The organism is Streptomyces zinciresistens K42 (assembly GCF_000225525.1).
GTDB classification, from domain to species: domain Bacteria; phylum Actinomycetota; class Actinomycetes; order Streptomycetales; family Streptomycetaceae; genus Streptomyces; species Streptomyces zinciresistens.
The window spans coordinates 1-92703 of record NZ_AGBF01000009.1; the positions used below are offsets into that span (position 1 = coordinate 1).

The 92703-nt window shown below is 71.3% G+C and carries 95 protein-coding genes, 1 tRNA gene and 5 pseudogenes; 46 read left to right on the forward strand and 55 right to left on the reverse strand.

From position 1 onward, the window contains the following. Positions 1 to 86 precede the first annotated feature (86 nt). The 5 genes from SZN_RS05245 to SZN_RS05265 form a co-directional block, all read right to left on the reverse strand. On the reverse strand, positions 87 to 563 hold the full coding sequence (locus tag SZN_RS05245) for a hypothetical protein (RefSeq protein WP_007492101.1): 477 nt from the start codon (positions 561 to 563) through the stop codon (positions 87 to 89). 163 nt (positions 564 to 726) lie between these two features. After that, positions 727 to 984 carry a hypothetical protein gene (locus tag SZN_RS05250; RefSeq protein ID WP_007492103.1) on the reverse strand — a complete coding sequence of 86 codons (258 nt, stop codon included), beginning with the start codon at positions 982 to 984 and terminating at the stop codon, positions 727 to 729. Continuing rightward, the gene (locus tag SZN_RS05255; protein WP_007492104.1) at positions 981 to 1328 is read right to left on the reverse strand and encodes a hypothetical protein; all 348 of its coding nucleotides are present in this window, start codon (positions 1326 to 1328) and stop codon (positions 981 to 983) included. Before SZN_RS05255 ends, SZN_RS05250 begins: the two co-directional genes overlap by 4 nt. A 62-nt stretch (positions 1329 to 1390) precedes the next feature. Next, the gene (locus tag SZN_RS05260; protein WP_007492105.1) at positions 1391 to 2254 is read right to left on the reverse strand and encodes a helix-turn-helix domain-containing protein; all 864 of its coding nucleotides are present in this window, start codon (positions 2252 to 2254) and stop codon (positions 1391 to 1393) included. A 146-nt stretch (positions 2255 to 2400) separates the two neighbouring features. Then, positions 2401 to 2934, reverse strand: a complete 534-nt coding sequence (locus tag SZN_RS05265) for an ATP-binding protein (RefSeq protein WP_007492106.1) — start codon at positions 2932 to 2934, stop codon at positions 2401 to 2403. Between the two features lie 168 nt (positions 2935 to 3102). Between SZN_RS05265 and SZN_RS05270 the strand changes: the two genes are divergently transcribed. The 5 genes and pseudogenes from SZN_RS05270 to SZN_RS41875 all read left to right on the forward strand — a co-directional run. Beyond that, positions 3103 to 3975, forward strand: coding sequence for a helix-turn-helix domain-containing protein (locus tag SZN_RS05270; RefSeq protein ID WP_007492109.1), 873 nt, complete (start codon positions 3103 to 3105; stop codon positions 3973 to 3975). Next, a complete protein-coding gene (locus SZN_RS05275) occupies positions 3972 to 4193 on the forward strand; it encodes a DUF397 domain-containing protein (RefSeq protein ID WP_007492114.1) in 222 nt (73 codons plus the stop codon). Before SZN_RS05270 ends, SZN_RS05275 begins: the two co-directional genes overlap by 4 nt. 105 nt (positions 4194 to 4298) lie before the next feature. After that, positions 4299 to 4436 carry a DUF397 domain-containing protein gene (locus tag SZN_RS43435; protein ID WP_425274418.1) on the forward strand — a complete coding sequence of 46 codons (138 nt, stop codon included), beginning with the start codon at positions 4299 to 4301 and terminating at the stop codon, positions 4434 to 4436. Between the two features lie 21 nt (positions 4437 to 4457). Beyond that, positions 4458 to 4661, forward strand: a pseudogene (locus SZN_RS05280) (DUF397 domain-containing protein); the annotation flags it as partial. 24 nt (positions 4662 to 4685) lie between these two features. Then, a pseudogene (locus tag SZN_RS41875) lies at positions 4686 to 4844 on the forward strand (DUF397 domain-containing protein); the annotation flags it as partial. Between the two features lie 122 nt (positions 4845 to 4966). On the opposite strand, the gene SZN_RS05285 reads toward SZN_RS41875, so the two are convergent. The 7 genes and pseudogenes from SZN_RS05285 to SZN_RS05310 form a co-directional block, all read right to left on the reverse strand. Then, positions 4967 to 5302: a peptidase inhibitor family I36 protein gene (locus tag SZN_RS05285; protein WP_007492119.1), complete on the reverse strand. Its 336-nt coding sequence runs from the start codon at positions 5300 to 5302 to the stop codon at positions 4967 to 4969. Between the two features lie 129 nt (positions 5303 to 5431). Beyond that, on the reverse strand, positions 5432 to 6433 hold the full coding sequence (locus SZN_RS05290; protein WP_043728451.1) for a CU044_5270 family protein: 1002 nt from the start codon (positions 6431 to 6433) through the stop codon (positions 5432 to 5434). After that, on the reverse strand, positions 6430 to 7077 hold the full coding sequence (locus SZN_RS05295; RefSeq protein ID WP_043728456.1) for an RNA polymerase sigma factor: 648 nt from the start codon (positions 7075 to 7077) through the stop codon (positions 6430 to 6432). Before SZN_RS05295 ends, SZN_RS05290 begins: the two co-directional genes overlap by 4 nt. A 183-nt stretch (positions 7078 to 7260) precedes the next feature. Continuing rightward, positions 7261 to 7478 (reverse strand): annotated as a pseudogene (locus tag SZN_RS42320) (class I tRNA ligase family protein); the annotation flags it as partial. A gap of 58 nt (positions 7479 to 7536) precedes the next feature. Continuing rightward, entirely contained in the window at positions 7537 to 9252 is a 1716-nt protein-coding gene (metG, locus tag SZN_RS05300) for a methionine--tRNA ligase (protein WP_007492126.1), read from the reverse strand. A 152-nt stretch (positions 9253 to 9404) separates the two neighbouring features. Then, entirely contained in the window at positions 9405 to 11438 is a 2034-nt protein-coding gene (locus tag SZN_RS05305) for a VWA domain-containing protein (protein WP_007492129.1), read from the reverse strand. Positions 11439 to 11627: 189 nt separating this feature from the next. Further along, positions 11628 to 12572 carry a LysR family transcriptional regulator gene (locus tag SZN_RS05310; RefSeq protein WP_007492131.1) on the reverse strand — a complete coding sequence of 315 codons (945 nt, stop codon included), beginning with the start codon at positions 12570 to 12572 and terminating at the stop codon, positions 11628 to 11630. Positions 12573 to 12744: 172 nt separating this feature from the next. Between SZN_RS05310 and snpA the strand changes: the two genes are divergently transcribed. Then, positions 12745 to 13401, forward strand: coding sequence for a snapalysin (gene snpA / locus SZN_RS05315; protein WP_043728461.1), 657 nt, complete (start codon positions 12745 to 12747; stop codon positions 13399 to 13401). 213 nt (positions 13402 to 13614) lie between these two features. Here the strand turns inward: snpA and SZN_RS05320 are convergent, their stop codons facing one another. Both SZN_RS05320 and SZN_RS05325 read right to left on the reverse strand, forming a co-directional pair. Continuing rightward, positions 13615 to 15561 (reverse strand): FUSC family protein, encoded by a 1947-nt coding sequence (locus SZN_RS05320; RefSeq protein WP_043728536.1) that lies wholly within the window; start codon positions 15559 to 15561, stop codon positions 13615 to 13617. Positions 15562 to 15617: 56 nt separating this feature from the next. Further along, positions 15618 to 16439 (reverse strand): alpha/beta fold hydrolase, encoded by an 822-nt coding sequence (locus SZN_RS05325; protein ID WP_007492137.1) that lies wholly within the window; start codon positions 16437 to 16439, stop codon positions 15618 to 15620. A gap of 74 nt (positions 16440 to 16513) precedes the next feature. Between SZN_RS05325 and SZN_RS05330 the strand changes: the two genes are divergently transcribed. Beyond that, the gene (locus SZN_RS05330; protein ID WP_007492139.1) at positions 16514 to 17833 is read left to right on the forward strand and encodes an aminotransferase-like domain-containing protein; all 1320 of its coding nucleotides are present in this window, start codon (positions 16514 to 16516) and stop codon (positions 17831 to 17833) included. On the opposite strand, the gene SZN_RS05335 is transcribed toward SZN_RS05330, so the two are convergent. Both SZN_RS05335 and SZN_RS05340 read right to left on the reverse strand, forming a co-directional pair. Further along, on the reverse strand, positions 17748 to 18665 hold the full coding sequence (locus SZN_RS05335; RefSeq protein WP_007492141.1) for a hypothetical protein: 918 nt from the start codon (positions 18663 to 18665) through the stop codon (positions 17748 to 17750). The two genes, SZN_RS05330 and SZN_RS05335, sit on opposite strands and share 86 nt — an antisense overlap. Before the next feature lie 213 nt (positions 18666 to 18878). Beyond that, entirely contained in the window at positions 18879 to 19328 is a 450-nt protein-coding gene (locus SZN_RS05340) for a hypothetical protein (RefSeq protein ID WP_043728464.1), read from the reverse strand. A 157-nt stretch (positions 19329 to 19485) separates the two neighbouring features. Between SZN_RS05340 and SZN_RS05345 the strand changes: the two genes are divergently transcribed. Together SZN_RS05345 and SZN_RS05350 are read left to right on the forward strand one after the other, a co-directional pair. Next, on the forward strand, positions 19486 to 20742 hold the full coding sequence (locus SZN_RS05345; protein WP_007492144.1) for a PP2C family protein-serine/threonine phosphatase: 1257 nt from the start codon (positions 19486 to 19488) through the stop codon (positions 20740 to 20742). Positions 20743 to 20815: 73 nt separating this feature from the next. Further along, positions 20816 to 21967: a hypothetical protein gene (locus SZN_RS05350; RefSeq protein WP_050815011.1), complete on the forward strand. Its 1152-nt coding sequence runs from the start codon at positions 20816 to 20818 to the stop codon at positions 21965 to 21967. Here the strand turns inward: SZN_RS05350 and SZN_RS41255 are convergent. Then, positions 21942 to 22112, reverse strand: coding sequence for a hypothetical protein (locus SZN_RS41255; RefSeq protein ID WP_007492146.1), 171 nt, complete (start codon positions 22110 to 22112; stop codon positions 21942 to 21944). The two genes, SZN_RS05350 and SZN_RS41255, sit on opposite strands and share 26 nt — an antisense overlap. Positions 22113 to 22210: 98 nt before the next feature. Between SZN_RS41255 and SZN_RS05355 the strand changes: the two genes are divergently transcribed. The 3 genes from SZN_RS05355 to SZN_RS05365 all read left to right on the forward strand — a co-directional run bounded on the left by SZN_RS05355 (position 22211) and on the right by SZN_RS05365 (position 24754). Further along, positions 22211 to 23560: a helix-turn-helix domain-containing protein gene (locus tag SZN_RS05355; protein ID WP_043728466.1), complete on the forward strand. Its 1350-nt coding sequence runs from the start codon at positions 22211 to 22213 to the stop codon at positions 23558 to 23560. 134 nt (positions 23561 to 23694) lie between these two features. Further along, positions 23695 to 24435, forward strand: a complete 741-nt coding sequence (locus tag SZN_RS05360; RefSeq protein ID WP_007492148.1) for a GAF and ANTAR domain-containing protein — start codon at positions 23695 to 23697, stop codon at positions 24433 to 24435. A 49-nt stretch (positions 24436 to 24484) separates the two neighbouring features. Continuing rightward, complete coding sequence (locus tag SZN_RS05365) at positions 24485 to 24754, forward strand: ribosomal protein L7/L12 (protein WP_043728470.1); 270 nt, start codon at positions 24485 to 24487, stop codon at positions 24752 to 24754. Between the two features lie 21 nt (positions 24755 to 24775). On the opposite strand, the gene SZN_RS05370 is transcribed toward SZN_RS05365, so the two are convergent. After that, a complete protein-coding gene (locus tag SZN_RS05370; RefSeq protein ID WP_007492153.1) occupies positions 24776 to 25540 on the reverse strand; it encodes a hypothetical protein in 765 nt (254 codons plus the stop codon). A 422-nt stretch (positions 25541 to 25962) separates the two neighbouring features. Between SZN_RS05370 and SZN_RS05375 the strand changes: the two genes are divergently transcribed. After that, the gene (locus SZN_RS05375) at positions 25963 to 26970 is read left to right on the forward strand and encodes a nucleoside hydrolase (RefSeq protein WP_007492155.1); all 1008 of its coding nucleotides are present in this window, start codon (positions 25963 to 25965) and stop codon (positions 26968 to 26970) included. Between the two features lie 7 nt (positions 26971 to 26977). On the opposite strand, the gene SZN_RS05380 is transcribed toward SZN_RS05375, so the two are convergent. After that, positions 26978 to 27928 (reverse strand): LAETG motif-containing sortase-dependent surface protein, encoded by a 951-nt coding sequence (locus tag SZN_RS05380; RefSeq protein ID WP_043728475.1) that lies wholly within the window; start codon positions 27926 to 27928, stop codon positions 26978 to 26980. A gap of 267 nt (positions 27929 to 28195) precedes the next feature. On the opposite strand from SZN_RS05380, the gene SZN_RS05385 reads away from it, so the two are divergent. Both SZN_RS05385 and SZN_RS05390 read left to right on the forward strand, forming a co-directional pair. Then, positions 28196 to 29860, forward strand: coding sequence for a glycoside hydrolase family 13 protein (locus tag SZN_RS05385; RefSeq protein ID WP_007492159.1), 1665 nt, complete (start codon positions 28196 to 28198; stop codon positions 29858 to 29860). A gap of 126 nt (positions 29861 to 29986) precedes the next feature. After that, entirely contained in the window at positions 29987 to 30784 is a 798-nt protein-coding gene (locus SZN_RS05390) for a hypothetical protein (protein WP_007492160.1), read from the forward strand. Here the strand turns inward: SZN_RS05390 and SZN_RS41880 are convergent. After that, on the reverse strand, positions 30778 to 31230 hold the full coding sequence (locus tag SZN_RS41880) for an FxLYD domain-containing protein (RefSeq protein WP_007492162.1): 453 nt from the start codon (positions 31228 to 31230) through the stop codon (positions 30778 to 30780). The two genes, SZN_RS05390 and SZN_RS41880, sit on opposite strands and share 7 nt — an antisense overlap. A 179-nt stretch (positions 31231 to 31409) precedes the next feature. Here SZN_RS41880 and SZN_RS05400 point away from each other — a divergent pair, with 179 nt between their 5' ends. After that, the gene (locus tag SZN_RS05400) at positions 31410 to 31949 is read left to right on the forward strand and encodes a DUF7144 family membrane protein (protein WP_007492165.1); all 540 of its coding nucleotides are present in this window, start codon (positions 31410 to 31412) and stop codon (positions 31947 to 31949) included. Between the two features lie 30 nt (positions 31950 to 31979). Here SZN_RS05400 and SZN_RS05405 read toward each other — a convergent pair whose 3' ends face one another. After that, positions 31980 to 32348, reverse strand: a complete 369-nt coding sequence (locus tag SZN_RS05405; protein WP_043728480.1) for a DUF6479 family protein — start codon at positions 32346 to 32348, stop codon at positions 31980 to 31982. 426 nt (positions 32349 to 32774) lie between these two features. Here SZN_RS05405 and SZN_RS05410 point away from each other — a divergent pair, with 426 nt between their 5' ends. The 8 genes from SZN_RS05410 (at position 32775) to SZN_RS05445 (ending at position 40759) form a co-directional block, all read left to right on the forward strand. Continuing rightward, positions 32775 to 33179, forward strand: coding sequence for an LPXTG cell wall anchor domain-containing protein (locus tag SZN_RS05410; RefSeq protein ID WP_007492168.1), 405 nt, complete (start codon positions 32775 to 32777; stop codon positions 33177 to 33179). Continuing rightward, a complete protein-coding gene (locus tag SZN_RS05415; RefSeq protein WP_007492169.1) occupies positions 33176 to 33811 on the forward strand; it encodes a class F sortase in 636 nt (211 codons plus the stop codon). Before SZN_RS05410 ends, SZN_RS05415 begins: the two co-directional genes overlap by 4 nt. Positions 33812 to 33917: 106 nt before the next feature. Beyond that, positions 33918 to 34409, forward strand: a complete 492-nt coding sequence (locus SZN_RS05420; protein WP_007492170.1) for an RNA polymerase sigma factor — start codon at positions 33918 to 33920, stop codon at positions 34407 to 34409. Beyond that, on the forward strand, positions 34393 to 34914 hold the full coding sequence (locus tag SZN_RS05425) for a hypothetical protein (RefSeq protein WP_007492171.1): 522 nt from the start codon (positions 34393 to 34395) through the stop codon (positions 34912 to 34914). The genes SZN_RS05420 and SZN_RS05425 overlap by 17 nt, the downstream gene beginning before the upstream one ends. A gap of 192 nt (positions 34915 to 35106) precedes the next feature. Next, positions 35107 to 37350 carry an MMPL family transporter gene (locus tag SZN_RS05430; protein WP_007492172.1) on the forward strand — a complete coding sequence of 748 codons (2244 nt, stop codon included), beginning with the start codon at positions 35107 to 35109 and terminating at the stop codon, positions 37348 to 37350. 133 nt (positions 37351 to 37483) lie between these two features. Continuing rightward, positions 37484 to 38722, forward strand: a complete 1239-nt coding sequence (locus tag SZN_RS05435) for a sensor histidine kinase (RefSeq protein WP_007492173.1) — start codon at positions 37484 to 37486, stop codon at positions 38720 to 38722. A 308-nt stretch (positions 38723 to 39030) separates the two neighbouring features. After that, positions 39031 to 40254 carry an SLC13 family permease gene (locus SZN_RS05440; protein ID WP_425274419.1) on the forward strand — a complete coding sequence of 408 codons (1224 nt, stop codon included), beginning with the start codon at positions 39031 to 39033 and terminating at the stop codon, positions 40252 to 40254. 4 nt (positions 40255 to 40258) lie between these two features. Then, positions 40259 to 40759, forward strand: a complete 501-nt coding sequence (locus tag SZN_RS05445; protein WP_007492175.1) for a universal stress protein — start codon at positions 40259 to 40261, stop codon at positions 40757 to 40759. A gap of 28 nt (positions 40760 to 40787) precedes the next feature. On the opposite strand, the gene SZN_RS05450 is transcribed toward SZN_RS05445, so the two are convergent. Then, positions 40788 to 41342, reverse strand: a complete 555-nt coding sequence (locus tag SZN_RS05450) for a tellurite resistance TerB family protein (protein ID WP_007492177.1) — start codon at positions 41340 to 41342, stop codon at positions 40788 to 40790. A 279-nt stretch (positions 41343 to 41621) separates the two neighbouring features. Between SZN_RS05450 and SZN_RS05455 the strand changes: the two genes are divergently transcribed. From SZN_RS05455 to SZN_RS05475, 4 genes are all read left to right on the forward strand, one after another. Beyond that, complete coding sequence (locus tag SZN_RS05455; RefSeq protein WP_007492179.1) at positions 41622 to 41831, forward strand: DUF4287 domain-containing protein; 210 nt, start codon at positions 41622 to 41624, stop codon at positions 41829 to 41831. A gap of 368 nt (positions 41832 to 42199) precedes the next feature. Continuing rightward, positions 42200 to 43531: a hypothetical protein gene (locus tag SZN_RS05460; RefSeq protein ID WP_007492181.1), complete on the forward strand. Its 1332-nt coding sequence runs from the start codon at positions 42200 to 42202 to the stop codon at positions 43529 to 43531. 480 nt (positions 43532 to 44011) lie between these two features. After that, complete coding sequence (locus tag SZN_RS05470; RefSeq protein ID WP_007492186.1) at positions 44012 to 45529, forward strand: FG-GAP-like repeat-containing protein; 1518 nt, start codon at positions 44012 to 44014, stop codon at positions 45527 to 45529. Positions 45530 to 45866: 337 nt separating this feature from the next. After that, entirely contained in the window at positions 45867 to 46781 is a 915-nt protein-coding gene (locus SZN_RS05475; protein ID WP_007492187.1) for a YIP1 family protein, read from the forward strand. A 145-nt stretch (positions 46782 to 46926) separates the two neighbouring features. Here the strand turns inward: SZN_RS05475 and SZN_RS05480 are convergent, their stop codons facing one another. Then, positions 46927 to 47328, reverse strand: a complete 402-nt coding sequence (locus SZN_RS05480; RefSeq protein ID WP_007492189.1) for an ATP-binding protein — start codon at positions 47326 to 47328, stop codon at positions 46927 to 46929. A gap of 291 nt (positions 47329 to 47619) precedes the next feature. On the opposite strand from SZN_RS05480, the gene SZN_RS05485 reads away from it, so the two are divergent. Together SZN_RS05485 and SZN_RS05490 are read left to right on the forward strand one after the other, a co-directional pair. Further along, on the forward strand, positions 47620 to 48471 hold the full coding sequence (locus SZN_RS05485; protein WP_007492190.1) for a Scr1 family TA system antitoxin-like transcriptional regulator: 852 nt from the start codon (positions 47620 to 47622) through the stop codon (positions 48469 to 48471). Between the two features lie 13 nt (positions 48472 to 48484). Next, positions 48485 to 48676 carry a DUF397 domain-containing protein gene (locus SZN_RS05490; protein ID WP_043728491.1) on the forward strand — a complete coding sequence of 64 codons (192 nt, stop codon included), beginning with the start codon at positions 48485 to 48487 and terminating at the stop codon, positions 48674 to 48676. A gap of 775 nt (positions 48677 to 49451) precedes the next feature. Here SZN_RS05490 and SZN_RS05495 read toward each other — a convergent pair. Together SZN_RS05495 and dcd are read right to left on the reverse strand one after the other, a co-directional pair. Further along, the gene (locus SZN_RS05495) at positions 49452 to 49955 is read right to left on the reverse strand and encodes a phosphoribosyltransferase (protein WP_007492193.1); all 504 of its coding nucleotides are present in this window, start codon (positions 49953 to 49955) and stop codon (positions 49452 to 49454) included. Then, the gene (dcd, locus tag SZN_RS05500; protein ID WP_007492194.1) at positions 49952 to 50527 is read right to left on the reverse strand and encodes a dCTP deaminase; all 576 of its coding nucleotides are present in this window, start codon (positions 50525 to 50527) and stop codon (positions 49952 to 49954) included. The genes SZN_RS05495 and dcd overlap by 4 nt, the downstream gene beginning before the upstream one ends. 549 nt (positions 50528 to 51076) lie before the next feature. On the opposite strand from dcd, the gene SZN_RS05505 reads away from it, so the two are divergent. Beyond that, a tRNA-Gly gene (locus tag SZN_RS05505) sits at positions 51077 to 51150 on the forward strand. 260 nt (positions 51151 to 51410) lie between these two features. On the opposite strand, the gene SZN_RS05510 is transcribed toward SZN_RS05505, so the two are convergent. The 3 genes and pseudogenes from SZN_RS05510 to SZN_RS05520 form a co-directional block, all read right to left on the reverse strand. Further along, positions 51411 to 51836: an arsenate reductase ArsC gene (locus SZN_RS05510; RefSeq protein WP_043728494.1), complete on the reverse strand. Its 426-nt coding sequence runs from the start codon at positions 51834 to 51836 to the stop codon at positions 51411 to 51413. A 73-nt stretch (positions 51837 to 51909) separates the two neighbouring features. Beyond that, positions 51910 to 52602 (reverse strand): annotated as a pseudogene (locus SZN_RS38260) (aquaporin); the annotation flags it as partial. Next, positions 52599 to 52973: an ArsR/SmtB family transcription factor gene (locus SZN_RS05520; RefSeq protein WP_078508457.1), complete on the reverse strand. Its 375-nt coding sequence runs from the start codon at positions 52971 to 52973 to the stop codon at positions 52599 to 52601. The pseudogene SZN_RS38260 and the gene SZN_RS05520, both read right to left, overlap by 4 nt. A 105-nt stretch (positions 52974 to 53078) precedes the next feature. On the opposite strand from SZN_RS05520, the gene arsM reads away from it, so the two are divergent. Continuing rightward, positions 53079 to 53972, forward strand: coding sequence for an arsenite methyltransferase (gene arsM / locus SZN_RS05525; protein WP_007492199.1), 894 nt, complete (start codon positions 53079 to 53081; stop codon positions 53970 to 53972). A 118-nt stretch (positions 53973 to 54090) separates the two neighbouring features. Here the strand turns inward: arsM and SZN_RS05530 are convergent, their stop codons facing one another. The 4 genes from SZN_RS05530 to SZN_RS05545 all read right to left on the reverse strand — a co-directional run bounded on the left by SZN_RS05530 (position 54091) and on the right by SZN_RS05545 (position 57811). Then, complete coding sequence (locus SZN_RS05530; protein WP_007492201.1) at positions 54091 to 55239, reverse strand: tyrosine-type recombinase/integrase; 1149 nt, start codon at positions 55237 to 55239, stop codon at positions 54091 to 54093. Then, positions 55239 to 55451 (reverse strand): helix-turn-helix domain-containing protein, encoded by a 213-nt coding sequence (locus SZN_RS05535; protein WP_007492203.1) that lies wholly within the window; start codon positions 55449 to 55451, stop codon positions 55239 to 55241. The genes SZN_RS05530 and SZN_RS05535 overlap by 1 nt, the downstream gene beginning before the upstream one ends. A 142-nt stretch (positions 55452 to 55593) precedes the next feature. After that, on the reverse strand, positions 55594 to 55851 hold the full coding sequence (locus SZN_RS05540; protein ID WP_007492205.1) for a helix-turn-helix domain-containing protein: 258 nt from the start codon (positions 55849 to 55851) through the stop codon (positions 55594 to 55596). Between the two features lie 532 nt (positions 55852 to 56383). After that, positions 56384 to 57811, reverse strand: a complete 1428-nt coding sequence (locus SZN_RS05545) for an IS1380 family transposase (protein ID WP_279627009.1) — start codon at positions 57809 to 57811, stop codon at positions 56384 to 56386. 245 nt (positions 57812 to 58056) lie between these two features. Here SZN_RS05545 and SZN_RS05550 point away from each other — a divergent pair, with 245 nt between their 5' ends. The 4 genes and pseudogenes from SZN_RS05550 to SZN_RS05560 all read left to right on the forward strand — a co-directional run bounded on the left by SZN_RS05550 (position 58057) and on the right by SZN_RS05560 (position 62442). After that, positions 58057 to 58899, forward strand: a complete 843-nt coding sequence (locus SZN_RS05550; RefSeq protein WP_007492209.1) for a hypothetical protein — start codon at positions 58057 to 58059, stop codon at positions 58897 to 58899. Between the two features lie 8 nt (positions 58900 to 58907). Further along, positions 58908 to 59573, forward strand: a pseudogene (locus SZN_RS42325) (zinc finger domain-containing protein); the annotation flags it as partial. Positions 59574 to 60235: 662 nt separating this feature from the next. Then, positions 60236 to 60772 carry a plasmid mobilization protein gene (locus tag SZN_RS43440; RefSeq protein ID WP_007492210.1) on the forward strand — a complete coding sequence of 179 codons (537 nt, stop codon included), beginning with the start codon at positions 60236 to 60238 and terminating at the stop codon, positions 60770 to 60772. Then, a complete protein-coding gene (locus SZN_RS05560; RefSeq protein ID WP_007492211.1) occupies positions 60769 to 62442 on the forward strand; it encodes a relaxase/mobilization nuclease domain-containing protein in 1674 nt (557 codons plus the stop codon). The genes SZN_RS43440 and SZN_RS05560 overlap by 4 nt, the downstream gene beginning before the upstream one ends. Here the strand turns inward: SZN_RS05560 and SZN_RS05565 are convergent, their stop codons facing one another. The 6 genes from SZN_RS05565 to SZN_RS05590 form a co-directional block, all read right to left on the reverse strand. Further along, a complete protein-coding gene (locus tag SZN_RS05565) occupies positions 62443 to 62769 on the reverse strand; it encodes a DUF6087 family protein (RefSeq protein ID WP_007492219.1) in 327 nt (108 codons plus the stop codon). It lies immediately after the preceding gene. Between the two features lie 31 nt (positions 62770 to 62800). Next, complete coding sequence (gene tgmC, locus SZN_RS05570; protein ID WP_007492220.1) at positions 62801 to 63991, reverse strand: ATP-grasp peptide maturase system methyltransferase; 1191 nt, start codon at positions 63989 to 63991, stop codon at positions 62801 to 62803. Then, the gene (tgmB, locus tag SZN_RS05575; protein ID WP_007492222.1) at positions 63981 to 64955 is read right to left on the reverse strand and encodes an ATP-grasp ribosomal peptide maturase; all 975 of its coding nucleotides are present in this window, start codon (positions 64953 to 64955) and stop codon (positions 63981 to 63983) included. Before tgmB ends, tgmC begins: the two co-directional genes overlap by 11 nt. Beyond that, positions 64952 to 65254 (reverse strand): putative ATP-grasp-modified RiPP, encoded by a 303-nt coding sequence (gene tgmA, locus SZN_RS05580; RefSeq protein WP_007492224.1) that lies wholly within the window; start codon positions 65252 to 65254, stop codon positions 64952 to 64954. The genes tgmB and tgmA overlap by 4 nt, the downstream gene beginning before the upstream one ends. A 125-nt stretch (positions 65255 to 65379) precedes the next feature. Continuing rightward, positions 65380 to 65736 carry a hypothetical protein gene (locus SZN_RS05585; protein WP_007492226.1) on the reverse strand — a complete coding sequence of 119 codons (357 nt, stop codon included), beginning with the start codon at positions 65734 to 65736 and terminating at the stop codon, positions 65380 to 65382. Then, positions 65730 to 66143, reverse strand: a complete 414-nt coding sequence (locus SZN_RS05590) for an ATP-binding protein (RefSeq protein ID WP_007492228.1) — start codon at positions 66141 to 66143, stop codon at positions 65730 to 65732. Before SZN_RS05590 ends, SZN_RS05585 begins: the two co-directional genes overlap by 7 nt. Positions 66144 to 66360: 217 nt before the next feature. Here SZN_RS05590 and SZN_RS05595 point away from each other — a divergent pair, with 217 nt between their 5' ends. Further along, entirely contained in the window at positions 66361 to 67488 is a 1128-nt protein-coding gene (locus tag SZN_RS05595) for a helix-turn-helix domain-containing protein (protein ID WP_007492231.1), read from the forward strand. 13 nt (positions 67489 to 67501) lie between these two features. Beyond that, on the forward strand, positions 67502 to 68083 hold the full coding sequence (locus SZN_RS05600; protein WP_007492232.1) for an HD domain-containing protein: 582 nt from the start codon (positions 67502 to 67504) through the stop codon (positions 68081 to 68083). A gap of 296 nt (positions 68084 to 68379) precedes the next feature. On the opposite strand, the gene SZN_RS42330 is transcribed toward SZN_RS05600, so the two are convergent. Next, positions 68380 to 71640, reverse strand: coding sequence for a restriction endonuclease (locus SZN_RS42330; protein WP_139063527.1), 3261 nt, complete (start codon positions 71638 to 71640; stop codon positions 68380 to 68382). A 549-nt stretch (positions 71641 to 72189) separates the two neighbouring features. On the opposite strand from SZN_RS42330, the gene SZN_RS42335 reads away from it, so the two are divergent. Beyond that, a complete protein-coding gene (locus SZN_RS42335; protein WP_007492235.1) occupies positions 72190 to 73494 on the forward strand; it encodes a HEAT repeat domain-containing protein in 1305 nt (434 codons plus the stop codon). 338 nt (positions 73495 to 73832) lie between these two features. Here SZN_RS42335 and SZN_RS05620 read toward each other — a convergent pair whose 3' ends face one another. From SZN_RS05620 to SZN_RS05675, 11 genes are all read right to left on the reverse strand, one after another. Next, a complete protein-coding gene (locus SZN_RS05620; RefSeq protein WP_007492236.1) occupies positions 73833 to 75026 on the reverse strand; it encodes a tyrosine-type recombinase/integrase in 1194 nt (397 codons plus the stop codon). After that, positions 75026 to 75238 (reverse strand): excisionase family DNA-binding protein, encoded by a 213-nt coding sequence (locus SZN_RS05625; RefSeq protein WP_007492237.1) that lies wholly within the window; start codon positions 75236 to 75238, stop codon positions 75026 to 75028. Before SZN_RS05625 ends, SZN_RS05620 begins: the two co-directional genes overlap by 1 nt. Further along, complete coding sequence (locus SZN_RS37590; protein WP_078508459.1) at positions 75235 to 76539, reverse strand: replication initiator; 1305 nt, start codon at positions 76537 to 76539, stop codon at positions 75235 to 75237. The genes SZN_RS05625 and SZN_RS37590 overlap by 4 nt, the downstream gene beginning before the upstream one ends. A 152-nt stretch (positions 76540 to 76691) precedes the next feature. Continuing rightward, entirely contained in the window at positions 76692 to 76934 is a 243-nt protein-coding gene (locus SZN_RS05640) for a hypothetical protein (RefSeq protein WP_007492241.1), read from the reverse strand. A gap of 25 nt (positions 76935 to 76959) precedes the next feature. Further along, positions 76960 to 77154, reverse strand: a complete 195-nt coding sequence (locus tag SZN_RS05645; protein WP_007492242.1) for a hypothetical protein — start codon at positions 77152 to 77154, stop codon at positions 76960 to 76962. 16 nt (positions 77155 to 77170) lie between these two features. Continuing rightward, positions 77171 to 77362: a mobile element transfer protein gene (locus tag SZN_RS05650; protein ID WP_007492243.1), complete on the reverse strand. Its 192-nt coding sequence runs from the start codon at positions 77360 to 77362 to the stop codon at positions 77171 to 77173. Positions 77363 to 77364: 2 nt separating this feature from the next. Further along, entirely contained in the window at positions 77365 to 77547 is a 183-nt protein-coding gene (locus SZN_RS05655; RefSeq protein WP_007492244.1) for a hypothetical protein, read from the reverse strand. A gap of 3 nt (positions 77548 to 77550) precedes the next feature. Next, complete coding sequence (locus tag SZN_RS05660; RefSeq protein ID WP_007492245.1) at positions 77551 to 78189, reverse strand: DUF2637 domain-containing protein; 639 nt, start codon at positions 78187 to 78189, stop codon at positions 77551 to 77553. Positions 78190 to 78270: 81 nt separating this feature from the next. Then, a complete protein-coding gene (locus SZN_RS05665) occupies positions 78271 to 79653 on the reverse strand; it encodes an FtsK/SpoIIIE domain-containing protein (protein WP_007492246.1) in 1383 nt (460 codons plus the stop codon). Then, positions 79653 to 80009: an SCO3933 family regulatory protein gene (locus tag SZN_RS05670; RefSeq protein WP_007492247.1), complete on the reverse strand. Its 357-nt coding sequence runs from the start codon at positions 80007 to 80009 to the stop codon at positions 79653 to 79655. Before SZN_RS05670 ends, SZN_RS05665 begins: the two co-directional genes overlap by 1 nt. A gap of 168 nt (positions 80010 to 80177) precedes the next feature. Beyond that, complete coding sequence (locus SZN_RS05675; RefSeq protein WP_043728512.1) at positions 80178 to 80963, reverse strand: GntR family transcriptional regulator; 786 nt, start codon at positions 80961 to 80963, stop codon at positions 80178 to 80180. Positions 80964 to 81070: 107 nt separating this feature from the next. Between SZN_RS05675 and SZN_RS05680 the strand changes: the two genes are divergently transcribed. The 4 genes from SZN_RS05680 to SZN_RS05695 all read left to right on the forward strand — a co-directional run bounded on the left by SZN_RS05680 (position 81071) and on the right by SZN_RS05695 (position 83249). Continuing rightward, positions 81071 to 81478, forward strand: coding sequence for an NUDIX hydrolase (locus SZN_RS05680; RefSeq protein ID WP_007492249.1), 408 nt, complete (start codon positions 81071 to 81073; stop codon positions 81476 to 81478). A gap of 46 nt (positions 81479 to 81524) precedes the next feature. After that, positions 81525 to 81953, forward strand: coding sequence for an ATP-binding protein (locus tag SZN_RS05685; protein ID WP_007492251.1), 429 nt, complete (start codon positions 81525 to 81527; stop codon positions 81951 to 81953). Further along, a complete protein-coding gene (locus SZN_RS05690) occupies positions 81947 to 82330 on the forward strand; it encodes a hypothetical protein (protein ID WP_043728518.1) in 384 nt (127 codons plus the stop codon). The genes SZN_RS05685 and SZN_RS05690 overlap by 7 nt, the downstream gene beginning before the upstream one ends. A 76-nt stretch (positions 82331 to 82406) precedes the next feature. Beyond that, a complete protein-coding gene (locus tag SZN_RS05695; RefSeq protein WP_244313299.1) occupies positions 82407 to 83249 on the forward strand; it encodes a hypothetical protein in 843 nt (280 codons plus the stop codon). Positions 83250 to 84079: 830 nt separating this feature from the next. Here SZN_RS05695 and SZN_RS40840 read toward each other — a convergent pair. From SZN_RS40840 to SZN_RS05705, 4 genes are all read right to left on the reverse strand, one after another. Further along, positions 84080 to 84562 carry a hypothetical protein gene (locus tag SZN_RS40840; protein WP_139063528.1) on the reverse strand — a complete coding sequence of 161 codons (483 nt, stop codon included), beginning with the start codon at positions 84560 to 84562 and terminating at the stop codon, positions 84080 to 84082. Between the two features lie 101 nt (positions 84563 to 84663). Beyond that, complete coding sequence (locus tag SZN_RS38270) at positions 84664 to 85458, reverse strand: TIGR04255 family protein (RefSeq protein WP_078508460.1); 795 nt, start codon at positions 85456 to 85458, stop codon at positions 84664 to 84666. A gap of 559 nt (positions 85459 to 86017) precedes the next feature. Continuing rightward, the gene (locus SZN_RS05700; protein ID WP_043728521.1) at positions 86018 to 86455 is read right to left on the reverse strand and encodes an ATP-binding protein; all 438 of its coding nucleotides are present in this window, start codon (positions 86453 to 86455) and stop codon (positions 86018 to 86020) included. A 274-nt stretch (positions 86456 to 86729) separates the two neighbouring features. Beyond that, positions 86730 to 87470, reverse strand: coding sequence for a GntR family transcriptional regulator (locus tag SZN_RS05705; protein ID WP_007492257.1), 741 nt, complete (start codon positions 87468 to 87470; stop codon positions 86730 to 86732). A 136-nt stretch (positions 87471 to 87606) separates the two neighbouring features. On the opposite strand from SZN_RS05705, the gene SZN_RS05710 reads away from it, so the two are divergent. Beyond that, positions 87607 to 88638 carry a DUF1152 domain-containing protein gene (locus tag SZN_RS05710; protein WP_007492258.1) on the forward strand — a complete coding sequence of 344 codons (1032 nt, stop codon included), beginning with the start codon at positions 87607 to 87609 and terminating at the stop codon, positions 88636 to 88638. A 43-nt stretch (positions 88639 to 88681) separates the two neighbouring features. Here SZN_RS05710 and SZN_RS05715 read toward each other — a convergent pair whose 3' ends face one another. Then, positions 88682 to 89743 (reverse strand): PucR family transcriptional regulator, encoded by a 1062-nt coding sequence (locus SZN_RS05715; RefSeq protein ID WP_007492259.1) that lies wholly within the window; start codon positions 89741 to 89743, stop codon positions 88682 to 88684. Between the two features lie 542 nt (positions 89744 to 90285). On the opposite strand from SZN_RS05715, the gene SZN_RS05720 reads away from it, so the two are divergent. Further along, positions 90286 to 90795 (forward strand): NfeD family protein, encoded by a 510-nt coding sequence (locus tag SZN_RS05720; protein ID WP_007492260.1) that lies wholly within the window; start codon positions 90286 to 90288, stop codon positions 90793 to 90795. A 148-nt stretch (positions 90796 to 90943) separates the two neighbouring features. After that, a complete protein-coding gene (locus tag SZN_RS05725) occupies positions 90944 to 92563 on the forward strand; it encodes an SPFH domain-containing protein (RefSeq protein ID WP_078508463.1) in 1620 nt (539 codons plus the stop codon). Positions 92564 to 92703: the final 140 nt, after the last annotated feature.

Sequence of the window (92703 nt, forward strand, 5' to 3'; positions counted from 1 at the left end):
GGCCGGGGCGGGTGACCCCGGCTCGGCCGGACGGTGGGTGGCGGCGGGGCGCCCCCTCGCCGCGTACGGGGAGGGGGCGGGCGGGGTCAGGTGTCGTACGTGCCGTCCCACGGCTCGCCGAAGCCGAGGTTGTCGGGGTGCAGCTCGGCCCACTCCTCGCCGTCGTCCTCCCCGGTGACCAGACCGAACAGCACGCCGTCACGGGTGAGTTGGAAGGGCCGTACGGCGATGCCGGTGTAGGTGCGCCGGGGCAGGCCGCGCAGCAGGGTCGCCAGGCGGGCGCGGGCGCGGGCGAGCACCGACTCCGGGCCGTGCGGGGCGCGCTGCTGCTCGGCCCAGGTGCCCGCGCACCAGACCTCGGAGTCGCGGTGGGTGCCGTCGGCCTCGAACGTGTGCAGGACGGCGTAGAGGCGTTTGTGCTCCTCCCAGCCCGCGGCGAGGTCGAAGCCCTTGGGGAACGCGTAGGTGACGGAGCCCATGAACTGCCCGTCCTCGTACCGTCCGATCGCGTCGGTACGGCCGTGGGGCTCGTAGGCGATCGGGATGACGTCTGGAACTGCCATGGCGGAAACCATACGGTCGCAACGGAGGCCGTGGTGGCGGCGGGGTGGGATCGATCCCGCCCCGCCGGAAGAGGTCCCCTGATGTGCCCGGGTTGGGCATGGTTCCGTGCCGGCGTTCGAGGCGGCTGTCGCGGTCTCCGGGACAGCGCCGCCGACCGCGGGCTCAGAACCCCAGGTACGTGATCTGGACGAGGTGGACGCGCTCGCTGCGCACGACGACCTGGTACGTGAACATTCCGCCGGGAACGACGACGTCGCCGCCCTTCGGGTCGAGGTCCTGGTGGGCCCGGCCGTGGACGTGGACCGCTTCGGCGGCTCTGACCAACTCGTCCGCCCTGCACGCCACCCTGGCGAGGAAGTCGGCGGGCGCGGTACGGGCGGCTTCCTCCGCTCCGAAGGCGTACTCCCCCTTCCAGCTCAACCGCGCACTGCCCTCATGGCTTCGTCCAGTACGGCGGTCAGTTCTCGCAGCGCCTCCCGGGCCACGTCGGGGTCCTCGTCCTCCAGCGAGTTCCGCGCGCGCGCGAAACGGGCGGCGAGGGCGGGGCGGCGGGCGATCTCGATGTCCCGGGACCAGAGCAGGACCCAGCTCCGCACGGGGCTCAGCGACTCCCACTCCACGGCCTTGGCGAAGGCCGCGTCTTTCGTGGCCTGCATTTCCTCCAAGCGGGCCGGAGCCACGACGGCGAGGGCCGCGCGCAGGGCGTCGGGGGTCTGCTCGGGACGGGGGATCAGCTCGCGCCCGTGGTCGGCCAGTGTGCTCATGGTGTCCTCCGGGAGTACCCCCGTCAGGGTATCCGGTCCCGGCCGGGCGAGGGCTCGCATGCTCACACGGCCTCTTCCAAGGTGGCCCGGCAGTCGCGGCAGGGGCCCGGTTCGGGGGCGCGGAAGGGGCGGTCGCAGCCGTCGCAGGTCTGGAAGGGGTGTCTGGGTGCCGGGGCGGACGAGGCCGGCGGCCGGAACGGCGGCAGGGGCGGTAGCTGGGCGGCCAGGCGGTGGGCCAGGAGGGCGGCCGGGCGGGCCAGGGGCTCCGGCAGGTTCTCGGTCAGTGCGTGGCGTACGGCGGCGGGGGTGACCTCGCGCTCCAGCCAGGCGGCGACACCGGGTGCGAGGTGCTCGGCGTCCACGGCGGACAGGAGCAGGCGGGGATCGCGGCGGCGCAGGCCGCCGAGCACGTCGACGGCCGTCCGCAGGACGTCGGGGGAGGTGTACGCGGGCTGCGGCACGGCGGGGAGGCGCTTGCGTGGCGGGGGCTTGTCCGGTGCCGGGCGCCGGGCGGGCCTGACGGCGGGCCCGGCCGGGGCGGACCGGTGGCCGGGCCTGTTGCAGGAGACCGTGTGGGTGACGATCCGGCCGGTGGGGGTGCGTTCGCGGGTCCGGCGCAGGTAGCCGTGCTCTTCGAGTTCGCGCAGGGCGGCGGCGATCCGGGTGGGGCCCTCGGGGAAGCGGGCCGCGAGGGTCTTGATGTCGACGGCGGTGCCCGGCCGCACCGACTGGATGTAGCAGCCGAGCCCGATCGCCAGCAGGGACAGCTCCGCGTGCTGGGCGAGGTGGTTGCCGATCACCGTGAAGTTCTCGGTGTGGCGGGCGTGGTCGTGGACGACGCCGGACAGCGGCCGCGCGTGGGGGTGGTTTCTGCCCGGGATACGGGACTGCGTGGACGCGGGCGCGCTAGGGTTTTCAGAGTCCATCGGGAAGTCCTCCGAACTTCCTGGTGGTCAGGCCCTCGCACTGGGATGCCAGTCCCGGCGAGGGCCGTCCCATGTCTGGGGTCGTGCCTTGCTGCGGTGAGCGTAAGCCAGGCAACCGGTCCCGAATCCAGCCCAGTTGGGCATATTCACTCGCGGGAGTGAGTTTGCCCGGCGGGAGGGACGGGTGGGGCTTGGCAAGGTGCTTTCTCCCCAGTGGGTACTTCATAGGGAGCGCAGGTCGGACCGGGGTTCGACGCCTCGTGTTCCGGTGACTGCGGGCCGGGGACGGCGAGTTCGGCCCACACGGTTTTGCGGGGGTGAAGGCCCGGCACGACTCCCCAGCGGTCCGCGAGGGCCTCGACGAGCGTCAGGCCCCGGCCGGTCTCGCTGTCGGCCGCGGCCCGCCGGAGGTCCGGCAGACGGTCACCGCGGGTGTCGGTCACCTCGATGCGCAGCGTCCCGCCGACGACGTACAGCAGGAGGCGGAAGTTGCGGCCGGGGACCTTGCCGTGGCTGGCCGCGTTGTTCGCCAGCTCGGCGACGATGTGCGCGGCCGGCTCCGTCGCGAGCCCCCAGGAGCGCAGTTGCTCCGTGGCGAGCAGGCGGGCGACGCGCGCCCCACGGGGTGTGGGCGACAGCAGAACACTGAAGTTGCGGATGGGGCAGCCGGGTTGGGGCATTTCTGAGATCACGTCACTCAGCGTGGCCGAATGCGCTTAGCGTGAACAGTGACGACGCCGCTGCGTACGGTGACTGTCCGGGGCTTGTCCGGCGCTGTCCGGGCTTGTCGGGGCGGTGGGTGCGGGTAAGGGCGTCGCGGTACACGGCGGTACGGCGGAGGGGTGCGCATGTCGGTGGACGGCGAGGTACGGCTCAGGACGGAGGCGGACGAGCCGGGGTGGGAGGTGGATCCGGACGATGAGTGGGGGGTGGCTGTAGTCGCCACTGTGGGGCGGCAGTTGAAGCTGCGGCGTGAGGCCGTCGGAATGCGCGCCGCCGAGTTCGGGGCGGCGGTGGGGTACGGCGAGGATCTTGTGTACAAGATCGAGGCCGGGAAGCGGATTCCCCGGCAGGAGTATCTGGACAAGGCCGACGAGGTGCTGGGAGCGGGCGGTCTCATCGCGGCGGCCTGGGAGGACGTGAAGAAGGTCCGGTACCCGAGGAAGGTGCGTGCACTGGCGAAGATGGAGGCCAACGCGGTCGAGATCGGGGTGTACGAGTGCAGCAGCGTCCCCGGTCTGCTGCAGACGCCGGATCACGCACGCGCGCTGCTGGAGTCCTGGCTGCCCGCCTATTCGCCTGAGGACCTGGAGCGACGGGTGGCCGCTCGCATGGCCCGGCAGTCCATCTACGAGCGCTCGCCCGCTCCCGCCCTTGCCTTCGTCCTGGAAGAGGCGACGCTGCACCGCAGGGTTGGAGGCACAATGGTGAGGCGACAGCAGTTCGAACGTCTGCTGGAAGTGGGGCGGATGCCCAGCGTCACGCTTCAGGTGATGCCGTTGGACAGCACACCGCACCCGGGCATGAGCGGCAGGATCGAGTTGTTGAAGTTCGAGGACGGCACGGCTGTCGGGCGCTCCGACGGTGCCTTCAACGGCCGCCCGGTCTCGGACCTGAGGGAGCTGCGCGTCCTTGAGCTGCGGTATGGCACCATCCGGGCCCAAGCTCTTCCCCCAGGGGAGACGCTGGTCCTCATCGAGCGACTGCTGGGAGAAACATGATCCGCAAGCCCACTGCCGACGATGCTTCTGAACTGGCCTGGTTCAAGAGCAGTTACAGCAGCGGCCCCGACGGCGACTCCTGCGTCGAGGTCGCGACCACCTCCGGCACCGTCCACGTCCGTGACTCCAAGAATGCCGCAGGTCCGTGGCTGGTGTTGGGGCCTCGTGCGTGGGCTCGCTTCGTGCCGTACGCGTCGGGGGCCGACGACTCCCGCTGACCGACCGACTGGAGGGGAAACCGTGATCCGTCCGACCTTGGCCGAGAGCGCCCGCGAACCGGCGTGGTTCAAGAGCAGCTACAGCGACGGCACCAACGGTGAGTCCTGTGTGAGGTCGCGGCCACCCCCGGCGCCGTCCATGTCCGTGACTCCAAGAACGTTGCGGGTCCGTGGCTGGTGTTGGGGCCTCGTGCGTGGGCTCGCTTCGTGCCGTACGCGTCGGGGGCCGACGACTCCTGCTGACCGACCGACCGGAGGGAATCCGTGATCCGTCCGACCTTGGCCGAGAGCGCCCGCGAACCGGCGTGGTTCAAGAGCAGCTACAGCGACGGCCCCGACGGCGACTCCTGTGTCGAGGTTGCCGCGGCTCCCGGCACTGTCCATGTCCGTGACTCCAAGAGGGTCGCGGGGCCGTGGCTGGTGTTGGGGTCGCGCGCGTGGGCTCGCTTCGTGCCGTACGCGTCCGGCGTCTCGGGGACGGCGTGGTTCAAGAGCAGCTACAGCGGCGGCAACGACGGGAACTCCTGTGTCGAGGCCGCGGCCACCCCCGGCACCGTCCACGTCCGTGACTCCAAGAATGTCGCGGGGCCGTGGCTGGTGATCGGGCCGGGGGTGTGGGCGGACTTTCTGGCGTACGCGACGCGGCGCTGACCCGGTCGGCCCCTCCTCCCGGCAGGGGGGTTTCAGCGCCACGGAGTCTTTTCCATCCTCAGTCTGAGCCGGCGGGGACAGCCTGGACTCGTCTCGTGATGTGGGTGGTCGAGCGGTGGAGCTTACATTTCCAGGTAGTCGGCCTTGTCGTTAAAGCTGCCACCAGTCGGGTAGCTCGTGTCGATGAACTTGTAGCAGTAGCCGTTGGCCAGGGCCATGTACGGGTCGGGAAGGCCCGTTCGGGCGTCGTGGACGAGCGCACCGCCCAGGTTGCGATTGACGCAGCCAGCACTGGCCTTGTCCCTGAAGTCCCAGTCCCCGAGCTGCTTGGTTCCCTTGGCGGACCACTGGAGTCGACGCCCTGTGAAGTCCCCGTTCTCCCACAGGCAGACCCACCCGTAGACGCAGTCACCAGCAGCGGTGGGACTGAGCTCGCCACTGGCCTTCGCTGACGTCATGCCGTTCCCGGAGCGTCTCGTGGCTGCTGGGGTGATCAAGTATGTCGAATTTCCGATCACGATCGTCCCGATGGTCGATCTTGCGTGCGTGCTGTCACTGTTGTACTGCGTTGTGTTGCCAGGAGTCGCCTACGGAGTCTGTCCGGCCTCGTCGACGATGCCGCTGCTGATGAGGGCGACGGAGGTGACGACGGTGCCGGCCTTCCCCCAGGCGTTGTCCTCCACGAGGACCGTGCGCTCGCCCAGGAGCCTGGCCGTGCTCCTGTCGAAGATCCACTCAGTGCGTTCGCCGTTGTGTGTTCGTGCGACGGCGACCCCGGGACGGCCTGCCGCGTCCACGGCGTCGGGTACGACGTCGACCCCGGGGATGAGAGCAGCGGCCCGGTAGAGAGCCGCAGAGGTCTCGGGGGGAGTGACCCCGTTACGCAGAAGATCGCCGATGGTGACGAAGGACTGCTGATCCGGTCCCGTCGTAGAGTCCGAACCGGCTCCGTGATTCCTCTCGGCGTCATCGCGGATTCTCTTCAACAGGGCGTCGGGATCGGTCGGGAGGGCAGCCAGGAAGCCGTACGTCGGTGAGTTGAGGTTGCCCCGGCCGGGAGTGCCCGGCAACAGGTTGTCCTTACCCCCCTTGCGCTGCACGGTCCGCTCACTGCCGTCCACCGATGTCCACTGCTCCATACCCGCGTCCTCGCGCAAGAGGTCCATGTCGCCGGCCTTGTTCTCGGACAGCACCGACGTATGGCCAACCGTCTTGACGTACGCGTACTGCCCAGGGCGTACCTTCGTCTCAGGCGTCGTGGCGGCGGCCAGCGCAGCTCTCTCCAACAACTCGACCGACGCCACCGAGGCAGGTGGCACGTTGGGCGGAGCGTCAACTGCCCCGGAGCCGAGACCGATGACGACGACCGTCGCGCCGGCGGCCACTGCCGTGCCCAGCACGAGAGCGGTACGTCCCTTCAGCCGCAGGGCCAGCCGGGGGGACCGGGATCGCGTCTGCCGATCAATCTCGCTCAGCAGGTGCTCACGGCGGGCTTCCACTCGGGCGGGTGCCGGCTCCGGGCAGGGAGCCGGAGGCACCACCCGGCTTGCCTGCACACGCTCGAACCGTTCCTGCTGCTCCGGATTCATCGTGTCCTCCTCGTACGGGGAGGACGGGCTGCGGCCACCCCACTCTCCAACGGGTGTTCGCTGCCGGTCCGCGGTTCCGCGCCATGCGGATCCGCTGCCAGCTCCTCCTCGACGAGCCTGCGCAGTCTCTCCCTCGTTCGTGAGAGTCGGGAGCGTACGGTGCCCACGGGAATCCCCAACGCTTCAGCGGCCGCCGCGTACCCCAGATCGGACCAGACGACCAGAGTGAAGACCTCACGGTCGGTCCGCTTCAGGCGTTGCAACGCCCGTGCTGCGGCGGCCAGCCGCTGAGCGTCGGCCATTTGCCCGACCACCTCGTCCGAGAAGTCGGGCAGCGCCTCCGGGGGCGGAAGACGGGACATCGCGTCCCGATGCCGGCGTGCCGCCCGAGCCGTGTTGCGCATCACGTTGGTCGCGATGCCCAAGAGCCACGCCCGGACGCTCCTGACTTCCTCGCGCAGCTTGGCGCGTAGCCGCCAGGCCTCCAGGAAGGTGAGTGACATGACGTCCTCAGCGAGCGCCCGGTCACCCGTCGTTCGGACTGCATGTGCGTAGACGACGCGCGCATGCTCGTCGAAGATCTGCGCGAACGCCGCCCGATCGCCTGCCCGAACCCGTTCATGCAAGAGGAAGTCCACAGCCATAAGTGTCCGCACAGGTGCGTCGGTTCCACTTCTCCTCCGCCGCGGGCGGAGTTCGCCTGGACTGAGACAGCATCGCCACAGCGAACCAGGGCCTGATCAAGTCCCTTAGCTGTCAGGTTCGTTGGCGATGCCCGGGATGAGGAGTGCTTGTGCGTTCTCGGTGGAGCCGAGGGCCGTCGTGTGGTCGGCCCACTCCCGCGGCCCCACCCCCGTGGGCCTCCGCCGTGCGCGGGATCTTCTGGCCGTGCTCGTACGTGCTCGTCCGTGCCCGTCAGGAACCAGACGTCCTCGTCGCGCAGGCGGTGCCGGCGGGCGAGGACGTCGGCGGCGAGGGGGCGCAGGCGTGGCCGAGGCGGGGCGTCGTCGACGGGGGAGATCGGGGTCGTGACGTGGTACGTCACGACCTCACCGCATCACGACCCCACCGCGTCACGCCCCGGCCGGGGCGGTCGTCCGCGCTTACGCCGCCTCGCCGCCGAAGCGCTCCTTGTACGCCTCCAGGTCGTCGTCCGTGAGCTTGGCGAACAGCACCGGCGGGACGGTGAACGGCGTCCCGGCGGGGACGGCCGTCAGGGAGCGGGCCTCGTCCGGGGTCACCCAGGTCGCGGTGTCGCCGTCGAGCGCGAAGGCCCGGCGCATGGCGGCCGAGACGGACGGGACGAACGGCTCGGAGACCACCGCGTAGAGGTGGATCAGGTTCATCGCCGTGCGCAGGGTGAGGGCGGCGCCGTCCTTGTCGGTCTTGATCTCCAGCCAGGGGGCCTTCTCCTCCAGGTAGGAGTTGCCCGCGGACCACAGGGCGCGCAGGGCGGCCGCCGCCTTGCGGAACTGGAGGGCCTCCATCTGCGCCTCGTACTCGGCGAGGAGTTCGGCGATCTGCTCGCCGAGCCGCGTCTCGGCCTCGCCGGGCCGGCCGCCGGCCGGGACCTCCTCGCCGAAGCGCTTCTTGGAGAAGGACAGCACGCGGTTGACGAAGTTGCCCAGGGTGTCGGCGAGGTCCTTGTTGACCGTCGCCGTGAAGTGCTCCCAGGTGAAGGAGGAGTCGTCGGACTCGGGGGCGTTGGCGATCAGGAAGTAGCGCCAGTAGTCGGCGGGCAGGATCTCCAGCGCCTGGTCGGTGAAGACGCCGCGCTTCTGCGAGGTGGAGAACTTGCCGCCGTAGTACGTCAGCCAGTTGAACGCCTTGACGAAGTCGACCTTCTTCCACGGCTCGCGGATGCCGAGCTCGGTGGCCGGGAACATCACGGTGTGGAAGGGGACGTTGTCCTTGGCCATGAACTGCGTGTAGCGGACCTGGTCGTCGACCTCGTACCACCACGACTTCCAGTCGCGGTTCTCCGGGTCCAGGTCGGACCACTCCTTCGTGGCGCCGAGATACTCGATCGGGGCGTCGAACCAGACGTAGAAGACCTTGCCCTCGGCCGCCAGCTCCGGCCAGGTGTCCGCCGGGACGGGGACGCCCCAGTCCAGGTCGCGGGTGATCGCGCGGTCGTGCAGGCCCTCGGTCAGCCACTTGTGGGCGATGGAGGACGCCAGGTGCGGCCAGACGCCGTCGTGGCGGGCGACCCACTCCATGACCTCGCTCTGGAGCTTGGACTGGAGGAGGAAGAGGTGCTTGGTCTCGCGGACCTCCAGGTCCGTGGAGCCGGAGATCGCCGAGCGCGGCTCGATCAGGTCGGTCGGGTCCAGGACGCGGGTGCAGTTCTCGCACTGGTCGCCGCGGGCCTTGTCGTAGCCGCAGTGGGGGCAGGTGCCCTCGACGTAGCGGTCGGGGAGGAAGCGGCCGTCGGTGGGCGAGTAGACCTGGCGGATCGCCCGCTCCTCGATGAAGCCGTTCTCCTGGAGCTTGCGGGCGAAGTGCTGGGTGATCTCGACGTTCTGCGGGGAGGAGCTGCGGCCGAAGTAGTCGAAGGCAAGCGCGAAGCCGTCGTAGACGGCCTTCTGGGCGTCGTGGGCCTGGGCGCAGAACTCGGCCACCGGCAGGCCCCGCTCCTTGGCGGCCAGCTCGGCGGGGGTGCCGTGCTCGTCCGTGGCGCAGATGTACAGGACGTCGTGGCCGCGCTGGCGGAGGTACCGGGCGTACACGTCCGCCGGGAGCATGGACCCCACCATGTTGCCCAGGTGCTTGATTCCGTTGATGTACGGAAGGGCGCTGGTGATGAGGTGTCGAGCCATCGGGGGCTGCTCCCAGGTCGGAATTTCGTGGTTCTCGGTTCTTCGCGAACCTTGAAATCGTAGCCGACACGGCTGGGCCGCCCGCTTCCCTTCGTGAGGGGTGGGAAGGGGCGGCCCGGGGGGTTTCTCCGGTGATCTTCCGGTGCCGGGGACTACGGGCGCCAGTCGATCAGGAGGCCGTCGTAGAGCTCGGCGTCGGTGAGCTCCTTGGGGGTGGGGCCCGCGTGGAAGAAGGCCGTGTTGTCGGTCTTCAGCTTGCGGAGGTAGTCGAACGCCTTGTTGTCGTGGTCACCGAACGCGACGAAGGAGAAGAACACCGCGGGGTGGGACTTCGCGGCGTCCGTGAGGGACTGGGTGGCCGGGGTCTTCGCGTCGGGCGCGCCGTCCGTCTGGAAGACGACGAGGGCGGGGGCGCCGGGGGCCGCGTTCTCGTCGTGGTGGGCGAGGACGGCCTCCACGGCGACGTGGTAGCTGGTGCGGCCCATGCGGCCGAGGCCGGCGTGGGCGTCGTCGATCGCGGTCTCGGAGGAGGCCGGGGTGAGGTCGGCGGTGCCGTCGAGCTCGGTGGAGAAGAAGACGACGTGCACGGAGGGTTCTGCGGCGGGGGTGGGGTTCAGCTGCTCCGCCAGGGCCACGGTCTGGTCGGCCAGGGCCTGGGCCGAGCCGTCCTTGTAGTACGGGCGCATGCTCGCGGAGCGGTCGAGGACGAGGTAGACCGCGGCGCGGGCGGTGGTGAGGCCGGCCTTGGCCAGGGCGGTCGCGGCGGGGGCGGCTGCCGCGGCTGCCGCGGGGGCGGGGTCTGCGGCGGGGGCGGGGTCTGCGGCGGGGGTGGGGTCTGCGGCGGGGGTGGGGTCTGCGGCCTCGGCTTCGCCTTCGGCCGGGGTGCTCCCACCCGCGTCGCCTACGCGGGTCTCGTCGTCGGCCGCGGGCGCCTCCTGAGGGGCGTCCTCGCCGTCGGCGGGTGCGGGTGCGGGTGCGGGGGCGTCCGTGGCCGGCTCCGCCGTCGCCTTCGCGATGACCGGGTCCTCCTCGGCGGCGGGCTCCTCGGCGGCGGGCTCCTCGGTGGCGGGCTCCTCGGTGGCGGGTGCTTTGGCCGCGATCTCCTCGGCGGCCGTCCTCTCCTCGGCGGCGGCCTGCTCCGCCGCCGACACCTCGGCGACGGGCTCCTCGGGGGCAGAGGCGTCGATGACGGGCTCCTCGGCGGGGGGCTGCTCTGCGGCCGGTTCCTCGGCCGCGGGCTGCTCGGGCTCAGCCTCCTCGGGCTCCGCCTCCTCGGCGGCCGGGGTCTCGGGCTCATGGGCCGTCCCGGCGAGCGGCTGCTCCGGGGCAGGGGCCTCGGTGACGGGCTCCTCGGCGGCCGGGGTCTCCGGGGCTGCTTCTTCGGCGGCCGGGGTCTCGGGCTCGGGGGTCTCCGTGACCGGTTCCTCGGGCGTGGGCTCCTCGGGGGCCGGGGTCTCGACCGGCTGCTCCGGGGCAGGGGCCTCGGTGACGGGCTCCTCGGCGGCCGGGGTCTCGGGGGCTGCTTCTTCGGCGGCCGGGGTCTCGGCGGCCTGCTCCGCCGCCGACACCTCGGCGGCAGGCTCCTCGGCGGCAGGCTCCTCGGCCGTGGGCTGCTCGGCGGCCGGAGTCTCGGCGGGCTCCTCGGCCGCGGGCTGCTCCTGGGCCGGGGTCTCGGGCTCCGGGGTCTCCGTGACCGGCTCCTCGGCCGCGGGCTGCTCCGGGGCCGGGACCTCGGCGGGCTCCTCCGCGACGGGCTCGTCCGCGGCGGGCTCCTCCGCGACCGGCTCCTCGCCCACCGGCTGCTCCTGCTCCTGCGCATCCGTCTCGGTGACGTGCTCCTCCGCCGTGGGCTCCTCCGCCGTGGGCTCCTCCGCCGCGTGCTCCTCCGCCGCGTGCTGCTCCGGGGCCGGGGTTTCCGTGGCCGGTTCCTCGGGGGTGGGCTGCTTCGGGACCGTGATGTTGTCGAAGGCCGCCGAGACCAGTTCGTGTTCGTCGGCGGAGGCGTCCCGCGGCTCCGGGACGTGGGCCGTCGCGGTCGGTGCGGCCGTCGCGGCCGGCTGCGGTTCCGGTGACGGTGACGGAACGGTCGGCTGCGGTTCCTGCGAACGAGTCGCACCCTCCGCCTCGGCGGCACGCCCCTTGCGTGACCGCCCGAACGCGTTCCGAAGGCGAGTGAGAATGCCCATGTGCGCAACCCTTCGCGTGAGTTGATGCCCGTAGATCCCTGGCCAGGACGGACACGTAAGGTTAGCGGCCCCAGGTGGTGATCTTGGGCAGGGGCGGACACTCGGGAGCCCGGTCCGTCAAGGGCGGCATCCGGTCGCGTCCGCGCACCGCGCGTGGGCGGCCCCGGACCCGGCGGGCGGGCCCGCTCCTCAGGGCAGGGCGGGGACCGGCGGCTGCCGGGCACCGTCGTGTTCCAGCCACTCCCGGTAGGCCGGTGCCTGCCGGGCCACCTCCCAGTACGCCTGCTCCAGCGCGGGATAGACGCCGTCGAGGTCCGTCTCCGTACGGGCCGCGAGCAGCAGCCGTACGCCGAGCGGGTCGCCGTGCAGCCGCCGTACCGCCGCCGTGGGGCTGTCGGCGTGCGTGGGCTGGCAGACGGTGACCACCTCGCCGGTGGCGACCAGGGCGCCCGCGGTGTAGTAATCGCCTTGCAGGACGTGGGGGTTGACGCCCGCCGCGCGGAACATCCGGAGCACGGCGTCCCATTCGCCGTCGACGGTCGGGTCCACCATCCAGCGGTCCTCGGCCAGGTCCCCGAGCTCGACCTCCAGCTTCGCCGCGGCAGGGTGGTCGGTGGGCAGGGACACGAACTGGGGCTCGCGCTCCATCAGCACCCGGAGGCGCAGCTCCGGCGGGATGCGCAGCTGACTGCCCTCGACCTCGTGCACGAAGGCGACGTCGAGCTGGCCTTCGGCGACCATCCTCAGCAGGGCGTTCGGAGAGACGTTCATGTGGAGCGTGGGGTCCTGGCCGTGCCCGCGCAGTCTGCGCAGCCAGCCCGCCAGCGCCTTGCTCGCGGTCGAGCCGACCCGCAGCTCCGCGCCGCCCGCCGCGGCGGCCCTCGCCTCGGTGACCAGGGAGCGCATCTCGGTCACCAGCGGCCGTGCGCGGCTGAGGACCAGCCGGCCCAGCGGGGTGGGCCGGCAGCCCGTGCGAGCCCGCAGGAACAGTGCGCCGCCGAGCTCCTGCTCGATCCGGCGCAGTTGCGTGCTCAACGACGGCTGGGCGACGCCGAGCTGCCGGGCCGCCCGGTGCAGACTGCCGGTGTCGGCTATGGCGCACAGCGCGCGGAGGTGCCTCACCTCGAGCTCCATGCCCTGGGAGATTAAATCGAAGTCAGCGCTTTCACCAGCGCTACAAATCCCCCCTGATGGCCGCCAATTGGGGCCCTGATAGGGCGGTGCTATCACCGGTTGCCATCATCACAGCGGCCCCGCGGGCGCCCACACTCGCCTAGACGACTCACCCCCACACTAGGAGTCCTCCATGCGTATGGCCTTCTCCACGTCCGCCCGTGCGGCGGCGGCCCTCGGTCTCGGCGTCGCGGCCCTCGGTCTCGGTACGGCCGCTCCCGCCTCCGCCGCCCCGGCCGCCGAGGCCGGCTACGTCGCCAAGTCCGGTGCCACGGGCGGCGACTCGGCCTTCTTCCAGGCCGTGCTGAAGTCCGTCGCCGAGAAGCGGGCGGCGAACCCCACCGCGGCGGCCGTCACGGTCGTCTACAACGCCTCCGGCGCCCCGACGTTCAGCGCGCAGATAGCCCGCTCCACCCAGATCTGGAACAGCTCGGTGACCAACGTGAGACTCCAGTCGGGCTCGAACGCCGACTTCACGTACCGCGAGGGCAACGACTCGCGCGGCTCGTACGCCTCGACGGACGGCCGGGGCAACGGCTACATCTTCCTGGACTACCGGCAGAACCAGCAGTACAACTCCACGCGCGTGGCCTCCCACGAGACGGGCCACGTCCTCGGCCTGCCGGACAACTACACGGCCCCGTGCAGCAAGCTGATGTCGGGCGGCGGCCCCGGCACGTCCTGCACCAACGCGCAGCCGGACGCCACCGAGCGCAACCGGGTCAACCAGCTGTGGGCCGGCGGGTTCGCCGCGGCCCTGGACAAGGCGATGGAGAAGGCCGCCCGCTGATGCCCCGCCGGGCGTCGCGAACCGGTGAACCCTCCGGCCGCGGCCCCGGCACCCGCGCGACCCGTCCCCGGCGCCCGCCGCCGGGGCCACGCACCGGATCCACCCCCCACATGGCGCGGCCGCCCTCCTGCACGGGGCGGCCGCGCCCACGTCCGCGTCCGGACCCCGGCCGCCTTCGCCCGGCCTTCGCCCGGCCCGCGTCCGGCTTTCCGTTCAGCGGGGGGAGGCGATGGCCCGTGCCGCCGCCACCTCCTGGCGCAGGGGTTCGAGGACGCTGTCGGCGGGCCCCGTCAGGAGGGTGCGCACCGCGTGCAGCGTCTCGTTCTCGCGGACGCCCTCCGCCAGTTCCCGCAGCTCGCGGGCGACCTGGGTCACCTCGGCGGCGGTCGGCGGCTGAGCCCCGTGCTGGACGCGTACCCGCGCCGCGGTCGTCGCGTCCACGATCCGCTCCACCGCGACGACCAGCGGCCACCACGCCGCCGCCCGGCGTCCGGTCGGCGGCGGCTCGGTCAGGGCCCGCTGGAACTCCGTACGGATGACGGAGAGGTCGCGGTAGAGCCCGCGGCGCATCCGGGCGCGGGCAAAGGCGCCGAGGGCGTCCGGTCCGAAGGCGCCGCGCACATAGCGCTCGGTGTCGTCGACGGCGTCCGCGAGCCGGTCGCCGACCCGGGTGTGCCAGCTCTCCGGCCACAGCAGGTACCCGGCGACGAGGGCGATCACGCAGCCGATGAGCGAGTCCACCAGCCGGGGCAGCAGCAGGGCGGTGCCCAGGCGGTTCAGGATGTCCGACAGCAGCAGGATGACCGGGGTGATGGCGGCGGTCTGGTAGCCGTAGCCGCGCGGGGTGAGCGCCGGGACCAGCGGGGCGAGCAGCAGCATCACCGGCACGTCCCACCAGCCGCGCGGCACCTCCGCCAGCACCGCCGCCGCGATCACCAGGCCCGCGACCGTGCCGAGGGCGCGCAGCAGCGCCCGCGAGAAGACGGAGCCGAAGTCCGGCTTGAGGACGAAGGTGATGGTCAGCGCGATCCAGTACGAGCGCGGCACGGGCACGAGGGAGACCAGCGCCTGGGCGATCCCGACGCACAGGGCCAGCCGCAGGCCGTACCGCCAGGAGGCGGCGGACAGCGCGACGTTGCGGGCCGCGCGGGCGGTGCGGATGCCGAGCGCGGCCGGGCGGCCGAGGCCGTCGTCGATGCCGCGGGGGTCGGCGTCGGGGGAGGCGACCACGTCCGCCGCGTGCCGCAGGGCGTGGTCGAGCGCGCGGGCGGTCTCCGTGGCCGGGTCGGGCAGCCGCAGCCCTATGGGGCCGCTGTAGCCGGTCTCGACGGCGGACGCCAGGTGCCGTACGGCCTGCGGTACCTCGGGCGGGAGGGCGCCGCCGCCGAGGCGGGCCGCGGGGGCGGCCTCCACGACGGGGGTGACGGCGTTCAACTGGGCCAGCAGCCGGGTAAGTTCGGGGCTGCGGCCGTGGTGGCGGGCGCGGTGGGCGAGGATCGTGTCGTACGCCTGGTTCAGGGACTGGGTGACGGCGTGCCGCCGCTCGTCGTACTCCCGCGCGCCGCCCGCCGCGGAGGCGGCCAGCAGGTCGGCGACCGCGCGGTAGGCGCCCCCGACCGCGGCGCGTTCGGGCACGCCCAGCCGCAGCGGCCAGGCCAGCAGCGCCAGGGCCAGGACGAGCAGGCCGCCGCCGGAGATCAGCAGCGGGGCGAGCCACCACTCGCCCGGCAGGGGGAGGCCGGCGCCGACCACGCAGCTCAGCAGGAGCAGCAGCCCGGAGACGGAGGCGACGGCGCCGATCGTCGAGATCATCCCGGAGACCAGCGCGACGAGGGTCAGGGCGGCCACGGCGAGCCAGCCGCGGCCGTGCACCAGCGTGCCGACGGTGATGCCGACGGCGCTGAACACCTGGGGGATCGCGATGGTGGGGACGCGGACGCGGTAGGCGGCCGCGGTGTCGCTGATGACGCCGTTGAGGGCGCCCATGGAGGCGATCGCGCCGTACTCGGGGCGTCCGGCGGCGAGTCCGGCCGCCAGCGGGAGCGTCAGCGCGAGGGCGGCGCGCACCAGGGCGGGCCGGTCCACGGTGGCCGGATGGGCCCGCAGGTTGCGCACCAGCCAGTCGGGAGGGGTGAGGCCGATGGGGAACTCGCGGGGCATGCCGCCCATTATGTGCACCCCCTCGCCCGGCTCCGCGCCGCCGCGGAGCGGGACGCCTACGAGCGCCGCGGGGCGGCGGGGGGCCGCGCGGGGGCGTCGACGCGGGCCAGGAAGTCCTCCAGCGCCGCGTCGAACGCGCGGGGCCGTTCCAGGTTGGGGAGGTGGGCGGCGTCCTCGATCACGCACAGGGTGGCGTCGGGCAGGGCCGCGTGCGTCGCCCGCGCGTCGGCCACCGGGGTGTAGGTGTCGTCCGCGCCCACCACGACCAGGGCGGGGACCGTCACCCGGGTCAGCAGGTCCCGGTAGTCGGGGCGCCGGGCCCGGCCGCGCAGGGCCGCCGCCGCGCCCTCGGGCGGCGCCGAGGCCATCATGCGGTGCACGTGCGCCCTGACCCCGGCGTCGGCGGTCGGCGCGACCATCCTGTCCAGCACCTCGTCGGCGTACCCGCGCATGCCCTCGCGCAGCAGCCGGTCCGCCATGGCCTCGCGGTCGCGGGCCCCCTGTCCGGTCTCCGCCGCGGGGGAGGTGTCGGCGAGGACCAGGCCGCGGACGCGCCCGGGGAAGCGGGCCCAGCACTCCATGGCGATCTGGCCGCCCATCGACAGCCCCGCGAGGACGCACGTCTCCACCCCGAGGCCGTCCAGCAGGGCCTCGATGTCGGCCGCGAAGACCGACAGCGCGGTGACGCCGGGTACGACCGGGGAGGCGCCGTACCCGCGCAGGTCGGGCGCGACGACACGGCGGGCGGCGGACAGGGACCGCAGCTGCGGGGCCCACATCGTGCGGTCGAAGGGGTGGCCGTGGACGAGGACGACGGGAACAAGGGGGACCGAGGAGGATTCGGGCCCTTCGTCCTCGTACGCGAGGAAGAGGCTCATGCGGACGACCCTAGGACGCCCCAACTCCTCGGTGCAATAGGATCTTTGCCCTCGGTGCAATGGGAGGAACGCTCATGGACGACTACCGGCGGCTCGCGGACCGCGTGGCCGACGACATCGCCGCCGGGCGCCTCGTGCCCGGCCAACGGCTGCCGCCGCAGCGCGTGTTCGCCCGGCGGCGCGGCATCGCGGGCTCCACGGCGGGGCGGGTGTACGCCGAACTGGTGCGCCGCGGACTGGTCGTCGGCGAGGTCGGCCGGGGCACCTTCGTGCGGGCCGCGCCCCGGGGCACCGGCCGCTCCCTGGTCGAGGACGCGACCGCCGCGCCGGTCAACCTGGAGCTCAACTACCCCTCCGCGCCCGGCCAGTCGGAGCTGCTCGCCCCGTCCCTCGCCCCGCTGCTGCGCCCCGACGTGCTCACCGGGGCGCTGCGCCCCGCCCCCGCCGCCGGCACTCCCGAGGCCCGCCGGGCCGCGGCCGGACTGCTCGCCACCGGGGGCTGGCGCCCCGGCCCGGACAGCCTGCTGTTCACCGGCAACGCCCGCCAGGCCGTCGCCGCCGCCCTCGCCTCCCTGGTCCGGCCGGGCGGCCGGGTCGGCGTCGAGCCGCTGACGTACCCGGTGGTCAAGGAGATCGCCGCCCGGCTCGGCCTCACCCTGGTGCCGGTCGCCACGGACGAGGAGGGGCCCTGCCCGCGGGCGCTCGCCGCCGCCCACCGCACCGCTCCCCTGGCGGCGCTCTACCTCCAGCCCACGCTGCACAACCCGACCACGGCGACGACGACCCCCGCGCGGCGCCGCGTCCTCGCCCGGACCGTGCGCGACCTCGGCGTCCCGGTGGTCGAGGACCGCGTCTGGTCCTTCCTCGCCGACGACGACCCCCTCGCCGTCCACGTCCCCGGACTCGTCCACGTCGTCGACGGGCTCTCCAAGCGCGTCGCGCCGGGTCTCACCGCCGGCTTCCTCGCCGTACCGCAGGAGCGGGCCGGGGCGGTGGCCGCGGCCGTCCGCTCGGGCGGGTGGAGCGCGCAGCGGTTCGCGCTGGAGGCCGCCGTGCGCTGGGCCGCGGACGGCACGGTGGCGCGGCTGGTCGCGGCGAAGCGGGCCGACGCGGCGGAGCGGCAGCGCATGGTCGCCGAGGAACTGCGCGGCTTCGCCGTACGGTCCGACCCCCGCGCCTACTTCGCCTGGTGGGAGCTGCCCCCGGGCTGGCGCGCGGACACCTTCGCCGCCGCCGCGGCCGCGCACGGCATCGCGGTCACCCCCGGCCCGGCCTTCCGCGTGGACCCGGGCCGCGCCGCGGACGCCGTCAGGCTCGGGCTCGCGTCGGCTCCCGGGCCGGATCTGCGGCGGGCCCTGCGCACGCTCGCCGGCGTCGCGCGAGGTACTCCGTGAGCCGGCAGAGCAGGGCCACCGCCAGACCGCCGGCGATCAGCAGCCAGGACACCGTGCGCAGGGTCTGCGTCAGCGCGTCGTAGACGGCGCCCGCGGCCGGACGGTGGGCCGCCTCGGGCAGGTCGGCCAGCGTCAGCCGGCGGCCGATCACCACGGCGAGCAGCAGGAACGCCCCGCCGAGCGCCGTGCCCAGGGCGGTCGCGCCGACCGCGCGGCGGCGGCACGCGGCGACCGCGATGCCCGCGGCGGCCAGCGCGGCGGCCGACACCGGCAGCCAGAACCCCGCGACGTCCAGCACGTCGTACCCCTTCCTGAGCCGCTCCAGTTCCGCGGCGCGCAGCACGGAGACCTCGGTGTGCGCGACCGGGATGCGGGCCGCCATCGGGACGTGGTCCTCGGTGAGCCGCCGCTTGACCTGGGCGGTGACCGGGGCGAGGTCGACCGTGACCGGGCCGCGCCGCTCGTCGCGCAGGGCGCCGAGCACCGCGCCGTGGACCGTCCGGTTGCCCGTGTCCCACGCCGTGCGGAACGCCTCGGTACGGGTGAAGGAGCGCACCGCCTCCCGGACGAAGGGGCGCACCGCCGCGGGCGCGGGCGCGGCGGGCCCGGTGTCCAGCCGCGCGCCGACCTGGTCCATGATCCCGTCGTCCAGGGTGTCGGCCACCGCGCCCTGCACGGCGGGATCGGCCGCGAGCGGCGCCATGGCGGTCACCCAGCGGCCGGTGTCGGCGAGCCCGTACACCGCCCAGGCCGCGAGCGCGCCCAGCGGCACCAGCAGGCACGACAGCGCGATCAGCGCGGCCGACAGGGCGTTGCGCAGACGAGTGGACACCCCTCAAGGCAACGGGCACCGGGGCGGGCGCGCCCGCCGGAGCACTGCATACGGGCGTACGCCCGCCCTCTCCGGTGCGGGCTTCACCCGAACGGGTGGCTTCCGGAGCGGGGAAGCGAGAAGAGCGGCCACCGCGCGCGGCCGACCCCGTGGGTGGAGGAACGGGGGGACGGTTCGGCCCCGGCGGCCGGGGCCGAACCGTGCGTCCGTCCCTCAGCGGTAGCGAAGCCCCCCGGCGTCCTCGTGCGTGTAGTAGCGGTAGAACATCACCGCGAACGCGGCGGCGCCGATACCCAGCCCCATCAGGCAGGACCGCAGGATCGTGGCGCCGGTCTGGCTGTACAGGAAGCCGAACGTGCCGCCCACGAAGGCCGCCCACAGCACCGCGTGCACCTCGCGGCGCAGGAGCGGGGCGAGGGCGCGCACGCCCACGTACAGCAGCATGAAGGCGAGCGCGGTGACGAAGCCGAAGAGCAGGTTCCAGCCGGTGATCTCACCGCCGGAGCGCCGGTTCGCCGCGGCCCAGTACCCGTAGACCAGCCCGAGGACGACCGGGGCGGCCATGCTCAGCGCGCGGTGCGTGCGCTCGCTGAGCACGTCGGGCAGTACGCCGGGGCCCGTCCTGGAAGCGCGTCGGCGCGACGCGGGTGCCGCATGAGCCATGAGAGCACTCCTCTCTTCTCCCCGCTTCTCCCCGCCCCTGCCCTCCAGAGCACACCTGGGGCGCGTCACCGGCAAGTCGGCGGGGCGCGCGCCGGAGGCCCGCCGCGCGCCGGGCACCCGGATGCGTCCCGCCGTACGCCGTGCTTCGCTGAGGCGCATGAGGGCCGTCAGCGACGGCGGGGTCAGCCCGGCGGGCGACGCGAGCCGGGCGCGGCCGCTGCGCGTGCGCGGCCGCAGCGTCGCCTGGGTGCCGCCCCTGCTGCTGCTCATCTGCATCGTGCTGGTCGACTTCCGCACCAGCGCCGACTTCCGGGTCCTGTCCTGGATCGTGCTGGTGCCCGGTATCGCCGCCGCGATCTGCGGGGTGCGCGGAACCGCCGCCTTCGCCGTCCTCGCGCCCGTCACCTACGTCGCCGCCGACGCCGTCCTGCCGCACCAGTACCAGGCCGGGCTGCCCGACCTCGTCCTCGCCGCCCTCGGCGGCGCCCTCGCAGTCCTGGCCTGCGTGGTCCGGGTGCGCGGCGAGCGGCGCATGCTGCACATGGAGGACGTGGCCGCCGTCATCCGCAGCACCGTGCTGCGCCCGCTGCCGCCGGGGTGGGGCGGGCTGGAGCACGCGGCCGTCTACCTCTCCGCCGACAGCGACGCCAGGGTCGGCGGCGACTTCTACGACATCCAGACCGGTCTGCACGGCACCCGCGTCATCCTCGGCGACGTGCAGGGCAAGGGGCTCGGCGCGGTGGAGGTGGCCGCCGCGCTGCTCGGCACGTTCCGGGAGGCCGCCTACCACGAGGCGGACCTCTCGACGATCGCCGGACGGCTGGAGGTGCGGATGCAACGGCACATCGCGATGCGCAGGGCCCTCGGCAGGGAGGACGGCGACCGGTTCGCGACGGCCGTCCTGATCGGCTTCCCCGCGAGCGGGCCGCGGGGGGTCGAGGCGCTCGTCCTCGGCCACGACCCGCCGCTCGTCGTCGGCCCCGGCGGCGTGCGGCGGCTGCCGCCCGGCCACGGGCTGCCCGTCGGGATGGGCGAACTCGACCCCGCCGCGCCCCCCGTGCTGCACGCCGTCCTCGCCCCCGGCGAGACCCTGCTGATGACCACCGACGGGGTCACCGAGGCCCGCGACGGCGACGGCGCCTTCTACCCGCTGGACGCCGACGTCGCCGAAGCCGTCGCCGCCGACCCCGGCCTCGCGCGGCCCCGGCGCCTGGTGGCGTTCGTGCGCGAGCGCACCCTGCGGCACTGCGGCGGCCGACTCGGCGACGACACCACGGTCTTCGCGGTGCGCCGGGCGGACCCGGAGGGCGGCGAGCCGGACCGGGCCGGGCGGCCGGCGCGGGCGGACCCGCCGGGTGGTGAGGGAGCGGAGCCGGGTGGTGAGGGGGGCGGAAACGGGCTGTCGGGGCGGTGAGAATCCCCTCTTCGCACCCGCAGCGGTTACCGTGCTGCCGTACGTGATCGACGGCGGGACCGGGGAGAGACCGATGCCAGGAACCGTGCTGCTGCTCGCCGCCTCGCCCGCGGGCAAGGGGCGCCTGGTGGACGCCGCCTCCGTGCTCCCGGTGCTCGCCGCGGTCCCGCCGGGCGTGCTCGCGGGCACCGGCACCGCCAACGTCGTGGAACTCGCCGACCCGCTGGACCCCCAGGCCGTGCTGACCCGGCTGCGGGCCGCCGCGGTCTCCCCCGGCCCGCTCACGCTCTTCGTCACCGGCCAGCTCCAACTGGACCGCCGCCAGCACCTGCCCCATCTGGCGCTGGCCCGCTCCACCCCGGCGACCGTCCGCTACAACGGCCTCCCCTGGCACTGGATGCGCGAGGAACTGCGCCTGCGCCCGCCCGGGTCGGCCTCCCTCGTCCTCGACCTGCACGCCGACGCCGAGTCCTGGCAGTGGCTGCGCTCCCACCCGCTCGACTGCGGGCGCACCGTCGCCGTGCACGGCAGGATCGCGCCGCCCCCGAGCCGCCGGGCGGTGGCCGGGCCCGCGTACATGAAGGCGGTCGCCACCCTGCTGCGCAGCGGTCACCGGCCGCCCCTGGACCAGCTGCACCAGCGGGCGCTGTCCCGGATCGCCCCGGAGGGCGGGGCGGGCGTCGACATCGTGCTCAGCGCGCACAGCCCGGTCCCGGCCGATCCGCACGCCGACATCGCCGCCGCCGCCCAGGCGGGCCGGCACACCGACGCCGAGGCGCTGGCCGCCCGGCACGAGAACACCGCCGTGCACACCCACGGGCCCGCCTCCGAGGAGGCCCTGCACTGGGCCGAGGTCCGCGCGGACCTCGCGATGCTCGCGGGCGACCCGGTGCGCAGCTGCCGCAGCTGGCTGACGGTCGCCTCCTCCCGGCTCTCGGCCGGCCAGGCCCCCGACGCGCCCGCCGTGGAGGCCGCCGTCGACCGCGCCCACCACCAGTGGGGCCGCATCCACGACCCGGCCCCCGTCCGTGAACTGGGGGCCGTCCTGGTGGAGTTGCGCAGCCGGGTGCCGGGCCGCCGCGAGGGCGCCCTCGACGACGTCCGCCGCCGGCTGCGCCGGCCCGCCGTGCCCGGCCAGGACCGCGCGGGGGACGCCCGTGTGCACACCGTGTGCCCCGCCGGTCCCGATCCCGTGAGGTCTACCGCGTCGGCGCCGCCGGGGTGACATGCTGTGCCCGCTGCTGCGGCGGCAGCGCGTGGGCCGCTCTCGCCGGGCCCGCGTTCGCCGCGAGGAGCAGGGTCGCCACGGCGACCACCGCGGCGGCCAGGCCACGGGCGTAGCGCTCGGTGGTGCTGGTGCGTTGCTGCACGGCGACCTCGCAACAGCCGGGTGTTAACCACGTTTAATACGCGGTTTAACCTAGGGGCTGTCGGACACCAACGGCAAGGGGCACAGGGGGAGTTGAGCGTGTCGGACCGAGATGATCCGAAAACGATCGGGCGCCGGGTGCAGCAACTGCGCGCCGACCGGGGGCTGACGCAGCGGCAGTTGGCGGAGCCCGCGTACACCCCCGCGTACATCTCCACCCTGGAGGCGGGCCGGGCCCGCGCCTCCGACGAGGCGCTGCGGCACATCGCCGAACGGCTGGGGGTGGCCTTCGAGGAGATCGTCACCGGACGCCCCGCGCACCTCGTCACCGACCTGCGGCTGCGGCTGACCGAGGCCCGGCGCGCGCTGGCCACCGGCGACGCCGAGGCCGCCGCCGAGCAGTACACCGCGCTCCTCGCCGAGGCCGAGGCCCACGGGTTCGCCGAGTCGCGGGCCGAGGCCCTGCTCGGACTCGGCGAGTGCGGCCTGGAATCCGGCGAACTCGGGCCCGCCCGAAGCCACTTCGAGCACGCCGAACAGGTGCTCGCCGCGGCCGGCGCCCCGCTGCCCGCCCGGGTCCCCGCCCTGCGCGGACGCGCCGTCTCCCACTACCTCGCCGGTGAACTGCGCTACGCCGTCTACCTGCTGGAGTCCACCCTCGACGAGCTCAACCGGGGCGGGCTGCACGACCCCGACGCCCTGCTGCTGCTCTACGCCAGCGTCATCGGCCCCTACATGGACATGGGCGCCCACGCCCGCGCCGCCCAGGCCGCCGAGTACGCCCTCGCCCTCGCGCCGCAGGCCGGCGACCCGGCCCTGGTCGCCCGGATGCACCGCTCCGTGGCCCGCACCCTGCTCGCCGAGGGCAAGGTCGCCGAGGCCGACGCCTCCCTCGGCAAGGCGGCCGAGCTCTACCGGCAGCTCCAGATCCGCACCGAACTCGCCAACTGCCACTGGATGCGCGGCTACGTCTACGCCCAGAACGGCGACCTGGAGCGGGCCGAGGCGCAGCTGCGCGAGGCGCGGGCCATGCTCACGGCCAAGCGCGCCGCCCTCTACACCAGCCAGGTCGCCGTCGAACTCGCCGACGTGCTGCACCGGCGCGGCAAGTCCGAGGAGGCCGCCGCCCTCCTGCGCGAGGTGCTCAGCGACCTCAGCCCCGAACGCGGCGCCCTGCACGCCGCGGCCGCGCACCGGCTCCTCGGCATCATCGCCGAGGACGCCCGCGACACCGAGACCGCCGAGGAGCACTACGTCCGCGCGCTCAGCCTGCTGGAGCGGGCGGGCGCCGCCGGCGACCTCGCCGACCTGTGCCGGCTGCTGGGCGATCTGCTGCGCCGCTCGGGGCGGGTCGAGGCGGCGCTCGACGCGTACCGCACGGGACTGGGGCACCGTACGGCGCCCGGCACCACCACCCTCGGCCCGGCGCCCGCGCAGCCGCCCCTGTGAAGCGGACCCCCGCCGGCCCGCTCACCGGGGTGTTTCGCCAGGCGGGCCCCGGGTAGTCGGCCGGGGTCCGGGGCGGCCGGCGCAGGCCGGGACCGCCCGGACGCAGCGGCCACGTCGACGGCGAGGAGGCTGCCGTGCGGCCCGGTGACGATCCACGCGGTGAGCGGGGGCGTGAGCCGCCCGGTGCCGCCGACGCGATCGCCGAGGGGGTGCGCGGCGCCCGGGTGGGCGAGATCCCCGGCCGGCTGTGCGGCGTCGCCGTCGACCTGCTCCCCGTGACCTGCGCGAGCGTGTCCCTGCACAGCGCGGGCGTGCCGGTCCAGCTCGGGGCGAGCAGCGCGCAGGCCGCGTACGTGACCGAGGTCCAGGCGACCCTGGGCGACGCCCCCTGCCACTACGTCGCCCGGACCGGCACCGCCGTGCTCGCCCGCGACCTGACGGCGGGCCGGGACGTGCTGCGCTGGCCGGTCTTCGCCCAGCAGGCCACGGCCGCCGGAGTGCGGGCGGTGTACTCGCTGCCGCTCGGCGACGGCGCGGTGTGCGTGGGCACGCTCGACCTCTACCGCGACCGCCCCGGTACGCTCACGGACCCCGAACTGCGCACCGCCCGGCTGGTCGCCGGGCTGATCACCGCGGCGCTGACGGCCCTGCCGCGCGCGCGGGAGGACGACGAGGACGGCCGCGAGTGGTGGCTCGGCGGCCTGGGCGCCGGGCACGACAGCGTCCACCAGGCCACCGGCATGATCATGGCGCAGCTCGGGCTCGGCACGGACGAGGCGCTGGCCCGGCTGAGGGCGCACGCGTTCGCGCACGGCCGCACCGCGCTCGACCTGGCCCGGGACGTCGTGGCACGCCGGACGCGGTTCGAGCGCTGACAGCGGGCGGAGGGCGCGCTCCACGCGCACCGCACTAGGATCATCCGCCATGGAGACAACAGGGCTGGTTCTTCTGGTGGTCGGCGTCGCCGCCGCGGTGCTGGCGCGGCTCGCCCTCGTGGACCGGCGCGCCGCCCGCGTCGAGCGCAAGCTCGACCTGGTCCTGGACCACCTGGGGCTGCGCGACGGCGACCCGCGGCTGCCGGAGGTGCGCGCGCTGCTGCACGACGGCAGGAAGGTCGAGGCGGTCCGCCTCTACCGGGAGATCACCGGGGCGGGCCTGAAGGAGGCCAAGGACGCCGTCGACGCGATGGAGTAGGCACGCGGGTCCCGGGGCCGCTCAGACCGCCGCCCGGCCCCGCTTCCTGATCTCCTCCAGCCGCCGGGCGCCCGTCTCCACGGCCGTCCAGGTGGCGTCGGAGGGCACCGCGCCGAGGCTGCCGTTGGTGACGGTGATCGCGTCGTCGCCGACCCGGACCGCGGCCACGTCGAGGGTGAGCACGGGCGCGTCCTGGTACTCCGAGACGGCGCTCAGCACGATCCGCAGCCCCTGCCGCGCGTCCCCCGCCTCCGGCAGCTGGGCCGCCTCGACCCGTACGGCCATGGGCCCGCCGCGCGCGGTGGCCGTGAACTGCCCGCAGGAGCCGGGCAGACCGCCGAGCCAGGCGAGCGTGCGGTCGACGGCCGCCGGCCGGTGGGCGACGACCTGGAAGCGCAGCTGGGCCCCGTCCACGGCGTCGTCCAGACCGACCGAGGCGCGGGTGGTGGCGTCCGGGCCGAAGAAGTCCTCCGTGTAGAGGGCGTCGAGCAGCCTGCGGCACGCGCCCGACCCGGTGCCCGCCTTCAGCATGGAGTCCCGCCAGGTGGCGAACCCGCCGGTGGGCGCCCACGCCTCACCGAGGTCGGACTCGCCGATCAGCGCGGCCCGCGCCTGCGCCTCGGTGAGCGTCGGTGCGGCGGCGGGGGTCTGCGGCGCCCGTGCGGCCGGGGGACGGGCGGCACCGGCGGTCCCGCCCGGACCGGCGGCGGAGCACGCGGCCGCGGACAGCAGGGCGACCGCGCAGAGCGCCGGGACGAGGACGGTGCGGGCCGGGGTACGGGGCATCGCGGAGCCTTCCGGGCAGACGTCAGGGGGCGTGATCACGAGCGGTGCGTGTACCCAAGGCACCACCCCGGCCCCCCGCCCACCAGCGCGCCGGTCCGTCCGGGTGACACCCGGCCCCGCCGCGCCGGACCGGGAAGCCCCACGGGCCCGCCGCCCGAGAACAGCGGGACGCACGCGCCGGGCACGTGTCCGCGCGCGGGGGAGCCGTCGTACGCCGGCAGCGGGGGCGGCCGGGGGCCGGAGGGGGGTGAGGGGCCTGCCCGCGGGGCGTTCCGCCTCGCTCGGGGGCCGGGGGAGACGCCGTATGACGCCGCGCACGGCAACCCGCGCGGGGACGTCATACGGCGACGCACTCCACCTGTACGACACCGTAAGGTCGCCTTCGCAAGGCCCGCCACCGCAAGCGCGAGAGGAACCCCGCCGTGACGGACTCCGAAGGCCGCCGCATCCCGGTGATCATCGACTGCGACACCGGTGTGGACGACGCCCTCGCCCTGCTCTTCGCCGTACGCCATCCGGGGCTCGACCTGCGCGCGGTCACCTGTGTGGCGGGCAACACGGACGTCGACGGCGTCGTGCGCAACACCCTCACCGTGCTGGAGCGGGCCGGAGCCCCCGAGATCCCCGTCGCCCGGGGCGCCGCACGCCCGCTGATCGAGCCCGCCCGCTCGGCACGGCACGTGCACGGCACGGACGGCATGGGCGACCTCGGCCTGCCCGCCCCGACCCGCGCCCCCGCCGAGGCGGACGCGGTGACGCTGCTGCGCCGCGAGATCCTGGCGTCCCCGTCACCGGTCACCCTGATCCCCACCGCGCCGCTCACCAACATCGCGCTGCTGCTGCGCACCCATCCGGAGGTCACCCGCAACATCGAGCGGATCGTCTTCATGGGCGGCGCGGTGGCCTGCGGAAACGCCACGCCCGTGGCGGAGTTCAACGTGTGGCACGACCCGGAGGCGGCGGCGGTCCTGCTGACCGCGGGCGTCCCGATCACCATGTACGGGCTGGACGTCTTCCAGCGGGTCGTGGTCCCCGGCGCGCGGGTGCGCCGGCTGCGGGAGAGTCCGGACCCCGGCGCGCGGCTCGCGGGCGACCTGCTCTCCCACCGCCCCGCGTCCCCCGGCGCGGGCGCCGACCCCGACGCCGGAGGCATCGGGGACGCGGGCGCGGTCTGCTCGGTGGTGGACCCGGCGGGGCTGACCACCCGCCCGCTGCCCGTCGAGGTGTCCCTGGCCCCCGGCCCGACCCGCGGTCAGACGGTCGTCGACCGCCGCCCCCGGCCCGGCGAGGCCGAGATCCACACGGGAGTACGCGAGCGGGCCCTGGTGGACGTCGCCCTCGACGTCGACGTGGACCGCTTCGTGGCGCTGTACCTGGACACCGTGGCAGGGCCGCGGGGGCCCGGGGCACCGGCCCCGGACCCCCGCTGAGGACGCGTCAGGACCCCGACGCCCTACGGCGCCTGGAGGCCATGAGGGCCGCCGCGCCGACCGCCACCAGCACGGCCGCGCCGATCGCGAGCGGCCCGGTGGCGCTGCTGCCGCCGGTCTCGGCGAGGTTGTCGCCGCCGCCGTTGGGCCGGGGCGCCGATGCCGGGGCCGACGTGGACGTCTCCGGCTCCGGCTCCGGGCTCCCCCCGGCCGGCGGGGTCTCCCGCGCCGGCTCCGAGGGCTCGGCCGGCTGCGCGGGCACGGTGGGCTTCGACGGCTCGGCGGGCTGGGACGGCTCGGCGGGCTGCGTGGCCGGGGGCTCCCCGCCGGCCGGGGGCGTGCTCGTGCAGTTCTTCGAGCCGCCGTTCCAGGCCGCGATCAGCTTGTCCTTGATGACCGGGCGGTCCGGGCCCTTGGGCAGGTCACCGTGTGCGAAACCGTCGTTCGCGTCGGTGCGGCCGTCGAACTTCACGGCACCGCGGTAGAGGTCGATCTGCGCGAAGCAGCCGGCGTCCGGGACGGAGATGTCCAGGGTGTCGGTCGTGCCCGGCTGCACCGTCACCGTGTCGAAGTCGACGAAGACCTGCTCGCCCGAGGTGGCGAAGGTCGGCCCGTTCGCCAGGTAGGAGGCGATCGAGGCGGTGCAGGCGGCGGCGTCGGCGGCGCGCACGGAGAGGCGGACCTTGCCGCCCGCGGTGACCTTCAGGTTCTGGTCGTCGACCTTGACGGAGTCGGAGAAGTCCTTGCCGTCGAGCGAGAACTGGCAGCGCCCGGCCGAGGTCTCCGTACCGGCGCCGGTGCCCGGCTGGTAGGTGCCGCCGGACTTCCAGCCGTCGCCGCCGGGCGTGCTCTGGGCCCAGGCGCCGGGGGCGGCGGCCACGGCACCCGCGCACAGGGCGAGTGAGGCGGCGCCCGTCCCCAGCAGGCGTCGCGCGCTGACACGTCTCGCTATGGACATGCGTATCCCATCGTGGGGTGAGTGGTCGAGGAGAGGACGCCCGGCCCGTCGGTCGCACGGGCCACGGCGTCAGCACATCGTGGGGTGACCGGACAACACTGTCAACTCACGGGAACACAAGGTGAGTTGGCGGGACAATCACCATTCCGTCACATCAGGAACGATCTGGTCCGCTCCTCGGGGTGTTCGCTTTTCGGGTCAAGTGGACAGAGTTGTCTGTGTCGCCCCGCACACCCTCGTGCCGCCCCGCACCCCCGAGGAGACCGCGTGACCGTCCGCACCACCACGCCCGACCTCTCGTCCGGCAGCCCCGACTGGTGGCGCCAGGCCGTCGTCTACCAGGTCTATCCGCGCAGCTTCGCCGACGCGGACGGAGACGGCCTCGGCGACCTCAAGGGCGCCGCCCGGCGGCTGGACCACCTCGCGTCCCTCGGCGTGGACGCCCTGTGGCTCAGCCCCTTCTACCCCTCCGAACTGGCCGACGGCGGCTACGACGTCGCCGACCACCGCGACGTCGACCCCCGCCTCGGCACCCTCGGCGACTTCGACGCCCTGGTCGCCGAGGCCCACCGCCTCGGCCTGAAGGTGATCGTCGACCTGGTCCCCAACCACACCTCCCACCGGCACCCCTGGTTCGAGGAGGCCCTGCGCTCCGCCCCCGGCTCCGCCGCCCGCGACCGCTACGTCTTCCGCGACGGCCGCGGCGAGCACGGCGAACTCCCGCCCACCGACTGGCAGTCCGTCTTCGGCGGCAGCGCCTGGCGCCGGGTCCCCGACGGGCAGTGGTACCTGCATCTGTTCACCCCGCAGCAGCCGGACCTGAACTGGGGCAGCGAGGAGGTCCGCGCCGACTTCCGGACCACCCTGCGGTTCTGGTCCGACCGGGGCGTGGACGGCTTCCGCGTCGACGTGGCCCACGCGCTCGCCAAGGACCTCGCCGAGCCGCTGCGCGATCTCGGCGCGCCCGAGCTGAGCGACGCGGACGCCCTGCCCGGCCTGCCGCCCGGCACCCACCCCTTCTGGGACCGCGACGAGGTCCACGAGATCTACCGCGACTGGCGCAGGATCTTCGACTCCTACCGCCCGCCCCGGACGGCCGTCGCCGAGGCATGGGTCGACCCGAGCGAGCGCCGCGCCCGCTACGCGCGGCCGGACGAACTCGGCCAGGCGTTCAACTTCGAGTACCTCCAGGCGGGCTGGGACGCCGAACGGCTGCGCCGGATCATCACCGACTCCCTGGCCACGGCCCGCTCCGCCGGGGCCTCCGCCACCTGGGTGCTCTCCAACCACGACGTCGTGCGCCACGCCTCCCGGCTGATGCTGCCGCCCGGCACCGACGACGGCGCCTGGCTGCTGTCCGGCGGCCGCGCGCCGGCCGTCGACGCGGCCGCGGGCCTGCGCCGCGCCCGCGCCGCGACCCTGCTGATGCTGGCGCTGCCCGGTGCCTCGTACCTCTACCAGGGCGAGGAACTCGGTCTGCCCGAGGTCGCCGACCTGCCCTTCGAGGTGCTCCAGGACCCGGTGTGGGAGCAGACCGGCCGGGTGCGCAAGGGCCGCGACGGCTGCCGGGTGCCGCTGCCGTGGACGGCCGCGGGACCCTCGTACGGCTTCGGGCCGGGCGGCGCCTGGCTGCCGCAGCCCACCGGCTTCGGCGCCCGCTCCGTCGAGGTGCAGGACGGGGCGGCGGGCTCGACCCTGGAGCTCTACCGCACCGCGCTGCGGCTGCGCCGCAAGCTGATCGAGGGCGAGGAACTGCACTGGGCGCCGGACGCGCCGCCCGGCGTGCTGCACTTCGCCCGCTCGGACGGCTGGCGGTGCGTGGCCAACCTCTCCGCCGGGCCGGTCGCCCTGCCGCCGGGCGAGGTGCTGCTCAGCAGCGCCCCGCCGGAGGACGGCCGGCTCGGCCCGGACACCACGGCCTGGCTGGCGTAGGCCGCTCGCGCCCGGACGGGTGGTAGCCGCCGCCGTACGGCCGTACCGCGCGTGTCCCCGGGGGCCGGGGCGTCGAGAATCGCAGGCGAGGGTGGGGCCGCCGACGTGTGAGGAGCTCCGCCGACGATGAGCAGGTCCTGGAAGACGACGATTCTCGCGGCGCTCGCGGTGGCGGGCGCGACGATCACCCCGGCCGCCGCGTACGACGCCGGCGGCCCCCGCGACCCGGCCGGCACCGGCCTGTGGGCCGCCGCCACCGTCGAGCCCGGCCGGGAGGGCATCGTCGAGGTCACCGCCGACGCGGGCCGGACCCTGGGCGCGGGCTCGACGCTCACCCTGACGGCCCCGGCGGGGGCGCGGGTGACGGGCGCCCCGGCGGCCGGGTCCGGCTACCGGGGGAGCGTGGCGCGGGGCGGGGGCAGCGCGGCCTACACCTTCGACGGGCTCGACGGGCTCGACGGGCTCGACGGGTCCGATGTCTCCGACGGGGCGCGGCCGGCCGCGTGGAGCGGGCGGACGTTCCCCTTCGTCGTCTCGCTCCCGCCGGACGCCGAGCCCGGCACCCGGCTGCCCGACTGCACCCTGGCCCTCCGGGACGCGCGGGGCACCGTACGGCAGCGCGGCACCTGCGCGGTGACCGTCGGACTGCCCGCGCCGGTCCTGGCCCGGCCCGCCTCCGGGGTGCCGCTCGCCGCCGCCCCGCAGACCTCGGGCACCGCCTACCCGGGCGCCCAGGTCACCGTGCGCGACGCGCTGGAGCAGGAGGTCTGCGCGACCACCGCCGCGCCCAGCGGCACCTGGTCCTGCGTCCCCTCCCTCGCGCTGCCCGTCGGCGCGGGCCGGCTCCAGGCGACGGCCACGCTGAACGGGGTGAGCGCCGCCAGCGAGCAGATCGACATCACCGTGGCGGCGCGCGCTCAGTAGCGCACGGCGCGCGCCACGTCCGTACGGACGTCGCCGCTCAGCTTGCGCGTGCTGCGGGCGGTGCCCTTCTTCGTGGCGCCGCCCGCCACGTCCGACACGGTCACCACCGCCGCGTCGAGCAGGTTGCCGCCCGCGTCCCGGAAGTCGACCTGCACGGCGAAGGACTTGGCGGCGCCGGTCGTGTTCTCCGCCGTGACCTCCACCGTCGTCCGGCCGTCGGAGCCGGTGGCCGGGGTGCCGAGGCGGACCGAGCCCTTGGCGTCGACGCCGCCCTTGATCTCGTCCAGCCGCCGGCCCGCGTCCGCCGTCGCCGAGGCGTAGGCGGAGGCCGCCTTGCTGGTGACGGAGGAGGGCGTCTGGTAGTCGGAGCAGGCGGTCGGGCCGGCGGCCAGGGCGGCGCCCGTCACGAGGGCGGCGGCCGTCCGGCGGGTGCGGGGAGCGGGCATCGTGGCTCCAAGGGGGGTGGGGCGGGGGTTCCTCCAGTGAAGGGCCGGACCGCCCCGGCCGCACCCCGGACGTCACCCGAACGGCCCGTCCCCCGTGGTGGGCGCCGCGCGCCGCCCCGATCGTCGTAGCGACCGCAGAACCCGATCGCGCGGCGCGCGAGAAGTGGGGTACGGCAGCCATGACCCAGCACCAGCCACACGCGCAGTCGGAGGCGACCGACGCCGCCCACAGCCCGCAGGGCGCCGCGGACCCGGGGGCGTCGCGGTCCTCCTCGCCCTGGCCCTCGACCGCCGCCCGTCCGCCCGCCGACACCGGGTGGCTCTCCGGCGGGCTCGTCTTCGCCGGTGTGCTGCTCCTGGTGAACGGCCTGCTGGCGCTCCTCCAGGGCATCTCGGCCATCGCCGCCGACGACGTCTACGCGCGGGTCGGCGACTACGTCTTCAAGGCCAACCTGACGGCGTGGGGCTGGATTCTGCTGGTCATCGGCGTCGTGGCGATGTGCGTCGGCTACGGCATCCTCAAGGGGGCCTGGTGGGCGCGGATCACCGGCATCTTCCTGGCGTCGCTGAGCATGGTCGCCCACTTCCTGTTCCTGCCGTACGCGCCCGTCTGGTCGGTGGTCATGGTCGGGATCGACTTCTTCGTGATCCTCGCGCTCGCCGTGGCCGACGACACCTCCGGCGCGGCACGGCGCGAGGAGACGCCGGCGGCCCGCTGACCGGGCCGCCGGCGGCCTCCCGCCACGCGCTCAGGCGTGTCCGATGCCGCCCCCGCCGAAGGAGCCGCTCTTGCCGGGCAGCCAGCGTTTGCGGTGCTGGTCCTCGCTGCGCCGGCTGCTCGCGTGGTGCAGTTCGTGCGGCAGCAGGCGTTCCCCGCCCTGGGTGTGCGGCACCTCGTCGGGCTCGCGCACCTCGCGGATCTCGTGCACCGCTCCGCCGTCGGGCAGATGGGTCTGCTCGTCCGCCGTGGGCCGGGGCAGCTCGCGGTCACGGACCCGCATGCCGAACTGCACGGCCCACACCAGCGCGCCGGCCACGATCATTCCCCCCACGAACGCGGCGATCACGTTGAGCACTCCACTCGACGTGGCCGCTATCACAAGCGTCGTCGTACTCATGCCCCAATTATCACCTAAACGGGCGATTAGGCTCCCCGGGTTCGGCGCTTACGCGGGTTCGGCACTCTGGCGGGTTCGGTGCTCTCGCGGACGGGGCCGCCGCCGCGGGCCGGACCGGGCGGCCGGGGTCCCCCTCGGCGTTCCTGCGCGCCCTCCTCCCAGGACTCCGCCCCGTCCGGATCGGTGAAGAGCGTCAGCTGAAGGGCGCCGGGCGCTGCCGGAGGCCCCGGCCGGCTTGTCCATGTCCTGGCCGTCCTGGCCGTCCTGGCCGTCCTGGCCGTACTGGCCGTCCTTGCCGTCCTTGCGCGGCACCCGCCCCACCGGCTTTGCCATCTCTTTACAACCCGTCCGCCGGCCGCGTCGTCTCTCCGCTCGACCCGTCACCCGGCCCGCACCCCGGGCCACCGACGAAAGAGAGCAACTCCTATGCGCCGTACCGTGCTCAGTGCCCTGGCACTCACCTGCACCGCCCTTCTCGCGGGCGCCGCGCCCGCCCTCGCAGACAGCCGCCCCTCCGCGGTCCCCAGCGACGTGCGCAGCGCCAAGCCGTCCGCCGTGCCCGCCGACAGCCGCCCCTCCCCGGTCCCCAGCGACGCGCGCAGCGCCGAGCCGTCCACCGTGCCCGCCGAGAGCGCCCCGTCGGCAGCGCCGACCCGGGCGCCGGAGCGCGGACAGGTCTCCGTGCGCCCCGCCGGCGCGCCCGACACCGGTGTGGCGGACACCGGTTCGGACTCCGCGTCCGGCGGCCTCGTCGGCGGCGGAGCGGCCGCGGTGCTGCTCGCCGGCGGTGCGGTCACCCTCGTCCGGCGCCGGCGGGCCCACGGCGCATGACACCGCTGTCCAGGCGCGCGTTCGGCACGGCGGCGCTCGGCTCGCTGCTCGTGGGATGCTCCGGCGGCGCGGCCGAGCCCGCCGCGGACACCCGCGCCCGCCGGACCCGGGGGACCGGGGGGAGCGGCGACGGCCCCTCCTCCGGCACCTCCGCCAACTCGGTGCGCGCGCTCGGGCGTTCGGCCCCCGTCCGGCTGCTGATACCGGCGATCGCCGTCGACACCCCGCTGATCCGGCTGGGGCTGGCGAAGGACGGCACCGTCGAGGTGCCGCCGATCACGGCCGACGACCGGGCGGGTTGGTACCTGCACTCGCCGACGCCGGGCGAGGTCGGCCCCTCCGTCGTCCTCGGCCACGTCACCGTGGGCAACTACGGCGACGGCGTCTTCCGCCGCCTCGCGGAGCTGCGCCGGGGCGACCGGATCGTGGCGCGCCGCAAGGACGGCAGCACCGCGGAGTTCGCCGTGGACCGCGTCCGCACCGTCGCCAAGGCCGAGTTCCCCGCGGAGCAGGTCTACGGCGACGTCGACCGTCCCGAGCTGCGGCTGATCACCTGCGGGGGGCCGCGCGACGGACAGGAGTACCGCGACAACGTGATCGTCTTCGCCGCGCTGCGGTCCACCTCGCCCTGAACCGCACCGCACCGCCGCACGGCCCCGGTGCCGGGACCGCGGAACGTACGCCGCGGTCCCGGCATCCTCCCGGGTACCGTGCGGTTCCCCACGACCATGGAGAGAGTTGAAACGGTCCCGAGACGAGGCGGCGTCCGAGCTGTTCGCCGCCCTCTACCCGCGCCTGGCCGGCTGGTGCCGCCGCCTCGTCGACGACGACGGGACGGCGCACGAGATCGCGTCCGAGGCGTTCACCCGGCTGTGGGCCCGCTGGAGCCGGGTGGAGGAACCGCGCGGCTTCCTCTACGTCACCGCCGCCAACCTGGTGCGCGACCACTGGCGCAGGACGGAGCGCGAACGCCGGGCGATGCGCCGCGTCACGCACGAGGCGGCCGTCGGGGCGCATCCCGAACAGGCGGACCCGTCCGTCCGGATGCTGGTGCAGTCGCTGCCCGAGCGGCTGCGCGTCCCGATCCTCCTCCACTACTACGCCGACATGCCGATCCGGGAGGTGTCCGCGCTGACCGGACGCAAGGAAGGAACCGTCAAGGCGGACCTGCACGCGGCCCGCGAACTGCTCCGCGTCCACCTGAGGAGAAGCCTTGACCACACACCGTGACGACGACCTGAACGGCCCGGAGTTCGGCCCCGACGACCCGCTGGCCGTCGTCCTGCGCCCCGCCCCGGAGCACCTCGCCGCGCCGCCCGGCCGCTACGAGGCGGTCCGCCGCAGAGCCGCCAGGCGCCGCCTGGCCCGTACGGCGGCGGGGGCCGGCGTCACCTGTGCCGTGGCGCTGCTGGTCGCCCTGCCCCTGGTCACGCGCTCCCCGGACGGCGCCACGACCCCGGCGCCCCCGCTGGCCCCGCCGCCCGCGAGCGGACCCGTCACCTCGCCCGACCCGGCACCGCCGGAGCGGCGCTCGGCCCCGCCCCGCCCGACCGAGGCGTCCGAGCCGCCCGTCCCCACCCCGTCCCGGCCCACCGTCAACCCCCGCCAGGACACCGTGCGCCCGGCCCGCCCGTCCACCTCGGCCGACCCGTCCACCCCGCCGGAGCGGTCCGCCCCGACGGCCCGGCCGACCGACGGCGAGCGGGTCCGCGGCCCGGTCGCGCCCCGGTCGTAGCGCGCGCCCGGCGGCACCGGGGGCGGCCGGGGCCGGTGGGGGGAGGCTCCCGTCGTTCCCGCGGCTGACCTCCGCCCCGGCCGTACTGCGTTCTCAGTACGCCGGATTGTCGGCAGCCGCACGACGACAGCGCACCCGCGCCCCCGGCAGTCTGGGCACACGTTCGCGTCCCAGATGTGGAGACCCCCTGCCGTGGCTGAATTCCTGTACCGAGTGGGCCGTGCGGCCTTCCGGCGACGCTGGTCCGTCGTCCTGGCCTGGGCGGCCGTGCTGGCCGCCGTCGGCCTGGGCGCGCTGTCGGCGCCGGGCCCCGCCGACGAGGAGTTCTCCATGCCCGGCGTCGAGGCGCAGAAGGCGTTCGACCTGCTGGACGAGCGCTTCCCCGGGGCAAGCGCCGACGGCGCGACCGCGCGGGTCGTCTTCGTCGCGCCGGACGGCGGCAAGGTGACCGCGGCCGGCAGCAGGAAGGCCGTCGACACCGCCGTCGCCGCGCTGGGCGACGGCTCGCAGGTCGCCTCCGTCGTCGACCCGTTCCGGGCCGGCGCGGTCAGCCGGGACGGCACCACCGCGTACGCGACCGTCACCTACGAGGTGAAGCCCGACGCGCTCGGCGACGGCGCCCGGACCCAGCTCGCCAAGGCGCTCGACGACGCCCGGGAGGCCGGGCTGCGCGTCGACGCGGGCGGCACCGCCCTCGCCGCGGAGGGCGGGCCGGGCGGCGCGGCCGAGGCGATCGGCGTGGCGATCGCCGCCGTCGTCCTCCTCGTCACCTTCGGCTCGCTCGCCGCCGCCGGGCTGCCGCTGCTGACCGCCGCCGTCGGTGTCGGTGTCAGCATGGCCACGATCCTCACCCTGGCCTCGGCCCTCGGGCTCTCCACCACCACCGGCACCCTCGCGATGATGCTGGGCCTCGCGGTCGGCATCGACTACGCCCTGTTCGTCGTCTCCCGCTACCGCGAGGAGCGCGCGGCGGGCCGCACCCCGCAGGAGGCGACCGGGCTCGCCGTCGGCACCGCCGGCTCCGCGGTCGTCTTCGCCGGGCTCACCGTGGTGATCGCGCTCGCCGGGCTCTCGGTCGTCGGCATCCCGATGCTCACCAAGATGGGGCTGGCCGCGGCGGGCGCGGTCGTCGTCGCCGTGCTCGTCGCGCTCACCCTGGTGCCCGCCTTCCTCGGCCTGTGGCCGAACGCCGTCCTGTCGGGGAAGTCCCGCGGGAGCGGCCCCGCGGACGGGGGCGCGCGCGACAACGCCGGTGCCCGCTGGGCCCGTTTCGTGCTGCGCCGCCCCGTGCCGGTGCTGCTGCTCGGCGTCCTCGGCCTCGGCGCGCTCGCCGTGCCGGTGGCCGACCTCCAGCTCGGGATGCCCGGCGACGAGGCCAAGTCCACCGCCACCACCGAGCGGCGGGCCTACGACGCGCTCGCCGACGCCTTCGGGCCGGGCTCCAACGGGCCGCTGACCGTCGTCGTGGACGCCCGCGGCGACAGCGACCCCCGGGGCGCCGTCGCCGCGACGGCGAAGCGGATCGGCGCCACCGAGGGGGTCGTGACCGTGACCCCGGCCCGTTTCAACGAGGCGGGGGACACCGCGGTGTTCTCCGTCGTGCCCGCCACCGCGCCCACCGACGAGCGCACCAAGGACCTGGTCACCGTCATCCGGGACGAGCGGCCGCGGCTGGAGGCGGCGACCGGGGCGACCTTCGAGGTCACCGGCACCACCGCGCTGAACATCGACATCGCCGGGAAGGTGCAGGCCGCGCTGGTCCCGTACCTGGTCGTGGTGGTCGGGCTCGCCGTCGTGCTGCTGCTCGTGGTCTTCCGCTCCCTGCTCGTGCCGCTCAAGGCGGCCCTCGGCTTCCTGCTCTCGGTGCTGGCCTCGCTCGGCGCGGTCGTCGTGGTCTTCCAGCAGGGGTACGGCGCCGAGCTGCTCGGGGTGGAGCAGACCGGGCCGATCATGAGCCTGATGCCGATCTTCCTGGTGGGCATCGTCTTCGGCCTCGCCATGGACTACGAGGTGTTCCTCGTCTCGCGGATGCGGGAGGCGTACGTCCACGGCGAGCCCTCCGAGCGGGCCGTCGTCAGCGGGTTCCGGCACAGCGCCCGGGTCGTCGGAGCCGCCGCGCTGATCATGATCGCGGTGTTCGCCGGGTTCGTCGGCGAGAGCGACTCCATGATCAAGATGATCGGGTTCGGGCTGGCCGCCGCGGTCCTCCTCGACGCGTTCGTCGTACGGATGGCGCTCGTGCCCGCGGTCCTCGCCCTGCTCGGGGAGCGGGCCTGGTGGCTGCCGCGCCGGCTGGACCGGATGCTGCCCCGCGTCGACGTCGAGGGCGAGGCCCTCACCCGGCGTGCGCAGGCGGCCGAGGACGACGGGGCGGCCGGGTCCGGCACGGCTGCCGAACCCGCCGAACCCGCCGCGCCCGCCGTCGCCGGCCGCTGACGCGGGCCCGCGACCGGGGCCTGACGCGGGCCCGCGACCGGGGCCGTCCGTGACGAAGAGCACGGGCGGCCCCGTCCGCCGTCCGCGGCCCGGACGGCCACGATGGAGCCCGGCCCACCGAGCGGAGAGCACCATGACGACCGGCCAGGAGCGGCGCTACACCGACCGCCTGGAGGAGTTCTCGGACCGCCACCGCGTGGTCGTCGACGTGGTGGTGGTCCTGGCGCTGATGGGCTGCGCCGCCCTCGGCGGCTCCCTCACGATGCCCGGGGCCCGGCCGCCGGACCAGGGCAGGGCCGCCACCGTCCTGATGGGCGTGTCCTGCCTCGCCCTGCTCCGGCACCGCACCCGGCCGCGCACCGCCCTGGTGGTGACCGCGCTGTGCACGGTGGCCGCGGTCGGGGCGGGCTATCTGCTGACCCCGCTGCTGCTGGCGCCGGTCATGGCGGCGCTGTACTGGCTGGCCGCCCACACCGACGACCACACCACCCGCCTCTTCGGCGTCCCGACCATCGCCGCCCTGACGCTCGCCGCCGTCTTCGCCGACACCATGCACTCCCTGTCGCTGCCGCTGCGGACCATCGGCCCGGTCTTCTGGCTGCTGCTGCCGCTGGCCGCCGGCCGGATGACCCAGCTGCGGCGGGCGTACGTGACGGCCGTGCAGGCACGCGCCGAGCACGCCGAGCGCACCCGGGAGGAGGAGGCGCGGCTGCGCGTCACCGAGGAGCGCATGCGCATCGCCCGCGAACTGCACGACGTCGTCGCCCACCATCTGGCGCTGGCCAACGCCCAGGCCGGCACCGCCGCCCACCTGGTCGGCAGCAGCCCGGAGCAGGCGCAGCGGATTCTCACCGACCTGACCGGGACCACCTCCTCCGCGCTGCGCGAACTGAAGGCCACCCTCGGACTGCTGCGGCGGAACGGCGAGACGGACTCCGCGCCCCTGGAACCCGCCCCCGGGCTCCACCGGCTGCCCGAACTGGTCGCGTCGTGCGCGTCCGCCGGGGTCGGCGTCACCGTCTCGCGGGAAGGGGAGCCGCGGCCGCTGTCACCCGGGGTGGACCTCACCGCGTTCCGGATCGTGCAGGAGGCGCTGACCAACGTCACCAAGCACGCCACCACCGAGACCGCCCACGTGCGGCTCGTCTACTCCGGCGCGCGGCTGCTGATCTCGGTCACCGACGACGGGCCCGCCGCCCCGGCCGCGTGCCGCCTCGCGCCGGGCGGCGGCTTCGGCGTCATGGGGATGCGGGAACGGGCCCACTCCGTCGGCGGCGCCCTGCGCGCGGGTCCCCGCCCCGGCGGCGGCTTCGAGGTCACCACCGAACTCCCCCTCCAGCCCCACGAATCGGCCCCCGAACCGACCCACTGAGCCGGAAACGGCCCCCCACCCGGGCCCGCTGACCGGCGGGCGGCACCGGCCGGGCGGGAGAGCGCGGTCGCGGCGGCGAGCCGACCGGGCGGGGCCGCCGCGGTCACGGCCCGGCGCGCGGCCGGCCGTGCGGGATCGTGGCACGGCCGCGCGGGATCACGGCACGGCCGCGCGGGGGCCGACCGTGCGTCGCGGCAAGGCCCTCACCCCGGCGGAGTACGGTGCGGCGTGATCCACCGGTGGGTCACCGCCTCGCCCGGAAGGACCGGAAGCTGAACGCCTCGCTCGCGGAGACACTGTCCGTGGCCATGCTCGTGCTCGTGCTGGTCAGTGCCGTCGTCCGCCCCTTCGGACTGCCCGAAGCCGTGTTCGCCGTGCCGGCCGCGGCGCTGGTGGTCGTCGCCGGGGCCATCCCCTGGGACCACGCCCTGGACGAGGCCGCCCGGCTCGGACCGGTGATCGGCTTTCTCGCCGCCGTCCTGGTCCTCGCCCAACTCTGCGACGACGAGGGGCTGTTCCAGTACTGCGGGGCGTGGATGGCGCGGACGGCGGCGGGCCGGCCGCGCCGGCTGCTCGCACAGGTGTTCCTGGCCGCGTCGGCCATCACGGCCGTCCTGAGCCTGGACGCCACCGTCGTCCTGCTCACCCCGGTCGTGTTCGCCACCGCGGCCCGGCTCGGCGCCCGCCCCACGCCCCACGTCTACGCCTGCACCCATCTGTCGAACACCGCCTCCCTGCTGCTGCCGGTGTCCAACCTGACCAACCTGCTGGCGTTCACGGCCAGCGGGCTCAGCTTCACCCGGTTCGCCGCGCTGATGGCCCTGCCGTGGCTCGCCGCGATCGCCGTCGAGTACGTCGTCTTCCGGCGCTTCTTCGCCATCGACCTGGACGCGGGGGCCCAGGCGCCGCCCGGCGCCGACGCCCCCGCGCTGCCGCTGTTCGCCCTGGTGACCGTGGGCTGCACCCTCGCCGGGTTCGTGCTGACCTCCGCCGTCGGCGTCGACCCCGCCTGGGCCGCGCTGGCCGGCGCGGCCGCCCTCGCCGTACGGGCCCTGCTGCGGGGCCGGACCAGTCCGAAGGCGCTGCTGAACTCCGCCTCGGTGCCGTTCCTCGCGTTCGTGCTGGCCCTCGGTGTCGTCGTACGGGCGGTCGTGGACAACGGACTGGACACCGCCCTCGGCCGGCTGATCCACGACGGCACCGGTCTCGCGGCCCTGTTCGGCATCGCCGCGCTGGCCGCCGTCCTGGCCAACGTGATCAACAACCTGCCCGCGGTCCTGGTCCTGCTGCCGCTGACCGTCGGGACCGGCCCCGGCGCCGTCCTCGCGGTGCTGCTCGGGGTGAACATCGGGCCCAACCTGACCTACGCCGGCTCGCTCGCCACCCTGCTGTGGCGGCGTATCGTGCAGGCGCACGACACCGAGGTGCGCCTCGGCGAGTTCACCCGGCTCGGCCTGTACGCCGTACCGGCGAGCCTGACCGCCGCCGTCCTGGCACTGTGGGTCTCACTGGCCGTGATCCAAGGAGGCTGACCCCATGGCCGTCGTCGTCTGGATCGTCGAGGGCACCTGGCCCGCCTGCGTGGACGCCGCGCGGGCGCACGCGCCGGAGAACGCCGAGATCGTCCTGCTGCACGTCACCGGGCACGAGCCCGCCGACGCCGCGCACGGCGCGTTCGCCGGTCTGATGGGCCGGGGCCGCCCGGAGCGCGACCCCGGCACCCGCGTCGAACACCTCGCAGCCGCCTCCGCCGAGAGCCTTCTCGGGGCCGCCGCCGAACGGCTGGGCCGCCCCTGCGCCCGCGCCGAACGCACCGGCCGTGTCGAGCGCGAGGTCGTCGCCGCCGCGGACGGCGCCGACCTGCTGATCCTCGCCCGTGACGGCGACCGCGCCCGGCTCGGCCCGCACAGCCTGGGTCCGGCCGGCCGCTTCGTCGTCGACCACGCGCCCTGCCCGCTCCTGCTGGTGTGGCCGGAGCCGGCGCCCGGCCTCACGACGATCCCGGCCCCGCCGCCCCACCCGCCGCACCACGACTGAGCGGCGGGGGCGGCCGGGCGGCAGCGTGCTAGAGGCCGAACTCCTGGGCGGGCAGGCCCAGTACGGAGCACGCCTCGCGCAGCACCTGCTCCTCGGCCGGCGCCACATAGCCGTCCGCGCCCGCCACGACGAAGCCGGTCTGGATCACGGCACGGGCCTCGGCCGGCTTCTTCGCGGCCTTGGCGATCTCCTGCAACGCCGCGTTCTTCCCCTGCTCGAAGTTGGCCGCGAGCTGGTCGGCGTGCTGGTTGAAGCGCTGGCGCAGCTGCTCCGGCGGGAAGTTCTGCAGCACCTCGTTGTTCAGGATGAGCGACTCCATCTGCTGCCGCTCGGAGGTGTCGACATGGCCGTCGGCCGCGGCGACCAGCGCGCACATGGCCATGCTGGCGTCACGGTAGGCGCCGCTCTTCAGCTCCGTCTTCAACGAGGTCAGCTGGGTCTTGAGCGCGCTCACGAGCTGCGCCTTCGACCCTCCCGACGACCCCGCGCCCGACGGCCGCGCCGCGCCTCCGGGTCCTCGCGCGGCCTGGGCCTGCTGCTGCAGACCCTTCGCCTGGTCCTTGATCCGATCCCACATCGCCATCCGTGCCACCTCGGCTTCAGCCCATGTCGTTCCGGTCGCGCACGCGCATCCCGCACGTCGTCGAGTCAACTCCCGCCGACTCCCCGAAGTTCCATGTGGCCCACCTCACAGGTGAGAGCCGGTCAGTTCCGGCGCCCCCGCCGGTCTCCCCTCCGACACGACACGACACGACACGACACAGCACGCCACAGCACGCCACCGCAGGGTCCGCCGCACCAGGACCCGCGGCACACGGCAGCCCCGTGACCGCCCGCCTCCGACGAAACGGACACCACCGCCATGAGCGCACCCGTGAAGGGCCCCGCCTCCTACTTCCCCTCGATCGAGAAGAAGTACGGACGTCCGATCGCGCACTGGAAGGACCTCATCCGCGCTTCGCCGCTGACCCGGCACATGGAACTCGTCGCCTGGCTCAAGACCGAGCACGGCCTCGGCCACGGGCACGCCAACGCCCTGGTCGCGCACACCCTCGCCGAACGGACCGACTGAGCCGGCCGGGCCCGCCGAACCGGCCGGGCCGGGCGGGCCGAACGGAACGGCCGACCCGAGGGGACCGGCCGGGCCCGCCGCACCGGGCGGGCCCGCCCCCGCCTTCACGCCCCCGGCGTGCGGAAACCCACCGGCCGGCGGGCCGCCTCGTCGAGCTCCTCGACGCCCAGCAGCGGCGTGGCCCGAGTGCGCAGCCCGCCGCTCGCCTCATGTCCGGGCGGCTCTTGCTGACAGTGGGACAGGCAGGCAGCGGCCAAGTCCGTCTTATGGCCGACCTGTTGTCAGTGGCCTGCGGCATGATGCGGGGCACGTGACGGCCCGTCCGACCGAGGGGTTACAAGGCCGTCGGCTGCAAAGGGAGGGGTGGTGTGCGCAGGCCAGTCACAGGCGAGGTGCACGTTCACTACAGCCAGATCTACGTCGAGAGCGATCCGGACGGTGCGATCCCGGATCTTTCCGAGGCGTTCGCGGGCCAGCGCGGGGGGCTGTGCGGGGCCGCCGTCCAGGGCGTGCTCTGGCTGATCACCGGGCTGCACACCGGCAACGTCGGTTTCGTCGTAGAGGTCCACGACGAAGATCCTCCGCTGGACCCGATCTGGGAGGACGTGGTGGAGGTGTCCTTCCGCCCGGTGTCTGAACGCTCCCATTTGGTGCAGTGGGCGGGCGAAGCCGCGTGGGACCTGAATCTCGACCAGACCGACTACCGCGTGCGGTACTGCGCCCAGGGGATGGACGAGGGACGGAAGCTCGACACCAGAGCCGTCGGGAAGCCACAGGCGGACAGTTACCTCCTGCAGTTCTGGCCCGCGCCGCCTCGTGCGGACCGCGTGGTCCGCCAGACCTCACAGAACGCCGCCTACTGGCACCGCTACGCGCGCGAGCTTCCGCCACCACCCACCGTCGAGCAGCGCGCCGAGACCGAACGCCTGGCCCGCCAGGCGGCGGAACGGGCCGCCGAGGAGCGGAGACTGCACCGCGAGCAGTGGGAGTGGGGCGGGCGACTGCCGAGCGAGGGGCTGCGCGGTGTCGGCGGTGATGTCCGCGGGCTGCTGCGCTTCGACAGCGACCTGGTGCACGCCCTCGACGCCGCGGGTCCGGAGGTCCAGCGTACGGTGGCGTCGCTAGCTGCCCGGCGGGCCTGCGCGGCAGCGGGCCTGACCGACGTTCCGTGGGTCACCCGGGCGCTCACCGCGTTGACGCAGAAACGTCCGCTGCCGCCGCCGTTCGACGACACAGCCCTGCTGTGGGAGAACCTGCGGTCCGACCCGCAGGTCCCGAGGCGGTCGGTGCTCAAGGCGATCCCTCCCGGGCGACCGCCATATCGCCCACCCACGCCCCCGGCGGCGGCCGAGTGGACGTGGGCCCCGGCCACGGATTCGGAAAACGGGTCGAGGCTGCCGGGCCTCGGCCAGGCACTGGGCGCGCTCGTACCGACTGGGCCCGCCAGTCGTGGCGCGACACCGACCGCAGACGTGGGGCAAGGTGCCGCCGTGGTAGTGCACACCTCCGGCACTCCGCGCGGACCCGGGCGAATCTCGCAGCCGCACTTCGCCCTTGCTGCCGTACTGGCCGCTGCCGAGCCCGACCCGCTGAAGGCGGCACTGGACGCGGTGTGGCACGCGGTGCACACGTACGGCGAGCACTACCCGGAGTTGCTGGAGGCAATCCGGTCGGCGTGCTTCGAGCAGAGGGGAGAGTAGGCCGGTCCTGCTGATCAACAGCGACAAACCTGCTCCACGGCGGCCCGGCGGCCGCTCCCGCCCTCCCGGAGCAGCCCCGCGGCGCCCTCGGTGGTGTAGCTGGCCTGGATGAGGAACTTCGGCATCGGGACACTCCCTGACTCGCTCGTCCGCCCGGTACGGCCAAGGACCTTCCCGCCGCCGTCCCCCTCCGCATCGGCGGCGCGGCGGGATTCACCCGCCCGCCGCCGGACCGGTGCCGCGGGGCACCGCCCCCGGGTGCCACGGACCCGGCGGCACCCGGGAACACCACCCGTCACGGGCGCCTGCGCACACCCCGAAAATTCCTCCAACTCCCGTACAACCCTTGCGTTCCCTCGGTGGTCTCCTGATAGCCGACCAGCCTGTGAACCCGAGGCCAACGCCCGGCGAACGCGAGCGGTCCGCACCCCAACGACTGCGATGCCCGTGAGGCATCCCGCATGCCGCAGGAGAAACCGCATGCACCACACGCACGCGTCCGTGCACCCCCGCGGACAGGCCCGTCTGCGCCTCGCCCTCGCGACGGCCACCGCTGCCGCGCTGACGGGTGGTCTGCTCACGCTCTCCACCTCGGCGGCGACCGCCGCCGACTCCACCCAGGTCCCGTTCGCCGACTTCAACGGCGACGGCAAGGGCGACCTCGTCTCGTCCGCCCCCGGCGCCTACGTCAGCGGGCAGAAGGCCGCCGGCCAGGTGGTCGCGCTCTACGGCACGAGCACCGGAGTGTCCTCCGCCAAGCGCACCACGATCAGCCAGAACACCGCGGGCGCCCCCGGCACCGCCGAGTCCGGCGACGGATTCGGCTCGGAGACCGCGTACGCCGACTTCAACGGCGACGGCTACGACGACCTCGCGGTCGCCTCCCCCGGCGAGAAGGTCGGCAGCGACACCAACGGCGGCACGATCGCCGTCCTGTGGGGCTCCAGGAGCGGCCTCACCGGCAAGGGCGTCACCGTCAGCGACCCGGCCCCCTCCTCCCACGACTTCTGGGGCAAGACCCTGGCCGCCGGCGACTTCGACGGCGACGGCAGGGACGACCTGGCCGTCGGCAACTCCAGCAACACCATCTACGTCTTCAAGCGCGGCTTCGGCTCCACCGGCACCCCCGGCGGCCGGTACACCGTCAAGCCGCCCATCACGAACGGCACCAACGACTTCCCGTACGGGCCTCTGCGCCTGACCGCTGGCGACGTCAACGGCGACCGGCGCACCGACCTGATCGTGGACGGCTACGAGACCAAGACCCAGAACGGCTGGAACACCAACTACTACGTCCCCGGCACGTCGGGCGGACTGAGCACCGCCTCCGTCAAGACCCTCAAGGCCGGTGTCATCACGGCCGTCGGCGACGTCAACGGCGACGGCTACGGTGACATCGTCAGCGGCGCCGACTGGGACACCACCACCACGGGCGGCGGCGTCCCCATCCCGGACTCGGCCACCGGCGGCAAGGTGAACATCACCTACGGCTCCGCCTCCGGCCCCGCGGGCACCACCGGCATCACCCAGAACTCCGGCAACGTCCCCGGCACCTCGGAGAAGGGCGACCGCTTCGGCTACGAGATAGACCTGGGCGACGTCAACGGCGACGGCTACCAGGACCTCGTCGTCTCCTCCCCGAGCGAGGACATCGGCGGCGTCACCGACACCGGCCAGGTCACCGTCCTGTACGGCACCGCGAACGGCATCAGCACCACGACCGGCGTGCAGGCGTTCGCCCAGAGCACCGCGGGCGTCCCCGGCAACGACGAGAAGAACGACCGCTTCGGCATGGACGTCAAGCTCGACGACGTCACCGGCGACGGCAGGGCCGACCTCGTCGTCGGCTCGTACGAGAACGACCTCAACGGCGGACTGACCTACCTGCCCTCCAACGGCACGAAGATCACCACCACCGGCTCGCGCTCCGTCTCCCCGAGCGACTCGGGTGTCTCCACGACCGGCTACCCGCAGTTCGGCGTCACCTTCGCGAACTGATTCACCGGTGGCCGTACGGCCGCCAGGCCGCCGTACCCCGCGGTACGGCGGCGACCGGTTCCACCGCCGGGCCCGCACGTCCCCACGGGCCCGGCACCCGCCCTCGCCCTCAAGACGGGCGGACGCGGCCCGGCCACCCGCGTGACCACCGAGAAGGCGGTCGGCCCCGGCCACCCTCCCCTCCGCGCCCTCCGCCCGGGGCAGGTCATGCCGCGCCGCACCGGCACCCCCGCCGTCCCCCAGGGGGCCCCTAGGGGATGTCACAGGTCGGCCGCAAAGCCGGGCCCGACCGCAGCGCCCGGCACGCCGCGGTCCAGGAACAGGTACGTTCGAAGACGTGGCTGGATTCAGGATCGGACGGGGCGGCAGGAACAACGGCACCCCGCAAAGGCGACCGCAACAACCTCCGTACGGGCAGCAGGCGCCCCAGGGGCCGTCGTACGGCTACCCGCCCCAGGGGCAGCAGCAGCATGCCGGCAGAGGCGGCTACCCGCAGCCCAACGGCGGTGGCGGCTACGGCGGTTACGGCCAGGGCGGACACGGCGAGCCGGAGTACTTCGGCGACGACGGCTACGGCCAGGGCCCGCAGGGCCAGGCCGACCCGTACGCGGCGAACAACCCGGGCCACACCCAGGCGTTCTCGGTGGGGGAGGACCCCTACACCCAGGGCGCCACCTACCACGCGGGCGCGGCCCCGGCGGCCCCGCTCGGACCGCCCCTGCACTGGAAGGACCTGCTGCGCGGCATCGTCATGTCCCCCGCGCAGACCTTCCTGAGGATGCGGGACTACGCGATGTGGGGCCCCGCCCTGATCGTGACCTTCCTCTACGGCCTGCTCGCCGTCTTCGGCTTCGAGGGCGCCCGCGCGGACGCGATCAACGCGACCCTGTCCAGCGCCATCCCGATCGTCCTGACGACGGCGGTCGCGATGGTGCTGGCGGCCTTCGTGCTGGGCGTGGTCACCCACACCCTGGCCCGCCAGCTGGGCGGCGACGGCGCCTGGCAGCCCACGGTCGGCCTCTCCATGCTGATCATGTCGGTGACGGACGCGCCGCGCCTGGTCCTCGCGATGTTCGCGAGCGGCGACGCGACCTTCGTCCAGGCCGTCGGCTGGGCCACCTGGGTCGCGGCCGGCGCCCTACTCACCGTGATGGTCTCCAAGTCCCACGACCTCCCCTGGCCGAAGGCCCTGGGCGCCAGCGCGATCCAGCTGATCGCCCTGCTGTCGATCGTGAAACTGGGCACGCTGTAGCCGCAGCCGCAGCGCGAGCGCGCACGAAGGGCCCCTGCCACGGTCCGCGCCGGTGGGTGGGGGCGCTTTCGTCGTTGCGGGGCAGACGAGAGGCTCCGCGGCGTGGAACCACCGATGCCAGACGCAGCCACGTTCCCGGGCCGGATCACGCTGCCCCCCTGCCGCCCTCGTCCAAGCGGAACCACACGGCCTTTGACGTCGGAACCAATTCGCCGTAGAGAGAGACCCCCCAGCGATCGGCGAGTTGATCGACGATGTGGGTCCCGAGTCCTCCCTCGCGGTGGTCGGTCCGTTCAGGAGGAGCGGGCAGTTCTTTCGGCAGATCGTCGTGCACCCACACAGAAACGTAACGCTCGGCAACGATCACATCGACGTGAACGAGGCGTGCGGCGGTGTGGCGGTAGACGTTCGTGACGATTTCGCTCGTGCAGAGCTGAGCGGCCTCTGCGAGTGCCTGGTGACCAGTCGAGCGGATCAGAGCCACGACCAGATCGCGAAGCACAGAGGCCGCGGTCACCGTGTTCGGCGCGGAGATGCGGTACGGCACCGTGGATGGTGGTGCCGGTGGTGCAGGGGGTACTAACGCGGTTGTCATTCCATCGTCTCCCAACGCGGTTGTAGCTCGCGCTGCTCGCCACCGTGGCCCGTCCGCCCCCAGGGATGACGCCGCCAGGGCGCGCGTCAGCGGCTGCACTGCGGGTTTACCGGCGTGCTGCGTGTGCTGCTGAAGACGGTAGCGGATACGTCTCACATGTTGTACTGCAAGGGCTAAACAGTAGAACGAGGTGGACCCCTGTGGGGGCACAGGCCACACTGAGAGCCGACAGGAGGGGAGCCGATGCCACCAAGGAAGGCGCCGACCGCGCGGCAGCGCCGATTGGGTGTTGAACTGCGAAAGATCCGGGAGCACGCCGGCCTCACACTTGCCGACGCCGCAGGCCAATTGGGCACGGATCGGACCAGCATCAGCAACACCGAGTCGGGGCGTTTCGGAGTCAGCGGTGAGCGCGTCCGCACGTGGGCCGGTCACTACGGCTGCCCCGACGCCGAGTACATCGACGCCCTGGCGGTCATGGCCGAGGAGCGCGGTAAGGGCTGGTGGGAGGACTATCGCGAAGAACTCTCCGCCGGCGCACTCGATCTTTCGGAGCTTGAGCACCACGCCACCGCGCTACGCGCCGTGCAGATCATGCATATGCCGGGCCTGCTCCAGACCGAGGACTACGCACGCGCGGTGTTCGCCGAGGCGGTACCGCCTTTGAGCGACATAGATCTGCGCCGCCGCCTCTCGCACCGCTTGAAGCGTCGCGACGTGCTCGACCGCCCGAGCGCACCCACGTGCACGTTCCTGGTCCATGAGGCCGCCCTGCGCATGTCGTTCGGCGGCCCCAATATCGCCCGCGCGCAACTCGACCACCTGCTGAAAGAGTCCGACCGGGAGAACGTGACCGTGCGGGTGATCCCGTTCGCCGTCGGCGGTTTCCCCAACGCCGGAAGTTCGACACTCTACGTATACGGGCCGGTCCCGCAGCTCGACACGGTCCAGACGGACACCCCGCACGGCCCTGCGTTCCTCGACGCGGAGACGCGCCTCGCGAACTACCGAGCGGTCTTGGATCGAACTGAAGAGAGGTCGCTCGACGCCGTGCAGTCGCGTGACTTCATCTACGAAATAGCACAACAAGTCTGAAGGCGTGAGAATAGTGGAAAATAACTGGCAAAAATCCTCTTTCTCGACGGACTCCGAGGGCAACTGCCTTGAGGTCGCCCCCCGGGGTGACGAGGTCCTCTTGCGCGAGAGCGACAACCCGGACGTGATCGTCACCACCACCAGAGCAAAACTCGCGGCCTTCCTGGCCGGCGCCAAGGCGGGGGAGTTCGACAACCTCGTCTAGATCACCCCGCGCTCCGCACGTGACCCCCTGCCGTCCCGGCTGGGGGTCACGTGCGTTCAGGTATCAATGATTCGCGTATGCCGTATCACTCGTTAGACGTCAAACTGTTGATACGGATCTGTATCTAGCGCTACCTTCCATCTGTGTCGCCGCGCTGGGCCCATGCACGGCAAGACGGTGCCGAGGGCGACGGCAACTCTCCCTGTCTTTGTGCTTGTCGGGGAGAGCCCCGAGAGGTGCCCCCTCCCGGCTTGCACGCCTTCACCGGGAGGGGAACACCGGTGACACCGCGGCAGGAGGGCACCAATGCGCGTGCCAGCCGACTCGGGCGAGCAGCGCGAGGCGAAAACCTCATGCGCCGCGCCGGCTGCCTGGACGCCGTCGCCGCACTACACCGCAGCGAGCCGTGCGGACACCCCGCAGCAGCAGCGAAAGGTGGGCCGAGCGGGTAGTTCGGCCGGCTGGCCAGTCCGCCCCGCATCCCGTCCATGCGACGCTCCCACTGACCTGTTGGAGGCTCGATGCACCAACTGATCGCAGGTCCGTTCCTCGACGAGTACCTCGTCCTACGCCCCGGCCGCGACGCCGCCATGCGGTTTCCGCTCATCGATGAGCCACTGCGGAGTGTCGCCGCCGACGCTCGCCGCTCTGCGGAGTTCGAGGTGTCGACTCGCTCATGACGGGGTGACCTACTGGCGCGAGCAAGTCCCGCAGGTCTGCACAGCTCTGCCCGTCGGCGTCTCCTCGTGGGCCGACGGGCAGAGCCGGGCCCGCGTCAGGCGTCGAGTACCTGCCCGGTCCGCTTCACGACCGGAGGGAGAACCGACCAAGGGAAGTTCACCCAGTCATCGGTGCGCTTCCACACGTACTCGCACTTCACGAGCGAGTGGGACTTCTCGTAGATCACGGCGGACCGCACCTCGGCGACGTGCTCCAGGCAGAAGTCGTGCACCAGCTTCAGCGTCTTGCCGGTGTCGGCGACGTCGTCGGCGATCAGCACCTTCTTGTCGGTGAAGTCGATCGCGTTGGGCACGGGCGCGAGCATGACCGGCATCTCCAGCGTCGTGCCCACGCCGGTGTAGAACTCCACGTTCACCAGGTGGAGGTTCTTGCAGTCCAGGGCGTACGCCAGCCCGCCGGCCACGAACACGCCGCCGCGGGCGATGCTGAGGACGACGTCCGGCTCGTACCCGTCGTCGGCGACGGCCTGCGCCAGCTCGCGGACGGCGTCGCCGAACCGCTCGTAGGACAGGTTCTCCCGCTCGCCCGCGCCGCTCACACCTGGGTCCGGTGGAAGTTCTGGAAGGAGCGGGACGCGGTGGGCCCGCGCTGGCCCTGGTACCGCGAGCCGTACCGGTCGCTGCCGTACGGGAACTCGGCCGGCGAGGTGAGCCGGAACATGCACAGCTGCCCGATCTTCATCCCCGGCCAGAGCTTGATCGGCAGTGTGGCGAGGTTGGACAGCTCAAGGGTGACGTGCCCGCTGAACCCCGGGTCGATGAACCCGGCCGTGGAGTGGGTCACGAGCCCGAGCCGCCCGAGCGAGGACTTCCCCTCCAGCCGCGAGGCGAGATCGTCGGGGAGCGTGATGACCTCGTACGTCGAGGCGAGGACGAACTCCCCGGGGTGCAGGATGAACGGCTCGTCGCCCTCCGGCTCCACCAGCCGCGTCAGATCGGCCTGCTCGATCGAGGGGTCGATGTGCGGGTACCGGTGGTTCTCGAACACCCGGAAGAAGCGGTCCAGCCGCACGTCGATGCTCGACGGCTGCACCATGGTCTGGTCGAAGGGATCGATCCGTACCCGCCCGGCGTCGATCTCGGCCCGGATGTCCTTGTCTGAGAGAAGCACGCCCCGAGGATACGCAAGGCGCGCGAACCGGTCGCCATCGACCGTCCCGCGCGCCCTCGTTACGACCGCTCGCGCGGCCCCGTCACCCCTTCCCGCGCGGCCTGGCTACCGCTTCTCCAACTGCACCGGCACCACACTGCGGAGCCGGGCGCACCGGGGACATCGGACGAGCCGTCCGGGGCCGAGGCGATCGGCCTGCTGCATCGGGAACGACGCGGTGCTGAACACGTGCCCATCGGCACACTGGACGACGGTGCGATCCATCAAGTCCTGTAGTCCCTTCCCCAAGGAGCCGCGTCCGGCTGCTGCCCGCCGGACGACGAGAGGCCACATTACGGGATCAAAGGGACGGCCCTCCAGGCGGCGCTCCGACCCGGCCGGCCCCCTCTTCGGCACCCCACGCTACGCCCCAACTCCGCCCGCCCGCACCCGCGTCCACTCCCTGAAAAGCAGGCGGGCCCCACGGCTTCAGCGCCGGGGGCCGGTCATGGGGTAGAGTGACGAGGCGATCGGACACCCCTTCCGAACACCACGGATCGGGCGTCTTACGCGGGTGTAGTTTAGTGGTAGAACATCAGCTTCCCAAGCTGAGAGTGCGAGTTCGATTCTCGTCACCCGCTCCATGATGAAACCCCAGGTCGGCGGCCTGGGGTTTGTTTGTTGTCTAGACCAATTCGAGGGTGTCGTGCCCTCCGTGTGCCCTAAGTCGAGGTAAAGCGGCCACTTCAGGGCACCCAAGGGCCACTTTGGGTCACCCGACTCTCGAACGTCTCAAATCGTGAGACGCATTTTGTGTGACCTGCGCCACCACTCCGCGCCGTGCCTGCGAAGTCGCTTACGCAAAGCTGCAGTTCACGATGCCCTGACGAACAGGTAGCGGCTGTCATACACGGGGCTGCACGCCGAGGTCGCCGAGCAGGCCGCGGATGCGGTCCTTGATCTCGTCGCGGATGGGGCGTATGGCGTCGACGCCCTGCCCTGCCGGGTCGTCCAACTTCCAGTCCAGGTACGTCTTGCCGGGGAAGACAGGGCACGTGTCCCCGCATCCCATGGTGATCACGACGTCCGACGCCTGGACGGCCTCGACGGTCAGGATCTTCGGAGTCTCGGCGGAGATGTCGATGCCGGCCTCGTTCATCGCCTCGACGACGGCAGGGTTGACCGTGTCGGCAGGTGCCGAGCCGGCCGAGCGGACCTCCACCGCGTCGCCGGCGAGGTGCATGAGGAAGGCCGCTGCCATCTGGGAGCGCCCGGCGTTGTGGACGCAGACGAAGAGGACGGAGGGCCGGTCGGCGGCAGGACTGCTCATGATGGCGTCTTCCTGGGGGGGTCAGGGAAGGGCGGGGGGCGGCGAGTTCAGGCTCGGCATGCACGGCGGCGGTACCGGCCTGTGCGGGAGCCGGGCGCCCGAAGACTGCCGCCACGAGCGCCAGTCCGAGTACGGCACCGACCACCTGTGCCGCTACGAAGGGGGCGACCGATCCAGGTGCGATGCCGGCGAACGTGTCCGTGAAGGCACGGCCGATCGTCACCGCCGGGTTCGCGAACGACGTTGAGGACGTGAACCAGTACGCGGCCCCGATGTACGACGCAACCGCGACCGGGGCGAAATGGGCACGGCCGACTCGGGCCAGCCCGAAGATCAGGAGGACGAGGCCGGCAGTGGCCACGATCTCGCCCAGCAGGAGGTGGCCGGCCGAGCGGTCGTGCGTCGACCACTGCACCAGCGGTCTGCCGAACATGGCGTCGGCCAGGACCGCACCCACTGTCGCTCCCGCGATCTGAGCCGGGACGTACGCGGCCACATCCCGGGCCGTGAGCCCCTCACCATCGCGGCGGCCGGTGAACCAGGCCGCAAGAGTGACGACAGGGTTGAAGTGAGCCCCGGAGACAGGCCCGAGCAGCACGATGAGCACGCCCAGGCCGAACACGGTGGCCAGCGAGTTGGCGAGCAATTGGACGGCGACGTCCCGGGACAGTTCGGTGGCCTGGATGCCGGAGCCGACCACCACCGCGACCAGCGCCGCCGAGCCGACGGCCTCGGCCAGGGCACGGCGCCACAGAGAGGCGCTCACGCGAGTGCCTCGACCGCGGTCGGCTTCTTCAGGACCACGGCGAGCCGATCGAGGGCCGTCGGCAGCACCCAGTAGTACACCCAGGTGCCACGACGCTCGCAGTCGATGAGACCGGCCTGGCGCAGGAGCTTGAGGTGGTGGGAGATCGTCGGCTGGGACAGGTCGAAGGCCGGGGTCAGCTCGCAGACGCAGACCTCGCCGCCCTCGCCGCGTGAGGCGATCATCGACAGCAGGCGCAGCCGGACCGGGTCACCCAGAGCCTTGAACACCTTCGCCAGCTCGGCCGCCTGGTCCTCGTCCAACGGCGCGGATGCCAGCCCCGGGCAGCAGGCGGCGTCCTGGCCGATCACCTCAAGCTCTTGTTTCGACATGCCTCTATGTTGACGTTTTTCGATCCAAGGCGCAAGGTTGCATCAACGAACTTCAATACAGGCCGATCCGGGCACCGCCATGCCCAGTCACCCAGGAGTGAAGTGATGAACGAGCAGTCCACCGACCTGCGCGAATCCGTCCGCCGGCGCTACGCCGCCGCAGCCGTGAAGGTCAGTGAGGGCGGCACCGCCTGTTGCGGGCCCGAGCCGGTCGAGGTCGACGAGAACTTCGGCTCCACGCTCTACGCCACCGACGAGCGCGACACCCTCCCCGCCGAGGCCGTCGCCGCCTCCCTCGGCTGCGGCAACCCGACCGCCGTGGCGGAACTGCGCGAGGGCGAGTACGTCCTCGACCTCGGCTCCGGCGGCGGCATCGACGTCCTGCTCTCCGCCCGCCGCGTCGGCCCGACCGGCAAGGCGTACGGGCTCGACATGACCGACGAGATGCTCGCCCTCGCTCTGGCCAACGCGCAGAAGGCGGGAGCCGCCAACGTCGAGTTCCTCAAGGGCACCATCGAGGCCATCCCACTGCCCGCCAACACCATCGACGTCGTCATCTCCAACTGCGTGATCAACCTGTCCGTCGACAAGCCCGCCGTCTTCGCCGAGACGTTCCGCGTGCTCAAGCCCGGCGGCCGTATCGGCGTCACCGACGTCGTCGCCGACGACACCCTCATGCCCAAGCAGCGCGCCGAACGCGGCGACTACGTTGGCTGCATCGCAGGCGCGCTGTCCTTCGCCGAGTACCGGGAAGGGCTCGAAGCCGCCGGGTTCACCGGCATCGAGATCACGCCCACCCACGCCGTCGCCGACGGGATGCACTCGGCCATCGTTCGCGCGGTCAAGCCCTCCACCACTGATGAGCCGGGCTCCTCGAACGCGGAGACGGGCGCGTGCTGCGGCATCGCCGCCTGCTGCACCTCGGACGAGCAGGCCACCGATCCCGCCACCACGGTGGCGGAAGCCAAGGCCGCCTCGGGGTGCGGTTGCCAGGGCTGACCAGCCCCTGTCGGACACTGTGACAGCGGACCGCCGACAACTGCGGTCGGCTGTGCGCTCAGCCGACGCGTGGGGTCGGGGCCTGCTCGACCCGACCCCACGCATTGACACCAGGGCTTCATGCCTCACGGGCGCTCTGCGCCCCGCCAGCATCTCGGAGTTGTGCGCGCACCTCGACGTCGATGCCATGCGCCAGCTTGCGCTGGTGCTTCGCCGTCGAGTGCTGGTAGATCAACTGGGCCCGCTCCGAGGACTGGCCGGCGCGGACCATGAGGTCCTTCAGCTTGGCGCCGGTGTCGGCGGCCAGGGTGTTGCCGGTGTGCCGGAGGTCGTAGAAGCGGAAGTTGTCCGCCATGCCGACTTTGGTCCTCGCCTTGCGCCACTTGCGGCCGAAGGTCGAGCGGCGGAAGGGGGCGCCCTTCTCACCGACGAACAGGAGGCCGTCCCGCTCCTTCTCCGCGAACCACTGCAGGTGGCGGCGCAATTCCGGGAGCAGGAAGTCGGGCAGGTAGACAGTGCGTTTGCCCGCGCGGGTCTTGGGGTCGCCGGTGACCCGTCTGCCGTTCGTCAGCTCGGGGGACGCGTGCGTGACGCGCAGCGCACATTCGTCGATATCGACACTGTGACGGCGCAGTTCGGCCAGCTCCTCCGGGCGGAGGGAGGCGAAGGCGCCGAGCAGGACCATCAGGCGCCAGCGCGGGCCCATGGCGTCGGCGAGGTCGAAGACCTGCTCGACGGTGGCGGTGGGGCGTTCGTCGGCCTCCTCCTTGCCCGCGCCCTTAATACGGCACGGGTTGCTGCGCAGGAGATCGTCGTCGACCGCCGTCTGCAGGATGCCCTTCAGCAGGCGGTACGACTTGGCGACCGTGGTGGCGCCGGTCGCCTTCAGGCGCTCGGCGCGCCATGTGCGGACGGAGGGCGGAGTGATCTCGTCCAGGTCCTTGCCGCCGAAGGTCGGCAGGAGGTGCAGGCGCAGCAGTCCGTCATAGCGGTCGACGGTGGTGAGGGCCAGGCCGCGCTCCTCCATCCAACGGAGTGCGTACTTCTCGAAGTTGACCGCACCGGCATCCGGATCGCGCCAGACGTTGCGCTCGATGTCGGCGCGGACGAGGTTGAGCCAGTCCTGGGCGTCGGACCTGGTCTCGAACGTCTCCGGTGCGGTGTACCGCTGGCCGTCAGGTCCGATGTAGCGGGCCTGCCACCGACCGGAGGCGAGCTTGCGCACCGTGCCGAACTCGCGCCGCCGCTGCGGCTTGCGTCCCGCCATCAGGCCGCCTTCCCGTAGCGGGCACGGACACGGCGCACCGGCTCGACGGTGCGCGCCTCGACGTACTCGGCGATCGCGCTTTCCGGGATGCGCACAGGGCGGCCGAGCTTCACGTAGCGGATGCGGCGCTCGGCGATCAGGCGACGGACGAAGCGCTCGCCTGTACCGAGCATTTCGCCGGCCTCGGCCACTGTCAGGAGGCGATCAGCCATTTGCGGTCACCTCCTGTGCGGTGCGAGCGGTGCGCTGGGAGCGGGGACGGGCAGGGGGTATTGCGGGTCGGCGCAAGGGCGACGGGTCCTTTACTCGGGGTGGTTCTGGGCAGCAGACCGTTCCTGCTGGCAGCGCTTGGCGTTACGCGGCGCGGGGCCCATGGAGGAGGGCCAGGGGCGAGACCCGGAGGGCCTGGGCGAGGGCGACTAGGTCGTCGATGTCGCAACGGCGTTGGGCACGTTCGATGCGAGACAGCATCGTGTTGGTCATCGGGCGGCCGAGGGCGGTGACGCGGGCGGCAAGCTCGCGCTGGGCGAGGCCGCGTTCGGTGCGGAGGATTTCGATGGTGCGGGCGGTCCGTATTCCGGCCGTGCCGATTTCCAGGGATCGTGCTGCCATGGCTCCATTTGTAGCTTGCATTCGCCGGTTTGGTTAACCGGCGATCGTCGGCTATGTTGCGCCGGGCCGACGGCCGGGGCTTACTTCTGGGCTGGGTTCCGGATGTCCGGTTGGCGGCGTCTTCGCCAGCCGGATGACACGCTCTGACGTGGGGTGTTGTGTTGTAGCTTGCGCTCGCAGCGGGAGTCAACGGTCTCCCGACGTGATGCTTCTGGCTTTAGCTGACGGACCATTATTTCGGCAACCGCCGATTCGGGTTTATGGTTTTGGTGATGCCTCGCAGCACACGTTCGCCGTCAGCTGTCTGATTTCCCGGCGAAATGCTGGACTTGTGCGGCATGCATGTGGCTGTCTTGGCCTCGATTCTTCAGTGGTCGTGAGTGCGTGAGCGGGCAGTCGGTTCGCCCTGTTTGTTCCGCGTGATCGCGGGTGGGGCCTTCGCGTGTCGCTGCGGCTGCGCCGGGGTTCCACGGCTCCCGGAGGGTGTTGGTCCTGCTCCTTCCTGGTCTTCGTCGGGTCTGGCTGCCGGTCGTCAGGTGATGGCCGGGAGTGCGGTCAGCCGCTGCCAGCAGGTGGTGAAGGCGGTCGCCCAGGGCCAGGTCCGCTCGATCCGGAGCCATCGGCGGCGGGCGTGGTCGGCGAGTCGGGCGGGCAGGTGGTAGAGGCGGAAACGCATGGTGTCAGGCTCGGCGTCGGCCAGGTCTTCGATGTCGTGCAGGGCCAGCAGTCGCACCCAGGCGTCGAGATCGGCGGCGATGTTCGCGGCGAGCATCCAGCCGCGGTTGACCTCCCACGATTGCGAGGGCAGGTTGTCCAGCCCCATCGCTTTGTTGGTGCGTACCCGGTCTTCCACACCTGCGTGGGAGCGGTGCAGCACGTCCAGGAACTGTGCGTGGCCCGACCCGGCGATGCCCCACATGTGGCGGATGTTGGTCGCGGTGATGCAATACCGCCAGCCGGTCTTCTTCTCGAACGCGGTCAGCTTCTTCAGGTGCCGCCGGGCCGGACGGACCCGGCGCACGATCAGCCGCATCCCTTCTGGCCAGCCCCCGCGGGTGTTCAGGCCGGTCAGCTCGGCGACGAAGTAGCCCTCCTGGACGCTGCCGTCTGGGTGCACGGAGGTCTCCCAGGCCATCCCGGGTAGGCGGGCGATGGCCTTCTCGTCGTCTTCGGTGATCTTCCAGCCGACGGTGTAACGGACCGTGCGCCGTGCGGTGTTCAGGGCTTCGAGGTGTTCCAGCAGCCCGTGGGTGGCCCCGGCCCCGTCCACCCGGACGAGGATCTTCGCGGCCGAGGAGCCGGGGATCTGCGCGAGGGCATCGGTGAGAACGGCGATGTGGTCGGTCACCGTGTTCGCTCCGGAGTTCCCCGGCCGCAGGAGCATGGCCAGGGACTCGGTGGTGTTGGCACACCACGCGGCCAGCGGATGGAATCCGAACGTCTTTTTGAAAGTGACCGCTGCTCCGGTCTTCTTCGAGGCGGAGGTGATGATGGTGGCGTCGAGGTCGATGACGATCCAGCCGGTCAGCCGCTTGCCTGCCACGGTCACCCAGGGGAAGCCGCCCGGCCGCAGATGCAGCAAGCTCCACACGTGCCGGCGCACCCGCGCCCGCACCTTTGCGATCTTCGCCAGAGTGGCCTCATCGAGTGCCGCCAGCGTGCGGCGGGCAGTGGAGTCTGAGGCCGCGGCCCCGAACAACGGCCGATGATGTAACTGGAGCTGCTCGGCCTCCGACAGGTTCTCGGCCCCGAGCACGATCGCGACGGCCAGGTGCACCAGCACCGCTGCACGGTTCCGCCAGCTGGCCACCGTGCTGGACGGCAGTATCTTCGCCAGCGCCCCCGTCAGTCCCGTGCGGTCCGCGCATCGGCGCAGCAGCACCGCCCCGGCATGCCCGATCAGCCTCTTGCCGTCAGCCATCACCGACAGCCGACGGTCCCACCCTGTACGCTCAACCACCAGAAAGGTGCCTTGCTCTCTGCAGCGGATATGACTTCGACACTCACATCCTTGCAGGTCAACGGCACCTTTCTGCTATCGGGGCGTCAGATCACCCAATTCCGCTGAATACCCAGGGTTGGCTATACGACGCCACCAGCCCTCCGCCGCGCCTTCGGACCGGGGCTGTGCGCCACCCCCCTTCCCCCGCACCGCCCGACGAGGGCGGCCACACCGCCACGCCCTCACCTAGGAGCCGCCGCCCGATGAGCTACGACGCCCGCGAATGGGTGTGGGACCACAGCCGCAGCAAAGGCACCGCTCGCATGGTCCTCGCCCTGATCGCCGACCGGTGCCGCGACCGGCACTGCGTCGCGTACGCGTCCGTGCCCACCCTCATGAAACGCGCCAATGCCTCCCGCACCGCCGTGCGCGATGCCCTGGCCAAGTTGATCGACAGCGGCGAACTCGTGCCGCTCGCCGGCCGCAAGGGACCACGGGGCGAGACGTACTACCTCCTCCCGGTCGCCGCCCGGTTCCTCGGCGAGCAGGCCGCGGAGGGCGACCGGAATCCGGCTCCCCAAGGGGGTCAGATTCCGACCCTCGGGGGGCCGGAATCCGACCCGGTCGAGTCCTTCGAGGGGGGATCGGAATCCGACCCCGGGGAACAGAATCCGGCCCCCAGGGGGTACGGATTCCGACCCGGAGGGGGTGCAGATTCCGACCCCCAGAACAGAAGAGAACCGAAGGTGAACGGTAAGAGCAGCAGCTCCGCCCCGCTCATCTCCGCCATCGAGTGGCAGATCGACGACGACGCCCGTGCCTGGCTGCAGCACCACGGCCACCTCGACCGCCTCGGCGAGGAGGCGCTGCACGCCGCCGACGAGAAGTGGCGCACCTACCGGGCTGCCTGGGCGTCTCGCACCGCCGCCGCGTGGACGGCCGACTGGCGCGCGTGGATCGCCCGCGAGCACACCCCCGCCCCTGGCCGCCCCAACCTGTACGCCGTGCCCGGCGGCCCGCCCACCCCAACCACCGGCATGACGCGCTCCGAGGCGCACATGGCCGCCCTGCTCGCCGCCCTCGACGAACCGACCGGAACGGAGTAACCCGCCCTTTGGACCGACGCGAAGTCGCCGCTGTCCTCGCCTACACCGGCCGCCTCGACCCCCGCACCATCCGCACCGGCACGGGCGAGGCCCGTGACCAGATCGCCCAGTGGCAGGAACTGCTCGACGACGTGCCGTTCGCCACCGACCACGGCTGGGACGTCCGCGAGGCGATACGGTCCCACGTCCTCGACTCGCCGTACCCGATCCTGCCCGTGGACATCGCCCGCAGATGGCGCGCCCACCGGCGCGACCGCCTCAACCGGCACACCGACCCCACACCCGCTGCCGACCCCGACGATCCGGCCGCCTGGCGAGCCGAGCTGCTCCGGTCCCGCAACGCGGTCGCCGCCGGCCAGGCCGCCCCTTCGACGCATCGGCAGATCGCCGGCAGTTGCCGGCCTCGCGACGTCGAGGAGCGGCTGCGCGAGCTCGGGTCGTGCATCCCACCGGCCGTACGCGCCGAACTCGCCCGCTACCGTCCGACCCGCGCCGCGCGCGACGCCGCCGTCACCGAGGGCCTACCCGATGCGCTCGGCGTCCGGTGCGACTGGTGCCACGCACCCGTGGGCTCCCCGTGCCGTCGACGCAGGGCGAGCCCCGACGGAACCGCCCGGGGCAACGCCGTACGAGCGACTCCCCACCCGTCACGCGTCGACCTCGCCGCTACCCGGGACAGGCCGACACCGAGCTGCGTGACGGGGACCGGTTTCGCGCCTCGCGGCAGCTATGTGGGGATACGACCGTCGGTCCCCGCACCGCGTACACCGCCCCGACGAAACTTTGGGGACGGTGTCGCGGGGACGGTGCCGACGACTACCGGGGACCGATCCCCTCTGAAACCGCAGGTCAGAGGGCCTTTCATGCCGTCCCCAGAGCGTCCCCAGAACGGGGACCGTCCCCACAGCGGCCCCTTCGGGACCGGGACCGCGCTACGGAAAGGGGACCGTCCCCGTGACGACGCGTCAGGGGAACCGTCCCCGTGACGAAGCGTCACATCCTCGTCCCCAAGCGTCTGGGGACGGTGCACCGCAGCGCTATGTGGACCGGTCTCCGTCCCCTCTCGTTTCAACCACAGCCCTCGCTCGGACAGCGCCTATCTCGGTCGCCTGTCCAGACCTCAGCCCACCACCGCTGAACTGCTCCGGCCGCTGCCCTCGCACGGCAACTCAGCGGCGCTCCCTACCGAACACATCCAGGAGAAGCACACGTGCACGACCGACACCACGAACACACCAACCAGCAGGAGACGCCCATCGCCTCAGACAACCGCGCAGCAAGGTATCCCGCTGGACCGTCCACAGGCCGGTTCCACGGGGAAGCCTCCGCCCCAGGGGTGGCGGAGGCACTCGGGCACCAGGGGGTGCCCGAGGAGGAGAAGCAACACTCTGACGCCGAGCCCGTCGCCGTTGCCGTGCCCCTGCCGCGCGCCGCCGAAGCAGCCGCTCTGCATCGAGTCGCCCAACGCCGCAAACCCGACCCAGGCGGCCGGCGCAAGAAGCGCGTCGATGCCCGTTACAGCGTTGAGGAGAGGGACGCAATCCGTGCCAAGGCCACGTCGCTGAACCTGAGCGGCGCTCACTACGTCGCCGCCGTCACCCTGGCCCACGTTGAAGGTGACCTCACTGTGCCCGGCCAACGCACCCAGCTGGACGACTACATCGACGAGCTGACCGCCCTGCGCGAGCAGGTCGCCACCATCGGCCGCAACGTCAACCAGATCGCCAAGAAGCTCAACTCCGGCGGCCATCCACAACCTGGGGACAGTGCCCTCCTCGCCCAGACCGACCGCACTCTGGACGCCGTCGGCGCTGCAGTGCGCCACATCGCGGCAGCTGCGAACCAGGCCGTCAGCCACAAGGCGGCCCGATGATCGCGAAGATCAGCGGCGGCAAGGACACCGCCGGCCTGATCCGCTACCTGTTCGACACCAAGAAGGCCAAGGACCACACCGACCCGCACCTGGTGGCCTCCTGGGACGGCTTCGCCCCCGACCCCGGCCGCGCCGACGACTTCGACGCCACGAAGAGGCTCCTGGTGGCCGACCTCGACCTGCACGTCAAGCAGGCCCGGCGGCTCGGCCGCGCACCCGAGAAACACACGTGGCACTGCTCCATCCGCGCCGCCCCCGAAGACCGCATCCTCAGCGACGAGGAGTGGGCCGACATCGCCCGCCGCGTCGTCGCCGCCACCGGCATTGCACCCGACGGCGATCCGGACGGCTGCCGATGGGTCGCCGTCCGCCACGCCCCCGACCACATCCACATCGCCGCCACCAAAGTCCGGGCGGACCTGCGCACCGCACGCCACTGGAACGACTACCTCACCGCCGACCGCGAACTCGTCGCCATCGAGAAGGAATACGGCCTCCACCAAGTCGTCCGCGGGGACCGCACCGCCGCCAAACGCCCCACCCGCGCCGAGCAGGAAAAGGCCCGCCGCCAAGGACGCAAGACAACCTCCCGCGAACAACTGCGCACCACCGTCCACCAGCTGGTGTCCATCGCCGCCAGCCCGGAAGAGTTCCTCCACCTCCTCGACGGCGTCGACGGCATACGCGTCGACGTCCAGCACTTCCCCTCCGGGGACATACGCGGCTACAAGGTCGCCCTCGAAGGCGACACCAACGCCGCAGGCGAGCCGGTCTGGTTCTCCGGCTCCCAACTCGCCCCCGACCTGTCCTTCCCCAAAATCGCCGAACGCCTCACCGGCATCGAACCCCCACCAGCCACAGAGCCGGGCAGCCGACGTAGGCCAAACCCCTGGCACCAGGCCACCGCGGCGGCCGAACGCATCCCCCACCACCTCGACCAGGCCGAAGACACCGTGGCCCAGGCACACATCGCGGCCTTCGCCGAGGCCCTCGACGTCCTGCCGCTCCTCGCCCCCGACCACCTGCGAGCACAGCTCCAGCAGGCCGCCCTCTCGTTCGAACGCGCCTCCCGCTCCCGCATCCGCGCTCAGCAGGACCAGGCCCGCGCCCTGCGCGGCGCCGTACGAGCACTGCGCACCGCACCGGTCACCGGTGACGGGAGCGGACTGACGATGTTCCTCGACATCGCCGTCCTGGTCGTCATCGCCACCACCCGCTGGCACCAGACCCGCCACCACGACCAACAAGTCGCCGCCGCCCACCAGACCCTGATCCACCTCCAAGCGGCCTACGAGCACGCAGCCGCTCAGCCACTGGCCGCCCTGGCCCAGCGCAAGCCACCCACCCACATCGTGGAACACCACGCCCAGCACATACGAACCGTCCTGCCCGACCACGCCGAGCGGATCCTCGACGACCCCGCCTGGCCGGCACTGGTCGCCGCCCTCACCCAAGCCGAGACCGCCGGCCACGACCCCCGCCAGCTCCTCCAGCACGCCGCCCGACAGCGCTCACTGGACGACGCTCGCTCACCTGCCAGAACCCTGACCTGGCGCATCCAACGCCTCGGTGAACGCCACATACCCGGCCCACGAGCCCAGGCACCCAATGCTCAGCATGCCGCGGTGCACCCCGCCGCTCCGCAGCAGCCGCAGGCGCGGCGGCGCTGATCACCCTTGCGCCCGGCCGCCATCCGACCTGGGTGCCTGGGGTTTGCGGTGTTTGCCGGTGCCGGAGCCCAGCGGCTTCGGCACCGGCCCTTGGAGTGGTGACGGCTCGTTGCTCTCCGGGTACAGGATCGCTTTGGCCTCGGCCAGATTGGCGGCGAATCCGTGCGGCTCCCACGTGTGCCCGTTCCACCGCTCGATGGCGCGGGGCGCATCCGGATTCAGATGCGATGCCCGGGGCCCGTCGCCGGGCACGACGGGCACGGCGCGAAGTCGGCCGATCTTCGCGTCACGGCGTTCCGCCCAGTTCTTCAGCGGCTCGTCGTCCATCCTGGCGTTCCTCGCGTCGGTGGTGGCTGCCTCAGGAGGGTAGCGGCCATTGCGGGCCGTTCGGGTTCCCGAGCCAGACGACCTGCTGGTCGTGGGAGACGGTCACGCCGAAGGCGGCGGTGTTGGGTGAGCCGTACTCCTCCCAGGTGCCCACCGCCGACTCGACCGCGTCCCACAGGCGGCGGGGGCCGCCCTGGCGGACCTGCCAGCCGCCGTCGTCCGTGGGAGAGAGGACGGCGAAGGAATCGGTGACGCTGTCCAGCAGGAACTTGCTGACCGGACCGCCGTCGACCCCCATGGAGAAGAAGCGGGCGTCCGGCGCCGCCAGCTGTGACATGAAGGCCGGGCCTGAAGTGCTGAGCGCCTCCGGCCCGTACGAGGCTTTCCGCGCAGTCCCGTCGTCGGGGCCCGGCACCGTGCCGAGGCTCTCCGGAGCGTCCTGCTGGCGGGCGATCATGAAGCTCGGGTCGTCCTCGCTGAACCAGCCGCTCGCGCTGTCTCCGGTGACGATGAGCTTGACCAGGCCGAGGGAGCGCATCCAGCCGCGCAGGGTGGTGAGGATGATGCCGCCCGGCCGGACCTGTTCCAGCCAGGCGGGCGGCATGCTGCGGAAGCCGCATGTGGCGATCAGCCGGTCGTACGGGGCTCCGGCGGGGTGGCCGGCGCGGCCGTCCCCCACTACCAAGTGAGGGGTGTGACCGGATGCGGTGAGAGCTTCGCGGGCGCGGCGGGCCACGCCCTCGTCCGTCTCGATCGAGGTCACGCTCTCGCTGCCGAGCCGGTGGCACATCAGGGCGGTCGAGTAGCCGGTGCCGGTGCCGATTTCCAGCACGTTCATGCCGTCCTGCACGTCGAGGTCTTCGAGCATCCGGACCACGAGGCTCGGCAGCGTCGACGACGAGGTCGGGGTCGCGTTACTGATCGGCTGCGGGTCGGCCCAGTCGATGTCGTGGCCGTCGAACTGGGTCATCCATGTCTCGTCGGTGTAGACGAGCCGGAGCCACTCCTCCTTGCCGACCGTCTCCTTTGTGACCGGTTCCCAGGTGGTGACGCCGACAGCGTCGCTCTCCCGGTAGAAGCGCGGGATGAATTGATGGCGGGGCACGGCCTCCACGGCGGCCCGCCAGCGCGGCGGCCGCAGCCGGCCGTCCTTTTCCAGTTGCCGGGTGAGCTGGCGCCGGAGGTCGACGGCGGCAGTCTCGATGTCGGGCTCACAGGCCACGGATGCCTCCTTGTAGGAGATCGGCGAGTGCGGCAGTCATCAGCAGACCGGTCGGCGGCTCCATCCATGCCCACTGGCCGGAAGGATTGCACTCGATGAAGATCCACTCTTCGGAGTCGGTCAGAGCAAAGTCGAACGCCCCGAAGACGAGCCCGAAGTGCTTCAGATAGGCGTGCATTGACCGCTCCACCGCGGGCGGCGCGGCAAGGGGCGTGTAGGTGTGGGTGCCGTAGTCCGTGCGCCAGTCGAGGAGACCGGAGTCGATCCGCACGGCGAAGATTTGCTCGCCGATCATCGTGACCCGGATGTCGGCGACCTTGTCCACGCGCTTCTGGAAGAGGTGCATGGTGCCGGTCACGGAGTCGTCGATCTCGTCGACAGTCACCTCGGTGACGGGGACGGTCTGTGCCTTGCCGTCGACCAGGTAGAGCGGGACCGAGATCGGCTTGAAGATGGCCGGGCCGTGCTCCTTGATGAAGGCCCGTGCGTCGTCGGAACCGTTGGTGATGAGCGTGGGCGGCACCGTGAAGCCGGCTGCCGCCGCTGCCGCGAGCCCGGCCGGCTTGTACTCGGCGTCACCGATGCGGTTGGGGTGGTTGACGTAGAGGCAGCCGGGCAGGGCGGTCAGGATGCCGCCGAGCCCGTAGCGGGCCTGGGCTGCAGCGAACCGTTCGTCCTGCTTGTCGAGGTGGGGGAAGGCGAACCCGGAGGGGCGCCGGTAGTACAGGGAACGCACGGCGCCCAGGTCGGCACGTCGGCTCGGGGTCTGCACGCTTCCCTGCCAACTGTCACGGTCGCCGCCGATGGCAGCGGAGCACGACAGGGTGGCGGGGAAGTCACCTGAGTCGAACCGCACGACCGGGACACCCCGGTCGTGCAGCTCGGCGATCACGAAGTCCGCGGTCGGGTCGTCGAGGTTGGTGACGACCAGGACCGGACGATCGTCGTTCGTCAGCGGAGTCACTGGTCGGTGTCGTTGCCCGTGTCGCTGTCCGGGGAGTCGCTGTTGCGGTCGCCCTGGCCCGTGGTGCCGGTCGCGGGATTCGTGCCGGAGGACGTGCCGTGGCCCGGGGACATGGTGGGTACCCCGGACGTGTCGAAGTACCGGGCGGTCTGCGTCTCTGGGTCCAGCGTCACCGTCGCGTAGGCGGGGCCGGCGACGGGCGGGTACGGGGCGATGCGGCGCAGGCCCCACGGGGCCACGGTCAGGTGCCCCTGCGGCAGGGGGCTGCCGGTGGGGAATCGGTCCATGTGGTTGAACACGGTCTTCCTCTCTGTTGGGAGTTCCTGTCCTTCGTGTGCCTTGCTCACCCGCACGGCGTCGCGGAAGGCGGTCCTGTTGGTGCGGGGGTCTCGTGGGCGCCGGAAGAAGAGGCGCCGGGTCTGCGTCAAAGCCGGACGGGATTCCTCAGTCTGTCCAGGACTCGCTGAAGAAGGCTGATGTCCGGTGCGCGGGCCTCGGCCGCCAGCCGACCGTCGCGGTACCAGTGGCTGAGGTGTTGCCGCCACGCGCTCTCCGCGCGCTGCACCTCGGCGCGGATCTCGCCGAGGACCAAGCCCGACTCCACGCGCAGCCGCACAAGGTCGGCCGGAGTGATCCGGACCGGTTCCGGGACAACCATCGCGTTGGCCTCGTCAGACGTAGATGTGGGGTTGAAGGCCAGCTCCACGCACGCGTCCGGGTACGGGCCGCCGGCCAACTCCTCTGCGGGCAGGAGCAGTAAAGAGACAGGCGCGATCAGCATGCGGCCGGCACCCGCAGCTCTGCCCAGATGCGTTTCCCGCCGCGTACCAGCTCGCTGCCCCAGGCGTGGGCAAGAGCGTCGACAAGGAGCAACCCGCGGCCGTGCTCGTCGTCCTGTGACGGCGTGCCCGGGGTGGGTCTGGTGCGGGACGTGTCCGTCACGACGATCCGGGCGGACTCCTTGCCCACCCGGGTGATCGAGGCGCCGACCGTGGCGGCGTCAGTGTGCTCCACCGCGTTGGCCACCAACTCGGTGACGACCTGCGCGGCGACCTCCACCAGCTGAGGCAGGCCCCAGGTCTGAAGCACCAGCGCTATGTCCCGACGCGCCTGAGTGACGGACTCCAGCCTCGCCGCGTACCGCTCCTGGTAGCGCTGTGGTCCCACCGTTGCAGCCGTCATGGTCATCGTCGCGTCCCTTGGAGGTGCTCGCGTTCGGGGTGGCCCAACCACCGGCCGTCGGGGCGTTGTCGCCCGAGGAGGATTGGCTCGGCAGCATCCGCAACGAAACCCACAGTGACAGCCTCCCTACTAGGCTCGTTCGGTGGTGCATACGACGGTAGAGAGCCGTGATCACAGCTAGAAGTGACCGCAAGTACAGGTGGTTTGCTGCTGACACACGGGAATGGGGCTGTTCATGCAGTCGAGTTCGCGACAAACCCTGACCGGCAGTCAGGGATCAGGCGGGCGCCCGCGCACGGGCGTCATCTCCGGCTACGTATTCCGGGTCATCCGAGAGCAGCAGGGACGCACCCAGGAGGACACAGCCGAGCAGCTGCGCGTGTCCTCGGACACGATCGCGGGCTGGGAATCGGGCCGCCGCCCGCTGACCGCTGTACCCGTCGGGCAGATGCTCGTACACCGTCATCGGCTCATGCACATGGGCACCGCCCCCGCGCTCCTGCAAGCCCTCGACCGTGCCCTCGAGGCAGACGTCCTCCTCGCGAGCGCACTCGACGACCAGGCCGACGTCGCGGCAAGCCCGCTCGGGGCCTGGGTGATGCAGCGCGACCTCGTCGAGGTCCTCGCATGGCCCCTCAACCACGTGCCGCCCCAGCCCGTCCGCGACCTGCCCGCCCCGCCACGCAAGCGCCGAGGCCCCGCGCCGGCCGGGCCGGAGCTGTCGGTCGCAGACCGCGCGCGGTTCTTCACACAGATGCGGCGCACCGCGGAACAGGCCCGGGGCGAAGACCAGTTCCTGCTCCGCCGCCAGGCCCTCTACCTCTCCGGGTACGACGACCAGGACGACACCTCCGCATGGCTCGCTCACCAGCAGGCGACAGAACGCCCTGGCGGCTGGCTTACGGGCTGGCTCAACTCCCGGTCTGTTGCCGCGGTCTCGGCCCGGCAAGGGGACCGGGACCGTATGAGCCACTTCATCGACGCCGCCCTCATCGACGACGACGCCGGCGAGGCCGCGAACCTGAACTACTGGGCCTACTGGATCGGCGAGACGGCCCACTTGGAACTGAGCGACGACTTCATCGCCGTCCGCAACCCTGGCCCGTGGCCCGGCGACAAACTCCTCGCCCATCTCGCGCACGGCCTCGCACCGCATCACGGCTACGTCGACCTCAATATCCACTCCATCTGGTCTCTGCTCCAGGTTCGGCCCAACCTGCTGCGATCCGGAGCAGCAGGACACGCCCTGCGCGACAGGCTGCCCGTGATGTTGGATAGCCGGGAGCTGTCGGCGCGCGGGCGCCGGGAGCTGGAGAGCATCCGGTACGCGATCCGCCTCGCCGAGGCGTGAGAGGAGTCCGACGGTGGCTGAAGACCTGTACGCGGTGGCGCGCTTCCTGTACGAGGCGGGCACGCTGAAGCAGACCAAGCGCACCGGCTGGTGGATGGCCGGAGTACGCGACCCCGAGTCGGTGGCGGAGCACTCATGGCGCACCGCTCTCCTCGCGACGATCATCGCGAAACTGGAAGGCGCCGACCCCGCACAGGCCGCGTTCCTCGCGGTATGGCACGACTCGCAGGAAACCCGTACCGGGGACGTGAACTACCTGGGCAGGAAGTACGCCCCGCAGGCAGACCCACGAGCGGTCACCGAGGACCAGGTCGCGGGCATGCCCGAGGTCCTCGCCACCGCGGTACGCGAGCTGGTCGCGGAATACGAGGCGAAAGAGTCCCCGGAGGCCCTCTGCGCCCGGGACGCCGACAAGCTGGAATGCATGATCCAGGGCATCGAGTACAAGGCCCAGGGCTACGAGAACGCGCAGCGCTGGATCGACAACAGCCGCCGCCGACTCACCACGAAGTCCGCCAACCAGCTCGCCGACGCGGTCCTTGCGACCGAGTCTCTGGACTGGCTGCGCACAGCCCTCGGGGAGACACAGAGCTGACCTCGTCCGACGGATCCGGCACTCAGCCCTCGATGCCCTGACCGGGTCGGTAGTTGTCAAGTCAAATGAGACGTTCGTGGGGCTATGAAACTTGTGGTTCGGGTTCCCTGCGTTTTGCCGGATTGTTGATCCATGCCTGGCCGGGTATCTCGGGTGGCTTCGGCCGCCGCCCCCGCCCACCCCGGATACCCCAGCAGGCGTGGATCAACGACCCGGCCAAGCGCAGGGAACCCGCACCACAAACCTCATAGCATCACGACCGTCTCACTGGACTTGAAATCTTCCGGTTGCCCCTTTCACTCACGGGACCGGATGTCGGCCGCCACACGCACACTGTGGCGTGGGTCGCGGGCGAGGAGTTCCAGTACGGCGCTCGCCGTTTCGGATCGCTTGAGGTCAGTCTGAGCGGCTGCTTCGGCCAGTGTCTGACGGACTCTGTGCTCACTGTCCTTGGCCAGGCGCACGGCGGTATCCAGATAGCGATCGGGATGCCGTAGGCACAGAACGGCGCAGGCTTGGCGCACATTTATATGGGGATGTGCCGCCAGAAAGTCGGCGTCAAGGTCGGCGGTGACGCCTTCCGCGAGCCGGCTGAGCACGACTGCCGCAGCATGAAGGTGGGAGGTGTCCGCACTGGAGAGCAGACCGATGGCTTGTCCTCGAACCCATGCCTGTTCTTCAGGGGTTGTGGCCGACGCGGCTGCCAGGAGCAGAGCTTCTCCTCGCAGAGACGCCGAACCTCCAGAGATCTTGAAGGAGCTGAGCGGGTGAGGTGTGCCGGTCAGCTCATCGTCCAGATGACTGCCGTCCTGGTCGCCGACCGCAAAGCTCTTCGCTGCATCGAACACCTGTTGCTGGATGTGGACGGGTAGGTCGACCACCAGATTGCGGACGCCGATGAGCGCGTCCCGCCTGCTGGTGGCAACTTCACGCACGTCGTTCGCGATGCTCATGAGCTTGTCGAGGCATTCCACGCGACTCTCCTCGCCGAGCTTGCCGACCAGGTAGGAATCGGAGACCAATCTGGTTCCGAACTCCGCGATGCCAGGTGTCGGTTCGCGGTGTCGAAGAATGCGGGCTCGCGCCTGCTCCGCGCGTTCGCGCACCGCTGCGTGGTCGGGGTCGATCACAGCCCGTGCGACATCGGCCAAGTAGAGGCCGTTGTCGTCGAGGCGGCCGGCTCTCGCCCGGAGCCGGATGAGGTCGTCCTCAACCAGCCCGCCCGGGACAACGGAGCCTGCCCGGGGTTCTGTTTCCGCTTGCCCCGCTCGCAGGAGGCTGATCACCTTGTCATCCACGACGAGTTCGAGCGCCTTCTGTGCCCCTCCGTCTGCCAGATCGAAGAGTCTGGTCAGAGCTTTCATCGCGATGGCCCCATGGGTTCCGGCGATGGCAACACAGGCGGAAGCATGACAGTCGTCCGAGTGGTGGTACTTGTTGGGTCCCCGTGGGACATCAGGGGCCAGAAGATCGAGAACGGCGAGAGCTTGTTCCGGTGTCCCCCGAGCCGCGAGCGCGCAGACACTGCGAGTGACCTGGTGCGTCAGGTTACGGAAGGGGGAATCCGCCACTTCGCCGGCTCTGGCCCGTTGAGCCAGATCAGTCAATTCACCGAGCAGATCACGAGCCGTCTCGTCGGCGATCAGGTCCGCCTGAGCCTCAACGATCGTGGTGCGGGAACGGAGTACCCACCAGGGAGCATCGGAGAGGGGACCGAGTGGCAACGTAAGGTCGCCGACGGCAGCGGCGAGTTCCTTGAGCTTCTTCGTGCTGCCCGCGCGTTGGTAGTACTGGGCGGCAAGAGATGATTCGTGACTTTCTCGATACAAGTCCCCCAGAAAATCCAGTGCCTCGAACTCGCTGCCCCAGTCTCCGGTGGTCACCGCGTCGGTAAGCCAGCGTCGGGCGGACAAGACCGCCTCGACAGATTTGCCGTTCACCTTGGCCGACAGAGCCTGTTCCCGGAATGAGCGCACACGGTCGAGCAGACGTCCCGTACCGGTTGCGCGGAGCGCCTGCGCGAGCCGATGCTCATCATCGATGAGCGAGGTCACAGGACCGTATTGGGCATTCACTGCCCGGATCGCGTAGAGCCAGTCCGCGGCATCCTCATTCATCCCGGCATGGATGGCGTCGTAGACCGCATCGCGCCAGGTCTCGACTGCCTCCTCCGCTCGGCCCTCAAGGGCGCAGAGCCTGGCTTCACGTGCGTTGATCAAAGCTGCCTGTCGGCCGGGCACCCTGTGATGCCGCGCCAGCCTCTTGAGCTCCGTGCGCTCGGCGAGGTCGTACTCGGCGCGCACCAAACGCAACCGGACGACAGCGTCCTCGGTGATCCGTCTAATCAGCTCCGTATCCGCTCGGGTGGCGGCTGCGGTGATGAGACCGTCCAGGTTTTGGACTTGGTCCGGGTCCAACGCCAGCAGAGATTCAACGAACAGCAGCACTAACAACGGCTGGTAAACCGGCTCTTCCGCGGCAGGTGCCTCAAGCGCGGTGCGCAGCGCGACGAAATGACCAAGTGGATGGAGCACGCTCTTGACTGCGGAATCGACCAATTGGAGATGTCGTTGTGCGAGTGCTGTCTGCGTCCGCCCGGACGCCTTCTCGCTGGCGGTCAGTTGTTCAATACGGTGCAACAGTCTCCGGGGTTCGTCGCGATCCCCGAAGTGCAGTGCTACGACCGCGAGATGCGCAGCCAAATCGATTGCTTCATCGACGAGTTGGGCGTCCACCAGTGCGTCGAGTTGCTTGCCTCGCATGGTGACCGCATGACCGCGGAAACCGGCGTCGTCGAGCCGTTCGGCCAGTTCGCCGTACAGCCGGGCTGACTCCTTCGGCGCGGTCGCTAGGTGGGCGTCCGCCCGTCGCAGAATCGGGGCCACGTCGTTGGTCTGCAGCGGGCCGACAAGGATTCGCTCCGCCTGCTCCTGCCGATCGGGCAGTGGTACGGGAACTCCTTGTGGGGGAGCTCCTGTACAGAATGTCGTCGCCGTCTCGCGGGTCCAGAATCGGGCGACCACATCGCCTTGGACGCGCAGGTACTCGTTGATCTGCTCGGATCCCCACAGGTCCAACTCCAGGTCGGAGTTTGCGTCCTGGAGTCTTGCAAGTTCATCAGCAACCTGAGTGGGCTGTGTGGTAGCCGAGGTGGCAATGATCAGATGGCGCGCGTCGAAGGGCCGTCGACCACGTGTGAAGGTCTCCACGGCTGCTCGCAGATCGCCGGCGGTGAATGACTGATAGTCCTTGCACTGGACAACGATGTAGTTGCCATCCGGCTCACGGCCGGCGAGGTCAATGCCGTACTGCGCCTGCCCCTGCGTACCGTAGCGGCGAAACTTCACGCCTCTCAGACCGAGCACGCCGCGTGACAGCGCCAGTACGAGTTTCTCGAAACGGTCCCAGCCGAGGTGCAGATCGAGGTCCTCACCCGGTGGGACGTTGCCTGAGGTGCCAGGCTCGGGCGAAGTACTGAGATTGGGATCCGCGGTCCACGGCTCCCAGGGGTCTTCTCCACTGACGGATACAGCTCGTTGCGAGGCAATGTCGATCACGCTTCGATATTACATCGCAATCGTGCATAAATTCCTCCAGACCAAAGAAATAACCCTCCGTAGTGACTTCCCATGACGCACGACACATGACACGTCAGGGCTGATCGCTAACTCACCTTCCTAATTCTGGCCGAAGCATCAATTTGATCACCCGGAAGTCCCGTGACGTGATGCCGCCCGGGCAAGAGCTTCCGCAAGAAACTCGGATTGCTTAGATTTGTGATTTTTATGTATCTCGTGACGGGATCTGCAAACCTAGAGACTATCCAGATGCTCGGCGGTATCCGAATTACCTACACTTCCTCACGGCTGCTCATCTTCACCGTATGAGTCTGCAAAGGGCCCCTTCCAACGGCCCAATCGAACCGTCGCGATCATCCAGGAGGGTGGTCTGCTGTCGGCCCCGCACGGCAGTGAACTGGTCGGCCAGGCCCTTATCGGACGAACAGCCTGCCCGGGGGCGTACGAATGGCGGGACCGTTCAGTCGATGTCAGACCCTTGCGGAATCATGACGCTCGGAAGTCTGGTCGACTCTGCTGGAGAGGCACGTGGTGAACGCCGACCTGATACGGGACCTCGGCAGGCCAGACCGGCGCGAGACAGCAGCAGACGCGTTGGTCACGCTCGGCGCCGGAGGGGTGGAGGAGTTGGTGCGGGAGGTGATGGACACGGGGTCCCTGGTGGACTGGCGGCCGATCACCGCCGTACTCGGACGGATCGGGGATGCGGGGTTCGACGGTCTGCTCCAGGGGCTCGTCTCCGCGTCCACCGAAGAGTCCCGCGAGCGCGTCGGCTTCGCGTTCTCCCAGCTCGGCGTGGCCGTTCTCGACCGTTACACCGCGGCCCTCGCCCACCCCGTGCCGCTCATACGCCGTCAAGCCGTCCGTGGGATCGAGCACTGCGGGGAGGCAGGCCGGTCCGCCGCCGTCCTGCGGCCGCTGCTCGGCGACCCGGACCAGGAGGTCGCCCAGCAGGCCCAGGACACCCTGATCGGCACCGGCGAGCTCGTGATCCCGCTACTCCGGCACGTCCGGGAACGGGGACCTGGCCGGCAGCGGGCACGGGCGTTGACCGTACTCGCCGAACTCGGTGGCGAACCGGCTCTGTCGCCCGCCGACGCCGCCGCGATCGAGCGACTCATCCGCATCAAACTCCCGGACGATCGGCCCGAACCGCTGTGGGCCTGCTGGAACCACTGGATGGCCGTCCCAGGCGGGGACCAGGCCGGGATCATGCGCGTCCTCGGGCTGACCGGCCCACGACCCGTGACCTTCGCGCTCGGCAACGACATCGTCGACGCCGACGGCCACGGCTGCGACACGGACGAATACACCGGCTACGAGCGGGTCTTCGTCACTCCCGAACTCGATGGCTGGACCCTCATCCTCGGCGCGTGGTGCGACCCGCACGGCCAGGAGCGCCGTGAGGACGTGCTGCGCCTGTGCACCGAACTCAGTGCCCGCTACGGCCGGGCCCAGGCGTACTACTACGGTGGCCAGGGCGACGGCTCCACCTGGCTCGTCGCCGAGCACGGCACGGTGATCCGGCGTTACGGCGAAACCGGCGAGGCGGAGGACGAGTCGCTGACCCTTGGCGAGCCCTTGCCGTACGAACGAACACGCCGTACGGAACTGGGTCTGAAGCCCGATTGGGACGCCGCGCAGGAGAGCGAAGACGACGAGGACGAGTGGCGGTGGACCGCTCACGACCTCGCCCCGGACATCGCTCGCTCACTCGGCGCCGCGAGCCCTCTCGACGTCACTGCCGACACACCGTCACGCGGCACCGGTGTCATCGCCCTGACTCCGTACGGCGTCGCCCACGGCGTACCGGCGGGCGCCTACCGCATCTGAGTCGCGGCTGCCCTCGATGTGCTCCCGCAACGGCGCCCCTCCGGCCGGTACTCACTCCCTGTGCTCGGCCGCTCGCCGATCACCCCGAAGGGCTATCCATATCTCGGAGGCGACGGCGTGCCCATAGCGTGCCCTTAAGACCGGTAAACCACGGTCGGCAACGGTACGAACCCGCGCTCATGGGCAGCACCCTAGAACACATAAACCCAGGTCAGCTGCCATGCGGCCGTCCAAGCGCCGTCGCTTCCCAAGCTGAGAGTGCGAGTTCGATTCTCGTCACCCGCTCCATGACAAAGGCCCAGGTCACCTGACCCGGGCCTTTTTGCTGTCCTCGACGATCAGTCGCCGCGTGCCAGATTCGTGCCAGATGCTTGATCGTCGGGGGCGGTGAGCTGTGCTTCTGGCACGGCAGCAGCTTCCTGGCGTGCTTTACGTACGGTCGCGTCGAGACCGGCTGCAACTTCCTGCTGTCGGTCGTCGTCGGAGTGCTGGTAGATCAGCGCGGCTTTCTCGGAGGACTGGCCGGCGCGGACCATCGTGTCCTTGAGGGTGGCGCCCGAGCGGGTCGAGAGTGTGTGTCCGGTGTGGCGGAGGTCGTAGAAGCGGAAGCCTTCGGGGACGCCGACGACGAGACGGGCCTTGCGCCACTTACGACCGAAGCTGCTGCGGCGGAAGGCTGCACCCTTCTCCCCAAGAAAGACCAAGCCGTTGGGCCCCTTGCCCGGATACAGCTCCATGTGGAGACGCAGCTCATGGCGCAGGAACTCGGGCAGGTGGACGGTCCGGGTACCGGCTTCGGACTTCGTGTCGCCGGGGGCCCGGCGGCCATTGGTGCGCTCTGGTTCGGCAACACGGATCGTGATCTTCAACGCGTCGACGTCGACATCCCGGCGGCGGAGCCCGGCGAGTTCCTCGGGGCGAAGAGGGCCGTACGCGCCGAGGTAGACCATGAGACGCCAGCGCGGGCCGAGTTGGTCGGCGAGGGCGTCGACCTGGGCGACGGTGGCGATACGGCGTTCGGCCGCCTTCTCCTTTCCTGCGCCCTTGATCCGGCACGGGTTGCGCTTGATCAGGTCGTCGTCCACGGCCGTCTCCATGATGCTTTTCAGGAGGCGGTACGCCTTGGCCGTCGTGGTCTTCGCCTTGGTCGTACGGAGGCGTTCGGCGCGCCACTCGCGGATGAGGGGCGCGGTGATCTCGTCGAGGTCCGACTCACCGAAGGTGGGAAGGATGTGGTCGTTCAGGAGGTAGTGGTACAGGTCCTCGCTGAGGACGGAGAGTTCCCGCTCCTCCACCCACTTCTCCGCGTAGACCTTGAAGTTGACCGACCCTGCCTCCGGGTCGCGCCAATCGCCGCGCCGGATCTCGGTCTGTTTCTCGGCGAGCCAGTCGTCAGCGTCCGCGATGGTCTCGAAGGTTTCGGGTGCCGGTCGCATCACGCCATCGGGCCCCGGATAGCGGGCCTGGTAGCGGCCGGACGGAAGCCGTCTGATCGCGCCGAAGCGGCGCCGCCTGCCCTTGCCGTTGGCCATCAGGCAGCCCTCCCCCAACGCGAGCGAGGACGCCTCAGCGGCTCGACGGTACGGGACTGGATGAACTCCACGACCGCGCTCTCAGGGATGCGGACATGCCGGCCGACCTTCACGTACCGGATGCGCCGTTCCTCGATCAGCCGCCGGGGGAAGCGGGCGGTGGTGCCGAGCAGCTCGGCGACCTGGTCGACGGACAGGTAGCGGTCGGTCATGCGGTGGGCTCTCCTTCCGTGCCGGGGGCGGGTTCGAGGGATGCGGACAGCCAGGCTTCGGTGTCGGAGAGGCCGGTTCCGGCGAAGACCCAATGGGCCAGGACGTACGTGGTGTTGGGCTGGTCAGGTGTTGGGATGGTGCTGTGTTGTGCGCGGCGCCATTCCGCTCGGGCGTCGCGGAGGGCGCCGAGGGTGGTGGAGTAGCGGCGGGACTTGGTGGAGAAGTGGCCGCGGAAGCCGAGCATGTGGGCCCAGGCGCGCAGGCGGAGGTGTTCCAGGCTCTTGCGGGCGCCGAGGGTCCAGGCGGTGCGGATGAGGCGGCGGGCGTGGTCGCTGATGTCGAGTTGGGCGAGTTCGGCGGCGAACTTGAGGGGGCGGTCGAGAGCGCCGACGGTCGCGGCTTCGGTGCCCTTGGTGGCGTACTTGGCGATGTAGGCGGCTACGGCTCGTTCGGTGAGTTCCTGGCCGTCATTGAAGTCGGCGGATCGGATGGTGCGGACGTCGAGTTGGCGGCCGAAGGTGAAGGTGTGGGTGCGGCCGTCGATGGTCGGGCCGTCGACGCGGACCTTGGCGGTCGCGGTGCGGATGGCGTCGGTGAGCAGTTCGGCAGTGGCCCAGGGCGGGGGTGGGGTGTCGCCTCCGGTGGGGCCGTCGATGCGGATGACAGCGTGGAAGTGGACGGCTCCGCGCTTCTGGTACTCGGCGACCTTGGCGAAGGACACGCGCGCGTGGTCGCGGAACCGGCGTTGGGAGAGGCCTGCGCGCTTGGCTACCTCTCGGCGGAGGTAGGTGGAGAAGCGGCGCCAGAGGGGACCGGCATGGGCGTTCCAGAGGACGGCGGCTTCGTAGTCGTAGGTGTCCGGGTTGAGTGGGGTGCCGAGGGTGTCGTCGTCCTGGTCGTGGTGGGTGCCGCAGCGGCAGGGGCGGCCGTCGGTGCGGCGGTTGTGGACGGGGCCGAAGCCGGGGGCGGTGAAGGTGGCGAAGACGCGGGGGTGGGTGGCGACGTGTTCGGGGGTGCCTTTGCCGCCGCGTAGGCCGGAGGTGATCAGGTGGAAGGTGTCGCGGCGGTAGACCTCGGAGCAGGCTGCGCAGCGGGTGGTGCGGCGGTTGTTGCAGCGGACGAGGAGTTGGCCGGCCGGGAGCGTCGGGGAGTCGAGGTGGTGGAGGACGGCGCCGATCTCGCCGGACGTGGTGTCGACGTCGTATTCGGTTCGGTGGCCGTCGAGGCGGATGGGGTTGGTGCAACCGCCGAGGCTGGAGAGTTGGCGGAGGATACCCGGGAGGGTGCCTTGCGCGGCCAGGTTCGCTAGTTCGGGGAGTGGGGCCGGGGTGGGGCGGGTGAAGATGGCTTGCTCCTTCTGGCTGGCTCGGTCAGGAGAGAGGGGCCCCGGGGCGGCGTAATGCTTGGTCGTGTGCCGCCGCCCCGGAGGTCAGGGGACGTTGCGGGAGTCGTTCAGCGGCGGTGGTCGCGGAGCATCGAGCGCAGGACCACGGCGGCGATGGCTACGGAGATGGCCGTGACGGCGACGGCGGCCAGGAGCGCGGTGAGGACGACTCCGCCGACGACCAGGGCGACGACCGTGTTGCGGTTGATGGCGACCGGCGGGAGCGAGCGCCGTGCGGGCATCGGGTCGTTCGGGGTGTGGGTGTGTGCGGGCGGCGGGGTCGGGTTGTCGGGGTACTTGGGCAGAAACACGGCGAACCCTCTCTTATCTACTCGTCTAGTTATGTGAGCCGTTTACGACACCCACTCCGGAGCGCGTGCCGGACTCGATGGCGGGGGCGAGGAAGGTGTGCGAGAGCCAGAAGCCGAACAGGGCGATCAGTACGACGATCCAGGTGCGGATGCCGAGGAACTTGACCGCTCCCCAGGCGAAGAAGCCGAGGACGAAGACGAGCGGCAGGCTGACGGTCACGGTGCAGGGGTCCCTTTCAGCGGACGGGGCAGCGATGGGTGTGCGCGGCCAACTCGGCGGCGGCGCGGCTGTCGTAGTCGGCGGACGTGTTGCATCGCGGAGCGGTGCAGGCGGCGGTGTGCTTCTCGCTGCCCCGGTCGTCGTAGGACGTGGCGACCTGGACGGGGCCGATGCGAATGACGTTGCGGAAGCGGCGGTTGGCGGTCATCGTCAGTCCTCCGCTCGCGGGTTCGGGGCGGGGAACTCGGCAAGGATGCGGGCAGCTTCGGCAGGGTCCGAGGTCCGGTCGGCAGCTTCCTCGGCGAGGAGGCGGGCCAGTGCCCACCGGTTGCTGCGGGCCATCTCGCGGGCCGCGTCGAGGTAGTCGGCGGCGGTGTTGAAGGTGAGGGGCACGGTTCAACTTCCTGTCGGTGTGAGGTGGGCGGCGATGGCTTCGGCCATGGGCGCGGGGACGCCGAGGCGGGCGCGGAGGGTCGGGGTGTCGATCGGTGTGCCAGTGCGGGTGTGGTGCTCGGCAGCAACCTTGCGGGCGTGCTCGATCAGGGCGGCCGGGACGGACACGGCGGGGCGGTTGGGTGGTGCCTCGATGACCGCTTGCGCGGGCGTCTCAGGCGGGGGTTCGGGCGCGTCCTCCTGGACGTCGGCGGTCTCAATGTCGTTGGTTGCTGCGGGTGTTGTGGTGTGGGCGAGGAGGGTTCCGCCGAGGAAGGCGACGGCGGGCCAGCCCGCGACAAGGATGCGCAGCCAAGCGGGGACGTCGCCGAGGTCGAGCAAGCCGGCGGTGGCGACGTTCGCGCCGAGGGACGCGGTCAGGGCGATGACGAACCAGCACCAGCCGGAGGCTTTCGCGTCGCCGGTCCGCAGTCGGCGCCAGGCGGCGACGAGCAGGAGATCGACGCTGATGGGGTAGGCCCACGCTTTCCACCCGGCCTGTCCGGCTGCCGAGGCGATGTCGTGCAGATGGGCGAAGGAGAGGGCGGCGGCGATGAGGGCTTGGACGAGTACCGCGTCGACGCGGGCCAGTTGGGCGCGCATGATGCGGCTCCTTCCGGGTTCGGGCATGGAGGGGTAGGGACGTGGCGCGAGGCGGTCACGCCAAACCGGGGTGGGAGAAGGTCAGTTGGTTGCCGGACGCGGCTGGACGTTGAGGCCCGGGGCCTTGACCGGTTGCGCGGGTGCGTACGGCCGGAAGCGCTTGAGCGCGGGCAGGTCTGGCACCAGGTGCGCTGACTCGCGGCAGATCTCGGCAGCGTCGCCGAGGGACAGATAGGGCGTGCGGATGCGGGACCAGCCGCCGGAGGTGTCACCCGCTACGGCCAGGCCGGGGCGCTCGGGGGCGATTGCGCAGGCGGCGCCGACAGCTTCGGGGGCGATGTCACCCAAGGCCATCTTGGCGGAGGCTTCGTCGTTGACGCGGTGGCAGACGCGGCCGGTCAGCTGGGCACGGAGCATGGTGGCGCCCTTGCCGAGTTCGGCGCCGAAACGCTGGCCGCAGACCTCCAGGTAGATGCCAGCCGCACGGCCGAGCTGGGCGAGACGGATGAGCTGGGTGACCATCTCGTCCCGTCGTTCCTCGTCCTTGCGGGTTGCGACGAGGAAGAGTTCGGCCACCTCGTCGACGAACAGCACGATCGGGACCGGGCGTTCGCTCTCGGGCAGGCCCCAGATGTCTGAAGTGATCTCCTCGTCGGGGGTGTTGGGGGCGATGCCCTGCCGGGACTTGATCAGGTCGTAGCGTTCCTCCATTTCGTCGATGAGCGCGGGCAGCAGGTCGGCTGCCTGGTCGGGGTCGGTGGCCAGGGCCGAGAGGCGGACAGCGAACGGGGACAGTTCCACGCCGCGCTTGCAGTCGATGCCGACCAGCGCGACCGGCTGTCGGGCGAGTCCGGCGACCAGGTGGCGCAGGTACATGGACTTGCCCGACAGCGTTGCGCCGAGGGTGAGTTGGTGCGGAACGGCGCGGTAGTCCCGTACGAACGATGTGGCGTCCTCCCGCAAGGCCACCGGCACCTTGAGGAGCCCGGACGGGAGCTTGCGGGTGCGTGGCATGCGCACCTGGCGCAGTACGTCGTAGCCGACGAGCCGGAGTTCGACGACACCGGGCTTGACGGTGGTGACGTAGACGGCGTGAACTCCCCAGGCGTGCCGCAGCCGTTCGGCGGAGGCTGCGACGTCGGCGGGTTCCTGGCCCGGGGCCAGCCGCAGCCGTATCCGCAGGCCGGTCGTGGTGGGCCGGATGATGCCCCGGCGGGGCGGCACGGCACGGACTTCACGGCGAGTGGTGGCCTTGACTGCGAGGATGCGCAGCCGGGACGGAGCGACGGTGAGGCCGCAGGCATCCATGACCGAACCGTATGAGCTGAGCAGACGGGTGGTGGACACGGGCAGGCCGATCGTGGACCAGTACGCGGCCGGGTGCTTGGCCCGGGTGTAGGCGGCCCCGCCACCGATCGCGGCGAGGGGACCGCCCACCTCCAGGAGCGTCGTCAGGTCGGTCATCAGGCGGCGACCTCGGCGCCGACCGGGAACGCGGCCGGAGTCACGGCGGCGGCCCGGAAGGCGATGCCGTGACGCTGCTGCCCGTTGAACACGCTCTCCCACGGCCGGGCGACGAGCCCCGGGAGCGACACCGGAGCTCCGAGCGCGAGCCCTTCGGACACCCCGCCCTCCGGAACGGTGACCTTGATGAGCGACGACTCGCCGTCCTCGATGTAGACGACGCCGAGCGTCATCAGCGCCTCGCCGCTGACGGCGTCCTTGGCGATCTCGCCGGTCTGACGGTCGCGAACCTTCGGCTCCGGAGCCTCAGTGAGGAGGATCGTCGCGGCGGTGGTCTCAACACGGATGGTACGCAAGGAAGTTTCCCTATCTACTCGTCTATACATGCAGCGATCCGAGAACCCGGCCTCCGGGTTCGTGCGGACCACCCTGCCACACAACTTGCCCACTCGTCTATACGAGTATGCAGGTTGGGGTGTACGAGTTCGGGAAGCGTCCCCCGCGCACCACCGCCAGCCATGCGATCAGGTCGCCGGGAGCTGGTACGACAGCACGTACGCGTCCGCCGCCATGACCGTGTCACAGACCTCCACAGCCCGCCCTTCGGTGTCGTACGCGGTGCGGACGAGGTGGATCACCGGCACACCGGAGGCCAGCCGAAGCGTCTTCACCTCGGTGGGCGAGGGCATCCGGGCGCGGATCTCCTCCTCGAAGTGGTCGAGGTGGTGGCCGAGTTCTTCGAGGCGGGCGTAGATGCCGCCGGGGCCCGGGTTGGGTTCGGCGATCGGTGTCCCGCGGGCGATGTCGAGGGGGAGGTAGGAGGTGGCGAACTCGACCGGCTTGCCGTCGAGGAGATACCGGCGCCGGCGGGCGAGCACACGCCGTACGGAACCGAGCCGGGTGGAGATGTCCTGGCTGGCCTTCTCCTCCTTGACCTCCAGACTGTCGACCTGGGGGTGACTGCCAGCCGCGTCCGCCTCCACGATAAACGCGGACTTGCCCTGCTCGCGGTGACGGCGGGCGAAGCGGTCGGAGGCGAGACGCCGGACGGGAGGCCGGGGCCGCACGAAGACGCCCTTGCCGTGCTCGGCGTGCACCAGGCCCTCGCCCGTGAGGACGGAGAAGGAGTTGCGGACGGTCATCCGGGAAACGCCGTAGTGCTCGACGAGTTCGGCTTCGGAGGGGAGCTTCTCCCCCTCCTTGAACCGCCCACGGTCGATGGCCTCGCGCAGCTGGTCGGCGATCTGCCGGAAGACCGCACGATCGCTCGTGGGGTCGAGATCACCGAGCACGCTCGGAAGTGACGTCACGTGTACTCCTTTAGGTATCTAGACGAGTGGGCGAGTGTTGTTGCTACGGTGGAGAGCCTAGCCATCCGAGAGGGCCGAGGAACGTGAGCACTGACCGTCCGCACTCCGTGAGCGTCGCCGGAGTCATCGTCGACGACCACGGCCGCGCCCTCCTGATCAAGCGCCGCGACAACGGCAAGTGGGAGCCTCCGGGCGGAGTCCTCGAACGCGAGGAGACCATCCCCGAGGCGCTGCAACGCGAAGTCCTCGAAGAAACCGGCATCAAGATCGCCCTTCCGGCGACCCTCACCGGCGTCTACAAGAACATGACGGGCCTCATCGTCTCGCTCGTCTTCCGCTGCCAGGCCGCCGACGGCACACCCACCACCGGGGACGAGACCCGCGCGCTGCGCTGGGCCACCCGCGAGGAAGTCACCGAACTCGCCGACGAGGCGTACGCGATCCGAGTCACCGATGCACTCGACGCGGCATCCCCGCCGGCCATCCGCGCCCACGACGGCGTCAAACTCATCTAGCCCGAACCCGCTGCACATGGCGGCCTACCAGCACGAAGGAACTTGTATGCACGAGTATACGAGCACTGCGCGGGTCTGGGGACTCACTTGCCCAGGTTTTCCCGAGGAGGTCAGCCGCGCCCGCCGCTGGACACGCGACATCCTGCGCGACTCACCCCTGGCCGAGGACGCCGAACTGATCGTGAGCGAGCTGAGCGCCAACGCGATCCTCCACACCGCGAGCGGCCGAGAGGCCGGCAGCTTCCATCTGGCGTTGGCCATGTCTTCGCAGGTGGTCGCTCTGTCGGTGACGGACGGCGGAGGCGCCGGCACGGCTCCGAAGGTCGAGCACCGGGACCAGGAGGCGGAGCACGGCCGAGGGTTGGGCATGGTCAGCGCGATTGCGCACCGGGTCGTGGTCCATGACAGCGACGGCGGCCACACGGTCACCGCGGAGCTCTTCACGGACGTACGACGAGGAGGGCACCCGTGCTGACCACGACGACTGCTCCAGGCTTCTGGTGCGAATGCTGGACCCGACACCTGGACGACGGCCAGCCTCCGACGCTCTTCGGCTCTTACGACGCGCGCACCGAGGTCGAGGCGAACAACTGGGTCTCCGAAATCCTGCGCACCATCTCACCGGCACTCGACACGGATACCTCCGAGGAGGCATGGGAACGGCTCTACGACCACCGCGTCAACACCCGCAGAGCCCTCATACGCCGCGTGCCCTGGACGGTGTCCGTCACGCACACCCGCACACTCATTACCTGGACCGTAAGCCCCGTGACCTTCCTGCCACTGGCACACCGACAGGGTGCAGAACTCCCCACATGCACACACGACTTCAAGCCCCACAGGTCCGCTTGACGCTCAACACCTGACCTCGATGCTCAACTCGCACCTGATATCCCCGCTGGGCCAGGAATCAGGCATGCTCAGCCCCGTGAGCACCGACAGCAACCATCACCCTTTGAACGGCACCGATGCCACCGAGCACAGCGTCGGTGCAGACCTGCCCAGGGCAATCGCCACTCTGAACGAGGAAGAGACGTACAGGGCCCTACTGACGGCAACGCACTGGGCAACTCTCGATCACGCATACGGGTCTGCCGCTGAAGCACCCAAGAGACTGGCCGAACTCCTCGCCCAGGACCAGACCGTGAGGACCAAAGCACTCGACTACCTGCACTACACCCTGCACCACCAAAACACCCTCTACGAGGCGACAGCGCCCGCGGCACTGTACGTTGCCGCGATCCTCCCGAATCCACGAACCACCCGCACCGTGGACAAGGGCCACAACTCGTTCCCCGGCTGCATGCGTGCTGAACTGCTCCTCTGGATCGCATCAGTGGCCGACGCAGTCACAGACGAGGCCGACGTCCTCAGCCGACGGCACGGATTCCCCCTCGACGACTACCCGCCGGCCGTAAGCATCCGAAGGATTCGACCGCAGCTGTACTCAGCAGCCGTGGCATACGTCGACGACACCGACCGGCCCACAGCCGAGGCGGCGATCACGGCATGCATTCGCCTCCTGGACGATCCTCGCCTGCTGCACCACCGCGCAGCACTCGTACCCGGGATCCGACAGATCCTGGGAACCAGCGAACAGTGGCAACACAGAGAGCGGGCCATCGACGCCCTCGACACATGGGGCGAAGACTCCACGGGCTTGGAAGGCCAGCAGAACCCCTTCCTGTTCTGTGACAGCGACACACCAACGGACAACGGCTCGCGGCCCATTGACACGAACGAGGGCTACAGCGAACCGCCACCGTTCTGACGCGTCCCAGTGATCACGACCTTGCCAACCAGGTGAGTTACAACTTTCTCTACTGGTTCAAGGCGGCTCGCTCCGCTCCCCGCGCGCGGCCCGGCCCCCGGCCGGCCCTGCGCTCCTGCCTTCGTCCCGCTCCAGCCCGGCCAGCGCCCGGGCCGCGCTCAAAGCATGCAGCAGCCTGATGCCAGAGAAGGGGTATGTCGTGGCTGGGGCGGTCGGCTCCACGGCTTTACGGAGCCACTTTGGCGCGAGCCTCGAAGATCATGGCCCCAACGTCGTGCTTTACCGGGCAGGTCCACAGACTGCCCGACGCGCCGGAAGCTTACGGGGCCATGATCACTCGCGCCAAAGCAGCGCCACCCCAAAGCCGCTCCACCGACCTCATTGTTTTAGTACACGCGCTCTGACGCCTCAGCAAGAGCGTCACCAACCTCTGCCCTCTTCGCTCTGTCAGGCCGAGGCTTTTCACCTCTAACGAGTGAGTGCGCAAATCCAGCAGGGGGGTCGTCCACTGGATCAAAGACGACTCCGACGCCGCATGCGCGAGGCACTGAGGCATTGAAGGCGAACACCATTTGTCCCGGCTTTTTGGTTACCGACTCAGGACCAAGATTTTCCTCATCCAACAGAGTCTTACGGTAAACAGATATACCGTCAGGATCGAACTGAAAGGCGGCGCGACTGGGCGTCTTCACTTCGCTAATGAGATCAGGGACAAGGAAATCAGGCACATCCGGAACGCGCCGATACAGTATTTCACTGTCCAGGATATCTGGATCATCCCACGCGGATGAATCTTCCAAGGCCAAGACTCCCCTCCCCATCAGGCCGAGTCAGACAAACAGTCTCTTCCACGTGGGATTACTGGCCCAAACCCTGAGCGAGATCTCCTTGAGGGCTCGCTTGGCTTCCAAGGCGATTCCCCTATCGCTCAAGTAGCCGTCGACCCGCGACTCGCCGTCAATATTGGCAGCGTAAACGTACGGCGGCTCCCCAGGAGAGAACTCGATCTCCAGACGCTCTTTTCCAGCGCGCCATTCCGCTAGAACCCCACCCTCAGCCGTCGGCGTCAGAAAAGGGTAAACGCTTCGGCTTTCGGTGAGGTGATCCAGAACCCGATAAGTCTGGTGGGTGACGCTTTGAGCGATGGGCTCAGCATGACCACCATCCCAGCCAGTCTCAAGGGAACGAAGTTCACGGAGCTTCGAGCTGATGTACATCTGCAGCTCCAGCTTCGTCGATGCGCCGAGCGGCTGAAGATGCGAAACGCTACCCTCTCCGGCCAAGCGAGGTGCAACCTTGCGGATCAGCCACATTCCAGCTGGCTCTCCCCGCCTGGTGGCACGCGAGAAATCTCTCGCTAAACCAAGGGACGAATTGCAGCCGCTAGGACCAGCGGCGTACAAACTCCAAGCAGTCATTCCATTTCCCCCCACTCTTGACGCATTCGCTGACTAGTCACCCTTTTAAAGACGCTAGTCACCACGTCATGCGCATCATCCAACGCACCCCAGAAGTCCGAATCAGAGTCAATGTCAGATTCTGCACTGAGACTCAGATTTGAACTGTCAGGGATCTCGTCCTCGACCCCTTCTCCGACCGCCGAATCCACCCCTACCAGGACACCGATACTAGGGTTTTCTTCATACTCGCAATAATGCACGCGAAAACCAGAGTAGTCAGGCTTGGCGAATGGGAAGGCGCATTCAGCCTTCCATCCCGTCAGGACACCCGCCATGGCTTCATGAGCCGTCATACCGAGGAGATTATTAACATATTCTACCGACACGCGCTTAACTTCGGGAATCTCCCCTACCGCTTCATGGGAGAGCTTACTGAAGCGCTCGAATTTTTCACTCAACTCAGCCTTGAGTGCCTCAAATCCCGGATATTCAGCACCATCAGAATGGAAGTGCCAAGAAAAAATAAATCGGTCGTACTGAAAACGAATTCTTTGATCGCCACTTTCCGTGACGAAGACACACATGGGCATGGGCCAAGAGAGTCCAGATTGGACGAATTGAACAGACTCTGGCTCTTGTGGGCCCCAGGACGGAAGCGGAGTTAGCTCTTGCAGTTCGGGGTACTGATGGCGCCACTCCACGCGCAGCGGAGCCAGATCAAGTGTTCGAAGCTTTGACAGTGGCTGCAGAAAGACGCTGAGGACCACCGAATGCACAGGCGGCCGATCGAAGCTCAGTTTTTTCGCCATAGCGACACCCCCTTCTCCAGGTTACCCACATCAACTACGCAACTAACAGCAGTTGTACTCAGTCCGTTACTGCGAAGCCTTGACGATGACCACTGTGTCACAGTTTGTACAGGTATGCAGTGGACTAGTCCAGGAGCTGACCGTGCCGCGACCCTACTGACGAACCATGTGCCTCAGCTAGCGGTTGGCTCACAATCACGCAACATCCAACACTGGCATGTGCTCATCAACGCAGTACACCGTTCTCCGTGGCTGATGGGTAGGCGCTGGAAGCTCAAAGCGGTGCAGCTCTGCCGGCGGCTCTCGGGAACCGTGCCAGACGCGTGCCAGGTCGTGCAGGGAATAGCGGGGCGCACCAGGGAACTAACGCCAGGGTCAGCCACGGTCCGAGACTGCTCCGCACCAGGTCAGCGCAGTAACCACTGCTGTGTGACCCGAGCTTCCCAAGCTGAGAGTGCGAGTTCGATTCTCGTCACCCGCTCCATGATCAAGGCCCAGGTCGGTGACCTGGGCCTTTTTGTTGGCCGTGGTGATCAGGGGTCGCTTGGCGGATCACCTGTCAGGTGGCCCACGCATCGGCCATCACGAAGGAAACGACCGTTCCGCCGAACCGGCTGGGCCCGGCGTGCCAGGACTCGGCGATGGAGTCCACGAGGAGCAGTCCGCGCCCATGCGCGTCAGCCGCCTCCGGTCGCCGCATCCTCACGTTCGCGGGAAACCCCGGGTTGTGCACCTCGACCCGGAGGGAGGTGCCCTCGCGGAACCACGCAACCCGGACGACCCACGGTTCTTCCGACCGGCCATAGACGATGGCGTTGGTCACCAGCTCCGAGATCATCAGCACGCAGTCATCCACCGAGCAGGCGAGGTCGTACGGGGCGACGAGCTTCCGGAACCGGCGTCGCGCGATCCCCACCGACTCAGGTAAGGGGTCCATGGTCATAGCCCCGAGGCGCGGCGAGCCCTCAGATGGGCAGCGGTCGATCGTGTATCGCATCCGTACTCACTCCTTGATGCTGCCGTCCCAGTTCAGGCAGCGCCGTCTCGACGCGGCACGGGTACGGTCGTTGACGATGGGCAGCGCGAGCGTGGTGTGTGAGCCGGCTCGCCTTCCAGCCCTCCCGCGGCACGCTCGGAAAGGTAAGTACGCGTCCTGTTTCGGCTGCTGCCCCGTCACGATGTACCCCTGCCTTTAAGTGGCCTTAGCCACTTACTGGATAGTGGCATTAGCCACTCGTGCGGCGCAAGCGGTGCACCGAAATGACGAACCATCAGGTGAGCGGATAGCCCTGCTCGAATGCCCAGCGGTGCGGCGGGTAGGTGGCTTCGGCGAACTCCAACGGTCGGTCCTGGAGGTCGAACACCACGTGATGGACTAGCAAGACAGCTGATCCAGGCTCCAGTTGGAGGTCAGTCGCCTCCTCCCCTGTCGCCTGGCGAGCGCACATGCGATCTTCGGCGTAACTCCCCTGTCGGCCGGTCACGTTCTCGACATACATCAGGGTGCCTTCCTGGATCCGCTCCGGCTCCAGCAGCTTGGGAGCCCGCTCCCCGACGTCCGGCGCGAACCAGGAAGTGGACAGATTGATGGGCCCGTCCTGGTTGTTGGTCACCCGCCGGCGGTGCACTGCTCGACGATCCTTCACCAGGCCCAGCGCCTCAACGACGTGATCCGGCGCATCCAGCCAACCAGTCGAGGTGATCGCCGCGTACTCACCGGGGGTGTAGATCTTTCCGGTCTGCCGGGCCCGCCCGTACAACTCCCTTGCCCGCCGGTTGACTTCAAGGCTCCGCACATAGGTGCCGGACCCCTGAAGCTTCTCGACGAGCCCCTGATGGCTCAGCGCTGCCAGCGACCGCGCGGCGGTCGGCCTGGACACCTTCCAGTTCGCCGCCAGTTGTCGCTCCGAGGGGACCTCGTCCCCCGGTCTCAAGTCGCCCCGAAGGATCTGATCGCGGATGAAGTGAGCGATCTGGAGATACTTCGGCTGCGCCTCTTCGATCTGAGGCATGTATGCCCCTCCTCATTCAAGTGGCTATGGCCTCTAGCCACTATAGGAGGGGGCAGGGGGCCGAACCCGTATTCTTGGGCACATGACGCGGTTGATCGTCGCAGCAGGTGGAGGAGGGGACGCGGTCGCCGCCGCAATGCTCAACGCGGCCTTGTACGGCGACGAGGACCGGGCGGTGATCCTCACGTACGCGTGGGACCGCCTGTTGGTCGACCCCGTCCCAGGTCCTCGAAACCCCTCCGACTTCACGGGACTCGAACCCGTCACTCAGTCGGTCTGGTCCGTGCCGGCATCAGCGCGCCCGATCGCTCCAGCCGGATCCACCCTCCCACGGCTTGCGGCAGAGCTCCCTCACACCTTCGCGCTGATCGATCCGCAACACGGCGCCGAGGGCATGACTCGCCAACTCGAAGAGCTGGTGAGCCACTTGGAACCGAAGTCGATCGATCTCCTGGACGTGGGCGGTGACATCCTCGCGCGAGGCGACGAACCGACACTGAAGAGCCCACTGGCCGATGCGCTGACGCTGGCCGCGTGCTGCCAGGTGAACGCGTCCGTCCGCCTCTTGGTCGCCGGCCCCGGTCTGGACGGCGAACTCCCCGTCGAGAGCGTACGCAGCCTGCTCGGGCCTCTCGTCCACGCCTTCACGGTGGAGGACACGGAGCCGGTCGGCTCGGTCCTGGAATGGCATCCGTCCGAGGCGACCGGCATGCTCGCCGCGACTGCACGGGGAGTGCGGGGCATCTGCGAAGTACGGGACGCCGGACTCCTCATCCCGCTCACGGACGACGCCCGGACGGTCCATGAAGTCGACTTGGACGAGGCCCTGGACCGCAACGAGTTGGCAGGCGCCATCCTGTCGACCACCACCCTGGAGGAGGCTGAGGCACACAGCCGCGAAGTCTGCGGCTCCTCGGAAATCGACTACGAACGCAACAAGGCCGCATGGCGCAAGGAGCAGCCGGCGAAGGAGCTCGACCCCGGTACCGTGCTGTCGCGGCTCGACGCCTTCGAGAGCGAGGCCCGAAGCCGCGGAGTCACGCACACGACGTTCCGCCGCCTCACTGAAGCCCTTGACTTTGGAGGTTCACCGCGCGAACAGCTACGCAGCCTGCTCATTGGCCATCGCCCCGAGCAGTACGCGGCGCCGTTATGGCAGGTTTCATGATGAATGACGAATGACGGCGTAACTTGCCTGATCGGTTGAGTGATCAGAGCGGTCTCGTCGGCCAGTTGAGGAGGCGGGCGCCTATCGTCGCCGTCTGGAGGGTGTAGCGCTGGGTGGGGTCGGCGGGGTTCACGCCGGTCAGGGTGTGGATGCGGTCCAGGCGGTAGGTGAGGGCACGGACGCTCAGGGTCAGCCGGCGGGCCGTTTCGGCGGCCACGCAGCCCGAGTCGAAGTAGGCGTTCAGGGTGTCGAGGAGGGGGCGGGCCCCGCCGCGGGCCTGTTCCAGCGGGCTGAGGGTGCTGCGTACGAGGTCCAGGAGCGCCTGGCGGTCGCGCGCGAGTACGGGGAAGACGAGCAGGTCGGCGGCGTGCAGCACGGGGTCGCCGAAACCCATGCGCTGGGCCACGTCGAGGGCGTTGAGGGCCTCCTCGTAGCTGTGGCCGATCCCCACGGCGCCGTTCCTGGGCCGGCCGATCGCGACCTGGCCGCCGTCGGTGCCGGCGTGGGCCTGCTTGGCGAAGTGGGTGAGGACGTCCTCCTGGTCGCCCGGCGCGATGCAGACCATCCGGCCGTTCTTGGTGGTGAACAGTATCCGGCGGTTCTCGAACCGGCCGAACAGCGCGTCCTCGACGCGGCGCGGCACCGGGTCCGTCTCGTCGTACTTGACCGGCCCCTCCGCGACCGCCACGGCGTGCAGGCGGGACAGGCGCAGGCCGAACCGCTCGGCGCGGGCGGCGAGATGGCCGGCGTCGCCCCGGCCGTGGAGCAGGTCGTCGATGAACTCCCGTCGGGCCGCCTCCTCTTGGCGGATGACGAGTCGCTGGGCGCGCTCGTATCCGTCGGCGAAGGCGTCCATGGCCTGTTCGACGAGGGGCAGGACGTCGTCGGGGCTCGCCGTGCTCGGCCAGGCCGCGCGGGCGGTGGCGAGGTGCTCGCCCACCAGTGCGCGCCATCCGTGGCCCGCTGCCGCCGCCTTGGCGCCCAGCGCGCGGCGGGAGTCGAGTTCGTCGCGTGTGAGGCGGCGGCCGGTGGCGGCGGCGTCCGCCAGGATCTCGGCGTACCCGTCGAGGAACCGGCCGGGTGTGTGGTGGTGCTCTGCGGCCACCTGGGCCTCCCCCTCCCTGCTTCCGGCACGCCGGGGCGGCCCGGTGTCCGGTCTCCGGTGTGTGGTCTCCGGTGTGTGGTGCGTGGCGTGTGGTGCGCGGTGTGTGGTCTTCCGGGTCCAGTGTCCCAGGGTGCGGTGCCGGGGTGCCGGGGTGCCGGGGTGCCGGGGCGGCGTGGCGTCGTGGTCGGTGGCGGGCGCTCGCGCCGGGGCCGACGGGTTCCCTCGCGTTCGGTACGGCCTGCTGTTCGGTACGGCCTGTGTCCGGTACGGCCCCGTGTCCGGTGCCGCCCTCGCCGGCCGCGTACGGCTGTGGGTCCGCTGTGTCCGGTTGCCGGAGGCCGGAAGTTCGGTCCTGTGGCGGAGGGGTGCGCCGCGGGTCGCCCCCCGGCCCCGGTGGCCGCTCCCGGCGGCCCCGCTGTCGAGGCCCCGGCATAAACCGAGCGTAAAGATTGCCGGATCACGGCAGTGAAAGCCCCCGCGGTCCCGTGTGAGGATCGGGGCACGGCGGAGACCGGCGGCGGAGCGAGCGGGGGACGGTACACATGGCCTGGTTCCTCGGACTCGGCATCACGGGGGTGGTACTGCTCGCCCTGGCGCTGGTCTTCGACGGAGTCCTGGAGGGGGCTCTGCACGGTGTCCTGGACGGTGTCCTGGACGGACTGCTGTCGTTGCCGGTCGTCGCCGGGTTCGTGGCGATGACCGGCTTCGGCGGGGCCATCGCCCTGGGCGCGACCGGCATGGGGCCGGTGGCGGCCACCGGCGCCGGTGCGCTCGCCGGGCTGGGGACGGCCTGGCTGACGTACCGCTTCGGCCGTGCGCTGATGCGGGACCAGACGGCCGCGACGCCCCGCGCCGACGGTCTCATCGGCACCGTGGGCAGCGTGGTGACGCCCATCCCCGCCGACGGCTTCGGTGAGGTGCTGCTCCAACTCGCGGGCCAGCCGATGAAGTTCGCGGCCCGGTGCGCCCAACCGGTGGCACGCGGTACGGAGGTGTGGGTGGAGTCGGCGCCGACCGCCACGTCGGTCGTGGTCCGGCCTGTGGACCGCTGAGCCGCATCGCCGCCCCCTCCGTCGCCGCCGCCTTCTTCCTTCGTGCCGCGTCCTTCGTGCTGCGTCCTCCGTCCTCCTTCGTCCACCATCCACCACCCGCCACCACCTCTTCCGTTCGTCTTCTCACGCTTGATTCGGGGGCATGGTCATGAGTCCTGTCGTTTTCGCAGTGGTGGGGGTCGTCGTACTCCTCGTGCTGCTGGCGCTCGTCGTCATCACGCGCTACAAGGTCGCCGGGCCGAGCCAGGCGTTCATCGTCACCGGCCGGCGCGGCAAGAAGTCCACCGACCCGGAGACCGGGCGGGTCTTCACCGACAACAGCGGCCAGAAGGTCGTGGTCGGCGGCGGGGTCTTCGTCGTGCCGTTCGTGCAGCAGAAGTTCACGCTCGACCTGTCGTCCCGGCACATTCCGGTCGCGGTGCGCGGCGCGGTCACCCTGCGCGGGGTGAAGGCCAACCTCGACGGCGTCGCGATCGTCAAGGTCGGCGGCACCGAGGACTCGATCAGGGCCGCGGCGCAGCGGTTCCTGATGCAGCAGGACGGGATCGTCGGGTTCACCCAGGAGGTGCTGTCCGGCGCCCTGCGGGCGATCGTCGGACGTATGTCGGTGGAGGACGTCATCCGCGACCGCGCCGCGTTCGCGGGGCAGGTCGCCGAGGAGGCGGAGGCGAGCCTGTCCGGGCAGGGCCTGGTCCTGGACGCCTTCCAGATCCAGGACATCACCACCGAGGGCTCGTACCTGGAGGACCTCGGACGGCCGGAGGCCGCGCGGGCCAAGCAGGAGGCGGACATCGCCGAGGCGGTCGCGCGGCGGGCCGCCGAGCAGGCCCGGCTGAAGGCGGAGGAGGAGATCGCCGTCGCCCAGCGGACCTACTACCTCAAGCAGGCCGAGATCAAGGCCGAGACCGATGAGGCCGCGGCCCGTGCCGCCGCGGCCGGACCGCTCGCCGAGGCGGCCCGGCAGCAGGAGATCCTCGCCGAGCACGAGAAGGTGGCGGCACGTCAGGCGACCCTGACCGACCGGCAGTTGGACACGCAGGTGCGCAAGCCCGCCGACGCCCAGCGGTACGCCGCCGAGCAGGAGGCCGAGGCCAAGGCGGTGGCCCGGGTCAAGCAGGCCGAGGCCGAGCGGACGGCCGGTATCGCCGCGGCCCAGGCGGAGGCGGAGCGGGCCCGGCTCACGGGTGAGGGCGAGAAGCAGCGCCGTAGCGCGCTGGCGGAGGCCGGGGCCATCGAGGGGCTCAGGCAGGGTGAGGCCGAGCGGGCCCGGCGTGCGGCGATCGCGGAGGCGGTACGGCTGGAGGGCGAGGCCGAGGCGGCGTCGACCGCGGCCACGGGTGCGGCCGAGGCCGAGGCGATGCGCAAGAAGGCGGACGCGTTCGCGCGGTACGGGGACGCGGCCGTGCTCCAGATGCTCGTCGAGGTGCTGCCGCAGGTCGTCGCCAAGGCGTCCGAGCCGCTCAGCGCCGTGGACAAGATGACCGTGATCTCCACGGACGGCGCGGGCCGGCTCCCGCGTGCCGTGGCCGACAACGTGGCCCAGGGCATCGAACTCCTCGGCTCCACCACGGGTGTCGACCTCGCCGAGCTGCTGAAGGGCATCACCGGCCGGTCCGGGGGCCCGAGCCCCGAGCCGGCGCCCGCGCACACCGACACGCACGCGGGCGCGCACGCCAGGGCCAACACGAAGGGGAACAGCAAGGGGAACGGACAGGACCACGGAGGGGACAGCGGAAGGGACAACGGAAAGGTCGAGATCACCGGCTGACCGGCTGACCGGCTGGGCGGAGGGCGAGGCGGGGGAGCGGAGTTCCGGACGGCCCGGCGGGTCCGGCCCGCTCCCCCGCCCCGGCCGCGCACGGCGTACGGCCCGCCCGGGTCGCACGCCGTACGGCCCGCCCGGCCGCG

Bases quoted from the DNA above. Each gene is read 5' to 3' on its own strand.
- SZN_RS05245 (WP_007492101.1), bottom strand. From the start codon at position 563: ATGGCAGTTCCAGACGTCATCCCGATCGCCTACGAGCCCCACGGCCGT.
- SZN_RS05255 (WP_007492104.1), bottom strand. From the start codon at position 1,328: ATGAGCACACTGGCCGACCACGGGCGCGAGCTGATCCCCCGTCCCGAG.
- SZN_RS05260 (WP_007492105.1), bottom strand. From the start codon at position 2,254: ATGGACTCTGAAAACCCTAGCGCGCCCGCGTCCACGCAGTCCCGTATC.
- SZN_RS05265 (WP_007492106.1), bottom strand. From the start codon at position 2,934: ATGCCCCAACCCGGCTGCCCCATCCGCAACTTCAGTGTTCTGCTGTCG.
- SZN_RS05270 (WP_007492109.1), top strand. From the start codon at position 3,103: ATGTCGGTGGACGGCGAGGTACGGCTCAGGACGGAGGCGGACGAGCCG.
- SZN_RS05275 (WP_007492114.1), top strand. From the start codon at position 3,972: ATGATCCGCAAGCCCACTGCCGACGATGCTTCTGAACTGGCCTGGTTC.
- SZN_RS05285 (WP_007492119.1), bottom strand. From the start codon at position 5,302: ATGACGTCAGCGAAGGCCAGTGGCGAGCTCAGTCCCACCGCTGCTGGT.
- SZN_RS05290 (WP_043728451.1), bottom strand. From the start codon at position 6,433: ATGAATCCGGAGCAGCAGGAACGGTTCGAGCGTGTGCAGGCAAGCCGG.
- SZN_RS05295 (WP_043728456.1), bottom strand. From the start codon at position 7,077: ATGGCTGTGGACTTCCTCTTGCATGAACGGGTTCGGGCAGGCGATCGG.
- metG (WP_007492126.1), bottom strand. From the start codon at position 9,252: ATGGCTCGACACCTCATCACCAGCGCCCTTCCGTACATCAACGGAATC.
- SZN_RS05305 (WP_007492129.1), bottom strand. From the start codon at position 11,438: ATGGGCATTCTCACTCGCCTTCGGAACGCGTTCGGGCGGTCACGCAAG.
- SZN_RS05310 (WP_007492131.1), bottom strand. From the start codon at position 12,572: ATGGAGCTCGAGGTGAGGCACCTCCGCGCGCTGTGCGCCATAGCCGAC.
- snpA (WP_043728461.1), top strand. From the start codon at position 12,745: ATGCGTATGGCCTTCTCCACGTCCGCCCGTGCGGCGGCGGCCCTCGGT.
- SZN_RS05320 (WP_043728536.1), bottom strand. From the start codon at position 15,561: ATGCCCCGCGAGTTCCCCATCGGCCTCACCCCTCCCGACTGGCTGGTG.
- SZN_RS05325 (WP_007492137.1), bottom strand. From the start codon at position 16,439: ATGAGCCTCTTCCTCGCGTACGAGGACGAAGGGCCCGAATCCTCCTCG.
- SZN_RS05330 (WP_007492139.1), top strand. From the start codon at position 16,514: ATGGACGACTACCGGCGGCTCGCGGACCGCGTGGCCGACGACATCGCC.
- SZN_RS05340 (WP_043728464.1), bottom strand. From the start codon at position 19,328: ATGGCTCATGCGGCACCCGCGTCGCGCCGACGCGCTTCCAGGACGGGC.
- SZN_RS05345 (WP_007492144.1), top strand. From the start codon at position 19,486: ATGAGGGCCGTCAGCGACGGCGGGGTCAGCCCGGCGGGCGACGCGAGC.
- SZN_RS05350 (WP_050815011.1), top strand. From the start codon at position 20,816: ATGCCAGGAACCGTGCTGCTGCTCGCCGCCTCGCCCGCGGGCAAGGGG.
- SZN_RS05365 (WP_043728470.1), top strand. From the start codon at position 24,485: ATGGAGACAACAGGGCTGGTTCTTCTGGTGGTCGGCGTCGCCGCCGCG.
- SZN_RS05370 (WP_007492153.1), bottom strand. From the start codon at position 25,540: ATGCCCCGTACCCCGGCCCGCACCGTCCTCGTCCCGGCGCTCTGCGCG.
- SZN_RS05380 (WP_043728475.1), bottom strand. From the start codon at position 27,928: ATGTCCATAGCGAGACGTGTCAGCGCGCGACGCCTGCTGGGGACGGGC.
- SZN_RS05390 (WP_007492160.1), top strand. From the start codon at position 29,987: ATGAGCAGGTCCTGGAAGACGACGATTCTCGCGGCGCTCGCGGTGGCG.
- SZN_RS41880 (WP_007492162.1), bottom strand. From the start codon at position 31,230: ATGCCCGCTCCCCGCACCCGCCGGACGGCCGCCGCCCTCGTGACGGGC.
- SZN_RS05400 (WP_007492165.1), top strand. From the start codon at position 31,410: ATGACCCAGCACCAGCCACACGCGCAGTCGGAGGCGACCGACGCCGCC.
- SZN_RS05405 (WP_043728480.1), bottom strand. From the start codon at position 32,348: ATGAGTACGACGACGCTTGTGATAGCGGCCACGTCGAGTGGAGTGCTC.
- SZN_RS05410 (WP_007492168.1), top strand. From the start codon at position 32,775: ATGCGCCGTACCGTGCTCAGTGCCCTGGCACTCACCTGCACCGCCCTT.
- SZN_RS05415 (WP_007492169.1), top strand. From the start codon at position 33,176: ATGACACCGCTGTCCAGGCGCGCGTTCGGCACGGCGGCGCTCGGCTCG.
- SZN_RS05435 (WP_007492173.1), top strand. From the start codon at position 37,484: ATGACGACCGGCCAGGAGCGGCGCTACACCGACCGCCTGGAGGAGTTC.
- SZN_RS05440 (WP_425274419.1), top strand. From the start codon at position 39,031: ATGCTCGTGCTCGTGCTGGTCAGTGCCGTCGTCCGCCCCTTCGGACTG.
- SZN_RS05445 (WP_007492175.1), top strand. From the start codon at position 40,259: ATGGCCGTCGTCGTCTGGATCGTCGAGGGCACCTGGCCCGCCTGCGTG.
- SZN_RS05450 (WP_007492177.1), bottom strand. From the start codon at position 41,342: ATGGCGATGTGGGATCGGATCAAGGACCAGGCGAAGGGTCTGCAGCAG.
- SZN_RS05455 (WP_007492179.1), top strand. From the start codon at position 41,622: ATGAGCGCACCCGTGAAGGGCCCCGCCTCCTACTTCCCCTCGATCGAG.
- SZN_RS05470 (WP_007492186.1), top strand. From the start codon at position 44,012: ATGCACCACACGCACGCGTCCGTGCACCCCCGCGGACAGGCCCGTCTG.
- SZN_RS05485 (WP_007492190.1), top strand. From the start codon at position 47,620: ATGCCACCAAGGAAGGCGCCGACCGCGCGGCAGCGCCGATTGGGTGTT.
- SZN_RS05510 (WP_043728494.1), bottom strand. From the start codon at position 51,836: ATGAGCAGTCCTGCCGCCGACCGGCCCTCCGTCCTCTTCGTCTGCGTC.
- SZN_RS05520 (WP_078508457.1), bottom strand. From the start codon at position 52,973: ATGTCGAAACAAGAGCTTGAGGTGATCGGCCAGGACGCCGCCTGCTGC.
- arsM (WP_007492199.1), top strand. From the start codon at position 53,079: ATGAACGAGCAGTCCACCGACCTGCGCGAATCCGTCCGCCGGCGCTAC.
- SZN_RS05530 (WP_007492201.1), bottom strand. From the start codon at position 55,239: ATGGCGGGACGCAAGCCGCAGCGGCGGCGCGAGTTCGGCACGGTGCGC.
- SZN_RS05535 (WP_007492203.1), bottom strand. From the start codon at position 55,451: ATGGCTGATCGCCTCCTGACAGTGGCCGAGGCCGGCGAAATGCTCGGT.
- SZN_RS05540 (WP_007492205.1), bottom strand. From the start codon at position 55,851: ATGGCAGCACGATCCCTGGAAATCGGCACGGCCGGAATACGGACCGCC.
- SZN_RS05550 (WP_007492209.1), top strand. From the start codon at position 58,057: ATGAGCTACGACGCCCGCGAATGGGTGTGGGACCACAGCCGCAGCAAA.
- SZN_RS05560 (WP_007492211.1), top strand. From the start codon at position 60,769: ATGATCGCGAAGATCAGCGGCGGCAAGGACACCGCCGGCCTGATCCGC.
- SZN_RS05565 (WP_007492219.1), bottom strand. From the start codon at position 62,769: ATGGACGACGAGCCGCTGAAGAACTGGGCGGAACGCCGTGACGCGAAG.
- SZN_RS05585 (WP_007492226.1), bottom strand. From the start codon at position 65,736: ATGCTGATCGCGCCTGTCTCTTTACTGCTCCTGCCCGCAGAGGAGTTG.
- SZN_RS05590 (WP_007492228.1), bottom strand. From the start codon at position 66,143: ATGACCATGACGGCTGCAACGGTGGGACCACAGCGCTACCAGGAGCGG.
- SZN_RS05595 (WP_007492231.1), top strand. From the start codon at position 66,361: ATGGGGCTGTTCATGCAGTCGAGTTCGCGACAAACCCTGACCGGCAGT.
- SZN_RS05620 (WP_007492236.1), bottom strand. From the start codon at position 75,026: ATGGCCAACGGCAAGGGCAGGCGGCGCCGCTTCGGCGCGATCAGACGG.
- SZN_RS05625 (WP_007492237.1), bottom strand. From the start codon at position 75,238: ATGACCGACCGCTACCTGTCCGTCGACCAGGTCGCCGAGCTGCTCGGC.
- SZN_RS05650 (WP_007492243.1), bottom strand. From the start codon at position 77,362: ATGACCGCCAACCGCCGCTTCCGCAACGTCATTCGCATCGGCCCCGTC.
- SZN_RS05660 (WP_007492245.1), bottom strand. From the start codon at position 78,189: ATGCGCGCCCAACTGGCCCGCGTCGACGCGGTACTCGTCCAAGCCCTC.
- SZN_RS05665 (WP_007492246.1), bottom strand. From the start codon at position 79,653: ATGACCGACCTGACGACGCTCCTGGAGGTGGGCGGTCCCCTCGCCGCG.
- SZN_RS05685 (WP_007492251.1), top strand. From the start codon at position 81,525: ATGCACGAGTATACGAGCACTGCGCGGGTCTGGGGACTCACTTGCCCA.
- SZN_RS40840 (WP_139063528.1), bottom strand. From the start codon at position 84,562: ATGTGGCTGATCCGCAAGGTTGCACCTCGCTTGGCCGGAGAGGGTAGC.
- SZN_RS38270 (WP_078508460.1), bottom strand. From the start codon at position 85,458: ATGGCGAAAAAACTGAGCTTCGATCGGCCGCCTGTGCATTCGGTGGTC.
- SZN_RS05700 (WP_043728521.1), bottom strand. From the start codon at position 86,455: ATGCGATACACGATCGACCGCTGCCCATCTGAGGGCTCGCCGCGCCTC.
- SZN_RS05705 (WP_007492257.1), bottom strand. From the start codon at position 87,470: ATGCCTCAGATCGAAGAGGCGCAGCCGAAGTATCTCCAGATCGCTCAC.
- SZN_RS05710 (WP_007492258.1), top strand. From the start codon at position 87,607: ATGCTCAACGCGGCCTTGTACGGCGACGAGGACCGGGCGGTGATCCTC.
- SZN_RS05720 (WP_007492260.1), top strand. From the start codon at position 90,286: ATGGCCTGGTTCCTCGGACTCGGCATCACGGGGGTGGTACTGCTCGCC.
- SZN_RS05725 (WP_078508463.1), top strand. From the start codon at position 90,944: ATGAGTCCTGTCGTTTTCGCAGTGGTGGGGGTCGTCGTACTCCTCGTG.